Source organism: Winogradskyella alexanderae (assembly GCF_020166335.1).
GTDB lineage: Bacteria > Bacteroidota > Bacteroidia > Flavobacteriales > Flavobacteriaceae > Winogradskyella > Winogradskyella alexanderae.
Map to the genome: position 1 here is coordinate 115,343 of NZ_JAIUJR010000004.1, position 115,343 is coordinate 230,685.

Genomic DNA, 115,343 nt, shown 5'->3' on the forward strand with positions numbered 1-115,343 from the left:
AAAGGATGGGGAAGTATATTCCTTGGGAATCATGATTTTTCCAGGATGGTCTCAAGGTTTGGTAATGACAATAAACTTTATCATTCTACCTCTGCTAAGTTACTGGCCATGTTATTATTGACCATGAGAGGTACAACTTATATTTATCAAGGTGATGAAATAGGCATGACAAATGTGGCTTACCCATCAATCGACGATTATAATGACGTTGAGACTTTGGGCAGCTGGAATCAAGCCCTCAAGCGAGGTGATGATATGGATGAATACTTAAAGCTTGTTCATAGACAAAGCCGAGATAATGCCAGGACACCAATGCAATGGAACACTAAAAAAAATGCCGGATTTTCAGATATTCAGCCTTGGTTAAAGGTAAATCCAAATTATGTAGATATAAATGTTGAAAGTCAAGAACAAGATGAAAACTCTATTCTAAACTTTTACAGAAAAATGGTTACCTATAGAAAAGCCAACAAAGTATTGGTCTATGGTGATTATGAATGCGTAGATGAAGCTGATGAAAATTTATATGTATACAGACGTTGGAACTCCGAGCAATCTTATGTTATACTCCTAAACTTCAGTGATAGTTATCAGGCTATTGCGTATGAGGATTTAAATCTAGAATCAACAGAACTGGCAATTTCAAACTATCTAGAATCTCACAGTACTAGTCAACTAAGACCTTGGGAAGCACAATTAAGGAAATACTAGTTACAGTTCCTTAATCTTAATATTCTTAAACCAGACTTTATCGCTATGATCTTGAAGGCCTATGTGACCTGTTTTGTACTTTCCAAATCCTTCCCAATCTTTAAACTTAGAATTGGCTACCATTTTGTCCCAACCCTCACCATGCAAAGGAAATTCCATTACCTGCGTACCATTCATTGATACTTTGGCAAGATTTGCATTTTGATTAACTTCAATAACACAAAGGTTCCATTCTCCAGCAGGATTGATGTGCTCATCCGGACATCCAATCATATCGTACAAAGAACCAGCTTTATGTGTCCCATTTGCCACAAAAGAATCTGGATGTCTTTCATTATCCAAAACTTGAATTTCTGGACCAGTCATATAGGCTTCCTTGAATTTTTCATCCTCATGAACACCCCAAAAAATACCACTGTTACCGCCTTCAGATACCTTCCATTCTAGTGATAAGATAAAATTGGTAAAGGTCTTTTTAGTAATGATATTTTTACCACCTTCTGGACCAGGTGTAAAAGCCATAGCTCCATCTTCAACAGTCCATTCTGGATACATATCTTCGGACAGATATCCTCTCCATTTTTCCAATGATTTTCCATCAAATAATGAAATCCATTCTTCTTTTACTTCTGAGCTCATAGTTTCCGTAATTTCATTTTCTTCGGTTTCAACTTCTATTTCCTTCGCAGTCTCTTTACAGCTCATAACCAATATCAGAATGAAGCTAAGGGCATATAGTTTATTCATTTTATAAAATTTAAATTCCAAGTATATCTCTCAAATTTTGTTTTTCGGTATCTGAACCGGCAAAGTCATCAAATCGTTTCTGCGTAGCTTCAATGATATGGTTATTTATAAATGCAACACCTTCCCTCGCACCTTGTTCTGGACTTTTAATAACACATTCCCATTCTAAGACAGCCCAAACATTACAACCATATTCTGTCAATTTAGAAAATACCGATTTAAAATCTATTTGGCCATCTCCTGGTGAGCGATATCTACCAGCACGGTTCTTCCAATCGTTGTAACCACCAAAAGTACCTTTCTTGCCTGTAGGATTAAATTCCGAATCCTTTACATGAAATGCCTTAATGAATTCATGATAATGGTCAATATATTCTATGTAATCCAACTGTTGCAAAACAAAATGTGAAGGGTCATATAATATACTCACGCTTTCATGATTACCAGTAGCCTCTAGGAAACGCTCGAAGGTGTCACCATCGTGTATATCTTCAACAGGATGAACCTCATAACAAGCTGCAACGCCATTATCTTTAAAAACATCTAAAATAGGCAGCCATCTGTTTGCTAATTCTTCAAATCCAAGATCTATTAAACCAGCGGGTTGTTGTGGCCATGGATGCATAACTGGCCAAAGTAACGATCCTGAAAATGTTGCGTGCGATGTCAAACCAAGTTTATTGCTTACAACTGCAGCCTTTTTCATTTGATCTGTAGCCCATGCGGTTCGTTCTTTGTATTTGCCTTTTAAATGCTTAGGGGCAAAAACATCGAACATAATGTCATGTGCTGGATGCACAGCCACTAATTGTCCTTGGATATGCGTACTTAATTCTGTTATTTCTAGACCATAGCTATTTATTCTACCTTTAAATTCGTCACAGTACGTATCGCTTTCTGAAGCGATATCCAAGTCTATAATATGCTTATCTAAGGTTGGTATTTGAATTCCTTTGTAGCCTAAATTACTAGCCCATTCACATAAGCCATCGAGTGTATTAAATGGTGGCTTTTCATCCATAAATTGTGCTAAAAATATTGCAGGTCCTTTTATTGTTTTCATGTCTTGAATCCTTTAATCAATCGTTACCCAAACATTACCTTTTTTGTGAGACTCTACAGCTTTTTCTATGAAATTCATTCCTCGCAATCCATCAATTATTGTTGGAAATTCGGCATGATCATAACCTTCATTTCTAATTGCTCTTGCCACACCTTTATAAATATTTCCCATAGAATCAAAAATCCCCTCTGGATGTCCAGGTGGCAATTTTGTCCCATCTAAAGACAATTCACTATTATATGGATGACCAGGTTTTAGTACGCGCATTGCGTGACCATCTTCCAATAGATAAAGATAGTTGGGATTTTCTTGTTCCCACTTTAACCCTGCTTTATCACCATAAATTTGAACCGTGAAATTATTCTCCTCTCCTGTAGCAATTTGACTAGCCCTAATGACACCTTTTACATCGTTTTCACATCTAATTAAGACTGTTCCATCAATATCCATTTGATTGTCTTCGTACAAATAATTTAGATCAGCCAAAATTGAATTTACACGTAGTCCAGACATATATTCAACCATATCAAAAGCATGTGTCCCTATGTCTCCAATACAACAACTTATTCCAGATTTTTCAGGATCTAAACGCCAAGTTGTTTTACGTTTCTCTTTATCGTGAATTATTGGATTTATCCAACCTTGATAATACTGTGCATCTATTTTTTGAATTGTACCAATTTCTCCATTTGCAATCATATGTCGCATTTGACGCACCATTGGATAACCAGTATAGGTATAAGTAACAGCGAATACCGTATTTGCCAATTTCAGTGTTTCATGAAGAATCTTAGCTTCTTCATAAGTCGTGGTCATTGGTTTTTCACAAATGACATTAAATCCGTTTTCAAGGAGCTTTTTTGCCATAGGAAAATGAAGAAAATTCGGAGTGAGAATTGAGACAACTTCCATGCGTTTATCTTTTGGAAGTTTTAGTTCTTCTTCAATGAGCGTATCTAAGTTTTTGTATACTTGATTTGTTGGAATACCAATCTTCTGAGCAAAATTTTTACTTTCATCAACTTCAATGTTAAAAACACCACCAACCAATTCATATCGATCATACATTGCAGAGGCCACCCTATGCAAAACACCTATTAGAGAATCTCCTCCTCCACCTAAAATTCCAAGTCTTATTTTACCACTCATGTATTTTATGAATCTTTATATTCTACTTTTTCATTTTTAAATAAAAGCGCAAAAAGCACTAGAACAACCGCAGCAAAAACAGAAGGAAATACCCAAATATCTTTCCAGCTGTGTACACCTTCACTTATTAGATTCTTATCTACAATTTGACCAGCCACCCAAAAACCTATTAACATACCAATACCATAAGTTGCAAGAGTAATTAATCCTTGCGCTGCACTTTTTACTTTTTCACCTGCCTTAGAATCTGTATAAATCTGACCAGAAACAAAGAAGAAATCATAACAAATACCATGAAGAGCGATGCCTAGAATAATCATAAAAAATAGCTCTCCTGTATTACCATATGCAAACAGTAAATATCTTATAGTCCAAGCTAACATTCCAAATAAAATGGTCTTTTTAAATCCATATTTCTTGAAAAAGAATGGTAGAAGTAGCATAAATAATACTTCAGACATTTGTCCTAAAGAGGCCCAAGCCGTTGAATTCTCAACTTGTGACTCTGTTAAAAATGGACTTATATTTTGATAATAGAACGCCAATGGAATACAGATTAAAACAGATGATAAAAAGAACACTAGAAAGTTTCTATCCTTAAGCAGGTTAAGTGCATCAAGACCTAATATATCTGCTAACTTAACCTCATCATCCTTACTTCTACTTGGTGGTGTTTTTGGCAGTGTAAAGCTAAATATACCAAGTATAGCAGAAGCAATAGCCACCATTAAAAAGGTATTGGATAGCATGCCTTTACCAATGTTTTCCATGGAATCCCATTTAAACACAAAACTTATTACTAATCCTGCAACTATCCATCCTACTGTTCCCCAAACTCTAACAAATGGGAATTGTTTTGCGGGATCATCCATTTGATTAAAAGAAACTGAATTTACCAAAGCTAAAGTTGGCATGTAAGCAATCATGTAACCTAATACATAAGGATAGAACACACCAAATTCTGTTGTTTGAGACATTAAATACATCAGAACTGCTCCAATCAGGTGCAATAAACCAAGTATTTTTTCTGCATTAAAAAATCGATCGGCAATAAGACCAATAATGAATGGTGCTATTATTGCACCCCAAGATTGTGTTGAATATGCCATTGCCGTTTCAGCACCAGATGCACTTAAATTGTTTCCCAGAAATGATCCCATTGTCACAAACCATCCTCCCCAAATAAAAAACTCGAGAAACATCATAAAGGATAATTTGGCTGCTATAGTTGACTTCATGTATAAAATTAGTTAGCATGTTTTTTAAGCAAAGCAAGGGTAGATTTGATACCTTCGCGCTCGTTAAGTGTTTCGTGCTCATATTCGATACTGATATAGCCATCGTAATTTGATTCTTTTACGATTTTCATGAAACGTTCAAAATCTAATGTAGTCTCGTTTCCATTTTCATCAAACGCATAAGCCTTTGCACTAACGGCTTGTGCTTTCTTCATTAATTGTGTAAATCCCTCATATTTATCTGGATATTCCTCAGCGCAATCACTCCATTTTTCATTAGTAACACGCTTTATACACCAATTACCAAAATCAGCGAGAGTCCCACAATTTGGCATATTCACCTTTTCTATTATTGGCATTAATAGCCTTGGGTCCGAAGAATACCAACCATGATTTTCTGCTAATACACTAATATTTTTTGTTGCTGCATATTCTGACAAACGTTTTAATCCATCATAGGTTGTTTCTGTCCATTCATCTGGGTCATAAGAACCAAAAGTGTTTACCCGTATGGCATGACAACCTAAATAAGCAGCCGCGTCAACATACTTTTTATGCATTTCAATGGCAGCATCTCTTTTATCTTCATCACTATCGGATAGATCTCCTGCGTGATCTACCATAATAAGTACATTAGTTATATCATGCTTCTCGCTTTCTTCCTTCCAACGTTCAACAACGGCATCTAGGCCCATACTATCAATTTGTGGTTCGTATAGTTGATTAACCCATTCCACGGCGTCAAAACCTAACTCTTTGGCAGTTTTTGGAAAATCAAAAGGATCTAATTTTCCTGTCTCAATTTCTCTATGCAATGACCATTGAGCAAGTGAATACAAATATTCCTTACCTTTATTTGTTTCTTCCTGTTTATCTTTTGTCATTTCCGTATCTTTTTTTTGATCTTGACAACCCATTAATAAAGTTAATACTAAGGTCATTACGAAAAAGTGAATTCGTCTCATGAATTTTAAAAAAATTGAATTGTTTAATGTTAGTTAGTACTTAATAATTCTTAAGGACCATAAACTTAATTTGAATTTTGAGAAAATCCTATTTATGTCAGATTTTTTCATCGTTTTTGCTAAAAAAATTACTAATATTATAAGATAATTATAATTATACATCAGTTGTCCTAAAAATGCAGCAACTGTCCAATACTAACTAACTATAATATGATAAAAGAAACCGAATACGACGCAATTGTCGTAGGTACAGGTATTTCAGGCGGTTGGGCCGCAAAAGAATTATGTGAAAAAGGCCTCAAGACACTTGTTCTAGAACGAGGCCGTATGGTAAAACATAGAGAAGATTATCCTACTGCCAATTTAGACCCATGGGACCTTCCAAATGCAGATAGACCTACTCAAGAAGATATTAAACGACAAGAAAAACAACATAGAACAGGTTATACAACTCGACAAGCACACAAACATTTTTTTGTTGATGATATTGACCATCCTTATAATGAAGACAAGCGTTTTGATTGGATGAGAGGTTATCATGTAGGAGGACGATCTTTAATGTGGGGACGCCAAAGCTATCGCCTTAGCGATATTGATTTCACTGCAAATCTAAGGGATGGTTATGGTGTAGACTGGCCGATTCGTTATAAAGATTTAGAACCTTGGTATGATTATGTTGAAGAATATATAGGAGTTAGTGGTGAAAATTTAGGACTTAAACAACTACCCGATGGAAAGTTCTTAAAACCAATGGAGCTTAATTGCGTAGAAACACATCTTAAAGAAAGTATTGCAAACAATTTTGATGACAGAGTTTTAACTATTGGTCGCACAGCACATATAACGGAAGGTACAAAGCCAGGCGCAGGAAGAATGAACTGCCAGTATAGGAATAGATGTATGAGAGGTTGCCCTTTCGGAGCTTACTTTAGCAGTAATTCGTCCACCTTGCCAGCAGCCGAGGCAACTGGCAATATGACCCTGAGACCATTTTCTATCGTGCATGAAGTTATTTATGACGACCAAACAAAGAAAGCAACTGGCGTAAAGGTAATTGATGCTGAAACGAATGAAACATTAGAATTTAAAGCAAAAGTCATCTTCTTGTGTGCATCGGCAATTGCATCAACCTACATTTTAATGAATTCAAAATCTAATCGCTTTCCAAATGGACTTGGCAATGATTCTGGTGAATTAGGACACAATCTTATGGACCATCACTTTAAGGCTGGAGCTACTGGAAAGTTTGATGGTTTTAAGGATAAATACTATTCAGGTAGACGACCAAATGGAGTATATATCCCAAGATTTAGAAATTTAGGGGGTACAACAGACTCAAAAGAATTTATACGCGGTTATGGTTACCAAGGTGGTGCCAGTCGTGAGGATTGGTCTGACAGTGTGCGGGAGCTGAGTTATGGTAAGGCGCTTAAAGAAGCTATTCTGAAACCAGGAGGTTGGACTATGGGCCTTACTGGATTTGGTGAAACCCTTCCATATCACGAAAACAGAATGTATTTAGATTATGACAAGAAAGACAAATGGGGACTACCAACCGTAACTTTTGATGCAGAGTTTAAGGAAAATGAACTGAAAATGCGTGAAGACATGATTGCCCAAGCAATGTCTATGCTAGAGAAAGCAGGATTTAAAGATATTGAACCTATGGACTCCATTGGTGCGCCTGGTTTAGGCATTCACGAAATGGGTACTGCAAGAATGGGTAGAGATCCTAAAACCTCAGTATTAAATAAATTCAATCAAGTGCATAGCGTAAAAAATGTATATGTTACCGATGGAGCAGCAATGACTTCTGCTGGATGCCAGAACCCTTCATTAACATACATGGCTTTGACAGCTAGAGCAGCAGAGCACGCAGTTAACGAATTAAAAAAAGGCAATCTATAAACTAATACTTATGAAAAGAAGAGAAGCTATAAAAGGATTAGGATTATCTTTCGGAGCTCTACTTGTCGGGCCAGGTGCATTAAGTTTATTACAAAGTTGTGCTCAAGAAACAGGCCCAATTTGGGAACCAACCTTTTTCGCAAAGAACCAAGTACAATTCCTAAATAAAGTAACCGACATAATATTGCCAAAAACTCCAGATTCACCGGGAGCTACAGAGGTTAATGTTCCACAGTTTATTGATAAGTTTATAAAACAAGTTTATGAAGGAGAGGAACAGCAGATTATGTCTCAAGGTATAAATTATTTAACTAGCATATTGTTGAATAAGAATGACATTGAAGATTTGGATTCCTTAGACCCTAAAGATATAGAACCAATATTAGCTAAAGTTCTCAAAAAGTCTAAAGAAGAAGATGAAGAAATCTGGAAAGCTTACAACGAGGCTATGGAAAATGAATCGCAAATTGATGATGATATGGCAAACTATATTGCCTTAAGTAATATTAGAAGCCTCTCAATATTTGCCTATAAAAATTCGGAATTTGTTGGTGAAGAAATATTGGCATACACGCCTGTTCCAGGTAAGCAAGAAGGTTGCATTGATCTTAGTGAAACAGGCGGTAAAGCCTACTCATTGTCATGGTAAAAATAGTATAAATATGAAAGAGATCTTTAAATTGCTAAAATCTTGTTTTTTGTTTAGTTTATTTTTAATGGTGTCTTGTAATACAGATTCTAATAAAGAAGGACTGCCAGATGAAGAAAATTGGATTAACCTGTTAGAAAAAAACAATTTAGATGATTGGACTGTTAAAGTAAAAGGTTATCCCGCTGGTGAAAATTATAATAATACATTTAAACTTGAAAATGGTGTTTTAAAGGTTGATTATTCTGGATATAATGATGAGTTTAATAATAGATTTGGTCATATATATTACAAAGAACCATTTTCCAACTATAAACTACGGTTGGATTACAGATTTATAGGTAATCAAGTTGCAGACGCTGCCTCTTGGGCCTTTAAAAATAGTGGCGTTATGATTCACTGCGAAAATCCAAATCAAATAAGTCTAAATCAAAATTTCCCAGTTTCCATTGAAGTACAATTGTTAGGTGGTGATGGCACAAATGACAGGCCTACGGCAAACCTTTGCACTCCAGGCACACATGTTGAAATTGATAACGAATTAGTAACTAATCATTGTATAAACTCAAATTCCCTGACATATCATGATGAACAATGGGTAAAACTGGAAATTGAGGTTTACAGTGATTCTTTAGTTAAACACTTTATTAATGGTGAAAAAGTCATGGAATATACAAATCTTATTTACGGTGGTGAATTCGCTTCAGACGCATCAGTTCCTTTGGAAGGAGAACCCGTAAAATCTGGATATATTTCACTTCAAAGCGAAAGTCATCCAATAGAATTCAAGAACATTGAACTGTTAGAACTAGAGGATTTTTAAATTAATCCTCTAACCAATTCTTACTTCTTTTTACTGCTTTATGCCATTGCTTTATCAATTTTAGTTGACCCTCTTTATTGGTGTTGGGTTCAAAAATTGCATCCTTTTCCCAATGTTTTTTGAGTTCCTTTTTGTTTTTAAACATTCCAACTGCTAATCCAGCAAGATATGCCGCACCTAAAGCTGTTGTTTCCAAATTTGTTGGCCTTATAACATCACATTCAAATATATCGGACTGTATTTGCAATAATAAATTATTAGCTGAGGCACCTCCATCTACGCGAAGTTCTTTGATTTTCATATTAGAATCGTTTTCCATGGCTTTCACAATATCATAAACTTGCAGTGCTATTCCTTCCAAGGTTGCTCTCGCAATATGTCCTTTTTTTGTGCCTCTTGAAATTCCCATAATACTGCCTCTTGCATAAGGATCCCAGTAAGGTGCTCCCAATCCAGTAAAAGCAGGTACCACGATAACATTGTCACTATTTGGTACAGAACTAGCTAAGGCTTCAATTTCTTTAGCATGATCAATTAAATTTATTCCATCTCTTAGCCATTGCACAGCAGCTCCTCCTACAAAAACACTACCTTCGAGTGCATAATAGGTCTTTCCATTTATTTGCCAAGCAATAGTTGTGAGTAATTGATTTTGTGACAAAACAGGTTTTTTACCGGTATTCATTAGCAAAAAGCAACCTGTACCGTAAGTATTCTTTGCCATTCCCTTTTTTGTACAAAGCTGACCAAATAAAGCAGCTTGTTGATCACCTGCTATTCCAGCTATTGGAATTTCTGCGCCGAACAGTCTTGTATATCCATATATTTCAGAGGAGGATTTTACTTCTGGTAAAATATCTTTTGGTATATCGAATAACTCAAGAAGTTTTCTATCCCATTTAAGGGTACGGATATTAAACAACATTGTTCTTGAAGCATTGCTTACATCTGTAACAAAAACGTCACCATCAGTTAGCTTATAAATCAACCAGGTATCAACTGTTCCAAAACATAACTTACCCTCCTTCGCTAATTCCATAGCACCTTCGACATTTTTCAATAGCCATCGCAATTTTGTTGCAGAGAAATAGGCATCAATAATCAAACCTGTTTTTTCTTGAATCATCTCCTCATGACCTTTTGCTTTTAATTCGTCACAATAAGAAGCCGTTCTGCGGTCTTGCCATACAATAGCATTATGGATTGGTTCGCCTGTATCACGATTCCAAACAATGGTAGTTTCTCTTTGATTGGTGATACCTATACCTGCAACATCTTCAACGTCAATATTTTTTGAAAGCACAGATTCAATGGTCTTTAATTGTGATTCCCAAATGGCTTTAGGATTGTGTTCTACCCAACCATTTTTAGGAAAGATTTGTTCAAAATCCTGTTGTGATGTTTCAATAGGTTTGCCTTCAGAATTATAGGCTATGGTTCTACTTGAAGTGGTTCCTTGATCTAGTGCTAAAATGACTTTTTTTGACATATACTCTTTTAAATTAAATAACCAGAAGCTAGAGTTTTAAATTCTTGTATTTGATTTTGTTTCCAATTATTAGATTTATTTAGTTCTTTGGTTATAATATCTGCTACTTTTTCTGTTATGTCAAGACATGCTTGTGCGTCTAAAAAGAGAAGTCTTATTCGCCGCGCTAAAATATCTTCAATCGTGCGAGCCATTTCAAATCTAATAGCCCAAATCACCTGACCAACAGTGAATTCGTAATCTTGATGTAGTAACTCTTGTAGGCTTGTATCAGCTTCAATAAATTCCTCTAAGGATTTAGCATCGCTTCCATAAAACCAATTGACACTATTTAGATTAGCTTTCTCCTCAGAAGAAACATTACCATGTATAGATAAGGTCCTAGTTTTTGATTTAACCTTTGGTAATCGATGAGTGTCAATAGCTTCATTTACAACATCCTCGCTCATTTCTCTATATGTTGTCCATTTACCGCCAACAATTGTAATTAACCCACTCTCTGAATGAATGATCTTATGACCCCGTGAAATTTCCTTTGTATTGCTTTTATCACCTTCTGGTGCAACTAAGGGTCTAAGTCCAGCAAATACCGACTTAACGTCTTCTCTATTTGGTGTTTTGGTAAAATATGCTTTTGCTGTTTCTAAAATAAATTCTATTTCTTCTTCTAAAGGTTTAGGTTCATAACTGGGTTTTTTAATTGGTGTATCTGTTGTACCAACAACTACCTTGTTATGCCAAGGTATTGCAAATAAAACACGGCCATCGCTGGTTTTAGGTACCATGAGAGCAGTATCTCCCTCCAGAAAAGACTTATCCAAAACTAAATGTATCCCTTGACTAGGAACAATTTTCAAGCTTCTCTTTTTGCGACCAGCAAGTTTTAAAATTTTATTGGCAAAAACTCCCGTAGCATTTATAACGACCCTAGCATTTACCAACATCTCCTCATTATTTTCCGTATCTAATACCGAAACACCGCTGACTTGACCATTGTCATCCTTCGAAATATCATCAACCTTACAATGGTTTAAGACCACAGCACCAAGCTCCGTAGCTGTCTGAGCTAAGTTTAGTGCTAACCTCGCATCGTCAAACTGACCATCTAAATAGGTAACACCTCCGTTTAATCCTTCAGATTTCAGGTTTTTTATTCTTTTACTGGCCTTACTTGCTGAAATAATTCTAGAGCCACCAAGTGAAAGCTTGGCTGCTAACCAATCATAAATGGTTAATCCAAAACCATAGTAATATTTGAACCACCAATTATAACTTGGAATTAAAAATGTTTGACGCTTAAAGAGATGGTTAGCATTCTTCTCGAGTAATCCGCGTTCGCGCAACGCTTCTATAACTAGTTTTATATTTCCTTGAGCCAAATAACGCACACCACCATGCACAAGTTTTGTACTTCTGCTAGACGTTCCCTTACCAAAATCGTGAGACTCAAACAGAGCCACTGTAAAACCTCTAGAAACAGCATCTACTGCAATCCCTAAACCACTTGCTCCACCGCCAATTACAACTAAATCAAATTGCTCTGTTGACTTTAATTTTTCTAATTGATATGTTCTATCAAACATCGATATGTCTTATGTTTTTTTAACTTGACTTAATATATTCATTATACATTGCAATTGGATATAATGCTGTCCAACCACAAAAATCTTTTTTTGCAGGCATTCCGTATGAGACTAAGTCTGGTGCATAATTTTCCCAAAATGTCCCTGTTGCTTCAAATACTGTAGCAACGTTGTCATAGGTTTTCTTTGCAATGGATCTCGCCAATTCATCTTCTCCATAGGCTGTTAATCCACGTAATACCATATAGCTTGTTGGAGCCCAAACACCTCCTAACCAATAATCGCCCCATCCTAAATAATCTGGATCTGCCGCAGATAAGGCAGGCAATGGCATTTTACGATTGAACTCGTCTTCATTATTTAAATATCCTAAAAAACGTTTCAACCTATCTTCTGGCACAACTTTACCGAGAAGTGTCCAATACATACCGATGTGTCTACGAACAATTTGTTTATCGAATCCTAGGTCATAGTAAAAACCATCATTTTCGCTCCAGCACTTATCATTAATTGCCTTTGCAACTTTGGCATGAAACGATTTGTACATTTCAATATCTTCATCTTTACCAATGGCATCCGCCATATCTTTAAGTTGAATACTATACATCGCCATCTGAGCGGAGAAGTCAACCAATCTTCCTTGTTTATTCCACATTCCTTGCTTGGTATTAACATACTCTGCAATAAAGGTGTTTAACTTAGTTTCATCAGATACATTCATTGCACTCAGTTTTTCACCAAGTTCATGATGTGTCATACCATTTCCTTCGGTTGGCTCCCAATCCCTAGGTGAACGTGGTATATTGTCCATTCCCAAACCCAAGGTATCACCATAGAATAAATTATCGTTCATCATATAGGTATCTACATGAAATTGAAAATTCTTTTTTAGAATAGGATACACTTTTCTAACCCGCTCAATATCATTCGAAACTTTGAATATTTCAGTTTCTGCAAAAGCTAATAATGGTGGATTTATGGACACAGGATGCTCCTTGGACCACAATGGCTCACCTGTTGCGCGATATTCTCTGCATATATAGCCATCGTCCTCCATACGCTCGTAAAAATTATCTAAAGCTTGATAAACCGGAAGTTCATCTAGATGATATTTTGCAAAACAACACATAAAACAGGTATCCCATAAAAATATATTGGGTGAAAAGGCCGCGTCAATAAAAGGCTTTTTGAAAAATGGCTCGTCATCGCCACCTCGTACCTTTTTCTTTGTAATCTCTAGAGCTTTATCATACATCCGTTTAGCCAATTCTTCGCTCACTGCTATCTCATTTTTTGATGATATATTCTCTTCATTACAGCCCATTATAAATGAACTTGTGCTAATGGCACCCGAAGCCAAAGCAATATTCTTTGCAAAATCTCGACGTCTCATTTTAATTACGAATTTAATTTCATTTAGTCCTCAGTTTAAACATGGAAATCAATAAGGCAATAGCTGTTACACTCATTAAAAATACAAAGCTCATTTGAAGTGTGAAATTTTCTGATATATAACCAATAACAATTGGACCCAAAAGGAATCCCAAAAACCCAATTCCCGTCACAAAAGAAATACTTTTAGATGCGGCAACACCTCCTGTTTTTCCTGCCATTCGGATTAATTCAGGGATAATTACAGACAACCCAAGACCTATAATTCCAAATCCAATTAGACTTAAAACAAGTCCTTTTGATAGTACTGCCAAATAACCAATCGCTGCTAACAGACAACCTAAAAAGACAATTTTGGCCGAACCGATTTTAGTACTAATCCCATCACCAAAGAAGCGTCCAATGGTCATCATGATAGAAAATACCGTAAATCCGAATCCAGCATAGTTCTCTGAGGCTACTTCCACAACTTCCAACAAATAAATTGAACTCCAATGTTCTATCGCGCCTTCATTACCCATTGTAACCAAAGCTAAAAAGGCCAGAATAAAAAGAGGCCTAAATACTTTTAAGGGTAATTTATCTTTTTCCTTTTTTTTTTCTTCCGTTTCGCGAATATTGACGTAGAGACCAGACAAAACTAAATTTGTAACTATTACCATTACTGCCATTAGAAGCATATGGTAGAATGGTGCTTCAAAAATGGTCAACAGAACAGTACCGACCAAAGCGCCTATTGCACCACCTAAACTGAAGAAACCATGAGCCGCAGACATTATGTTTACACTATCTGTCTTCTCCATTTCTGAAACAAGCGTATTCATTGCAATATCTGTAAGCCCCGAAAAATTGCCTACTACAAATAAGGCAATGCATAAAACTGTATAAGATGGAGCAATTAATGGTCCTAAAAAGGCAATACAAAATAGACACACACCAACGATAGTACATCTTCCTAGTCCAAATTTGCGTGTAACTAAAGGTACAAGAGGAATAAAAAACATAAGGCCTAAGGCCAAGCAAAAAAGAGCAAAGCCAATTTCAGAATCGGAGAGTCGCAACTTTTCTTTAATCCTAGGAATATAAAGTACCCAAGTACCAATCATAATATTCAATGAACTAAAAACCCAAACCACTGAAAAATAGCGCCAGTTGCTTAAAATAAGTCGTAATGAATACATTTTACGGTTGGTTAAATATTAAAAAAGTTCTTCAGGATCGACTAAACTATTAAGGTGATTTAGATAAGTATTATCAAGTAACGTTAAGCCGTATTGATAGGAAGCATTCATCCAACCGAAACCTTCCTGTGTGATATATTCAAAATCAGTGCCGACATTCCCATACTCAGCAAATACTTTATGAGTGGCGGCAACAACGTCATATTTTTCAGGAATAGTACCATTATAATCAACAGCATTTCTGGTTATCATGTACAACCATCTATAAACCAATTCTTTCAGTTCATTGGTAAAACCATAATTTTTTAAACCTCTCCATATTAGCATTTGGTGTGGTGCCCAACCATTAGGATAATCCCACTGACGTTGCATTGCATTCTCTGGCAAATTTGCGTTCATTGATTTAGAGGTGCCTGCAATACCACCCCTTTCTTTGAGTTGTTGCATTAAAGTTTTAACCATTTTATGTGCCTCTTTTGAATCTACTAATCCAGCCCATAGCGGAAAATAATTTGAAGCACTTTCAAACAAAGTTTGTTCTTGTTTCACGAAGTTGTAATCAAAATATTGACCATGCACTTCATTCCACATTAATTCTTGCATACGTTCAGCTCTTTCATGCATAACTTGGAACCAATATGCACTATGCCAACCATTAAATTCCCCGTCAAAGTAGGTTTCGATTACATGTGCAAAGTCAGATTCATACTTATACAGCAGACTATTTAGTGCAACGGTATTTAAATCTGCACAGACATCATCTAACCTCCAAGAGGTATCATGACCAGATTCTCGCAAGCTTCGGTCGTGTAAAAAATAAGTATCTAACTCTTCATTCTCAATTTCTCCAGATTGGTACTTAGCTAAATATTCATTTATAGTTAAGTCTGCATTTTCTGCATATGGTTTTAGAGTTGCATCATAATGACCTTCCTCGCTTTCTGGTGTCACGCCAATTCCTTCAGCTCTATACCTATTTAGGCCATTTTTAGTGAGGCGCATACCTTTTACCATCCATACCGTTTCATATTCTTTAATGGCCGTTTTAAGATGGCTCGTCAACCAATCTTTATCCTTTGTAATTTCAAAAACCTCGAAAATTAGACTACTATAAAATGGTGGTTGTGTTCGCGTCAAATAATAGCTTCTATTTGCATTTAATATTTTACCATAATGCTCAATCTGATATTGAAAATTATCTGCCATTGCTTTGGCCAAATGAACTTTACCATCACATATTAAACCGACAGCTTCAAAGTAACTGTCCCAACCATACATTTCATTAAATCGCCCTCCGGGTACGACAAATGGAACACCGTTTACTTCACCATTTATCATTTCTAATTTTAAGCTTAATATTCCAGGCTTATCATTTATTGATTTAACGTATTCGGGTGTTATTATCTCGGGCAATCTTACGGTTTTTATTGGAAGGCTAGTTTCTAAATTACTATAATAATCAAAAGCTAACTCATCTGTATACGGCACATAAACTGGTAAAATACTAGCTGTAAGCGACGCGTTTTTTGTGTCTGAAATTAAGGCAACAATTCCAGACTTATCCATTTTTCGTGTGAGTCCATTCCAATAGTAATCTCGAATCATTCTTGAGATTCTTATGGCAGGCAATTCGTCAATATAATCAGGGTTTATATCTGCAATATCTTTTCCTTCCTGCTTTTGAATAACCAATTCCTGAAGTAGATTTGATAATTGGTATGTTCCTTTTATAGACATTGACTCGCCACTATCAGAAACCAACTCGAAGTTTTTAGGTCCTTTATCTTCAATGGTTATTTTTTTATCACCATCTGTGTCTTCTTGGGTTAAAAGCTTTGATAATGTAGATTCGATTTTAACTCTCATCATTACCTTGTTTTTTAATTAGACGCTTAATTATAAGTACCGAAATAACAAGTAAAATAATTGGAATTATCAAAAAATAAAAGGCATTGACTCCTCCAATATGCTCAAATAAAGTACCTACAATTCTTGAGCCTAGTGTACCACCAAGCGCAGAAAAAATTATTATCAATCCTGACATTGGCGAATGCAAACGCTTTGGCAAATGGCTAAGAACAGTAGAATTCAATAAAGGATAAATCGGTGCGATAAAAAGACCAATTAAAGGTAATATAAAACCTAAAAATGGAACATCTGACAAGCCTTGTAGTACGACACTACTTCCCTCAACTTTGAGCTGAGGCAGAACACTTAGTAAAATTATAACAGCAATTATTGAACAGATTATTACTATTTTCTCCCAGGCAATTTTCTTTGAGGCCCAACCAGCAATAAACCTTCCTAGTGCCAATGATATGGCGAGTATTGAAGCCATTTGCACACTCAACTTTTCTGAGAATGAAAATATCTTCTCATTGAATCTTGGCAACCAGGTCATTATTCCCTGTTCTATCATAACGAAGAAGAACGCCGAAAAAATGAAAACCAATACTAATGGCATTATTAACAAACCTGCCGAACTCTTTATATCATCTAAAACATTATTCCCTGAAGTCTCAATTGGAATATTAATCCTTGAAAACAACAATAGAAGAAACGAAAGCCCGATAATTACACAAAGTACTGGATATACCTCTAACCATGCATTTGGATCTGTATCACTGTAAAACGCCGGGAACAAAAAGTATGCACTTGCAATACCAACCATAAAAAATCCTTCAACCGAACTCATTAAGGCTGAATGTTCCTTAGGCGTATCTGTTACGACACCTATAAGACTGTACACAGAAAGTTTTATTAATGCAAAACTAACTCCGACGGTCAGAAATAAAATTTTGGCTGTATCGAAGGTATTACCAAAATACATTCCCAAACATCCAAAGAATACAATTACTAGTGCAACTAACATTGCACGCTTATAGCCAAATCTAGGTAAAAAAGAAGCAACGAGAAATGATACAAACGCAATAGGTAAATCCTTAAATGCTTCTAGCAACGATGCATCTGACTCCACTACACCATAAACATTTATTGACTTAGCAATAACAATACCTACACTGTTTAAGAGGATTGCAAAAACAAAGTAATTGAGATAAATAGATAGTTTTATACTAAAATTTTTCATGGTTCAATTGTATTCAAATTATCCTGCAGTATCTATTTCATCGCCAACTGATCTTGGCTCCTTTAAGCGCAAAGCAAGTATTGCTGCAATAACAAAAAAGACACCTGCAAACATTATGGCGTTGGTTGCTACACCACCTAATAAGTGCTTATAGATCGAACCGAATGATAAAGTTTGAATACCCATTGGTACTACAATCATCATGTTTAAAATTCCCATGTAAACACCACGTCTTTCTTGAGAAACTATTTTAGATACCATGGTATATGGTATACCCATTATTGCTGCCCAACCGATACCAAATAATACCATAGGCACTAATACCATATTTGGATCTTGGATATGTGGTATAGAAAATAATGCTATTGCAGTTCCCACAAGGCTTAGAGCATAAACCTTTTTTCCCCCGAAACGCATGGTCAACGGCACTAAGGCAAGTGCTACGAGCATAGTTACAACATTATAGGTTGTATTCATTTTTGCTGCCTGTGCTGCTGCCTCTGAAGTTGTATAATTAAGTGTTTGCCTAAACATTGGAGTAATAAACTGCCAATAAATGAAAAGTGCATACCATTGGAATAAATATACACCACCAATCTTCCACATAAACTTCGGCATGTCTTTTATTGCTTCAACAATTTCTTTGAAAGGTTCTCTAACACGATGGGCAAAGCCTAAGCTTTTACTATGGTTTATTTCCGCTAATTCCTTTTCACTTGGAGGAATCTCTGGTGTTTTTAATACAGACCAAAGGATTGTTGTTATTGATAGAATACCTCCGATATAGAATGAATAATAGAGCCATTGTGGTATCTTACCTGCCACCTCTAGATCGCCTCCAAACCACTTTTGGAATAAAATTATTGATCCATTTGCAAGCAAAATTCCTGCGCCAACAAATAAACTTTGCATTTGATAACCCAAACTCAATTGCTTTTCTGGTAGTTTATCACCCACAAAAGCACGGTATGGTTCCATGGCCATATTATTTCCTACATCTAAAATCCAAAGCAAACCAACTGCAAACCATAACACGGGACTATTTGGAAACGCAAATAAACAAAGGCTACCAAGTAATGCACCAATTAAAAAATAAGGTTTACGTCTTCCCCATCTAGGCGACCATGTCTTATCAGACATAGCTCCTATTATTGGCTGTACGATTAGGCCGGTAACCGGACCTGCAATATTTAAAATTGGAAGCATGTCCTCTGGTGCTCCTAAATACAAAAAGATGGGATTGATTGCAGTTTGTTGGAGTCCAAAACTGTATTGAATGCCAAGAAAACCAACATTCATATTGAAGATTTGCCAAAAGGACAATCTTGGTTTGGTTAGTTTCATATATATGATTATTAGTTAGTTTTTAATAACAAAATGTATTGCTCAGTCCTTTATATTGGACAATATCCTCACAGATCAATCCAAAATAGAGTTCTTTACAATCATATCCGCATAAATGCGCTGCGCTTTAATAATATTGTGTTCTATCTCTAGAACTCTTTCATTAAAATCATCCATTATATCTCGCGCTCGCTTCTCCCTGTTTAATTTTGTATCTATAAATGAATTTTCAATGAATACCTTGTATGTAGGTTGTTCCAGAAGCATGGTATACGTACCTTCAACAACACAAAAATTAAAATCCTTTGTATTCAAAACTTCCTTGGAAATAATATTCTTTTTATAATGCACCAATGGCTTTGTTATTTCTCCAGTGTTTTTTAAAAAACTCTCAAGATGTTCATCCAATAGCTTTAAATTAACTTCGGATGGACCAACATTACAGATGTCATCTAACCGTTTGTTATGGTTGTCTTGTGGAGGCAAATAGAAATAATCATCCCCGTGAAACAGAAAACCTTTTAAACCAAGTTTCGTTTCTATATCTACAAATAAAGCATATGCTAACGATGTTTTACCTGATCCTGATTCACCTCCAACCGCAATACAAATTCTAGATTTAGCGTTTAATTGTGATTTGAGTTTTGCTATTATTTTATTGTTGGTATTTTCAAAACTTGAATGGTATGTAAGCTTATCACCTATCATATTATTTATTCAAATTTCATTTTAATTCTCTCAACAATTAAATTACCAACATTTCTTCCTTGGGTTAATCCTACATCTATTGCTGCTCTATAATGAATACCACCATATAATCTGCTAACAGCAGCCTCTTCTGCGGCAAGATTGAATGAATCAAAAGAACGAATTGGCAGTCCAAAAGGTACTTCGGTATCATCATCAAACTGAAAATTATCACCAAATATAGCAGTTAATGCTGTTGAAGCTGCTCCTGACACAACGGAATGCCCACTTGTATATTCGGGGAAAGGTGGTGTCTGAAGTATTGGAAGCCAATCTGGATCGATATGTTGATTTATTAAAGTTTCAGGTCTGATAAGGTTACTTCTATATTTTTCATCCCAACAACTAATAAATGCATCTGCAATTGCGATAGACGTTTTAGTATAAGCATTGACAGTTTGCGCAACGTCTGCGTTGCTTTTTCTTGATGCGATTTTAACAATTCCAATCCAATGTGCACCCGGAGAAATCTTTTTTGTAGCAAACATGAAGTGACCACGTGTAACGGATACGAACGGATTACAATCCCAAAATTGAGCGATTTCAATCTCTTCAGAATCATTACCCTTTGCTGTGATTTCTTTGCTAACATCATAAACCTCCATTAACTCCTGGTAAAACTTAGATCCTTTTTCTAAAGAAAACGTAGGATGCGTTATAGGCTTAAACTGTGCTGCAGAATCTAAAACAAAGGTTCTTATTTTATTCCAATGTGGTTCAATACCGTCCATATATGATGGTGGTGTTGGTTGCCATCTTGATGGGTCGTCCGTATCTACAGTGAATTTGGGCATTGTTCTGGTCTGGTTGTAATTATCTGCATCCATCCATTGTTTAATATGCTTCACAACCTCAAAAGCATATGTTTTTGCCGTATTGAATTCTGGTTCATTCTTTTCTTGCCAATCTGCATAAAGACTATCCTGAAGCACTTCCATTTTCTCCTCAGAAAAAATAAGGCTCTTACTTAATTCCATATGAGCAATAATTGCGGCTAACTCCAGATTGATGTTTTTAGATTCCTCTGCCATTGGAATACTGGTCAGTTCATTAACTTTACCAGCTAAGGAACTCATTTCGTTGGTTTTCTGAGCTAAAATCTCATAAGCCGCAATATTTGGATATACAAATACTCTACTCGCTACCGGTGGCGAGAAAATATCGTGAATCTGTATGTCCATTACTTTATCAACGGAGACATGAAAGACCTCTGGTGTAATCTCTATAGGTTCTGCTGGTTTATTACAACTCGCTACTAATACCAATATTGTTAAGTATAAACAATGTCTTAAACTCTTCATTTTCAATCTTTCTTTTTATAAGCCTGTCCTGTAAGACTTACCATTATTTGTAACAACTAAATATTCGTTTTCTTTTAATTTTAAAATTTTTCTTCCTCTAATACCATTTGGTAAATCTAAGGACTGATATTTAATATTCTCTAAATTTTCAGTGAATAGAATACCTCCAGAATTTGAGGACGCTTCACCTAATTCTGTAACAAAGCCATTATGATTACCGGTGAAGACTATTTTATCCTTTTCAACTATTATATCCTCTAAAGTACTCAATTGAGCTTGATTTGGGAGTGCCATAGAATTGAATTTTGCCCCATCATTCAAAAAAATCATTGACCTCAATTCATACAAGTATTTAATATTAATAATTTCTTCTTCGGGTTTATCAGTCAAATCTGTGATATTTGAAACCGATGCAAAAGACTTATAATCTGTATACTGCTTTCTTAAATATGGCATTTGCTCAACCAACTTATCCTTAGATGCAAAAGGTACGTATTTACCAAAAAAATCATAGAAAATTAGTTGATCTAATTTCTCATTTTCATCAAAATCATCCAAATACATCTTTACTGGTGTGTCTTTCGATGCCTTCCACTTAAAATTAAGACCAACGTTACCACCAATTATATCTAATTTTCCATCATTATTTACGTCTGCTACTTCAACTACATTCCACAATCCATTTGTATCGCCAAAGCCAAATTCTTTGGTTTTGTCTAGAAACTTTCCATTTGAAGTAAACGACATAATTGTTATTGGCATCCAATCACCAACAATGATTAATTCTGATAATCCGTCTTCATCTATATCTGCCCATTTGGAGTCAGTTACCATACCAAATCGTGCTTTGGCATAAATTTCAAAGGTATAATTGCCCTTATTTTTGAGTATATAACTTTGAGGAGAAAGTCCATAGGCGCCAGGAACAGCCCTATTGCCAATAAATAAATCAACTAATCCATCATTATCGAAATCATGACTGGAGACCGACCCTCCATTGGTATTGATCAACTTGGATTCAAGTTTTGAGAAATTTCCTTTGCCATCATTAACGTAGATTCGGTCTTCTAACAAAGGGTGGCCATTAGGATAGTCATTTCCGCCACTTAAAGCATAAATATCCAAATCACCATCGCTATCTATATCTAATGCAATAGCATCAGTATCCTCATATCTTGAATCTTCATCAAAAATCTTTGTGTCACTTAATTTAAGATTACCATCTTGACCCATTAAAAACAGTAAGGGTTTTTGATTTCTTGCACCACCGATATAAAGGTCAAGTAATCCATCTGAATTAAAGTCGGCCTGAACAGTAGATGGACCCTCAAGCGACAGATTCTCAGGAGCTAAACCATCTTGTTCATAATCCAAAAAGACATTTTCACGATGTTGAAAAGTAAATTCCTGATAATTTAATGCATCTTTTTTTTCAAGATTATATTTTGAGGTTCCTTCTTTTTCAATACTAACTGTAGCATTTACTGCTAAGTCTTTTTTCGTAACTATCAGACCATCTTGCCAGACCACAACCAATGAGTCAATCTTAGTTGTCTCTCCTAATCCAAAATGAAGGTTACTGGTTGAACTAGATAAATACCCTTTTACGGTAGATTGCTCCTTATAATAGGTCTTCCCATTAGCAAAAAGATTTACCTTGGCCCCATTAATACTATTTTTAAGTTTAACGGTCAGATAATTTCCTGAGCTTTTATTTTCTAAAAGTGTTGCATTTTCATTGATATTATTTATCACTATATCCAAGTCGCCATCATTGTCTAGATCCGAATAGGCTGCACCGTTAGAATACGTACTTCCATCTTTGCCATCTACACTTGTTGATTTAAAAACAAGATTATTAGCATTAGTGAAGAGCTTATTTGGAAGATTTAAGGTTGGCATAGTATTGATGAGTTTTAACTCAATACTATCTTGCTTTGTTTCTGTGTAGTTGGCAAAATCTAAAGTGCTTAAATACTTTATGTAGTCCAAATCATTTGGTCTTTTGTAGATTCCGTTTGTAATAAAAAGATCATTTAGGCCATCGTTATTGTAGTCTAACAAAAGAGGTGACCAACTCCAATCGGTTGCATAAGTATTAGTAATTAAAGCTGCATCAACAAAATAAGAGCCATTATTGAGCTGCAAATGATTTCTTGCATATTGTTGTTGAAAGCCAAATGAATTCTTTATTTGGTTTATTTTATCAGAGTCTTCTCCACCAGATTTTAGAAAGATCTCGGCATTATAAGGCATCATATCTAGACTAACAATGTCTAATTTTCCATTGTTTGTTATATCAGCAATATCTACACCCATGGTAAATCTCGTTGTGTGATTAAAATAATCTTCAGCCGATTCCTTAAAGGTTTTATTTCCTTGATTAAGATAGAGGTAATCGTTCTCATGGAAATCATTACCAACATAAATATCTATATACCCATCATTATTTACATCTGATGTTGCCAAGGCAAGACCGTAACCTAAGGCGCTACTATAAATATTAGCCTGTTTAGTAACATCAACAAATTTTACTTTGCCATCAAACAACTTATTTTCAAACATTAAATCACCAGAAAGCGAATCTTTTTTGGTCCTTGCACTTGCATTACCATATGAATAGACTGAATGGATAGAATGATTCATAAGGTACATATCCATGTCCCCATCGTTATCATAATCAAAGAATGAGGCTTGTGTCGAAAAGCCTGAAAAATCTATGCCATACTTGGCCGCCTGTTCTTCAAAACGGTTATTACCTTGGTTGATATAAAGTTCATTTTTACCATTTAAAGATTTATAATTTCCAACTTTGCAAACGTAAATATCCAGTAAACCGTCATTATTTACATCGGTCATTGCAACACCAGTAGACCATGAACTTATTTGGCTTATTCCCGCTTCTTCTGAAATATCCTTAAATTTAAGATTACCTAAATTGAGAAACAGCTTATCTGGTTTTTGATTTGCAGTAAAAAAAATATCGTCTAATCCATCATTATTAATGTCTCCCAGAGCTACACCTCCACCATTATAGTAATAAAGGAATTCTATAATATTTAAATCTCCCGAATCTTTTAAATCATTTGAAAATAGAAGTCCTGATTCGTTCGCGTCAATGTTTCTAAACGGTGCTTCGTCTTTAACTTTATCCTGATCGCTTTCTTCATTTGAACAAGCAAAAACAAAAATCAAAATCAGATTGCAAAGTGCTACAGTTTTAAAATTTAAATACCTCAAGTTTATCATTATTTTTAGCAATAAAAACAGTATTTCCAACTATTTCAATATCTCTTATCTCTCCTTTTATTTTTATTCCTTTTCCCGTAGTATGGTGTTTAAAAATGTTATTTCCAAGGTTCTCTAAATAATTACCATAAGAAGCATCATACCTACCAAATTCGGGCATTACACCATTAAGATTACCACCCATAATAATATCCAAATCACCATCCTTGTCAAAATCTGAGGTTGCTATCGCATAAATGGGCGTAAACTGGACTTCCTTTGGCAACGCTTTTACCTCGAAATTGAAATCACCATTATTTTCCAAAACAACCGTTTTAAGATTATTGGCTTCAATTATGGTACTCGATGTTAATTGTTCTTCAGTGAAAATAGTATTGATATCTGCATCTTTAAAAGACTCATAATCTGGAAATTTCTTGCTAAGATATTTCAACTGATCTACCAGATTATGTCTTAATGCGTATGGATATTGCCTACCATTTTCTGCAGTAAATGTGAGAATAGGGTCCACATAGCTATTACCATCAAAATCGTTTGCAAATAACTTTATTGGATTTTCAGTAGAAGCTCTAAATCTACTATTTAAACCGTGGTTACCAACAATTAAATCTTCATCACCATCGTTATCTAGATCTGCCTTTTCAATTGTGTTATACCAACCTTTTAAATTGGTTAGGTCATTCTCTACCTCTTTGAATTTTCCTTGAGTATTCTTAAAGATCCTGATGCCCATAAACTCTCCAACAACAACTAAATCTTCGCTTTTATCCTGATCTATATCAATGAACAAAGCGTCTGTTATCATACCCAAAGTCGCAAATTCTGGAGCTAAGTCAGAGGTGCTTTCAGTAAACGCACCTTTACCATCATTAATTAAAAGATAACCAGAAGCAGGATCGCCATACTTTTTTGGTATAGAGCGTTCGCCAACAAACAAGTCTAAATCACCATCATTATCAATATCTGCTACTGATACGGTACTACTACTGTGGTATCCTTGTAGTGTTGGCAAAATCTGGTCACTCAAAGTAAAGTTACCATTGCCGTCATTGGTATAAAATTTATCCAAATAGCTAGGACTAAATTTTGAAAATTCCACACCTCCACTACATACATAAAGATCCAAATCGCCATCTCCATCTGCATCAAATAAAGCACTTTCACCATCTTCACTTGCCTTGCTTTCAATAAAAGCCAAGCTATTACCTTCAACAAATCGATTATTTTTATTCAAGAATAATTTACCGGAATTGCCTTTTGATCCACCTATAAACAAATCCTCTTTACCATCACCATTAACATCACCAAAACTCATTTTTGGTCCTTCTGTACTCCTCATAAAAGGCAGTAAGCGTTCTATATTAAAATCTACATAGTTGTTCTCTTTATGTGTGAAATTGATGGTTTTGTCATCCTTAGAGAATATCTCGGCTATTTCTCTAATTGGTTCTTGCGAACGTACTTTAGCATCTTTTTCATCAAGTGTAATTGTTGTATCAACTTTATCTATTGGCATTTCAGTGACCCTTCCTGATGGCCAATTAACCGTTAACACCAGTTTATCTGTTTCTGTAAAACCAAAATTTGGTCGCTTGTCCATTGATGATTGAAAACCTCTTACGGGTTGTTGTTCTAAAAAATAAGTATTTGTTGAACTCTTTAATTTTAGTTTGGCACCAATTGCGTCCTTGTTTAACCCTTCTCCCTTTAGTACAACTTTTAGATAATGTGCGTTAGGATCGTTCAATGTGTTTTCATAGACAAACAAAGGCATGTTTACGTTGTTTACGACAACATCCAGGTCACCGTCATTATCTAGATCTCCATAGGCGGAGCCATTTGAAAACCCTTCAGTATCCAATCCATTAGAAGTGCGTTCAAACTTTAAATTACCTCCATTAATATAAGCGTGGTTTTTAACTTTATTGGATGGAATGATATCGATAAGTTTCTTATAATTGACTTGATTATCTCTAATTATAGATTCTATCACTTCCTGGTTTGAAATGTATTTAAGATAATCTTGATTGGTGAGGTCTTGATAAATTCCGTTTGCTATAAACAGGTCTTTTAAACCATCATTGTTCATATCAAAAAATAGTGCGCCCCAACTCCAATCAGATGCTTCAACACCACTAAAACGCCCAACCTCAGTAAACGTAAGGTCACTATTGTTAAGCTGTAGCATGTTGCGTGTAAACTGATGGTAATAATCGTTCTTGACGTTGTACTGGTACTTGTTCCAATCTTCAAAAGTGGTTACAGTCTTAAGTCGGTCATACTCACTCGGAAGCATTTCGGTTATGAAAATATCATTAAAACCATCGTTATTAATATCTGCAGCATCTGCTCCCATTGAAGCACCACTTATAGAATTAATAGAGCTAGTTAGGCATTCTTTGAACGTTCCGTCTTGGTTATTGATGTAAAGATAATCGCGTTCAAAAAAGTCATTGGAAACATAAATGTCCTGCCATCCGTCATTATTCATATCGCCAACGGTTACACCCAAACCAAAACCAATTACGCTTCCATATATACCCGCCTTTTCACTAACATCAATAAATTTTCCATCCCTATTTTCAAATAGTTTGTCACCCCCTAACACATCTCTTTTTGGACGCTCATTCTTAGTGAGGTTAAAACTACCAATAGCCTGATACGAATTATTTAAGAGATACACATCTAGATCACCATCGTTATCATAATCAAAAAATGAGGCGTGGGTAGAAAATCCCTTATCATCCAAACCTAGCTCAGATGCCTTTTCTGTAAAGGTAAGGTCACCGTTATTTATAAAAAACTCATTTTGCTTGTTATCACCTTTTACATCACCCGAATTACATACATAGATATCCAAATAGCCGTCTGCATTAATATCTACCATTGAAACTCCTGTAGACCATGCTTTTGTACCGCCTATTTTTGCGGATTCCGAGACGTCTTCGAACTTAAAATCACCCTTATTGATGTATAGTTTGTTTTGATTTAAATTGGATGTAAGATAAATATCTTGAAGACCATCATTATTTACGTCACCAATAGCAACTCCACCACCATTGTAAAAATTTCGGTATTTATATACATTAAAATCGTCCGTTGAAACCAAGTCATTCCTAAATTTTATTCCTGTACTTTCTTCTGAGAGTAATTTAAACTGTGGTGAACTGTTTTCAATTAAGGCTTCGGCTTTATCATCACTACAGGAGACAATAATGAGGAATAGTATAAAGATTATTAAATACCTGTTCATTTTTATTTTGTTAGTTCTTTATATCTGTAATCCATATCTTCTATAATTACAGAAACGTCTTTGGTATCTTCTTCCTTGACTCTTATTTGTCTGTTCCCATCAACCTTAACATAGACGTCTTTTACCTTAATGAATTCATTACCAGGATACCATTTCATCAATGTATCTTTCACTTTTGGTAATAATTTATCTGCATGAAGTTCTTTATTCCAAGGTGCCCATGCTACATGAGAGAATTTAACATCCATTGCGATTATCTCGTCTTTGGCATTGAATTTTGCGTAAAAGAGCATCCTAATTTTATCTTTTACATTAGAAGAGTCTTTGGGCTTAAGAATAGTCTGAACATAGTTATTGCTGGGACCATGCGTAAAAATTTTTTTCTTATTGTATTCCCAACACGAATTATAAAACTCGGACTTAGATTGTCCAAATTTAAAATCGTAAAAAATTGAATCATTTTTAGCACCGCTTGCCAGTTCATTTTCAACTAGTTTAGTGTATTCTGACTGACATGCAACTAAAAAAAATATTGAACAAAGTAATGTCGCCCTGCCAACGCTTATCTTCATTTTTTTAAATCTTTTAATTTTCCAACTTTATAAACTTGCAAACTATCATTATTTACAGATGCCATTAAAAAGGTTTGTTGCTCCCTATTTTCAATATGTAAATCCCGTATTTGACCATCTATTTTTAAAGATAAAACCTTATCAAAATTTCCATTTGGTGAGCCAAACAACAACCAACCTTTTGAAGCATCATCGATACCAAACTGGGGTTTCACTAAGAACTGGTTACCACCAAAAAGGATGTCTAAATTACCATCGTTATTGATATCTGAAATCTCAATTGCCGACACATTAGAATATTGAATTTCTCTGGGTAATTCCTGGCTTACAAATGTCTCATTTTTATTTAAGAAAACCGCCGTATTTAGCATTTTAACATCAAATATTTTGGCATTTTTTAATTGCTTTTCTGAGAAAATTGATGTTATCGTTGCATCAGAGTAATCCTTATAGTATAATAGCTTTTGTTTCAGACTTGCAATTTGAGAAATTAGCTCATCCCTATCTACAATAGGATAATATTTACTATCTCGTTTCTGACAAATAATTTGTTCAATTGTACCATTCTTATCAAAATCCGAAAGGTACATCCTCATACCAGATTTATAGAAGGAATTTTCGCCTTTATTACCCGCAATGATATCTAACTTCCCGTCTTCATTAAGATCTTTAACTTCGATTGTTTTCCAGAGACCATTGGTGTCTGATAGCCCATACTTCTTAGTTTCGTTGACTAAATCACCATTAATATTAATAAAAATTGAAATCGGCATCCATTCTCCCGATACCACTAGATCTTTTTGGCCATCACTGTTTATGTCTGCCCATTGAGAATCCGTTATCAAGCCTATTTCCTTTAATTGGACTGGTTGAGTTATATCAAATTTATTATTACCCGTATTCTTTAAAATATATCCTGAGGTTGGAAGACCATACGTATCTACCTTAAAACGCTCGCCAATAAATAAGTCGATATCACCATCATTATCATAATCGTATGCAGAGACTGTAGATGTGCTAATTGGTGATGGAAACGTTAAAGTTTGCGGACTATAGGTAAAGGTATTGTCACCATTATTTATATATAACCTATCATTTAGTGCAAAATCAAATTTTGAAAACGTCTTTCCTCCACTGGCAACATAAAGATCTAAATCGCCATCATTGTCACTATCAAAAAATACAGCATCACTGTCCTCAGAATTAGAGCTTAAATTAAAAGGCTGCTCAATTTTGAGGTATTCTTCAGAATTTTTTGAAATGAACAATTTACCCGATTGACCTTTAGCACCACCAATGTAATAATCATTTATACCATCATTATTCATGTCTGCATGTGCAATCTTTGGGCCTTCGTTATTACACATCTCAGGCAGTAATTGTTCTTTGTTAAAGTCTACAGCACTATTTTCCTTATGCTTAAATTGAAAAAAACTTTTTTGCTTCTTTAAAATTTTACCCGAAGGCAGAGTTACGATTTGAGCCATCAACTCTTCATCACTCTGATTGATACTATAAACTTTATTGGTTGGGAGATTGTATTTTCTTGTTTGCATACCGTTTGGCCATGTTACAACCATACTATCTATAGTATCGGCGCTATTAGCACCTAACAGCAACTGATAGGAGATAGAACTTTGAAAACCTCTTGAAGGAAAATTTTCTAAACTTCCGTATTGATCATCACCGTAATATATTTCAACTTTTGCGCCAACTGCAAACTTGTTTTTATCTGTGCCCTTTAATTTAAGTGTTATACTCTTATTGCTTTTGGTATTAGTAGTGTTTTCGTATAAGAAAGCAGGCATATTAACATTGTTTATAACCAAATCTAAATCACCATCGTTATCAATATCACCATAGGCACTTCCGTTGCTAAAACTAGGTATTCCAAATCCCCAAACTGATGTCATTTCAGTAAATTTAAAATCACCATTATTTTTAAATGCGGCATTAGGAACTGCCTTTGAAGGCATAAGATCTACTAACTTGTTCATTATTTCCTTATCAGTCGCAATCATGTCTCTAATTCTGTCTTCATTGGCCATGTAGATAAGATAATCCCTGTCTAGTAAGTCTTTGAAAATACCATTACTAATAAAAATGTCTTTTAAGCCATCGTTATCGGCATCAAATAACAACGAAGCCCAGCTCCATTCTGATGCCGCAACATTGGATAGTCTGCTAATTTCTAAAAACGTACTATCTCCCATATTTCTGTGAAGTGCATTTCTAGAAAACTGTGTATGGTAGCCCTTATTTTTGGCAATATCGTATTTATTCCATGACTCAAACAGCGTTTTTGTGCGCTGACGCTCTATAGTACGTGGTAACATTTCTGTTACCATTATATCAGTAAAAGAATCATTATTTAAGTCAGCGGCATCTGCTCCCATTGAACCCATTGAGATGGAACCAAATTGTGAAGATAAGTCCTCTTTAAAAGTACCATCTTGATTATTTACGTAGAGGTAATCCCTTTCAAAAAAATCGTTTGATATAAAAATATCTGGCCAAGAATCATTATTGTAATCACTAACCGTAATTCCTAAACCAAAACCAATAGCACTCGAATAAATATTGGATACTTCTGTAACATCAACAAAGAAATCATTGTCGTTTCTCAGTAATTTATTCCCAGATTCTGTAGGTCTTTTGCGTTGATCTTTTATAAAATCATAATTCCCAACCGCCTTTATAGAGTTGTTTAAAAGGTAACAATCTAAATCGCCATCTCTGTCATAATCAAAAAAATTAGCTTGAACACTTAATCCAACTATATCAAGACCATATTTTTTGGATTGCTCTGTAAAAGTAAGATCACCATTATTTATAAACAATTCATTATGCCGATTAGCAATTTCACTTGGAGGTCCAGCTTTACAAACATAAATATCTAAAAATCCATCATTATTTAGATCTATAAATGAAACTCCTGAAGACCAAACACCTGGACTAGCAACACCTGCAGTAGGAGTAATATCCTCAAATTCCCAGTTACCCTTATTTAAATATAATCGGTTTTCTACTAAATTACCTGTGAAAAATATATCTAAAAGACCATCGTTATTAATATCACCAAGAGCAACACCTCCTCCATTAAAGAAATTTCGGTAGGTGTAAGGATTTAAGTCTTCAGTATATTTGAGCGAATTATTAAATGTTACACTTGTTAACTCACTATCTTTTAATTGAAATAAACCGGGTGTTTTATCATTTGTAGTATTGCATGAAAACAGTAAAACACTGAAAACAAAAAGAATAAACAAATTCTTCATTTAAGTGCTAATATTTAACTATTAAAAAAAGGGGTACTCCTAAAAGTACCCCTTTTTACTCAAATAAAATACTTAAAAATTAAATTAATATCCTGGGTTTTGCGTTAAACTTCCGCCACTGGCTTCTATTTGCTCTTGAGGAATTGGGAATACTGTTCTGTAAGCATCACTGTTAGTTTTTTCCCACCAAGATTCACCCCATTTACCGAATCTGATTCTATCAGTTCTTCTGCTTGATTCCTGGAACATTTCCTTTCCTCTTTCATCGAAGAAACCGTCAGCATCTATTGCAGCTAATGGATCAAGACCCGCTCTTGCTCTTATTGTATTAACATCTGGCAATGCCATATTCCAGTTTCCTGCATTTCTTGCCATTGCTTCTGCTCGCATTAAGTAAACATCTCCTAAACGTACAATTGGATAATCGTTGTTCATATCTGGTCTACCAAATAATTGGAAACTGAACTTCTTCGCTCTTGTACCACTCTGTCTTACAGAGTTAGGTTCTAATTCACTAATTTCAGGCGTATATTCTACAACAATAGTTGGATCATCAGAAGCATAATCCAATAAATCAGCACCGTCAAAATCTGTTTGTGCACCCGCTAAGAAGTTAGCCTCTTTCCTTAAATCATTATTGTCATAGCTGTTATAAAATTCTTCCAACACTTGATAACCATTCCATGGCTGTGCATCTAGTGCAAAGGTTTGTTGTGAACTATAGTGCAAATTCATCTGAGAGAAGTTCATCCCACCAGCATTTGACTCGTCATAGTATATAGACCAAATCATTTCAGGATTAAACTGGTTGTTTGGTGCAAATACTGCAGCATAACCCGTTAATTCATCTGGATCAGATGGAACATTAGGACGTTTTGCCAAGTTTAAAACAGAACAACCATCACCACAAAGTTGATATGGGCCGTTGTCTATAATATAACTTGCTGCCCACTCCGCTTCTTGCCATCTTGCTGTACCTGTATATACCTCTGCATTCAAGTATAATTTTGCTAACAGACCTAAAGCAGCAAATTGATTAACAATATATGGCTCTTGACCTGTTCCCAAATTACTACCGGATAAATCCATGCTACCTGTAACGGCAGGGATACCTAATGCATCTAACAATTCCTGCTCAACAAAATCAAATACCTCAGCCCGTGTTGACTGTGGCGCATCGGCTCCCGGAGTTGTAATAATTTTTACTCTTCCATACAAATCTAATAATCTCCAGTAAAAGAAAGATCTAATAACCTTGGCTTGGGATTCTTCCTCTGGTGACAAACTACCGTCAAGGGCCAAATTAGTTTCTGCAATACCTCCATAAGCATCCACCCATGTACCATTTAAAGGTCCATTTGCAGGATTAAATGTATGTCTATGCATGTCTAACCAAATACCACCATCAAACCAGTCACCACCTTTTTGACCTATGGCCATCTCATCAGAAGAAACCGTTTGTACAGAATAGTAACTACCGTGTCCAGCAGAACCATTTCTTAATCTTCCATAAGCTGCAGCTAATGCCCCTGAAGGGAATACACCGCCAGCAGTCTCACCAGAGTTATCTGGCACGCCATCATCGGAAAATTCAGTTGTTAACTCATCTTCCAATACTTCTTCAAGATCCGTACAGGTGTAAAACATTGTAGATAATACACCTAAGAATACTAATAAAGATTTTTTCATCATTTTTCTCATTTTTCTCATTTCAATTTTTATTAAAATTTAAGGTTTAAGCCTAACGTAATCGTACGATTTTGGAAATAGTTGTAACGTCTATCGATACCTGGAGCTAATACATCTGGATTAGCAAGGTCTCCACCGTTATCTACGGCACCTCTATCTTGGAAAGCAGGCTCTGGATCTGCACCAGTATAATCCGTAATCGTAAATAGGTTCTGTGCTGTAATAGCAACTCTTGCACTTTTTAGGAATGTATTATCACCTAAGTCAAAATTGTATCCTATAGTTAAGTTGTCTAGTCTTAAGAAATCCGCTTTCTCAACATAGTAAGAACTAAACTGAGCAGTTCTAATATCATCCCTAGCTAATTCTGTATTTACATAGTTATAAGAGGACTGAGATCCAATTCTTGGCTCATAGAACACACGGAATGAATTAACCAAACTGTGTCCAAATGCACCTCTGAAGAAAGCATTTAAATCCCAATTTCCGTATTGTACCTGATGTGTCCATCCAATTTCCCAATCTGGGAAACCTTGACCAAGAACAGTAAAGTCACCATTATCTGCCAAGGCAGAACCTTGATCAGCGATAACACTACCGTCTCCATTAATATCTGCTAGTATAGGAGAACCATTAGCATCTACTTCACCAGTAAATACCGGACCCCAAATTTGACCAACTTCGTCACCTTCTCTTACTAGAATTACTTCTGTATCATTTTGACCAGGAGCTCCTAAGTTAGCGATCATACGATCACCACCAGCGTTTTTCTCTAGTACTGTTTCATATGTTGAAGCTACAAGACCCATGTTGTAATTAACTTTGTCATTTCTTACAATATCGTAGTTAACTGTTAATTCAAATCCTTTGGTGTTTAACTCACCAGCATTTTGGAACTGATTTGTAAATCCATTATTAGATGCAGCATCAATTTGAACGTTACTAATAAAGTCTACAATATCTCTGTTATAAATATCTACAGTAGCGGATAATCGGTCCATTGCGAATTCAATACCAAAATTAAGCTCTCGCTTTTCTTCCCATTTTAAGTCTGGATTTGCAAGTCTTGTACCAATACCTGTAGATGAAGAACCAAATCCACCAGCACCATTAATTACATTAAATGATGTTTGAGATAAACCAACTCCAGGAGGAATTGCACCTGTTACACCATAGCCTAAACGTGCTTTTAACAAAGATACATTATCTAATTGTAAATAGTTATTTAAGTCTGCACCTACGGCAACAGATGGGAATGTACCCCATTGGTTGTCTGCACCAAAGCGGCTAGAACCCTCACGTCGTATAGATGCGCTTAAGTAGATTGCATCGTCAAAAGTAAAATTACCCCTCAAGAAGAATGCAATAATTCTATCGTCATCATTTCTTCCACTATTAGCAATTACCCTTCCTGCTTCGTTTAAATCTTGAGACACCTCAATTGCATTACTGAAATCAAAGTTTACACCTGGAGGAAAATCCCCAACCTGTAAATAGTTTTCGTTAAAATCATTTTCTTGGAAAGAATAACCACCATCTAATTTCATTCTAAAGAAGTCATTAAAAGTTCTATTATAGGTTCCAAATAATTCCAAAGTCTTAGATCTTGCCTCATTACTGTAGAAGTCTGCTCTACCTTTTCTAAATGGGCTTACCGCACCACCTCTAAAGAATGACGTTGTTGGATAGTATTGGTTGTTATCTGTTCTGCTTACCTGTTGACCAACATTTAAAGTTGCAGATAAATCATCTGTGAATGAATATCTGAAATCCGCATTATAGTTAATCGTAGTTGTGGCACCAGCATTTCTGTTTTGCTCCGCAATAGAGACTGGATTGAAACTATCAAATAAACCTAGAGTTTCGAAGTAACCTCCAAACTGTTCAGAGTTAAATGCAAATGGTGCATCATCACCAAAAACAGGCGCTGTTGGGTTATAAACGATAGCATAACGTAATGCTTCATTAAAACCAAAATCACTGTCTCTTTGCGTAAATGCTGAATTAAAGTTAATTCTTAATTTATCATTGAATAAAGTACCTGTAAAATTACCTCTTATGTTTAACTGCTCAAATCCAGAATTAATTAAAATCCCTTCAGTATCCCTGTAGTTCACTGCAACCCTGTAGTTGGTATTTTCTGCACCACCAGACATTGCTATATTGTGAACCTGTGAAAATGCCGATCTTGTTACCTCATCAACCCAATCAGTATCGCTTCCTAGGTCTGTACCTCCAGTCGCCAAAAACTGTTGACGGTTCATAATTTCAACTGGATTGATTGCATCAGACACACCATATTGTCCATTATAGTCTACTGAAAATGGCTGGTTAGTACGTCCTGATTTCGTTGTGACTAAGATTACACCACTTGATGCTCTAGAACCATAAATCGCGGCTGCAGAACCATCCTTTAATACTGTGATGTTCTTAATATCACTTGGATCTACATTACTTAAGGATTGTCCAAGAACACCATCGATTACAACCAAAGGTTCTGTGTTACCACCAACGGTAGAAAGACCTCTCAGTCTTATAACACCACTGTCGTTTGGATTACCACCTCTGTTGTAAACGGAGAGACCGGCAACTTTACCTTGAAGTAACTGTGATGCATTGTTAATTACACCCTTGTTAAACTCTTCTTCACTAACGCTTGTTACAGCGGTCGTAATCTCTTTTCTGACCTGATTACCATACCCTACTACAACTACTGCTTCCAATTGTGCAACATCTTCTTCAAGCGTTACATCAATTACAGAACGTCCGTTAACAGCAACCTCTTGGGTTTTATAACCGAGATAACTGAAAACAATCACAGCATCTGAGGCTACATTGTTTAAGGTGTATGTACCATCGAGGTCGGTTTGGACACCATTAGTGGTCCCCTTAACTATCACGTTAACTCCAGGTAATGTACCTGTTACATCCGAGACAGTACCTGTCACAGTCTGGGCATACATAATGCTGCCCAAAACCAAGAAAAAACTACTTAAAATTTTTCTTAATAGATTTTGTGTCATACTTAGTTAGTTTTATTAGTATTTGGTTAGAAAGTTATTAGATTAACAAAATATTGTTAAATAAATATTAATTAATGGTCTAAAATGGCCTTTTTTTAAGAGAACAACAAAATTTTCTTAATAAAATCCTAAAAATATTTACGAAAAGCTTTTCGTAAAATGTTTCGGAATTAATATTTTTAGCCAAATTCACATTATTTGTTTTAACCGACACATATTTTTAATCAAAGGACTGAAATGAAAAAAACTACCCTAAAAGAAATTGCAGAAATCCTCGGAATTTCTATTTCAACAGTTTCGAAAGCGCTTAAAGATTATCCTGATGTAAGTGCCAAAACAAAAAAGAAAGTAATTGATTTGGCTAACTCCCTCCATTTCAGCCCAAACACCTTTGCACAAAGTTTAAGGAGTAGGGAATCCAAGACTATTGGTGTGATTATACCTAGTATGGTACACTATTACTTTTCGAATATTTTAGATGCAATATTGAAAGAATGCGAAAAAAAAGGCTATATGGTGATAATAATGCAGTCTAATGAAGACTATGAACTGGAAAGGAAACAAATAAGTCTTCTTTTAAATAAAGGTGTTGATGGAATATTAATTTCACTTGCCAATAGCACAAAAGACATTAAGCATTTACAACGTGTTATTGATTATGGGATACCTTTAGTTCTTTTTGACAAAATCACCAAGTTAATAAAATGCTCTAGGGTTATTATTAATGATATCAGAGCGTCCTATGATGTAGTAACACATTTAATTAATAAAGGTTATGAAAGAATAGCTTACTTCAGAGGAGGTTTAAACCCACAAAATTCCATTGATCGGTTTTTAGGTTATAAAAAGGCCCTTGAGGATAATGGTATTGCATACGACTCATCCTTAGTGTACTTATGTCCAAATGCAAATTATGATGAAGGTTATGCTAATGCGAAAAAATTAATTGAAAAAGATAAATTCAATGTTGATGCCATTTATGCCATTACAGATTTAACTGCAATTGGTGTGATTAACTACCTGAATGAAAAACGAATTAAAATCCCTGAAGAAATTGCAGTATTTGGTTTTAGCAATTGGTTTATGTCTTCTGTAATATCCCCAACTTTATCATCCGTAGAACAAAATCCACAAAATTTAGGTGAAAAATCAGTAGGACTTCTGTTTAAAGAAATTGAAAGTAGACAAAAAGGAGAAGATTTTAAATATGAAACCATTACAATTGATACGGATCTTATTTTGAGAAAATCATCCTAATTGGAATCCTATGTATTTATGAGGCGATCAATATCATTTTTTGATATTGTTGGAGTAGCGCCATTCTTTGAGGCTACAATTGCACCAATTGCACATGCTCTATCTAATGCAATCTGTATATCTATTTGCCCCATTAAACCGTCAATTAAGGTTGCTAAAAACGAATCACCTGCTCCAACAGTATCTTTTACCTTGACATTGTAGCCATCATTTCTATAAAATTTACCTTTTTTATAGAATACTGCTCCGTTACGTCCTAATGTGACACAAATCAAATTAGTCCTAGTTCTATGAGAAATAAACTTGATCATGTCCTCTATTGATTCAGATTCAAAATTCAGATTACCACAAATCTCAGCAATCTCGTCATCATTAAATTTTATTAAATCGGCTACTAACATTAAATCAAACAAATCCTCATTTTCATAATGTGGTCTTCTAAGGTTTACATCAAAGACTTTAAAACCTGCGTAGTTGAGTAAATGCATTAAAGTAGACTTGGATTTTTCAGATCTAACACAAAGGCTACCATAAATGAATACATCAGAGTTTGATGTAATAGATCTTAATATATCTGTAATATGGATATCGTCCCAAGCACATGGTTTTTCGATTTTATAAGTTGCAGATCCATTATCATCAAGAGATACTACAACGTTACTGGTTTTAAAATTTGAGCATACTTGTATCCCGTTTGTATTGACACCATTTTCTTCTATAAAACCGACTAATTTCTTGCCATCATTATCCGTACCGACACTACTAATCATATTGACTTTATTGCCAAATGAAGCTAACCTAATGGCAACATTAAGTGGCGCGCCTCCAATGCTCTTGTGATCTGGAAATACATCCCATAAAACTTCACCAAAACAAGTAACAGTGCACATATTATTGAAAACTAAATTCTTTTATTGTGATATCAGCAATCTGAAAATTATCATCCTCACTCAAAATTGAAAGGTTGGTCATAGGACTATTAGGAAAGAAAAGCTCAGTTAATACGATTTCACCATTATTGATAAATACCTCTATAGAAGTTTTATCTAGTACAACTTCAATTTGGACCTCACTCAACGACTTATCCAATTGAACAACTGAAACATTAGGAGCAAATTTTTCTGAAAAATCAAGCTTACCAGATTTTGTTCGATCTAGAAAAATTTGTTTTGACATATTATCAAGACCTAATTTTAGTGTATCACCTTCGTTATTTGATAAGTTAAGTTCATAGCGTTCGTCCTTTAAGTCGGTTAGCTCAAAATTTAAACTAGATCGTGTTAAGTCAAAGTGATTCTTCTTTTGTACTAAATTAAAATCTTTTGGAGTCAAGGCCTCAATTTCATCTTTTCTAGAAATAAAATTATCCAACTCTTTAACTGGTTTACTCTTCACCACAAATTCATTTTCTTCTTTGACAAGTGATAACTTTCTAGGGATTGTCATTGTACTTCTCCACTTATATGTTGGTACATCACGCGCATAATCCCAATTAGACATCCATCCGATGAATAAATTCCTGCCATCGTCTTCAGGGATATTAGACCAGGTTACTCCAGCATAATTATCTCTTCCATAATCTAACCAAACTGCTTTGTTCTTTTCGAGCTGTTTATTAAAATCGCTGTCCAGAGAAAACGTACTACCATCAAAATCTCCGATAAAATATTGAGTAGCACTTCCACCATTAGGTCCAGACGGATTAATACTAACTAATAGAACCCATTTTTTATCTTCCTCACCATCTATTTTCGTTGGAAATAAATCTGGACATTCCCACACGCCACCATGCTCACCTTTAAGTTCTCCAAAATCTGATTCAAATTTCCACTCTTTTAAATTCGCAGAACTATAAAACATAATTTTATTCCCAGCCGCTAATGACATAATCCATTTTGAATTACAGTTATCCCAAAACACCTTTGGATCTCTAAAGTCTTTTATTCCAGGATTTGATATCACTGGATTGTCAGCATACTTGGTCCAGGTCGTCCCCTCATCAAGCGAATAGGCTATAGCTTGAGTCTGAAAATCAATATCGCCACTTTTTTCTCCGTCCATATTATGGTATGTGAAAATCGCTACAACTGGAACTTTTCCGTCTTCACCAAAACCTGAGGTGTTATCATAATCAACAACTGCACTTCCAGAGAAAATAAGACCAATATCGTCTGGATAAAGAGCTATGGGTTGCTCTTCAAAATTTATAAGATCCTCACTAATTGCATGCCCCCAATGCATAGGTCCCCAAACATTATCATCTGGATGATGTTGAAAATACAAATGGTATTTACCATTTAAGTAAAACATGCCATTAGGATCATTCATCCAATTATTTTTTGGGGTAAAGTGATAGTTTGGTCGATAAAATTCTTCATCATTTTCTGCAATAATAGGTGCTTTTTCAGTCTCAGATTTACACCCCACCGTTATTGTAATTAAAAATCCAAATAGAACAGAAAAAAGGCTATACTTAAATTTCATTTTTTATTAATTTTTTACTCAATTCTTCTAAAGAAATACCTTTGGTTTCTGGCATCATAAAAATTACAAATAGCAATTGGAAAACCATCATAATTGCGAATATTAAAAACACTGTCCCTGGACCTATACTTGCAAATAACACAGGCACTAGAGAAGGTATTATTGCTGCCAAAATCCAATGTGTAGATGTTCCAAAGGACTGACCACTTGCTCGCAAATGATTTGGAAATATTTCAGATATATAAACCCAGATAATTGCACCTTGTCCAATAGCATGAGATGCTATAAATAAAAACAAGAATATGGGTACCGCAAGGCCTTCCCAATTTTGATAAAAAGCTATAGATACAAGACTCAACGAAACAATATATCCAATAGAACCAACATACATCAATACCTTTCGCCCAAGTCTGTCTATTAGGAACACACCAAATAAAGTAAAAATTAAATTTGTCACCCCAATTCCTATACTGCTCAATAAGGCAGTACGTTCACCCAGACCTGCTTCTTCAAAAATTCTAGGCGCATAATATAGAAATGCGTTTATCCCTGAAAACTGGTTAAACATGGCAATTAAAAATGCTAAGAGCAAAGGAAAGCGATACTTCTTCATAAATATAGTTTCATCGGTATTTTGATTGCTAGATTCTTGCTTAATATATTCTATAAATGAATCTGCATTACCCTCTGGATTGATTAATCTTAAAACTTGCTTTGCTTCATCATACCTTCCCTTCGATATTAACCAACGAGGGCTCTTTGGCACAACAAAAATCAACAAGGTGTAAATGAAGGCAGGGAAAGCCTCTACACCAATCATCCATCGCCAAGCATTGTCACCAACATTTCTAAGGAGATAATTAGATAAAAACGCGATTAAGATGCCAAGAACAATATTAAATTGATATAAGGCAACCAATTTACCTCTATTCTTTGCTGGCGAGATTTCAGATACATAAGCAGGTGCAGCGATAGTCGATGCACCTACACCTATTCCGCCTAAAAATCTAAAAAGTGCAAAACTATATGGGTCATTGACCAAGGCTGAACCTAATGCCGAAATGAGATAAAACAATCCTATCCAAATCAAAGTTGTTTTTCGCCCTAACCGATTTGTTGGTATTCCACCAAAAATTGCTCCGAAGACGGTTCCCCACAAGGCCATAGCCATAACAACGGAACCGTGAAACGCATCTGACGACTGCCATAATACTTGCAATTTTTTATCTGCACCAGAAATCACAACTGTATCAAATCCAAATAAAAAACCTGCTAGCGCAGCCGTTATAGACCATAATAAAATCTTTTTATTCATAAGGGTTATTGATTTTATTCTGTCTGAAGTTATAAATCTTTTATTTGATGGACTGCTGTTAATGAGAAAATACCATAATTCATAACCGAAATCGATTTCGGTAGTTGTATAAGTATTTAATGTTATGAAATAACAGAGTTTTAAGCCATATTTTTGGCTCATATCCTTTCAGTAACAATTGCCAACGGTGTAAAATGAGAAGAATTGGACTAGAATAAAATCTCTTTAAGCTGTGGTACTCTAATAAATTTCAACTTAACAAATAGTTAACCTTCTTTTGTTAAAGTTTATCGTAACTTCAGTGTTATTTAAAATAATCGTCATGACATCAACGTTTATCGAAATTCCGGAAAAGTATAAAGTAAAGCAATTAATCCATCAAACTACTTATTTATTAAATGGGGAATTGGTTAAGTGGACAGGCGCCACATCAGATATTTATTCTACAATTTCCTCAACTGAAGATTACAAACCAACCCATCTTGGAAGTATTCCTGTTTTAACACAAAAGGAAGCTTTAATGGCTCTAGATGCTGCCTCAGAAGCATTTGGTAAAGGAAAAGGTCTTTGGCCTACAATGAAAGTTGCAGACCGAATAAACTGCATGGAGAATTTCGTTAAACAAATGAAAACCAAGCGCGAGGAGGTTGTAAAACTGCTCATGTGGGAAATCGGCAAAAATTTAATTGACTCGGAAAAGGAATTTGATAGAACCGTTGAATACATCTATAATACGATAGAGGACTATAAGCAAATGGATAGAGACAGTGCAAAGTTTCACAAACATGACGGTGTACATGCACACATTAGGCGTGGTCCACTTGGGGTAGTTCTTTGTTTGGGTCCATACAACTATCCATTAAATGAAACATTCGCCCTGCTTATACCTGCTTTAATAATGGGCAACACAGCAATTTTTAAGCCTGCAAAATACGGTGTGTTACTAATTTCACCTTTGTTAGAAGCATTTCAAAATAGTTTCCCAAAGGGTGTGGTGAATATACTTTATGGAAGAGGACGTACTGTAGCAACACCGATAATGAAAGATGGACGTGTTGATGTATTAGCATTAATTGGACATAGCAGATCTGCAAATGCCTTACAAGACGTGCACCCAAAGAGTAATAGGTTGAGAATGGTTTTAGGTCTGGAAGCTAACAATCCAGCAATTATTTTACCAGATGCAGATCTGGAATTGGCTATAAATGAATGTATTACAGGAACAACGTCTTTTAATGGTCAACGCTGTACGGCTTTAAAAGTACTTTATGTCCATAAAGATATTGCAGATGAATTTAATAGCCGTTTCTCTGAAAAAATCGATGCTTTAAAGTTTGGCAATCCTTGGGATGCTGGTGTTAAACTTACGCCTTTACCAGAACCTGATAAGCCAGCTTATATAAAAGAGTTAATTGATGATGCTATTGAAAATGGAGCTCAAATAATCAATAAAAAAGGTGGCCAAACCACTTATAATTATATTTTCCCTGCAATTATGTATCCTGCTAAAAATGATATGCGCGTCTGTGAAGAAGAACAGTTTGGGCCAATTATTCCTATTATTCCATTTACAGATATTAATGAACCATTAGATGATATGGCATCATCAAATTATGGGCAACAAGTAAGTCTTTTTGGTAAGGACACAAAAACACTGGCACCACTTATAGATACGCTGGTAAACCTTGTTTGCCGTGTTAATTTAAACAGCTCCTGTCAACGAGGTCCAGATGTTTATCCATTTACAGGGCGGAAAGATTCAGCAGTTGCAACACTCAGTGTACATGATGCATTAAGGTCTTTTTCAATAAGAACCTTTGTTGCCTCTAAGGACAATTATTACAATAATGCAATTTTGGAAGAATTGCTCGATTCTAGAGCATCAAACTTTGTAAGCACAGACTATATTTTATAATCTCTTTGTAAATAGTTGAGATATCTTCAATGGAAAGCATCTAAATTTTCCGAATTGATAATTTTGACTAAAATAGTAAAGCTCAGTATTGCTGAATACTAAATAATATTTAGATTAGTCCTAGCTAAGAGGACTTACATACTAGTAGAGCAAAAATTCTTGTTAGCGTATGGTTTACAATGCTGTTTAGCAAACAATATCCTATACACTACTTTCTGTAAATTCACTTTGTTTTTGTTCTTTTAACGAACCATTTGCTAGAACAACTATAAACCGAACAATCATGAAAAAAATCGAAGCAATTATTCGAAAATCAAAATTTTCTTCAGTTAAAAATGCCCTGCACGATGTAGGTGTAAACTTTTTCTCTTATTGGGATGTTACTGGTTTAGGTAATGAAAAAGAAGGCCATGTCTATAGAGGAGTTACTTATAGCACAAGCGACATACAAAGACGATACCTGTCAATCGTTGTTAATGACGACTTTGAAGAGGTAACGATAAATGCCATTCTTGATTCAGCCGGGACAGGTGAAGTTGGTGATGGTAAAATATTCATCTCAACTATTGAAGAGGTTTACAGAATACGAACAAAAGAAAAAGGAGGACAAACGCTTAGATAAAATTATGGAAACACTTACTACAAATAATGTATGGATGATGATCTGTACAGCGCTAGTCTTTTTTATGCATCTAGGTTTTGCACTTCTTGAAATTGGCCTGACGCGTCAAAAAAATACAATAAACATTTTATTCAAAAATATATTTATCATCACGGTTGGTCTTCTTCTTTATTGCCTTGTTGGATTTAACTTAATGTATCCAGGAGAATTCAATGGATTTATAGGTTTTGGAGGTTTTGGACTAGAAGCGCCACTTACTGAATCTGGTTCGTTAGACCTATCTTATAACAAAGGCTACACCTATTGGACGGACTTTCTTTTTCAAGGTATGTTTGCTGCGACAGCCGCTACAATTGTTTCTGGTGCAGTGGCAGAACGCATCAAAATTGGGTCGTTTATGATCTTTACCATTCTTTATGTAGGATTTGTTTATCCAATTGCAGGTTCGTGGAAATGGGGAGGTGGCTTCTTAGATAATTTAGATACGCCTTTTTATGATTTTGCTGGCTCAACACTGGTGCATTCTGTAGGAGGATGGGCAGCAGTAGTGGCTGTATGTCTACTTGGGGCAAGAATTGGTAAGTTTAAAGATGGTAGAATACAGGCAATACCGGGTCACAATATTCCTATTGCAACTGCGGGAGTACTTATTCTTTGGTTAGGATGGTTTGGTTTTAATGGCGGTTCCGTTTTATCAGCAGATCCTGAATTAACGTCATTAACGCTTGTTACAACATGCTTAGCTGCTGCTGCTGGAGGGGCTGTATCGGCAATAGTTTCGGGTATAATGTTTAAAAATCTTGACCTTACCGTGTTTTTAAATGGAATTTTAGGAGGATTGGTAGGTATTACTGCCGGTGCAGACCAAATGAGTCCAACAGATGCAATAATTATTGGAGCTGTGGCTGGTTCGTTAATAGTTTTTGCTGTAAGCTTAATAGACAGACTTAGATTAGATGATCCTGTAGGAGCAATTGCAGTGCATCTTGTTTGCGGTATATGGGGAACGTTGGCGGTAGGTCTTTTTGGAAACCTCGCAGGAGGTGCCCAATTTTTAAGTCAACTAGTTGGGATTGGTTCTTATGCGCTTATTTGTATTGTCTCTTCATTTATAATAATTTTTACATTGAAAAAAACTGTCGGTATAAGAGTTTCCGAACGGGAAGAACTAGAAGGATTAGATGGTTATGAACATGGTATGGACGCTTATCCTGATTTTAGGATGAATGAACATTAAATACGTATTTAAATCGTTTGTTTAGATAATTAATTGTTAGTTAAAAACCCTCTTAGTGATTTTACTCGAGGGTTTTTTAATGCTACTATTTATGCGGAATTCCGACTTGCATTGATATTACCAAATAAAGACCTCGTAACCATTTTTTCAAATACCCTAATCTGTTCTTCGTTTTTAATCTTGTCCTTTTCCAATTCCTGAATTTTCTTTAATGCATATTGCTGTATCGTCAATAAAGGCAACACTATGGATTCCCTAACATCAATTGAAGCCTTAGACACAGGCTCATCTTCCATTAACGCTTTAGAACCAGTGAGCTTCAAAATAAGTCGCTTCGTAGTTGTATATTCATCATAAATTAGTTTCCAAAAGTCACCAAACTCATCATCATCTGCCATATAACGCGTTAGGTTAAAAAAGGATTTAGACAAAGACATCATGCTATTTGCAATTAGTGCTTTAAAGAATCTAGATTCTTGATACAAATGTTGAACTTTTTCAAACTCGCCTTTCTCCTCGTAATGTTTTAACGCAGCACCAACGCCATAAAAACCTGGTACGTTTTGCTTGAGCTGACTCCATGAACCTACAAACGGTATTGCTCTTAAATCTGCAAAAACCAAACTATCAGATTTACCTCGCTTTGAAGGTCTACTCCCAATATTAGTTTTCGCATAAAATTTAAGCGTACTCATCCGTTCCAAATAAGGTAAAAATTTTGGATGATTCTTAAAATCACTATAGGTCTGATAACTCAAGTTTGCGAGGTCATCCATCACTTTTTTATCCTCAACATCCATTTCTAAATTCTTATCATTAAGCCTATTTGAAATACCAGAACTTATGAGCTGTTCCATATTATATCGAGAAGAATCAATTGTTCCAAAATTTGAACTAATGGTTTGTCCCTGGATGGTTAGCTGTATCTCCTTGTCCTCAATCGTTGGGCCAAGAGAGGCATAAAACTGATGCGTTTTACCACCGCCTCTAGCCGGTGGCCCTCCCCTACCATCAAAGAAAACAACATCAATTTTGTATGCTCTGGATAGTGCTGTTAAACGTTCCTTTGCTTTAAAAATAGCCCAGTTAGCCATTAAATAGCCTCCATCTTTGGTACCATCACTAAATCCAAGCATAATGGTTTGCCTATTACCACGTTCTTTTAAATGGTTTCTGTAATTGGAATTAGAATATAGTTCTTCCATCACAGCAGGCGATGCTTCAAGGTCTGTAACCGTTTCGAATAATGGTACCACATCTGCTGTTAATTTATCTCCAAAAGCAACCATTTTAAGCATTGCAAATAACTGCAGTACATTTAATGTTGTTTGGTTATTACTTATTATGTATCTATTACATGCTATTTCGCCATTTTTTTCTTGAATGGTTTTCATTGCTCGAATTGTCTCAACAATATTTATTGCCATTTCATCTTTAAATATAATGTCATCCCTTATCGTTCCTTTTATTTCAGACAAATGCTTTAATTGTTGCTCTAATGATAAATCAAAAAAGTTTTCTGGAAACAAATCTGTATCATTATCTATTAGTTCTTTTACCAAAGCTCTAAACATGCCGTCGTGCACACGGCTGTCCTGCCTTATATCTAAGCTTGCAAAATGATATCCAAACAGTGTTGTTCTGTTTATAAGCATAGTAACTTTATCTACGAATAAGGATTGATGCTCATTGATGAGAATATCTCGTATTTCGTAAAGCTCATTCCTAAATTCATCTATTGTAATCCGTGTTGAATGGTCTTTGTGTAGCAAGGTGTTATGAAGTCTGTGATTTAAATCAATAATGCGTTCTCTAATCCCTTTAAAAGTTAATCTCCGTCTTAAATACTTGACGTCTTTAATGTAATTTTTTATTATGGACTCCTTTAGCTTTCTGGCAACATCTAAGGTTATTTGTGGCGTTACGAAAGGATTTCCATCTCTGTCTCCTCCTGGCCAAAACCCTATGTTTACAATTGAATTTTCAATCTCCTTATCATCAAATATGTTGGTTTGGACATAATCATATATGCCACCGAAGGAATGGTAAAAAACGTTTTTTAAGTACCATATTAAATTTACCGCTTCATCATATGGTGTTGGTTTTTTATCCTTAAAAAAAGGCGTCTTGCCTAGTTGCCCCAGCAAACTTCTAATTTCAGTAAGGTTGTCTACTTTTATTGCCTCTGCTAAGTCTGTAATAATGCCTAAAACAGTACCTGGATAAAACTGGGTTGGATGCGCTGTTAATACTATTCTTACCTTAAAGGCTTCTAAATATTCACGAAGTAGTTCAATTTTATTTTCTGCCTTTGCATTTTCTTTTAGACTCCTCAAAGAACCAATACCTTCCATGTTATTAACAATAGGAAACGCTGCATCCTCAACAGCATCAAAAAGGACCACCTGTCTTTCGATATACTGTATAAATCTAAAAAGAAGGTTAATCTGGCTCTTTGGTGAGCGTCTTGCTTGATATTTTTTGAAAAATGTGTCTACAATTGCCGTTGGATCTTCCTGGTTTTCAAATCCATTTTTACATGTTTCATAAAACAGTGGCAATAGCACAACTGTTTTTGAAAGCGTATCAAAAGGCAATGTCATAAAAATACTGTTGTAAATCTGATATTTTGAAAGTACGTTTTGGTTAAAGCGAATTAATTTTGGTTCAATATGCATATGGAAATAAATGGAGAATTAATGTTTCTTATAAAAATATAGGATTTTAAAGATATCATATTTAGATCTAATCCTAAAGCCATAAAAATGCTTTACTTCTTTTTTTCATCCTTGTTTTTAATTGAAATATTTCAAATAAGATTAACTTTAACTCATCAATTCTTTTTTAAAAGTCTCATAATATGGGTATTGTTTGGGAAGGTGTAATGCCTGCAGTTACAACTAAGTTCAACAACATCGATGAACTTGATCTTAGAATGTTCAAAATCAATATCGATGCGCAACTAGACGCTGGAGTGCATGGAATCGTTTTAGGTGGTACACTCGGTGAAGCTAGTACCCTAACAGATGACGAAAAGCGTATCCTAACGAGAGAAACCGTAGCGCATGTTAAGGGTAAAGTTCCTGTTCTTATAAACATAGCTGAGCAGACCACAAAAGATGCTATTGAGAGTGCAAAAAAAGCTGAAGATGATGGTGCCCAAGCATTAATGATGTTACCACCCATGCGCTACAAATCAGGAGATAGAGAAACGGTAGCCTATTTTACTGCAGTTGCCAAAAGTACGCGATTACCAATAATGGTATACAACAACCCTGTTGATTATAAAGTCGAAGTTAGCCTAGAGATGTTTGAACAACTTCTTCAATCATGCCCAAATATCGAAGCCGTAAAAGAATCAACTAGAGATGTATCTAATGTTACGAGGATCATAAATAGATTTGGTAACAGGCTCAAAATAATGACTGGAGTGGACACTCTAGCTTTAGAGAGTTTACTTATGGGTGCAAATGGTTGGATCGCAGGATTGGTTTGCGCTTTCCCAAAAGAGACTGTGGCAATATATGAGCTACAAAAAGTTGGGCGTATTGAAGAGGCCCTGAAAATATACCGATGGTTTCTCCCTCTATTGGAATTGGATATAAATCCTAAATTGGTTCAAAATATAAAACTTGCAGAAGTCTACACAGGTTTGGGAACCGAAAATGTGCGAGCACCACGATTACCGCTTAGTGGAAAAGAACGGGAACATGTCATTCAAATAATTGAAAATAGTTTAAAGTCAAGACCGGAAATACCAGATTATAAAGCCATTTAAAATGATAACAGGAAAAAATAGAATCGGATATCGTTACTCTTCCGAAGGTACAGTAACATTTAAAACCTTCAATCCACTTTTAAATTTTGAAAATGAATCCGTTTTCTATGAAGCTTCAGATACAGAAATTAATGAAGCCGTAAGGTTGGCTGATGAGGCTTTTAAGAATTATCGAACAATTCCTGGATATAAGAAGGCCGAATTCTTGCGTTCAATAGCAGACGAAATTTTAAATCTAGATGACGCGTTAATTCATATGTATTGCTCAGAGTCAGGTTTACCAGAAGGTAGGGCAAAAGGTGAAAGAGGTCGAACCATTGGCCAATTGCGAATGTTTGCAGATTTGGTTGAAAATGGTTCTTGGGTTGAAGCTACAATAGATACAGCAAACCCAGATCGTACACCATTGCCAAAGCCAGATTTACGAAAAATGCTTATTCCATTGGGCCCTGTTGTGGTTTTTGGCGCTAGTAATTTTCCTCTTGCCTACTCTACTGCGGGAGGCGACACAGCTTCTGCATTGGCGGCAGGTTGCCCTGTCATTGTTAAATCGCACCCAATGCATGCAGGCACTGGTGAGCTGGTGGCCTCTGCTATACTTAAAGCTGCTAAAAGTAATGGAATGCCTGATGGTGTATTTTCAAACTTGAATAGCTCAGGAATTGAAGTTGGTACCATATTGGTTAAACATCCGAATATAAAAGCCGTTGGCTTTACAGGAAGTATAAATGGTGGTAGAGCCTTATTCAACCTTTCCTCAGCACGTGAAGAACCCATTCCTGTTTTTGCAGAAATGGGAAGTATTAATCCGGTTATAATCTTACCTCAAGCCCTTAAAACCAAGAGTGCTGACTTAGCTAAAACCTATGCTTCGTCAATTACTTTAGGAACTGGGCAATTCTGCACCAACCCTGGACTTATTCTAGGCATTGAAAGTGGGGAGTTGTCTAAGTTTATTGATTCATTGTCAATGGAGATTCTGAAAAAGGAACCCAACTGCATGCTCCACCCAAAAATCAAATGGTCTTATGATGAAAATAAAGATGTAGCCATTTCTCAATCTCAAACTATGGTTGTAGCAAACTACGAGCAAGATGTCGAACCTAACTTTGCACAGCAAGCACTATTAACAGTGCGTGGAGACACCTTTTTAGACAACCCTCAATTACATCATGAAGTTTTTGGACCCTTTTCGTTAATTGTTCAGTGTAAATCTATTGAGCAATTAGAACAGATAATTTCCAAACTTGAGGGGCAACTAACAGGAACTATAATAGCCCATGATGATGAAATCTCAAAATATCCAAAGCTTGTAGCAACCCTGAAAAATAGAGTTGGGCGTATCATATTTAACGGTGTACCCACTGGAGTGGAAGTTTGTCCTGCCATGACTCACGGAGGCCCCTATCCAGCTTCAACTGATAGTCGGTTTACAGCAGTTGGCATTCATTCAATTAAGCGTTGGGTTAGGCCATTTAGCTATCAAGATTGGCCAAATCATTTACTTCCAGATGAATTAAAAAATGAAAACCCTCTAAAGTTGTCACGTCTAGTAAACAACCAACAAACCTCAGACAAATTATAATCTATGGCTAGGCACACTTTTGTTTGTATCGATGGGCACACCTGCGGGAATCCTGTAAGGGTTATTAAAGAAGGTGGTCCAGAATTGATTGGAAGAAACATGAGTGAAAAACGCAAACACTTTATCAGCGAATATGATTGGATACGAACGGGTTTGATGTTTGAACCTCGAGGTCACGATATCATGAGTGGTAGTATCCTATATCCTGCCCATAACCCAGAAAATGATTTTGCTATTCTCTTTATTGAAACATCGGGTTGCCTGCCCATGTGTGGACATGGAACTATAGGTACAATAACAATTGGCCTTGAAGAAGGTCTAATAAAGCCAAGAAAAACTGGGAAAGTATTAATGGAGGCACCAGCTGGTTTAATTGAAATAGAATACAAGCAAACAAAAGACAAGATAGACTGGGTTAAGCTCAAAAATGTGAAGAGCTATTTGGCCGCCGAAACATTATCCATTGCCTGTCCAGACTTAGGTGTTTTAACCTTTGATGTTGCTTATGGAGGGAATTTTTATGCCATAATAGACCCACAAAATAATTTCTCTGGCATGCAAGACTATACCGCAGGTCAACTAATACAATTTTCACAGATTATACGACAACGAATCAATGAAAAATATCCTGAACGCTTTATTCATCCCGAAGATGAGAGCATTCGTGATGTAAGCCATATTCTATGGGCTGGCAAACCATTAAATCCTAGTTCTTCAGGAAGAAATGCGGTATTTTACGGCGACAAGGCTATTGATCGATCACCATGTGGTACAGGCACTAGTGCACGGATGGCTCAATTATATGCCAAAAACAAATTACAGTTAGGAGAGGAATTTATTCATGAAAGTTATATCGGTAGCACTTTTATTGGAAAAATCGAAGAGGTGACAGAAATAAACGGTATACCTGCGATTATTCCGAGTATAAAGGGCTGGGCCAAAATATATGGTTATAACACTATTTATATTGATGAAGAGGACGACCCTTTTGCACATGGATTTCAAGTGATTTAAAAATGAGTAAAAAAGTAATTGTTATTGGAGGTGGGATAATTGGATTATGTTCTGCTTATTTCCTTCAAAAAGAAGGACATGAAGTGACAGTTATAGACAAATCTGGATTGGATTCCGGTGCTTCTTACGTCAATGCAGGATATTTATCGCCAAGTCACATCATTCCACTTTCCGCACCTGGCGTGGTAAAAAAAGGGTTGAAATGGATGTTAAGTCCTTCAAGTCCTTTTTATGTTAAACCGCGTATGGATTTGGAATTCTTAAAGTGGGCTTGGGCATTTAATGCCTCGTGTAACAGCAAACATGTTGAAAGAACGGCACCTGTTATACGCGATATAACTATCCTTAGTCAAAGATTGTTTGAGGATATTATAAAATCCGAAAAATTAAACGCTCACTACAAGAAAAAAGGACTGATTATGCTTTGTCAAACTCAAAAAATGCTTGAGGAAGAAATAAAAATATTAAAACTTGCACAATCTCTTGGATTAGAAGCGCAAGAATACTCAATAAGAGATATTGAAAGTATTGAACCAAATGTTAAGATTAATTCAATTGGTGGTACCTACTATAAATGCGATCATCATTCCACACCCCACGAATTTATGACGCAACTAAAAACCCATCTTAAAGATGTGGGTGTGACTTTTCGAAGTAATGACGAGGTAGTGGATTTCAAATTTAGCGACAGAAAAATCACTAACATAATAACAACAAAATTCAATGTCGCTGCAGATGAATTTGTATTAGCCTCGGGATCTTGGACTGCAAAATTAGTCAAGAAAATGGGTTTAAAATTACTATTGCAAGCAGGAAAGGGTTACCGCATAGACAGTAAACAAAAAACAAAAATAACGGTCCCAGCTATATTGGCAGAAGCAAAGGTCGCGGTAACTCCTATGAATGGCTTCACGAGATTTGCAGGTACAATGGAAATTGCAGGAATAAATCATAACATCAATAAAGTCCGAGTTGAAGCAATTAGTAGAGCTGTAAAACAATACTATCCAAATATTGAACCGACAGAGCAAGAAAAATCAAACGCTAGATGTGGTCTTCGCCCTGTGTCACCAGATGGACTTCCTTACATTGGTAAGTCATCAAAATTTTGCAATCTCACAATTGCTGCAGGTCATGCTATGATGGGTTGGAGCATGGGCACAGCAACAGGTTTGTTTGTTGCTGAAATAATTTCGGATAAGAAACCATCGTTAGATTTAAAACCCTTTCATCCAGAGCGACAATTTTAATCTCAACTAACTAGCAATGTGCAAGATAAACGAAGAGAAATTTATGATGAAAGCAGTCGATATTGCTTTAGAAGGCGTCAAGAATAATGAGGGTGGCCCATTTGGATGTGTCGTCGTAAAAGACGGTAGAATAATTGGGAAAGGCAACAATAAAGTAACCTCCTCAAATGATCCAACTGCTCATGCAGAAATAATCGCAATAAGAGAAGCTTGTGCCAATTTAGGATCTTTTCAACTTGATGGTTGCGAAATTTATACCACCTGCGAACCTTGTCCTATGTGTCTTGGTGCAATATATTGGGCAAGACCCGATAAGGTTTATTACGCATGTGATCAAAAAGATGCTGCAGATATTGGTTTTGACGATCAATTTATTTACAACGAAATCCCAATGCCATACCATAAAAGAAGCATTCCATTTAAACAACTTGAAAGAGCAACTGCATTAAAAGTATTTAAAGAATGGGATGAAAAAGAGGATAAAATCGAATATTAGTTTAAGTAATAAAATTTTATCTAATTTTTATAGGTTTTTTCTGTAATCTTTAAGAATTAACTCCGACAAAAAACTTTATATTCACTTTTTTAAAACAATTATACTAATGTTTAAAACATACTACGACCCAAAGGATCTAAAGAAATTTGGTAATATTTCTGAATGGAACGAAGAATTAGGCGCTAAATTTTTTGATTATTATGCAAAAGTTTTTGAAGAAGGCGCCCTGTCCGCACGTGAAAAATCGCTAATAGCACTCGCTGTTGCCCATACTATACAATGCCCTTACTGTATTGACGCCTACACTGGCGATGGACTTCAAAGAGGGATTACAAAAGAAGAAATGATGGAAGCATTACACGTCGCAGGTGCCATAAGAGGTGGTGCCTCCTTGGTTCATGGTGTACAAATGATGAACAAGGTCAATAAACTAGATGGATAATAGTATATGACTAAACTAAAAACACAATCTTTACATAAACGCGAAAGTGCACTCGCACAAAGTAAAAGACAGCTAGAAATCTTATCCAATGGTATTTTTCAAAATGGAGAATTACCAAAATTTAAGGATAAAATTGCTGAGACCAATCAATTCCCATTAAAGGCAAAAAAACTTGAAATCCTTCAAATAAATGTTGGGTATATGTGCAATCAGGTTTGTGAGCATTGCCATGTAGATGCTGGTCCTGATCGTCAAGAAATTATGACTAAAGAAACAATGAAACAATGTCTGGAAGTCATAAAAAATACAGGTGCTCATACGCTTGACCTTACTGGTGGCGCTCCTGAAATGAATCCAAATTTTAGATGGTTTGTAGAAGAGGCTTCAAAAGCCGGAGTTCAAGACTTTATTGTACGATCTAATCTTACCATTATAAAGGCAAATAAAAAGTATTATGACCTCCCTGAATTTTTCAAGAAACACAATGTACATGTTGTAAGCTCCATGCCTCATTGGACTAAAGGCAAGACCGATAAACAACGTGGAGATGGCGTTTTTGATAAATCCATTCAAGCTCTACAGGATCTAAATGCTATTGGTTATGGAATGCCAGATAGCTCCTTGCGACTAGATTTAGTTTATAATCCTTCAGGTGCATTTTTACCAAGCGACCAAGTTTCAATGGAAAAGGATTTCAAAAAAGCATTGATGGAAGATTTTGGCATACACTTTCATAATTTGTTTGCAATCACCAATTTGCCGATAAGTCGATTCTTGGATTACCTCATCGCATCAGAAAATTATGAAGATTATATGTATCAATTGGTTGATGCTTATAATCCGGCTGCAGTAGCAAATGTCATGTGCACCAACACCCTTTCGGTAAGTTGGGATGGTTACCTCTATGATTGTGATTTCAATCAAATGTTAGAATTACCTGTTAATAGTAAAGTGAAGCATATATCTGATTATAATGAGGAATTACTCGAAGGACGAAATATTGTAATCTCCCAACATTGCTATGGATGTACTGCGGGTGCAGGTAGTAGTTGCCAAGGAACAGTAGCCTAAAACTATGAGAAATTTCTTTCTAAGCTTTTCACTATTTATTGGTCTATTGTCATGTTCTCAAGATAAATTAAGCGATGTTTTAAAAAAATATAACAGAGAAAATATTCCCTACATAACTGCTCAAGAATTGGCTATGCCAAAAACCAAAGCTATAATTTTAGACTCTAGAGAAAGTAACGAATTTAAAGTAAGTCACCTCAGAAATGCAATTCATGTAGGCTATGACGATTTTAATCTTAAAGGTGTCAAAAACACTATCAGCAATAAAGATACCTTGATTGTTGTCTACTGTTCTATTGGAGTACGATCTGAAGATATTGCAGAAGAATTAAAAAAAGAAGGCTATACGAATGTCTATAATTTATTTGGAGGAATTTTTGAGTGGAAAAACAATGGTTTTAAGATATATGATTCCTCAAATAACATTACAGAAAATATCCATGCTTATTCAGAGGAGTGGAGTAAATGGTTATTAAAAGGTAAAAAAATATATGACTGAAGCATTGGTAATCGTTTTTGTAAAGAATAAGAAAATCGGTACAGTCAAAACTCGATTGGCCAAGACTATTGGGCATATTGGCGCGTTTGAGGTCTACTCAGAATTGCTTAAAATTACAGAAAAAGTGACTCGTGAGCTTGCACATGATAAGCATATATATTTTTCAAACTCTACAGAAGATAGTCAATGGTCAAATACCTTTAAAACAATTCAGGTAGGTGACAATCTCGGAGAGAAAATGTACAATGCATTTAATGATGGCTTTAATTTAGGTTATAAGAGAATTGTTTTAATTGGCTCTGATCTTCCTACTATTTCAACTTCAATTATCGAAAATGCAATACATGCGTTAGAAAGTAATGATACTGTTTTTGGACCTGCCGAAGATGGTGGCTATTACTTAATTGGTCTAAACAGACCTATTAAAAGCATTTTTGAAAATAAACCATGGAGCAAGACCAACTTGTTAGCAACAACACTTAATGAATTAAAAGAATCTGGGCTATCGTTTCACCTATTGAAGACTTTGAATGATATAGATACCTATGAGGATTTAATAGCATCAGAATTTTACAAAACAAATATTAAATTACAAGAAAAAATACAGCAGTTAAATGATTAAGTACATTACTGAAAGTACAGAATACCTGCAGAATAAAGGCTTTGATAAACCTGAAATTGGAATCATTCTAGGAACAGGTCTCGGACAGTTTATTAATGAAATTGACATTATTGCTCAGGCAAGCTACAACCATATACCAAATTTCCCAACAGCTACTGTAGAGTTCCACAAAGGAAAACTAATATTTGGCACCATTGCAGGCAGAAAGGTGATAGTAATGCAAGGTCGTTTTCATGTTTATGAAGGCTATACTTTACAAGACGTTACGTTTCCAGTAAGGATAATGGAAAAATTAGGAATCAAGACCCTTTTAGTTTCAAATGCGGCAGGCGCTGTAAATCTAGATTTCAAAAAAGGAGAACTCATGCTTATTGACGATCATATTAATCTTCAAGGTAGTTCACCTTTAGCCTTCAAAGGTGTATCAGATTTGGGCACTCGCTTTACCGATATGAGCGTGCCCTACAATACAGAAATCAATACTAAAATAGAATCTATTGCAAAAGCAAATGGCATTAAACTTCACAAAGGTGTATATGCCAGTGTTGTAGGACCCCAACTTGAGACAAGAGCAGAATATCGTATGCTGAAAATTATTGGTGCCGATGCGGTTGGTATGAGTACTGTCCCAGAAATAATTGTCGCCAATCATCTTGGTTTAAAAGCTTCGGCAATCTCGGTTTTAACAGATGAGTGCGATCCAGATAATCTAAAACCAGTAAATATTCAAGAAATTATCGAAATGGCGAATAAAGCCGAGCCGCATATGATTACCATTTTTAAAGAACTAATTAAAGAACTTTAGATGAGTTATTTAAACACTACCCACATCGTATATAAAGAAGCTGCTCTAACACCAGACGTAGGCTTATGTTGCACAACAAACCCTATTTGGGAACTACCCGGATTAAAAATCCCAAGAATAATGCAAGAGATGAATTATGGTTGTGGAAGCACGGTACATGCTAGAGATTTGTCCAATAATCCCAAAATCTTGTATGTCGGTGTAGGTGGCGGTATGGAGCTTCTTCAATTTGCATATTTCAATAGACAAAAAGGTGGTGTTATAGGTGTCGACGTTGTAGATGAAATGCTGCAAGCCTCTCGAAAGAACTTTGTTGAAGCTGAAGAATTAAATCCTTGGTTTAAAAGCGAATTTGTAGAGCTCAAAAAAGGTGACGCCATGAATCTTCCTGTTAAAGAGAACAGCATTGATGTCGCTGCTCAGAATTGTTTGTTTAACATCTTTAAAGAAGATGACCTTAAAAAGGCCATAAAAGAAATGTACCGTGTTTTAAAACCACATGGTAGATTAGTAATGAGCGATCCTATTTGTGAACAGCCAATGAACGAAACGCTGAGAAATGACGAAAGGTTAAGGGCACTTTGTCTTAGCGGAAGCTTACCGATAAAAGATTATGTCAAAGCCCTTACAGATGTTGGTTTTGGCACCATTGAGATTAGAGCAAGAAAACCCTATCGAATTCTTGACCCTAAGCATTATCCAACTGATGAATTAATTTATATCGAATCCATCGAAGTTGCGGCAATAAAAGATCCAATGCCTGAGGATGGCCCCTGCGTATTTACCGGTAAGGCCGCTATATATTTTGGTGATGAAGATTATCTTGATGATAAAAAAGGCCATGTCTTACTCAAGAACCAACCATTAGCAATTTGCGATAAAACTGCTGGCGCATTGAAAGCTTTGGGAAGAGATGACGTCTACATTAGTGAATCGACATTTCACTATGATGGTGGTGGATGTTGCTAATCAACATCGTATGACGCTAATAAAACCTTTTATCCTTTTTCTTTTACTAGGTTTGTTTTCCTGTGGAGCAAAAAAAGAAGCCGTCAAAAACACCTCAGTTGATAAAGTAGTGATAGATTCTTTGATTATTACTAAGGTTCCAGATGCAACGATGCCACCTCCTCCTCACTCAATTTCTGAAGAAAGTGAGTCTGTGATATTGGACACGGGAGAAATACGATTGCCACCTGTACCTCAGAAACCTAATAATGAACGTAATGATGCAAATCATATTAGATGGAATAAGTTGTTGCAAGAATTTGTTTCTGAAAGTGGTAAAGTTGACTACTTAGGTTTCAAAAGCAGTAGCGAATTTGATGTTTACATTGATTGGTTGTTAGAACATAAGCCAGACGATACTTGGTCAAGGGAAGAACAACTTGCATATTGGATTAATGCCTATAATGCCTTAACCGTAGATTTAATCTTGCGTAATTATCCAATTAAAAGTATAAAGGATATTAAAGATCCCTGGGGCCAACGCTTGTGGAAATTTGATGATAAATGGTTAAATCTCAACGATATTGAGCATAAAATTCTTCGTAAGATGAATGAACCAAGAATCCACTTTGCAATAGTGTGTGCTTCAACGTCTTGTCCAAAGCTCCAAAATAAAGCATTTACAGGGACTAACCTTGAGACAATGCTCACCAAATCAACTAAAGCATTTCTAAGCGACACATCAAAGAACGAAATTACTCCTAACAGCTTAAAACTCTCTAAGATATTCAAATGGTTTGCTAAGGATTTTAAACAAGATGAAAGTCTCATTGATTTTCTGAATCGTTATTCAAATGTAAAAATATCGGAAAATGCCAGTAAAAGTTTCAAGAACTATAATTGGGATTTGAATGAGTAAGATTTCAATTATCATTCCTGTTCTCAATGAGGAAAAATACATAGAAGATTTACTGTATCATCTATTAGAAAACTGCACACCAAAAAACATTTCAGAAATAATAGTGGTCGATGGTGGAAGTAACGATGATACCTGTGCTATTCTTAACAATTTTTGCCAAAGACGAAAAAAAGATAATATAGATATTAAATTTTGTCTTGTTGAACAGTCTCCAAAAGGTCGTGCAATGCAGATGAACACGGGTGCAGAGTTCGCTTTAGGTGATGTTCTATATTTTCTTCATGCCGATGCTTTACCTCCCAAAAATTTTGACGCGCTTATCTTAAAAGAATTATCTCGTGGCAACAATGCAGGATGTTTTAGAATGCAGTTTGATAGTAACCATTGGTGGCTTAGACTAGCAAGTTGGTTTACTCAATTTAACTGGAGACCTTGCAGAGGTGGTGACCAAAGCCAATTTATTACTAGAGCCTTGTTTGATGAAATTGGTGGTTATGACGAAAACTACAGGATATATGAGGACAATATCCTAATTAACGAGCTGTATGCTAGGAATGAGTTTGTGGTTATCAATAAAAAGATTAAAACCTCAGCCAGGCAATACAAAAAAACAGGTATTTGGAAGCTACAATATCATTTCTGGAGAATCTACGTGAAACGTTGGTTTGGCGCCTCTGCCACGGATATATACAGTTACTACAAAAAACACATTGCGCCGTAATTCATCTTATGTATCTTTAAAGAGATGAAACCTTTTGAAATATTCTTTATAGTTCTACTTTCTATCGGCGCATTTCAAGGTATTATTTATGGAATAATACTTTGGTACAACAACGGTACTAATAAGGTTGCCAATAGGTTTTTAGCTACAATTCTTTTTTTCTTCTCTTATAGACTAATTGTGGAGATATTAAAGCTTTTTGGCATTGGTTTTTACGATTTCTTTTATCATATATTACTCGAATATAATTGGATTTACGGTGCTTTGATTTATTTCTTCATCAAAGCCTGTGTAACTCCAAACTTTAAATTGAACATCAAAAATGATTGGATTCATTTTCTTCCTGTAATTATTGAGTTTATATGGAGTAATTTCATAAAATCCCAAAATTTCTATTGGGATGGCACAAGAGAGAGTTTATCATGGTTAGGTTATTGGGGCTATGTGGTATGGATGCTCTATCCAACTCAGTATATCATTTCTGTGGGTTTAATCATTTTTTACATCAATAAATCCAATAAACTATTAATTCAATCTAATTCAGAAACCTTTCAATTAATTATTAAAAATATTAGATGGATTAAATTGGTGCTTAAGTTTATGAAAATCTACTCTGTACTAGTAATTTTTGTTGTATTAATAGATTTTCTGTTTTTTGAATATGCATTTAACCGTTCATACCATTATCCTTTATTTGCTGGTATGGCTTTATTAACCTACTGGTTAGGCATACAAGGTTTTAACAAAAAAGACAAAGTGATTATAAAAACTAAAACAGTCCTAGAGCCAAAGGAAAAGGAGCTATTAAGTGCACTGGCTCACAAAATTGAGCAGATTATGATCAATAGTAAGTATTACAAAAATCCGGATTTAAGTTTATCTCTTCTGTCTAAAGAACTAGGAGAAAAATCCTATTTGATTACAAAATGTTTAAATCTTGTAATTGGTAAAAAATTCAATGATTATATAAATGAGTACCGAATCAACGAATTGAAAGAACTTCTAAAAGATCCAAAAAACGAGAATTACACTTTGTTAAGTTTAGCTTTTGAGGCTGGTTTCAATTCTAAAGCATCGTTTAACCGAGCTGTAAAAAAGTTAACAGGCAAATCTCCAAGTGCCCTAAAATCAAATTAACTTAAGCCTCATTTTTTTAATTGACACCTTTTATTAGTATGAATTAAGTCTCAAATATCTAATTGAGACGACTCGTTTTACTTCTCTGTGCATATTTGCCTCATCAAACAAAAACTCTAATAACGATGAGAACCAAATTATTCATTCTTTTAATTCTAATCACTCAACAAGCAATGAGTCAAATGAATTTTGGCACACCACCAAAAGATGCTATCCCGGAAAAACTTAAAAACCTAAAAGTTGAAATCGAAGTTGTACACTTTCCAAAGGAAAACGACCCAATTAAAATAGATGACATCTATTATTGGAAGCACTCAACCGCAATAATGTGTAAAGAACGTGAAATAAAAATTATTGAATATGGTGCTTATCTATACTATAATGACAAATGGAACTTAAGGAAATCGTATCCTCTTAAAGACCTGGACAAAACATTTGGTACCATAAATCAAACTATGCTTCAGGCACAACCATATGTTTGGGTAAAAAATTGGCGTACTGATAAAAACTTATACGGCGGTTGGGCCATGTGGTATTTTATTGGTGTTGACAATAAAGGTATTACCGTATGTGGTTATGAAACTGTTAACACAACTAATAGACTTTTAAATAAATAATTATGAAAACTATACTCTCCTTTTGCCTAATACTTTGCGTTACAATAACAAGTGCTCAATCTCACGAAATTTCAACAAGTAATAGCACTTTTTCATGGACAGGAAAGGCTGCTTTTAGTTCTTATTCTCTTACTGGAAAAATTAAAGTAAAAAACGGAAACGTTGTTATAGAAGGTAACCAAATTCATAAATTCAATATTACCATGGACATGAAAACCCTCAATCATGAAAACAGTGATCTTGAATATCATCTAAGGAGCAAAGATTTTTTCGAAGTAAATACGTATACAGAAGCAAAATTTGAACTTACAGAAACAACCAGAATCGTAAATAATAGGGCCCTATTAAAAGGAAAACTTACCATCAAAGATGTCACGAAGACTGAAACATTTTTAATTTATGTTAACCAAGGTCAATCAGAAATTACATTCAATATTACAATCGATAGAACTGTCTACGGAGTAAAGTTTAATTCACCTAGTTTCTTTAAAAAATTGAAAGAAAATGCAATTGCTGATGAGTTTATTATAAAAGGCAAAATTTTATTAAAATAATTACTAATTGCGTCCTAATTCGTTTGGATACAAATTAGTAACAGGGTCACTTTGAAAAACCTCTTTAGTTTCTACATCCAACGCTGAAAGTTTCCCTGTAAAAGCCGCCCCAGTATCAATATTCCAAACATTAGCCGCATTCATGGGTTCATGTTTATGATAATGTAAGGTTGGTGTATGACCTATGTATATCTCTTTATAATGTTTTAATCTGTGTGGATATTTCTCAGATGTTTTTGGTAATCGAATATCCATAGTCAAAGCCATTTCCCAGAGTGTTCTGTCATAATAGAAGCCTCTTATATCATATTCCCTTTGAACACCATGCATAGATGTAAAACCCGCATGAACGTATAATCTATTTGCATCATCAATATAGAAAAGTTCCATAGCTTGGAAAAACTGGAGATGCTGCTTTTTTTCTTCTTCTGTGAAACTTGAGTAACTTTCTACTGTTTCTTTTCCTCCATGAGCCAACCAAACCGGATGAGCCAAGTTTTCTCTCAGCCAATCTTCGCACCAGACATCATGATTGCCTTTTATAAAAACACAATTAATACTTTCCGATAATTCAATTAGGTATTGGATGACTTGCGCGGATTCACTCCAGCCATCAACATAATCGCCAAGAAAAATTAACTTGTCTTTTTTGGTCACCTCTGCCCTTTCCATCAGCTGTTTTAAGGCCATTAGTCCTCCATGAATATCACCAATTACTAAGTATCGCATTTAATAATTATTTGATTGCCCATATTGAATTTTAATAACTTCCTCAACAGGTTTATTTTGAGGCGTGAACATAAAATTAGCTTCACCACCTACCTTTTCATGCTCAATATACCATTTCCAAATAAAACCACCTGCAAACCAATCTTCTTCCCAAAAGGTCTCATATAAAGCTTGCATGGTATTAACCTGTGCTTGCAAATTTACATTATCCATTTTGCGATCTGCAACCCAGGGTTGTTTGCCTGCAAAATCAACACTGCGATAACCGTATTCTGTAAAAAGGACTTTCTTTTTATGGTATTTAGCCAATGCCATTATTTCACTTTTGTGCTTTTGCCATCCCAATAAGCAGTCTTCAATACTTGGGGTTTTATTATCACTTACAGGAAAATAGGCATCAATGCCTATAAAATCAAGTTGGTCCCAAAATGGTGTGCGTCTATACTCATCCCAATTTGCTGCATAGGTAAGTTTACCCGTATAAACAGATCTTATTTCATCAATAAGTGAACTCCAATATTTTGGTCTGTATTTAATAAATAATTCTAATTCCGTTCCAACGCAAAGAATCTCAGCATTTACGGTTTGTGCAAGATCCGCATAATCTAATATAAAACTGGAATATGACTTTTCTAAAATCTGCCAATCATCTTCATTCGTCATCATTATATTACCTGTAAACTCACCACGCCACACCCAAATCTGAGGTTTGATCATTACTTTGATTCCCTTCTTTTGCAATTCAAGTATGTACTGTTGTGCTCCAACTTTTGTTTCACCAAACCATTGTCTATCTGTATTGTGAATAATATTAGGATTATCTAAACTTCTAATAAAACCAAAGGGCATAATGGCTGCGTAGTTAGCATTAACTTTTACCACTGGCTCTAAGTGTGTGCTATCAATCTTATGGGGTGCCGCAACAAAACTTACACCATTAATTTTCGCAGGTCTGTAACTACTTGCGGCGCAACCAACGAGTAAAAGGAACAAAATGATGCCAACAATGCGCTTCATAAATCTAAATATTGTCTAAATTTAAAGAAATTGAATTATGGCTGTAAAGGATTTAACAATTCCTTCGACTATATTTCTGCTAACCATTCAAAACAATATGGAACACATCGTTATAATTGGAAATGGCATTTCTGGGGTTACACTGGCAAGGCATATCAGAAAATTATCCGATAAAAAAATTACATTAATCTCTGGTGAAACTAAATATTTCTTTTCCCGAACGGCTTTAATGTATGTCTATATGGGACATATGAAATTTGAACATACACAACCTTATGAAAACTGGTTTTGGAAGAAAAATAGAATTGAATTAAAGCTTGGTTATGTTAAATCTGTTCAGACAAAATCTAAAACACTCCATTTTAATTCTGGAGAAACTTTACAATACGACAAACTTGTCATTGCAACTGGTAGTAAACCCAATAAATTTGGTTGGCCTGGCCAAGATTTGGATGGTGTTATGGGCATGTACCATAAACAAGATTTAGAAAACCTAGAAATTTATGCGCCGAATAATGAAACTTGTAAGCGCGCTGTAATAGTTGGTGGTGGATTAATAGGTATTGAACTAGCTGAAATGCTAAATAGCAGAAGTATTCCGGTTACTTTTTTGGTTAGAGAGTCGAGTTTTTGGAATGGCGTATTACCAGAAGGTGAAAGTGCCATGATTAACAGACATATTATAAATCATCATATTGATTTGAGATTGTCAACTAATCTCAGGGAAATAAATGCCGATGAAAACGGAAAAGTAAAATCTGTAATTATTCATGAAACCGGAGAGGAATTGGCATGTGATGTAGTAGGTTTGACTGCAGGTGTTTCACCAAATATTGATTTTCTACAAAATTCTGAAATTGAAACCGGTCGTGGTGTGAAGGTAAATCGCTATTTAGAAACTAATATCAAAGATGTTTACGCCATTGGTGACTGTGCTGAACAACATGAAGCCATTGGCAATAGAAGACCCATCGAGGCCGTATGGTACACAGGAAGAATGATGGGCGAAACTTTAGCTCAAACCCTCTGTGGCAACCGTATTAAATATAACCCGGGTCATTGGTTTAATTCTGCCAAATTCATGGACATAGAATATCAAACCTATGGTTGGGTTCATGGTAGTAAGGGAAGGCCAGAATATGAAACTCATTTTCATTGGAAACATAAAGATGATACCAAATGTGTCACCATAGCTTTTAATAAAAACACAAATGAATTTTTAGGTATCAACACCTTTGGCATACGTATGCGTCATGAAACTTTTGATAAATGGCTCACAGAAAAACGAGATGTTGATTATGTGATTAATCATCTTTCCGAAGCTAATTTTGATCCAGAGTTCTATGCTACGTTTGAAGAGCAGATACTAAAAGCATATTACCACCAACTACAAACCGCCATCTAATGAGCAATAAATTAAATCATAGTATGTCTTTGGCAAAGCCAGATGCACTCAAGATAACTATAACGCAAAAGGTTGCATTAGGACTAGGCTTAGTAGGGCTTTTAATACTATCCTTGGCACTATTTAATGTAAATTTTCCTAACAAGTCTATTATTCTATGGCTTACACTAGGTGTAATAACTATTGGTACTATTATTTATTCTAGAGGGGCATACCTCACTAAATTAGAAGGCATAAAAAATGATGGCACATGGTTTAAATCTATTTCCTCTAGAGGGTTTTGGGGTTGGTCAGCTGGTATACTTCTAACCGCATTTTACATTATACTATACTTCTACCCAGAGTATTTAGGACTTGGCAAAGACGGCGCAGAAAATACGGGTATTATTGGTTTATTTGATCCATTGAGCCAACTATTGAGTGGTAGAAATGCAAGTCAGTGGTTTGTATATGGCACCTTATATACACTTGCTATTTTAGCCTTTGGATACAAGTTTTTCTTGAAGTATAGACACAATCGCTACCAACAAGTCAGAACATTTTCGGTAATGTTTTTTCAATTGGCTTTCGCTTTTTTAATTCCAGAGTTCATGTATGTAATGAATAATGATCTTCCTTATTACGATATCAAAAGTATTTGGCCCCTTAATTATTACATATTTGATGAATGGTCAGTCAAAGGATTTCTGACAGCAGGCAATATTGGACTGGCATTATTGGTATTTGGCATACTCTCCATTTTTGTCATCACTCCGATTTTAACCTATAAATATGGTAAGCGTTGGTACTGCTCTTGGGTATGTGGTTGTGGTGGTTTAGCTGAAACTGCAGGAGATTCATTTAGACAACTATCCTCTAAAAAACTTACAGCTTGGAAGTTAGAACGCTGGTTAATTCACTCTGTACTCGTCTTTTCAATTGTAATGACCACAGCAATGATTTACACATATTTAGGATATAAAAGCAACGAATTTTGGTTAACAAGAGGTGTTTTTATCACTTCTGTAATTGCATTACTCACTGTTATTTTTATTGGCGTGATGGTGTTTAGGCACAAAGAATTCGGAAAAGATGCAAAATATGGTGCTATAGGCTATTTTGCTATAATTGCACTTTTACTAATCATGCATTTTACGGGTACTACAGATCAGCTTTTTTTCATAAAATCAGGAAGTCTACGATCTGCATACGGAATTTATATAGGTTCTATTTTTTCGGGCGTTATCGGAACAGGATTCTATCCTATACTAGGTAATAGAGTATGGTGTAGATTTGGGTGTCCAATGGCAGCAATTCTAGGCTTTCAACAACGCTTGTTTTCAAAATTCAGAATAACTACCAATGGTGGCCAATGTATCTCTTGTGGTAATTGCTCTACCTATTGTGAAATGGGAATTGATGTAAGAGCGTATGCCCAAAAAGGTGAAAACATAGTAAGATCAAGTTGTGTTGGCTGCGGTATTTGTGCTGCGGTCTGTCCTCGTGGTGTTCTAAAGTTGGAAAATGATAGCATGAAAGGACGCATTAATACGAATGAAATACTATTGGGCAATGATGTAGATCTTATGAAATTAGTGAATGAGAAGTAAGATATTGTATTTTTGCGCATTCAAAACTAATTAATGTCCATAATTAAAGTCATCATTCCTGCATTTAACGAACAGGATTCTATTCAACATGTTATAAATGACATTCCTGATATTGTAGATGAAATTATTGTTGTTAGTAATAACTCTACAGATAATACCGAAAAAAATGCTCAGCAAGCAGGAGCCACAGTTTTAGTCGAAAGACAAAAAGGTTATGGTTACGCCTGTTTAAAAGGAATGGAATATATAGCTAATAAAGCGATAAAACCAGATATTATCGTTTTTCTGGATGGCGATTACAGTGATTATCCTGAAGAGCTTCTTAAAATAGTAGCTCCAATCTTGAAAGGCAATATCGATTTCGTTATAGGTGCAAGAGTCAAGGAACTACGTGAAAAAGGTGCAATGACCTTTCCCCAAATTTTTGGCAATTGGCTTGCTACGAGCTTAATGCGTTTGTTTTTTGGCTCTACTTTTACAGATTTAGGACCCTTTAGAGCCATAAAATATGATGAGCTTTTAGGTCTAAAAATGGAAGATAAAACCTATGGGTGGACGGTTGAGATGCAACTAAAGGTTTTGAGGCAAAAGCTCTCTTACGAGGAAATTCCTGTGAACTATCGCAATAGAATAGGTGTCTCAAAAGTTTCAGGAACCGTAAAAGGTGCTATATTTGCAGGCATAAAAATCCTTTCATGGATTTTTAAATACAGTTTTAAGTGATTTATTTACAATATTTCATAATCATAATATACACTATTGCAATTGTCCTAATTTTCTTATACTCACTGGCACAATTGAACCTGTTATTTAATTACTTATCCTCGAGACGAAAAAGGGAAGATTGTGAAAAGTTTGATTTGGACAATCCTGATGAAGTGCCAAATGTAACCATACAACTGCCTGTATTTAACGAGATGTATGTTATGGAGCGTTTATTGGATAACATTGCACTTATTGAATATCCAAAAGACAAATTGGAAATCCAGGTTTTAGATGATTCTACAGATGAAACTGTTCATTCTACAAAAGAACATGTTGAAAAACTTGCTTCTATAGGATTAGACATTAAGCATATCACCAGAAGCAATAGAAAAGGTTTTAAAGCCGGAGCATTAAAAGAAGGTTTAAAGATTGCGAAAGGAGAATTTATAGCCATTTTTGATGCAGATTTTTTACCTCAGCCTAACTGGCTCAAAAGAACGATCCCTTATTTTAAGAATGAAGAAATTGGTGTTGTTCAAACACGTTGGGGACATATCAACAGAAATTATTCGTTACTAACCAAAATACAAGCATTTGCCTTAGATGCACACTTTACCCTCGAACAAGTGGGGAGAAATTCGAAAGGCCATTTTATTAATTTTAATGGAACTGCCGGAGTGTGGCGAAAAACATGTATTGAAGATGCTGGTAACTGGGAAGGAGATACACTAACTGAAGATTTAGATTTAAGTTATAGAGCACAGCTCAAAAAATGGAAGTTCAAATATCTTGAGAATGTTGAGACACCTGCAGAATTACCTATTGTAATCAGTGCAGCCCGATCTCAACAATTTCGTTGGAATAAAGGTGGTGCCGAAAACTTTAGGAAAATGCTATGGCGAGTTATCAAATCAAAAAATATCTCTACCAAGACCAAGGTTCACGGCTTATTGCACTTACTTAATAGCTCTATGTTCTTGAGCATTTTTGTTGTTGCCGTTTTAAGTATTCCAATGCTTTATATTAAAAACGAATATGCACATCTACGAGACTATTTTTATGTGATGAGTTTCTTTGTTATTAGTACCATCATTTTCTTTGTGTGCTACTGGTTTATGTACCGAAACATATATGGTAGTGGCTTTAAAAAGTTCTTTGGCTATATAGGCATGTTTTTTACCTTCTTCTCCATTGCTATGGGATTTTCTTTGCACAACTCTATAGCTGTAATAGAAGGCCATGTTGGAAAAAAGAGCGAGTTTGTAAGAACACCTAAATTTAATATTAAAAGATTCAAAGACAATTGGAAAACCAATAAATACCTTAGAAAATCAGTTTCTAAAAATGTCATTCTAGAAGGCTTATTAATGCTTTACTTTGGGTTTGGTCTTTATAGCGCTTTTATAGTAGGAGATCAAGGGGGAGATTTTGGTCTGTTTCCGTTTCATCTTATGTTGTTTATCGGTTTTGGCTATGTCTTTTTTAAGTCCATTGGTTCTAAAGTTTAGGCTCGTTTTTAAGAACGAATAACAATTCTGTTAATCAAATATCTTTTATTAAACCACTGCATGCAGCGCAACAAATAATTCTATCTTTGAATGTATGCTCGGGATAAATAACATTATTAGATATAAAAAGCTACCCCTTTTATTTATTCTATTAAGCATTGTGCTTTATTTCCTTTTTGCGTATGACTTACTTAGAACAGATACGTCTAAACTCACTTTTCTATACTCAGGTCTGTTTGTTTGTGCATATGTGCTTATTAAGACTACAGGTTTTCATTTTAGATTTTTAGTCTTCGCTTCACTATTATTCAGACTCGTTTTTTTATTGGCAATACCAAATTTATCTCAAGACTTTTATCGCTTTATTTGGGACGGTCATTTATTATTATCAGGACTTAATCCCTATTTGTCTACTCCAAATACTTTAATGGAAAACGGGCTGCTAACCGATTTCCCAAACAAGGCCGAACTATTTAGTAAAATGGGTGAGTTGAGCGCATCAAATTTTAGTAATTATCCACCAATAAACCAGTGGTGTTTTGCCTTGGCCAATCTGTTTCCAGGCAAGAGCATTTTAAGTAGCGTTATTGGTCTAAGATTGATAATTATTTCTGCGGATTTAGGTACATTATATTATGGGAAGAAACTACTTGAGAAATTAAGGATGCCTGCAAATCGAATCTTCTGGTACATTCTAAATCCTTTTATAATAATAGAACTAACGGGTAATCTTCACTTTGAAGGTGTCATGGTGTTCTTTTTGGTTCTTAGTTTATACTTCCTCTCTTGTAACCGTAAAATAATATCTGCAATTGTAATTGCGCTTTCAATTTCAGTTAAATTGATTCCGCTTATGTTCTTACCTCTCTTTTTTAAGTGGTTTAAAAAGCAAAACGGCAAGCTAGATTTTGCAATACTTGGAAAATATTATGCTATAGTTGGAACGACTTTATTCGTTGTTTTCATCCCTTTTATTTCAGCAGAATTCATAAGCAACTACTCTGAAACCATTGGACTATGGTTTGGAAATTTTGAATTCAATGCTAGCGTATATTATCTACTCAGGGAAGTTGGTTACGCTATAACTGGCTACAATGAAATTGCCATGATTTCTAAAATCCTACCAATTATCTCGGTACTAATAATTCTTGGATTAACGTTCTTAAAAAAGAATGATACGTTGCAAGCCTTAGCATCTTCAATGCTACTGGCTCTTAGTTGCTATTTGTTCTTGAGTACAACGGTACACCCTTGGTATATAACAACCTTAATGGCTTTATGTATTTTTACAAACTATAAATTTCCTCTGGTTTGGTCGTTCATTATTGTATTAAGTTACTTTGCATATGCAAATCCCGATTACAAGGAAAATTTATGGATAATTTTACTGCAATATTTGGTTGTATTTACAGCTTTCATTTTAGAACTGATTAAAAAAAAGACCCTTATTAAACCCATTTAATAAAGGTCTCAGTAATAATAATTACAATTTTATTTTTTTACCAGCTTTACAATGGTATATTTTTCGTAGGATTCCCCATACTCTTCATCATCTAATTCTTCGAGCTCTTCAATCTCATATGTAATTTCAAATTTCTTACCTACGAGATTTGTTGATTTTAAATCAAATTCTTTTAAGACTGCTTCTAAGACTTCCGAAAAATACATAACGCTCTCCGTTTCGGATTCCTTATCTATAACTAAAAAGCTGTAACCGTCTTCTTCATCATATCCGTCAAAAATACCTTCAATAACCTCTTTTTGTATGTCTTGCGGATTTAAAATATCACTTTTATTACTTGGCAATAATGAAAATAAAGCTAGTATTATATGAATTGTTTTCATTTTAATATGTTTTAGATTGTTACTAAGTTATCTGCTAAAAACCTAATCTATACGTTTTGTGCAGGTTCAGTTTATTTAATGGGATTATCGCCACCTAGAGCCCATATTCCCTTATGATTCAATATTTTTTAAAATCATCTGTGGCCTGCTTTCCTTCTTTTTTTTCTAAATAAATTTTAAAATGAACATGTCTACAACTTCCACAAGAATTAGAATAATAATAATCCATTCTAAACGACTACTTTCGCTATGATCCATAATGTCCTTGAACAGTTCTAAGTTCTCTTTGATAATTTCTATTCTGTCATGGATATAGTGATAACGATCCTTTAAATCGAAGGTCTTTTTTAGTTCTGAATTTAACCTATTTAACTTTTCATCTTCCCAGGTGATCTCTGGCGAATCGAATATATAAAGGTTTTCAGAAATCCTGTTTTTAATATTAAGAGTCTTGCCAATAAACCGTTTCAGTTTATGACCTGAAATATCTAATTTGCCTTTTCTTTCCAGATAATTTGTGTGAGTATTTGTTTCTTGCAATAAATTTTCCGTTAGCTCTGCATATCTATTCAAGGCTACAGATTGTGAAGCGTTTAGCATGACAAGTCTCAACATTACTTCATCTAGCTTAGGCAAGACTACTTTGTTGAAACCAACTTCTAAAACATCTTTCTTAACTTCAACATCCAGCTTTTCAGAAATTTTATCTAATATATAGTTTCGGCAAATTGGCTTTAGTAGTAAAAATTGAGCTTCAATCTCCTTTTGGGAGAGATTAAAGCAACAAATCATTCCATATTGAAATATGTAAATAAACTTGTCAGTATCTAACTTATAAAACAACTCATCACTATCACCAAATAACAGTGAACCGTTAAATATGCCTTTACTTTTTTTGAGGTCTATGTGAGTTGCAATCTGATAAGCAATTGCTTTAGACATTAATCGTCATCGGTGTCTTCATCTGCTTGCAACTCCGGATCTTGCACTGCTTCAGGATCGTCGCTATCATAATCTTCATAGTCATCCTCATCATAATTTTCCATTGTTGCGGCAAGTTTAGTACTGACCTTTACAAGATATTTAGTATCTTCTGTTGTAACCTCAACAGCTTCAACTAGCTCATTTTTTGCATTCCTAAAGGTTATGATATGATCGTCATCATAGCCATCAGGATATTTGTCAACGAGTAATGCTAAAATTTCAGGAGTAAGCTTCTTAAAGTCTACTATTACGCGTTTTAAGTGTTGATCTTTTCTGTTCATCGTGTTAGGCTGATTTACATGTTCAAAAGGTAAGCAAAAATTAATGGTGCCACAATAGTCGCATCACTTTCTATTATAAATTTTGGTGTATCGATATCTAACTTTCCCCATGTTATCTTCTCATTTGGCACTGCTCCTGAATAAGATCCATAACTCGTTGTACTATCGCTTATTTGACAAAAGTAACTCCAGAACGGTGTATCTGTTCGCTCCATATCCTGATACAACATTGGCACTACGCATATTGGAAAATCGCCTGCTATGCCACCACCTATTTGAAAGAACCCAATACCCTTATCAGAGTTATCTGTATACCAATCTGCTAAAAAGGTCATATACTCAATTCCAGACTTCATTGTACTTGCCTTGAGTTCTCCCTTAAGTACATAGCTTGCAAAAATATTTCCCATGGTACTGTCTTCCCATCCAGGACAAACAATTGGTAAGTTCTTTTCTGCCGCAGCATACATCCAAGAATCTTTTAGATCTATTTCATAGTACTCCTCAAGCACTCCAGACAGTAATAATTTATACATGTACTCATGGGGCAAGTAGCGTTCTCCGTTGACTTCAGCATCTTTCCAAATCTTAACAATATGCTTCTGTATTCTTCTAAACGCCTCCTCTTCTGGTATGCACGTATCTGTTACTCTATTAAGCCCTTTTTCTAATAAATTCCATTCATCTTGTGGTGTTAAATCCCGATAATTAGGAACACGCTTATAGTGTGAGTGTGCAACAAGATTCATTATATCTTCTTCTAAATTTGCTCCTGTACATGAAATGATATGCACTTTATCCTGACGTATCATTTCAGCAAATATTTTTCCCAACTCAGCTGTGCTCATTGCGCCGGCAAGAGACACAAGCATTTTTGCACCATTATCAAGTTGGTCTTGATATCCTCTGGCAGCATCAACTAAAGCAGCCGCATTAAAATGAAGAAAGTATTTTTCTATAAATCCTGAAATCTCGCCTCTAGTAGTCATCTTCTGAATTGAATTTGGAATATTTACTACTAGAATTAAATGTTTCAGAGAAATTACTTTCAAAATCATCATCAGCATTTTCATCTTGAAACTTATAGCTTAACATTTTGTAGTAGAGCTTGGCTGCTAAAAAGTCTGAAGATTTTTCCTTTGAATTTGGACATAACTCTACAATATCAAAACCAACAACATTCTTTTCTTCAAAAACCTGTTTTAAGAACTCTAATGTCTCATACCATAACAAACCACCTGGTTCTGGTGTGCCAGTACTAGGGAGTATTGATGGATCGAATGCATCCAAATCAAAGGTTATAAACACATTATCAGTCATTTGGTCTATTGCAGAATCCATCCAGTTGTCATCTTCTGCCATTTCATGTGCAAAATAAGTCTTGTCTTCATCCATAACAGTCTTTTCGATGGCATCCATTGAACGAATTCCGACTTGAATAAGATTGGTGTTTTGGCTCGCCTCATAAACAGCACATGCATGATTACATTTAGAACCTTCATAGCTTTCTCGAAGATCCGCATGTGCATCAATATGCAATACCGTTAAATCTTCAAACATTTCGTTAAAGGCCCTTATAGTACCTATAGAAATTGAATGTTCACCTCCAAAAACTGTTACAAATTTGTTCTTTTTTATGTACTTTTTAGTCACCTCGTGTACAGCATCAACCATTTTTTCTGGCGAGCTATTTTCAGTAATTGGGTCTACCAAATGAATGCCTTGTAGATATACTTCAGAATCTGTTTCGATATCGTACAATTCCATATTTTCAGAAGCTTCTAAAAAAGCCTGTGGTCCTTTATCAGCTCCTTTTTGCCAAGTGCTTGTACCATCATAAGGTACAGGGATTAAAACAATCTTTGATTGGTCTAATTTTGAGTATTCTGCCGGTATACCAGCATAAGTTCTAGTTTTCATTTTTATTTGAAAGTGCTTTTAAACTAACTGTTTTTTTGAGAGTTCTATTTGATTGTTCTCTTCATTATTTTGAGATTTACCATAACCTAAAATATTTAGTAAATCTTCACTTTTTTGTTGTTCTGCGAAAATTTCCGTTGTTAATTCTCCGTTATCTTTACGTTTAATTAATAAATGCTTAGGTGCAGGAATTAAACAGTGCTGCAGTCCACCAAACCCACCAATAGTTTCTTGATAGGCTCCCGTATTAAAAAAACCAATATAAAGTGGTTTTTCCTTATTGTACTTTGGCAAGTAGATGGCATTTACATGCTGTTCACTATTGTAATAATCGTCGCTATCACACGTTAGACCTCCTAATAGAACGCGTTCATAAGTGTCATTCCATCGGTTTACAGGTAACATTATGAAGCGCTTATTAATGGCCCAAGTATCGGGTAGCGTTGTTATGAAAGATGAGTTTATCATATTCCATTTTTCCCTGTCATTTTGTTGCTTTTGGTACAGCACTTCGTAAATAGCACCTCCACTTTCACCGACTGTAAAGCTTCCGAACTCAGTAAAAATATTTGGTGTATCAACGCCTTCTTCCTCACAAACAATTTTTATTTGATTAACGATTTCGTCAACTATATAGGCATAATCAAACTCAAAAGCTAAGGAGTTTTTAATAGGAAAGCCACCTCCAATATTTAAACTGTCTAACGATGGACAAATCTTTTTTAGAGATGTATAAACCTTTAAACATTTGGTTAATTCGTTCCAGTAATAAGCGTTATCTCTAATCCCAGTATTTATGAAAAAGTGAAGCATCTTTAAATCAACATTCTCATTATGCTGAATCTGGTTTTTATAAAACGGAACAATATTTTTATACCCTATGCCAAGTCTTGATGTATAAAATTCAAATTTTGGTTCTTCTTCTGATGCTATACGTATACCAACATTAAACTTAGTCTTAATCTCCTTAGACAACAAATCCAATTCCTCATAATTATCTATGATTGGTATGCAATTATGATGACCTTCATTAATTAGTTCCGCTAGATTGGTGATATATTTTTCACGTTTAAAACCATTACTTATCACATAAGTTTCATCTGTAATTTTTCCATCTTCCTTTAAACTTTTAACAATATCAATGTCAAAGGCCGAAGAAGTTTCAATGTGTATGTTGTTTTTTAGAGCTTCATCCAACACATGTTTAAAATGAGAGCTCTTTGTACAATAACAATAATGGTATTGGCCAACATAATCATGCTTTGCAAAGGCATCTGCAAACCACTTTTTTGCGCGTTGTATGTTAGTAGAAATCTGAGGTAAATAGGTAAACTTTAATGGCGCACCATAGGTCTCTATCAATCCCATTAAATCAATACCACGGAATTGCAGGTCTTTACCATTAAGCTCAAATTCTGGCTGTGGAAAATCAAAGGATTGATCAATAAGATCAATGTATTTAGTATTCATTATTTTGTTTAATTCAGATTTTAATAATTGTAAAGCGATTATAGGGTTGTAAAACTATTCGCTATATCAAATCTGAAATTGGTCTTGTGTAGTCGGTACAAAACCATAAACATGTTGGCTAGCAACTATTGGAGTAACGGAAGTTAGCTTTAAATTTCGGTCGCTTATCTTATAAGCTGCTTTTGAATATGACTTCCTAATTTTCAAAAACCCGAACTTAAAAACACGTTTCAATTTGTTCAGCTAAATGCAATGCAAATGTAGATTATTTTTAAATATGCAAAACTTTTTTATGAAAAATTTTAAAATTTAGTCTAGGATTGTTTTACAAATTATAACGCAAAATAATTACAGCATTTTTAATGTACTAACCTCTTGAGTGGTTAGATGTTTCCAATGACCTCTTGGGATATCTTTTTTGGTTAAATGACCGATGGCAACACAATCTATCTTTACCAAATCATATTTTAAAGCTTCAAAAATTGTCCTTAAGATAGAATTTCCGGTATTCTTAATCTTAATTCCAATCTTGTTTTTTGGCTCACTATCTATGTAACTGATTTCTTCGACAGTAATTAAAGTCCCATCTACCTTAAATCCTTCCTGGATTTTCTTAAGATCATCAAACTTTAGATTTCTATCTAATTCAACTTGAAATAACCGCGCAACACCAGTTTTAGAATTGGTAAATTTTTGAACTACCTCATCATCATTTGTAAAAAGAAGCAATCCTAAAGAATTTCTACCTAAACGGCCTATTGGTTTAACCTTAGCACTAGTTGCATTTTCTACCAAGTCCATTACAGTTCTTCCCTTACCTTCTGCAGTTGTTGTAGCAAATCCTTTTGGTTTATTAAGTAGTATGTAGACTTTGGGTTCTGGTGAAATACGCCGACCGTCAAACTTAACCTCATCTTCAAGTTTTACTTTATAGCCCATTTCTGTTACAACTTTTCCATTTACACTAACAAGACCAAGTGCTATATTTTCGTCTGCTTCTCTCCTTGAGCAAATACCCGAATTGGCAATATATTTATTTAAGCGAATTTCGTCTGGATTAGATGGTGCTTTAGGACTGGATTGCTTTTTCTTAAAAGGAGCATTACCTCTGGCATAATTTTTTTTATGACTGTTTTCATTTGCTCTGCCAGAATTTCTTGCTTTACCAGCTCCCTGCCTACCAGAAACCTTCCCCTTCCTATTGCTACCTTGATGTCTGCTCATAATATTTCCCATAAAAATGGGAATTGTTTAGTTAGTGATTACTTTTGCATAACATTTAACCATGTTATTTGCAGTGCAAAGGTATTATATTCATGGAGATGTATTTAAAACTTGATAGGATATTTTCAATATTCTGCCTTACTAAACTTAATAAAGTGCAACTGCGGGAAACAACAAATACCTTACTTTATTTCAACAGTAGTTTGCCTATCTCTATTAACCGTTAATTTTGTAACATCTGGCCTAGAGTAATGTCCAACCGGATCAAAATTTTGGCGCTCCTCTAATACCCTATTAAAGTTAATAGATTGAATAATTAAACCCTCTTTATTAATTACTGGCTCTACAATCCATTCACCATCTGGCCCGGCTATACAACTACCTCCATTTGTTAAGGTATCTGGTGCGTTTTTAATGATTTCTTCAAAATAGGGTGTATCTTCAGGGAAATCGGACTTAGTCATTAATGCTGAAACTGAAACTACAAACGACCGTGATTCTCTAGCAATAAAACGTGTGATATCCTTTGTATTGTGATCGCTCCCGGGCCAAACTGCAATATGTAGGTTTTCTCCCTGACCATAGAGTGCAGTTCTAGGTAATGGCATCCAATTTTCCCAACAATTCAATCCACCAACTGTAAAGGCCTTTAATGAGTGTACTTGCAGACCATGTCCGTCTCCTGCTGACCAGGTCAAACGTTCGTCATAAGTTGGTTGTAGTTTTCTGTGAACGGACTTTATTTCGCCCTCTTCATTGATGTACACTAATGAGGCATAAATGCTATGACCTCCTCTATCTAGTGGACGTTCAATAATGCCCAAGTATACAGCAATGTTATGTTTCTTGGCCAATTTACATATAGAATCCAACTCATTTCGTTCAATACAAATAGCATTATTAACATAATAAGCGTGTAAAGATTTGTTTAATTCGGTGTTCCATTCTGCACCACCTGTAAGTGCCAACCAAAAAGGATATCCGGGTATTAAAGCCTCTCCAAAAACAATCAGTTCGCAATTTTGACTTGACGCATCCTTAATAACGTCTTCAACCTTTTTCAAAGTTGCTGTTTTATTAAGCCAAACTGGTGCAATCTGCGCCATTGCTATTTTGAGTGTATTCTTCATTATATTCGATTTAAAACAATTGAAACATCTATTAATAAAATTGAAAACACACCAGCTACGATTATTAATTTAAGAATATTATGCAATAGCAAATAATGGGTTTTCTTTTTCGACTTCCACAGTATTACAAGGTATATAAACAATAGGAGTACTGCTAAATAAAAGAAATAGTACATGTGGCCAATTTCAAAGTAGCGGACTAAAATAAACGCAGTTGTAATAGTCAAAAGTGCCACTATAGACAACATGAATTTAGATATCTTCTCACCATGTACCACAGGTACAGTCCTGTAATTTAATGCCAAGTCACCTTTTATATTTTCCAAATCCTTAGTTAACTCACGCATGGACACCAGTAAAAATAAGAAGATTGCGTGGGCAAAAACCACCATTTCAAAATTTCGATAATAAATAAATATGGCAAAAAAAGGCGTTACTGTGAGTATTGCAGAAACAATATTACCTACCATTGGTTGCTTCTTTAGACGATGCGAATACATCCAAATTGCCAAAATGTAAAGCGCAAAAAATACAACAGCCTTAAAGGATACATAGCTGGCAAAAATCACGGCTAAAAAGTTGAGAACAAAATAGAAGGACAGCTTTGTATTCTGACTAACCAGCCTGTCTAACATTGTTTTTTGTGGCCTATTTATAAGGTCTTTTTCGGAGTCGTAAAAATTATTGATAATGTAACCCGCTGCAATTGTTGCCGAAGATGCCATTACCAGCATTAAAAGGTTTAAATCAAGGAGTACCGATTTAACCGGTAGATGATTCGCAAATATATATACTGACGCCAAATATTGAGCTATTACAATGACCAGTATATTGTATCCACGAACAACAGAAAAGAGACTAAAAAATTTAAGTAGAATATGTTTCTGTCGTCTAGAAAGCATACATAAGAATTAAAAAAACCTCACAAATTACAAGAACCTGTGAGGCCAATGTGTTATATCATGTGCATTAAAAGTTGTAGACAACCTCTAATTTTTGCCCTTTTAATGCTTCTTTTGCCTTATCTATATTCTCTGTGAAGCCCAGAATATAGCCACCACCACCAGAACCACAAAGCTTTAAATAATAGTCATTTGTCTCAATTCCTTTTTTCCAAAGTTCATGAAAGTGAGCAGGAATCATTGGCTTAAAATTATTAAGAACTACCTTAGATAATTGTTTTGTATTCTTGAATAAAGATTTGATATCACCTCTTAAGAAGTCATCAACGCAAGCATCTGTGTGTTTAATAAACTGATCTTTTAGCATGCTTCTAAATCCTTCATTCTTCATATTTTCCATAAATATGTTTACCATTGGTGCGGTTTCACCAACAATACCACTATCTAATAAAAATACAGCGCCTTTGCCTTCCGTTTTTTGCGAAGGAATTCCTGTTGCTTCTATATTATCCTTTGAATTTATGAGTATTGGAAGGCTTAGATAACTATTTAAAGGATCTAGTCCTGAGGATTTACCATGAAAGAAGGATTCCATTGCCGAGAAAATCGCTTTTAGCTTTAACAGTTTTTCTCTCGTCAAATTTTCCAGAACCGTAATTTTGTCTGTTGCATATTTGTCATAAATAGCAGCAACTAGAGCACCACTACTACCAACGCCATAACCTTGGGGTATTGAAGAATCAAAATACATTCCAGCTTCCACATCTTTTTGAAGTGTACCAAAATCAAAAGTAACTAAATCAATATCGATCTCACGCAGATAATCGACAAACTGGATTAAACTTTGATTTGATTTTTTCGCCTTTTCGGATGGATTTTCATCAACCTTTAGTGCACCATTGTAAAAGTTGTAAGGAATGGATAAACCTTTAGAATCTTTAATAATTCCGTATTCTCCGAATAACAGAATCTTAGAATAAAATAATGGTCCTTTCATAGTATTTTAAGTTGTTGAAGCCGACTACAATTTTATTGCGCCTTCTCCAACGCTATCACAAATATAGTGACCGTTTTGGCAATATGCAACTAACTCACTCTTAATGAAGTCATAAACTTTTGATTTCTCGTTCTTTGGAAACAAAACATGAACGTTGGCACCAGCATCTAAAGTAAAGCAAATCTTTGAATTATTTTCTTCTCTATATTTCCAGATTCTATTAATAATTTCAAGGGTATTTGGTTTCATTAAAATGAAGTATGGCATACTTGTCATCATCATCGCATGAAGCGTTAGCGCTTCGCTCTCTACAATTTTTATGAATGTCTCTAGATCTCCACTAGCTAACACACCCTTTAATTTTTCTAAATTATGATGCGCTTGCGAAAAGCGTTCTTTAGCAAAAGGATGTCCAAACATTAATTTATGACCAACGGTACTGCTCACTTGTTTTTCTCCTTTGTCCACAAGCAAAATAGCATCTTGATAATCCTTAAAATTTGGATGAATCTCACCACTATATCTTACACCAAATAAATCAGAACTCTCGGTACTTTCATTTTGTCCCCAAACCACAAGCTCCCCTTCAATACTTCGACAAGCGCTTCCAGAACCCAATCTTGCCAAAAAAGAGGCTTTTCTATTAAAAAAATCCTTTGGATAATTCTCGCTTAATTCCTGCTCAATACTCATTAGGCATAAAGCTAGAGCACTCATGCCGGATGCAGACGATGCAATACCAGAGCTGTGCGGAAAAGTATTTGACGTTTCAATCTTAAAATGATAGTCTTTTAAGAAGGGGACAAAAATTTGAATACGTTCAAAAAAGGTCTGTATTTTGGGTTTAAAAGCTTCATTTTTTTCTCCTTTAAAATACACATCAAAACTAAGGCCTGATGAACTTTTCTTTGAGTATGTCACCTGGGTAATAGTCTTGCAATCCGAAAGTGTAAAGCTAATTGAGGGGTTTTCTGGAATTTGATTATCCCGTTTACCCCAATATTTCACCAACGCAATATTGCTAGGTGATGACCACTTTACGGAGCCTGATTCAATCTCAGTATTGTAGGACCTTAGAATAAAATCTTGTTCTGTCATTCGCATAAATTATGTTGCAAAAATAGATAATTTCCAAGGGTTAGACTCTGTTTCATCGGCGATTGCAATTAATTTTAGCATAGTTTTATAATTACGTGCCGTTGCGCTCATCTTTAGCTTTAGTTCAAAGTAGAGTAAATTGAATTTAGTCGCCATATCCAGTCCCGCAATAAAAATAAATGCAATAATCTGTAATGTGATAGTCTTTATTTTCATAAGTTCTTTGAAAAGCCTCATTAACAAGTTGTTTATCTGCAATTTGAGAAAGTATTGCAAAATAACTTTTTGGTATTTCAATATCATCAAAAAGACAAAAGTCAAAGATTCCTTTTAACAGTTGATTTGTTCTAACCATGACGGGAATATCAAAGTCAAAATAATCTAAAATTATATTTTTAATCTCCTTCTCCAATACCGCTGTATTTTCCTTTTGAAGAAGGGATCTGAACTCAAGCATCGGAATTTTTCAATGAACACCGATATTGATTCCCCTAAGTAAAGCTATGTAAGTTTTCATAATTAAACTGATTGGGAAACGATGTAAGCACCTGTCCATGCATTTTGAAAATTAAACCCTCCGGTTACCGCATCTACATTAATAACTTCACCAGCGAAATAAAGGTTTGATATTAACTTACTTTCAAAAGTCTTGAAATTAATTTCTTTTAAATCAACACCACCTGCAGTCACAAATTCTTCTTTAAACGTGCTTTTACCTGTCACATGAAAAATAGCTTCTGTTAACTGAATAGATAACTTTTCTAATTGTTTCTTATTCATATCAGCCCATTTCGTGTTATCTGAAACATCTGAAGCTACTACTAAATTCTTCCAAAGACGTTTTGGCAAATCAAATTGTGGTGTGTTAACTACATTTTTCTTTGCTAATTGGAGTTTAGCTGTTTTCAAAATAGACTTACAACTTTCAGCTTCATACCGAATAAAATTGATTTGAATATCAAAATTGTAGTTTCTTTTTGCTAGTTCAAGTGCACCAAAGGCCGAAAGTTTTAAAATTGCAGGTGCACTCATACCCACATGTGTTATTAGCAATGGACCATGAGACACTAAATTTGAATCTACCACCTTTACTTCAACATCCTCCGCAACTACACCTGGTATATCTTTTATACGCACATCACAAATATCAAATGTGAAAAGAGAAGGTACTGGTTTAATAATTGTATGTCCCAGGCCCTTAAGTAGATTCCAGATTTTAGAATTACTTCCTGTTGCTATTATGAGTTTATTACATGAGAATTGATTGTCCTTTGTAATAACCAAAAACATTTCATCGACTTTACTAAATGAGGTCACTGGTTGACCATATAATATCTCAACACCGTGTTTTTTGCTCTCTTCTAAAAAGCAATTGATAATGGTTTGTGATGAATCAGATACAGGAAACATTCTACCATCTTCTTCTACTTTTAATTCAACTCCTCTTTTTTCAAACCAGTCAATAGTGTCTCCAGTCATGAACGTATGAAAGGGGCCAAGAAGTTCCTTTTCACCTCTTGGGTAGTTTGTTACTAGATCTGATGGAACAAACTCTGCATGTGTAACATTACAACGTCCACCACCAGAAATTTTTACCTTTTGCAACCCCTCTTTACCACGCTCTAAAAGCGATACTGTTAAATTGGGATTCCTTTCAGCAATATTTATTGCAGCAAAAAAACCTGCCGCGCCTCCACCAATAATTATAATATCTTTGTGATTGTCCAAACGCATTAATTGAAAGGTAAAATTACTATGATATTACCCAAAAGACTAATTTTTGTTTTCCTAATAACTTTGGCATGTACTTCTTTTGGCAACTTAGAATTACTTGGTGATTTACCTAATAGTCTCCAAGAGGTTTCTGCGACAGAAGTCATCCCACAATCCGACCTTATTTGGGTAATTGAGGATTCTGGCAATGAGAACGTACTTTACGGCTTAACTCAAAATGGAGATATAAAGAAAAGTATAGAAATTTTGAATTCATATAACGAGGATTGGGAAGACTTGACCTCTGATAAATATGGAAATCTATACATTGGCGATTTTGGAAACAACAATAAGAAGCGCACTTCATTTAAAATTTATAAAATCAACTATCAAGATTTAAATAAGAAACACGCTATTCCTGGTATGATTGAATTTACCCTTCCATTTATTGATGGTCCAAAAGATTTTGAAGCATTCTTTCAGAATGGTAATTTATTTTATCTAATTACTAAGGAAAGTAAGGAGTTCTCTTTATTTACAGTGCCAAATACTATTGGAAAACACCAAGCAACATTTATTGAAAAATTTGAACTTGATGGAAAAGACGTTAGAGTTACTTCAGGAGACATAACTGAAGATGGGAATACGGTTGTGCTTCTGAATCATAAACGCGTTTGGAAATTTACTCATTATAATTTACCTGAGTTCTTTTCTGGTGAGAGAGAAAAGCTAAGTTTTAAGCACAATTCGCAGAAAGAGGGAGTTTGCTTTAAAAATGATTCTACACTTTTTATTACAGATGAACGCAATGGCTCAGAAGGTGGAAATATTTATGGTTTTAGTTTGAATAATTCAAATTAAAACCCAAAACCTAAATTAAAGGCAATACGTAGTCCGTCATCACTATTGAAAGCAGACAGATTTGCACTTAGCATACTATATGCTGTTATGAATATCCCACCTCCTATTGAGGTGTTCCATTGGTCTTCATTAAAAGATGGATCACCAACAAATTCGTCATCAATCCATACACGTCCATAATCAAATCCACCAAAAAAGCCAACATTAAATGGTAAGAAATTTGATGATTTACGTCTTAAATTGAAACGTAAATCTGTACTCTGTACAAATGCACTCTTACCTGTAAAACGTTCTCTTCTATATCCTCTTAATCCAGTGCGATCGCCTAACATGGCCGCTTGATAAAACTCAAAATCGTCACCGATATTAATATGGCTTCTAAATTTTGTTGCTAGTACAACTTGCCCTTCAGGAACAAGTTTATAATCAAAGGCTAATTCTGGAATAACATATCCAAATCCTTTAGATGTATTTGTATTGTTTCGATAGCCAGCCTCTAAACTGAATAGCATACCCAATGTTGGAAACGCTTTGTCATCCTTAACATTATAGGTATATTTTGCTTGCGCACCAAAAAAGTTCTGCTCATCAAAAAGATCTGAATCTTCATCAAATTCAGTTTCTAAATAACGTCCTGGTGTACGTTCAACTTCGTTAGACTCATACGTAATACCTGCCTCAAATGATGATCCATATTGCCCTTTCCAAATTAATGATGGCGTTACGCTAATTGTTCTTATTTTCACGCGATTAAAATCAAAATCTAGTTCGTCATTGTCTACCTCAGGGTTGGGTGTGGAATTACCTAAACCAAAATAATTAACCGCAAAATTTGGACTATTATAGTGTAAATCAAAAACCAAGTTAGAGCTTCCAATCACATTAGCAAATTCACCTTTATAATTCAAAACCAAACCACTTGTAGCGAAAAAATATCCTGCTGACAAAGTGTGTTGAGATGAAAAGGGATTTCTTTCAAAATTGAAGTTTGTAAGCACATTTGTAACGCCCAAACTAAAACCATCATCAGGATTTGCACCTATTGTTGGAACAATTCTATTGTTGCTGTTCTTTAGCTTTTTATAATTATATACATTGGTTTCATAATCATCCGTTAGTTTCCTGTTTCCTCTATTCGTAACAAAAGTGTTTTTTTTAGTCTTATGATCATAGTACTTTAATTTTTTACCGTTCTTAATGTCATAAACATCATTGTTTTGACCTCCAACCAATCTTACTTTTATAAGTTGATCTCCGTCACCATAAACATCGAATACGTCATCATCATCTAATGCATAAATCCAAATTTCTTTAGTATCTTCATTTTGGTATGTACGCCGATGGATAATATCAGCCTTCTCACCATCTTTTATTCTATAGGCAGTTACCCTAGTTTGACCATTAGGAAGGCGCTCTACATCAAACCAATCGTCTTTGTTCGTACCCTTTACAACAGCAAACTTATTAATGAGCTTATAATAACGATCTGAAATATCCTGAAGATTGCTGCGTCTTGCTTTTAACAATCTTTTAATTTCTTCAACATCTTCATCTCTCACTTCCTCGGGTACATTGAGGAAGGCCTTTTCAATAATGGCATCTGTAATATTCTCCTGTATATATTTTACCTGAGCATCCCAAACCGACTTATCAGATGATTCAATTAACGCCATATCTAGAGGATACGGTTCAACATTAATTTCTTTAACATCGACCAATACTTCATCATACTTACGAAGCAATCCTGCAGAAGGCAATAATCGAACTGCTATGTCTAATAAAAACCCGTCACTCATCTTTGAAAAGGCCTGATCACGATCACGTGGCATGGGCCTATATATTTTTTGACCATTTTCCTTAAATTCAATCCATCGCCACTGATCTTGATGTCGATCCCAATCACCGATAAGCATATCAAAAAGACGTGCTTTAATATATGATGCTTCATCTACTATAATATCCTCATCTTTTCTGATTTTCTTTAACATGTCATCCGTGCTATCAAGATCGTTTTGAAAACCAAAACTTGCCTTTTCACTGTGACCTTCGGATGTATGTTCCTCAATCATGTAAAGCTCATCACCAAAATCTTCGTTGTATTTACCAAGTGCATTTTGTTTTGGTATGTAATATAACACTGGATTGGTGTGATAAATACCAACAGCATCTGATAAATCGCCTATTATAAATGGCGCATAAGGATGGGATCCTGTAAATACGTCCATAACTAAATTTGTTGTGAAATCGTCATCTAACTTGTCTCCAATATATTTGTCCTTAAAAACTAGAGCCTGTAAGTACTGTGAAGCCTGTTTTTCTAGAGCACGCATAACATACTGTGCACCATTTTTATCCTCTAATCTTAGTGATTTTGATTGATTCCCACCTCCTTTTCTAATAGGCTTCAAGCCTCCAAATAAGGTATCAAGATTAACGGTTGGTGCTTTAACTGGTGTTGCAAACTGCTTTCTAAATCTATCTCCCCAAAGAAATTTATAAAATCCCGATTTTTCGGTATCTTCCTCTTTATATATCGAGGCTTCTACGGTTTCTGAAAACTGTGATGGATAGGTTGTAATAGTGTATTTTGGTTTTGAGAAGACTGTTGTACTATAAACAGGTTCGGTCTTTCCAGCTTCATAAAACCTTACGAATGATGAGCCATCAGTAAAAACATCTAATCGCGCATAACCATTAGCACTGTAACTGAATTTTCCATTGCCAATTAATCTGGTTGCTGAACTTTTAGAACCAGAACCACTAACAATTTGAGGGATCCCAGCTTCAACTATATATTGTAAATTATGGTCGTGACCAGAAACAAAAATTACCTTATCATTCTCTTGCGATAGACTTACAATTCGATTCTTTAATTCATTATACATTTTGTTTTGAAGGTCTACATTTGCAACTCCACCTGTCTTTCTAATTACATTTTTAATTGTTCCTAAGACAGGTAATGGTTTCAAATGACTACCAAAACTGTACTGCCCGCCGTGAGAACCATAAGTAAACATTGGGTGGTGCAGTGCAATGAGCGTAGTTTTACCTCTTGCTTTTTTTATTTCACTACTCAATTCGTCTAAAAAATCTACGCGCGTTTTAAACTCACACTCGTCATTTATGGTTGGATGCTTATCCCAATCCGTAATATACCAATGAGAATCAACTACTAATAATACAATGTCATCAGCAATTTTCACTTTTTGAATTGGACAGCCATTTTCAGGCAAGAAAGTATTTTTACCTAGTGCATCTTCAACGAATTTTTCTTGTCTTTTTAATCCTTTTAATCCACTATACCAGTCGTGATTACCTGGAATAAATATAGTTTCACCATCAAAATCTTTAACGGCATCAGTCTGTACTTTTAGTCTATGTTCTGCTAGTTCCTTGTCACCCTTTTTATTTGTAAAACCAATCGGATAAATATTATCACCTAGGAATATAGCCGTACTATTTGAAGAAGCTTTACGCAATGTAAGACTGAAGGCATCAATAGCAGGATCAACTTCTCCCATTAGAGAATTACCTGCATCTCCCAACAAATAAAATGAATGCCTAATGGTCTTTTCTGAAGGAAAATCTACTTGGGTGGCTTCAACTACTTGAAGCTTATAGGTAGCACATGCATTTATGATTAACAATAGGAAAATTAAGGGAAGGTGCCTACGAAAAACTCTCATTACATTTAATGGCTAGTGAATAGAATATAAATTTAACTAATTTTCTCACAAGACTAGTTGTTGGTCAGTTCAACCAAGAAATCAAGAACTGCAAGATAACATTGAACAACCGACTTTATGCCTCGCCCATTCTGGTCGCTTTGCAAACCATTTTTCCATCTCCGGTTGCTCATCATAAGGTAATTTGAGTAAATTAAAGAGCTCATTGATTAAACTGTAATTTTCATTATCAGCATCATCAATAGCCATTTGAGCCATATAGTTTCTTAGAACGTATTTAGGATTAATGAGATCCATGGATTTCTTGCGCTCTGAATTTGATGAGGTTTCTTGCTGTAACCTTTGATCATAATCGTTAAACCAATTATTCCATTGACTTTGTAAATTTTCATCTAGCTCCTCTAGATTATAAAAAGCATCTTTTACAATTGAGATACCGTCATTAGGTGCTCCCCTTTTATAATTTGACAATAGTCTGAAAAAAATAGTCATATCAGTTTCAATGGCTAATAACGCGTCTTCTAGAGTATTAATAAGTTGTAAGTCGATATTGCTCTTTGATTTTAATCCCAATTTAGATCGCATCATTTCTAGTGATTTCTTCTCAAATGTTGTCTTATAATCATTTAATACCGATTCAAATGGTTCAGCTTCTCTTACAAGCGGATATAATGCATTTGCCAACTGCAAAAGATTCCAAAGAGCTATATTGGGTTGATTACCAAATCGATAACGCTTATGCTGTTTGTCTGTGGTATTGGGCGTCCAACTAAAGTCAAAACCCTCCAACCATCCATAAGGACCATAGTCAATTGTCAAACCCAAAATGGACATATTATCTGTGTTCATAACGCCATGGACAAAACCTACGCGTTGCCAATGAATTATCATTTCTAGGGTACGCTCAGTTACCTCTCTAAAAAATTCTATATATACGGATTTACTTGGTTTGCCTAAATGAGTATAGAAATGTTTTATAGTGTAGTCTGTAAGTTTCTTTAAATTCCTGAAATCTTGCCTTGAGGCAAATAGTTCAAAATTTCCAAAACGAATAAATGATGGTGAAACCCTACAAACTATAGCTCCCTTTTCATATGCACTATTACCGTCATATAACATGTCTCTTAAAACCTTATCTCCCGAAAGGATCAAACTTAAGGCCCTTGTTGTTGGTACACCAAGATTATACATTGCTTCACTGCACAAGTACTCGCGTATCGAGGACCTTAATACAGCCAAACCGTCTCCTTGCCTCGAATAAGGTGTCTCTCCAGCTCCTTTAAGCTGTAACGCCCATAACTTATTATTATGTTCAATTTCAAATAAATTGATTGCCCTTCCATCTCCTAATTGTCCTGCCCAACTACCAAATTGATGCCCAGCATAGGCCATAGCATAAGGATGGGTATTTGGATAGACCTTCGCACCAGAAAAAATATCCAAGAACGTTTTTGATTGTAATTCATTCTTTTCAATTCCTAAATCCTTTGCCAACTCGATAGAAGAATGTATTAACCTTGGGTTTGACGGCTTCTTTGGTGAAACAAACGAATATGCCGCACCCAATACTTGTCTTCGGGAATTTTCTAAATTCTTATCGGAAGGGAGTTCTGTATTAAACGTATCTGAAATACTTAATTTCACTAATAGTGTAATCTCTATATTAAAAAATCGACCAAGAGCTAAGTTACTAATTAGGCATTATTTGGAACATAAATTATTCTTAAATTAGCATTCTAGCGAAATTTCTATGGAAAATATATTGTCAGACGTTGAAAGTTATGTTACCAAATATCTAAATGAAAATTTAAACCCTAATTTTGTTTATCACAACCTAGCACACACACAAAGAGTGGTTGAAAAAGTCATTGAACTTGCTGAAGATTGTGATATTACAGAAGATGAAAAACAACTTTTACTAATTGCGGCATGGTTTCATGATACAGGATTCGTCAAGAAAATAGATGGACATGAAAAAGAGAGCGTTAAAATTGCTAAGGCGTTTCTTTCAGACCATAAAATGCCACAATCTGATATAAATGCTATTTCGCAAATAATTTTGGCTACCGAAATGACTTATGAGCCTAAAACTAAACTAGAAGGCATTATAAGAGATGCTGATTCCGCACACATTTCGAGCAAAAATTATGAGGATTACGCATCGCTTTTGCGCAAGGAATGGGAGTTAACCCTTGATAAACATATCACAAAGGATGAATGGCTACAAGAAAATGTTGATTTTTTTACCAACCATACCTTCAATTCTCCAATTGCCGCAAGCAAATGGGAGAAAAGAAAGAGTAAAAATCTTGCGTCACTTATCCAAAATCAAAACAAAATAAAAGCAAGAACAGCAAAACTTAAACAAAGAAAGGCTGAACTTACCTTTAAAAAAGAAAAACTAGATTTACCAGATAGAGGTATTGAAACCATGTTTAGAGTCGCTTTAAGAAATCATATCACATTAAGCGATATAGCAGACACAAAGGCCAATATTTTATTATCCGTAAATGCTATAATTATATCTGTTGCTTTATCTAATCTTCTCCCAAAACTTGATAATCCATCTAACGATTATTTAATTATACCAACTTTAATTTTCATGGCATTTACAGTTGCCTGCATTGTACTTTCCGTATTGGCAACACGACCAAATGTAACAAAAGGAGAATTCACAAAAGAGGATGTAGCAAACAAGAAAGTAAATCTTTTGTTTTTTGGAAATTTCCATCAAATGAAACTTGAAGAATTTGAATGGGCCATGGAAGAAATGATGAAAGATAAAGACTATCTTTATGGCTCGTTAACAAAAGACCTCTATTTCTTGGGCCTTGTACTGAACAGAAAATACAATCTACTCAGAACAACCTACAGTGTTTTTATGGTGGGTATCGTAATTAGTGTTATTGCCTTTGGAGTTTCTTTTATAATGTCCGAAACAGCAATTAGTGCTTAATGACTAATTTCTTTCATTAAATCATTATACGTATAGAAGTCTTTATCGCTACTATCTTTATGATACAGTACACTAACTCTAATTGCCTTTAGGCCAGTTACGGCTTGCAAATCTTGTAACTCAAGTATCTCAACATCATCATCTAAGTAATTTTTAGATTGAAGGAACTTGATGTATCGTAAATACTCCTCTTCATCTTGTTTCTGAGAATAAACTATACTTATCTTTCCCTTTTTCGTTACGCGTTCTTTAGTGCCCTTTATAAAAGCTTTATCTACTCGTTTTTTCACGATTTCATATCTAGCATTATAAGTACCATCTACATCGAACTGCTTTTCGTCCATTCTAAAACTAATAGATAATGGCTGGTTGAATACTAAAATCATAGAGGCAACATCTAGCTTTACTGGCAAGTCTGATTGCATCTGATAATACGAATTTTCCATTTCGCACATTATCTGCAACTGCCATAGCCTAAGATTGTACAGGTAAATAGGACTAAAGCTATCTTCTTTTGTTATGGATTCTCCAATGTACATGTTGTGCTCTACACCATCTGTTTTAAATCGCTCAAAATAATGGGGATACATAGCCTGGGCATCAACTTGTTTTTCGTCAAGAATCGTTGCCATATGTTTATTGATTGACGCTATGGTTTCATCGTAATTTTTACGATGCTCATACACTGTACCTACCTTGACGTCTAAGGAATTAAAATACTGTTCAATTTCTTGTTCCAATTCCTTACTTGTTTTAAAATGCTCTAAAACAGGGGTTAAATCATCCTTAATGAAATTATTAATTTGTTGCTCACTATCAACTTGAAAATTATGTTCTAAGGACTCTAACCATTTATTTATCTGGTACAAATACTGCTCATATATTGGCAAAGGCTCATGTTCTAATGCGTTTTCCATAATAGATTTCAACGCAGTCAATTGTATGGTAAGGTCTAGTTTTGTAGCATTATTTCTTGCTTTAGAAGACCCTTTTATATCAATTTGACCAAATAATGGGTAAATATCATCAAATACTATCTGGTTGAAATAAGGTTCTTTACCGTTATATTGATCCTTTATATACTGTCTTGCTTCTTGCTCAAAACGCCAATGCACACTCTGGTGGATTGATGTACATTCTTGTTGAATGATGGCATCAATGAGATTTTCTTCTTCACTCTTTGAACGCTCAACAGCAGACACAATAAATGGCATAACATCAACCAATTTATTCGCATTGATACTATTTAAAACTTGAGGTTTTTCAGACACTATTTCCAAAATACCCATTAAGCCCTCTTCATTGGCAATAGGAGCAAAAATGGCACTATTAATATTTTGTTGGCGCAAGGTTTTAATATGTGGCGCCTTGCCTTGCGACTTTTGATAGGCCTTTTCTACATTGGAGATAGAAAAATATTTATTTTCTAAAAGAAGCTTATTATATGACCATTTGCACAAAGCGTCTGCACATGAAGAAACCTCCTGATTGTTGAGTAAAAAACTATTCATCCCAGCACCATGAACACGCTCAAAGGTATCTTCGTCTTTATTATAAATTGAAAATCCAACTTTAATATTTTTAAGCCCTAAAAGAGACCTAAAAATATTATGGAAATCTTCCATGAAGCCTTCATTCTTTCTTTTTTCTTCACCAATTAAAGATGATTTGATATTAGATATTGACTGGTCGTCTGTAACGTCAAAAATATTTGAAATCACAAAGCCCTTAAAATCATAACTATGAGGTGGAAATTTCTCTTTCCATATGTCAATATTTTCAAAATTATCTAAGAGCTCAGCATAATCTTCATCCGTTATTTTTGGTGCATTTTCATTAGGAATAATTTCTATAAAATCTGCATTATATAATATTTTGTAGTAACGCATAATTCCATTTGCATCAGGTATCTCATAAAAAAAAGGACGCTTAAAATTAAGATTGTAGCCATAACAAAAATTTAATATGATTGTACATGCAACAATATACCTTTCATCGGTTGGCATATTTTTAATCTGTAGTTCAAAATCCTTACCTGCAGTTTCAAGGATATTCTTAAATCGCTCTGAAGAATTAAAAATTACATTTAAAAATGGTACAGATGCCGTTTTTATCTCATTTAGGGTTAGAACTGGACTAAAGGCATCTTGTAACAAACCTTCAATATTCCTTTCGTGCTTTTTGAGTAAATCTAAATCACTAAAACCTTCTCTAAGTATTGGATTTTCTTGTGCAATTTTCAATACCCTACGTGCATTGGCGGCAATAAAATCATTGTCTGCCTCAATTAATTTTTCATATTGATTTAAAAATTTATTGAAGCTTACCTTAATGATAAATGGTGAATCTAAACCTTTATTAATATCCATAGTGTTTAAAGTATTGGTTTATTGCAATTGGTTAATCAATAGTCGTTTGTCATTGGACTATCTTACACCAAATCAATTCTAATATCGGAATCTTATTATTTAAAAATCCATATTGCCTTTGAAGAACCTTAATTAATTCAAAAAATGAAAGAGCGCAATAGTTTCCTATGGAATTACAATTACTTAATTCTTCTCTTTTAGACTCAACGCAAATCCTCCACCCTCAGCCAATTTTACCTTTAACTTAGTTTGGTTGGTGATTGCCATAGCTTCAATTTTTATGTCAAGAGGATTATTATCCCAATGTGCATTGTCACCGTCTTTATAAAGTATAGCCTCATACATTTGATTTTCATCTAAAAATTCAAAGTCTATTTCTAAAGTTACTGAATTTTCGTCCGTTATACCTCCAACAAACCAATTTCCTGTCTCACGTTCTTTTCTAGCAATTGTGACATAGTCGCCCACGGCTCCATTTAAAACAATAGATTTCTCCCAATCTACACCTACATCTTTTATAAATTGTAATGGCTCTGGGTTAGCTTCATAATGTTCCACTAAATCAGCTGCCATTTGTACCGGACTGTATATTACAACATATAATGCGAGTTGTTGCGCAAGTGTTGTATTAACTTGGCTCTCCTCTTTGTACTCATTAAACTTTATATTGAATATACCTGGCGTAAAATCAATGGGTCCTGCCAACATTCGTGTAAATGCAACTGTAGGCAAATGGCTTGGAGGATTTCCTATCTCAATAGACCAAGCGTTAAATTCCTGACCGCGTAAGCCTTCCCTTGAAATTGCATTAGGATATGTCCTTCTCAGGCCAGTTGCTTTTATAGGTTCGTGCGCATTTACCGCAACTCTATATTTGGCTGCTTTTTCTACAGCGTTGTTGTAATGGTTTACCATATATTGACCATGATGATACTCTCCATCAGGCAGGATCTTCCCAACATAACCAGATTTTACTGCATGCATACCATATTTTTCCATCAGTGCATAAGCCGTATCCATCTGTTTGGTATAAGTCTCAGTTGCTGCAGAAGTCTCATGATGCATAATTATTTCTACTCCTTTAGATTTTGCATAAGCAGTAACTTCATCCAAGTCATAGTCTGGATATGGCGTAACAAAATCAAAAACACCTTCACGATCTGGAAAACCAATCCATCGTTCCCAACCAGTGTTCCATCCTTCAACCAATACACCTCCTATGTTATTTTCTGCAGAAAAATCAATAAATCGTTTCACGTTTTCTGTAGTGGCGCCGTGCCGACCGTGTGCCTTACCTGTGTCCACCCATTTACCGTCTACTTGCTCCATACCATAATCCCACGAGGACTTACCCAAGTGCATCTCCCACCAAACTCCTGTATATTTCATTGGTTTAAACCATGAAACGTCACCAATCTTATTAGGTTCGTTAAGGTTCACAATTAGATTAGATTCTATTAACCCTGGTGCATCTTCAGATATTTGAATTGTTCTCCAAGGCGTATCGAAAGGCAAATTACGTTTGACCTTATACTCAGTATTTTCACTGCCTACAAGAATACTCTTAAACTTTAGGTTATCATTGTCAACACCAAGTGTCATGTCTGAGTAATCAATTAAAGCGGCTTCATGAAAACTTAGATGCAATCCTTCATTACCAACTAAGGTAGTCGGCGTATTAACAGCATTATTTGGAATATATGTTTGGGCAAGATTTGGATGGTCTCGCTTACTAATTGCGTCTATCTCAGAAAACTTGGTCTCGGAATATAAATGCTCATAAATATCCCAATCTCCTGGAATCCAAAATGTCTTGTAGTCTTGTGTGAGATTAAATTCTGTGTTTTCCTCTTTGATTAGGGCTTCTGTCCAACCTCCTTGTTCAGGAAATTCATATCTAAAACCAATGCCGTCGTCATAAACTCTAAATACCACATTAAGTTTTCTCTTAAGTTCAGAGGTTTCCTGCAATTCAACTGTTAATTGATTAAACTTATTTCTAACATCAATTTGTTCTCCCCAAGGCATTTGCCAGGTTTCATCAAATTTGGTAGCAGTAGCTCTTACTATTTCAAGATTCTTATCAATTGCCGATGCATCGGTAAACTCGAATCCTAAATAAGACGTATCTATTACTACTTTGTTCTTAAACTCTACACCATAATAAGGGCTTCCTAAAGAGTTTACATTAAAACTTACCTTTATATCAGTATCTGGTGATGCTACTTCTACCGAACTCATTTTGTTCTCTGAACATGCCAATACCATACAAATTAATGCAGCAATTAAAAATCTTGTTTTCATAATTATAATTTTTCTAAGAGTACTATTTGGTAAGGAGAATCTATTATTACTCTACCGTCTTTCACCTCAGTGGTAATATCTGCATAAGCATCTCTAATTGTATCACCATTCTTAAACAACTTTGAGACGTCAATAGATTTTGCTCCCGTGTGAACATCTATGCCAACCACTACAATATCTTTATAATTGCCTCTTTGGAAACTTCTAAAGAAATAATACGGCTGTGAGGTAATCATCTGGTGTTTACCTGCGCCAATGGATGGATGATTAGCTCTAAACTTACCTATTTTTTGCCAATGTTCTAGAATATCATTGGTTTTTTCGTCATTGCTTGCTTTTTCCCAATCTATTACAGATCTCAAATTTGCATCACCTTGCGCGCCTTCAACTTCTAAAATTCGTGCAAGTTCATCGCCGTAATATACTTGTGAAGCACCAGGAGATAGAAGTAATTTTGTTGCTGTTTCATATGGCTTCTTGCGTAATGCGTCAAACGGGCTTCCATCATCATGTGAGCTCATGTAATTCAAAATACTGAAACCCTTTAAGTCTGTTTGCAGCTTATCATCATACATGGCAAACATATTTTGAATTTCCATCTGCTTTGCATTCCACTTAAATTCAAAATTTATTTGCGCCGTGAACATATCATCAAAATAATTCACTTTTTTATCGCTAAAGTCAAAAGCCTTGCCTGCAGAAATACCATAGTTATAAACTTCCCCTACCAAATAAAAGTCGTTATCATCCATAACCTTGTCAGGATTGTTCTTTTTAAATTCCGAAAAGGCATAATCGCATTCTTTCTTAAATTCCTCCCATACATAAGGCTCAGTATGCTTTACGGTATCACAGCGATACCCATCTATACCAAACTCCGTAATATAATCTGTTAACCATTTCATTATGTAAAAACGAGGTGCTCTCGGGTGACCAGTTCGTTTAAAAAAGTCATCTAATTCTGCCACTTCTTGTTCATATCTTCCTTCAGATTTCCATTTTTCAACTAACTGAGGTGGTAAATCGACTTCTTCGTTAGATTCAGTACGAATATCTGGGAGATTGGCAACCAAAGTACAGGTAACTGTATTTTCATAATTATCATACAAACATTGTTTATCCGTTCTCACCCATCCTTTTGGCCATACGGGATCTTTCTCTGTAACCGGACCTGTATGATTAATAACTGCATCGAGTACAATTCTAATACCTTTAGAATGAGCTTCCTTTACCAACTCATGTAAATCCTCTTTTGTTCCATAATTTGGGTCTATAGCTGTCCAGTCTTTTGTCCAGTAGCCATGAAAACCATAAGAAACTCCCGTACCCTCGTCTGTTGCACCGTGAATTTGTTCAACTATTGGCGTCATCCAAATGGCATTTATACCTAAATCTGTAAAATAGCCTTCTTTAACTTTTTGTGTAACCCCTTTGATATCGCCTCCTTCAAAACCACGTAATTTTCCAGGTTCTTTAGTTCTATCAAAATTTACATCATTGGTCTCATCGCCATTATTAAAACGATCGGTAAGTAAAAAATAAATATTTGCACCTTCCCAAATGAAAGGGCTATCGGTAGATATATTGCCTAAACTATCATCTTTTTGTAAATCCTGACTTGTTGAATTCTTACACGTTAAAATAAAAAGACAAAAAATTGAGGTTAAAATAAGTTGCTTCATTTTATTGGTTGATTTTTAGGATAAATGATTGAAGAGGGCCTATGTCAATTCTCGCTTGTGCTCTTACCTCATCTACTTTTAATGTTGAACTGTATTGATTATAAAGTTGGTCTTCTAATTCAAAGTTTCCATTTTGTAAACCAAGTTTCTTTACCAAGTCTTCAGGCAATTGAAGCTCAAAACCATAGGTATTATAAGCATTGAAATTAGAAATGACTATTAGCTGCTCGTCTTCACTCCATCTTACAAAAGACAATACCTTATCATTATACCATTCTGTGTTTTGTTGGTTATATAAATGGATGTCCTGATAATTGCCCATTAAGGCAGAACTATTTATAGTAAAATTGAGTAATCGTTTGTAGAAATCCCTCAACTCCAGTTCCTCAACTTTAGACTGACCGCCATCAAACGCTTTATTGTTTACCCATCTTACTAGAGAAGGCACAGAACCATAATCAAAAATGGATGTACGTGTTGGATCACCAAAACCTAAATCTTCAGCGCCTGATTCTCCAAATTCTTGTGCAAAATAAATCATTGTAGGAGAAGTTGTCGAGGTTGCAGAAACCACCATAGCCGGTTTGCCTCTATTTGCATCACCTGCAAAATCCGGACTTGCAATGCGCTGTTCGTCGTGATTTTCTAAAAAATGAAGCATGTGATGTTCAATATCTGATAATTCATCAAAAATAGGCGGAATATTATCTGTTTTACCATGACCTTGCATCACGTGCTTTAATGTGTCATAAAGTTGAACCTTATCATATAAATAATCCATTTTACCCTTCTTGATGTAATCTCTATATAGGTGCGGTTGATACACCTCAGCCAGCAAGAACGCTTCAGGGTTCTTGATTTTTATATTGGAATTCATGTAGCTCCAAAATTCTACTGGAACCATTTCTGCCATATCAAAACGGAAACCATCAACACCTTTTTCAATCCAATACAATGCAATGTCTTTGAATTTTATCCATGAGTTCGGAACCGTCTTATCTTTCCAATAATTATAATGTGCTTCGTAATCTTCATTTTCATATCCTTCTGGTAATTCATCAAAGTCTTTTTTACCATCAGGACTAATCCCATAATTAACTTTTATCGTTTCATACCAGTCATTAACATTTGGTTTAGAGGCTCGTGATCCATTACCTGTCCATTTCGCAGGATTTTCATCAAATTTACCATCTGCCAAAGGATGTTTTTCGCCTCCTAGAGGAAGGTAGCCATTTTGCCAATCAGGTACTTCAAATGCTTCTCCAGGATTGTAATAAAAGTTGTTATTTACCTTATAAGTTACAGAGGTATCATCTTCCGCACCAAAATCTGTTGTGCCTTCTGGATTGGTTAAACTCTGATAGTTACGGGCAACATGATTTGGAACTATGTCGATTATTAGCTTTAAACCGGCTTTATGTGTACGTTCAATTAAGGCTTCAAATTCCTCTAACCGATTCTCAACATTTTCTGCCATATCTGGATTTACATTGTAATAGTCCTTGACGGCATATGGTGAACCAGCTCTTCCTTTTACAACATCAGGATCGTCATTTGAAATGCCATATTCTGTATAATCTGTAATAACATCATGGTGAGGTACACCAGTATACCAGATGTATGTAACGCCTAAATCCTTTATCTCGTTTAGTGCCTTATCTGTAAAATCGTTAAACTTTCCTACTCCGTTTTCTTCAATTGTTCCCCACGGCTTATTTGTGGTATTTGTGTTTCCAAACAAGCGTGTAAAGACTTGATAAACAACTTCTTTTTTCTTCATGTTCTTCTTAATGGATTCAATATTTACGGTTGAATTGTCGTTGTTTTTTGATTCATTGTTACAACCAAATACCAGTACGAAACCTAATGCTAAAATGACAAAATTTTGGTGTTTCATTTATGGATTATTTTCTCAATTTTATTCTTAATTGTTTTTCTTGTTTGGTGTCCCAATTTATGTTTAAAGTTAAGGTCTTATTATCAGAATTGTAAGTCCCATTTGCCTTTTCATTATCAAGTTTAATTTTTTTAGGCAACTTTTCTAAATTGTGAACGATAAGTTGAATATATTTTGTCTTTGCTTCATAGTTTTGGGCTGTATCTGCTTCAAAATCTATCTCTAACCAACTTCCCTCTATTTCGGATTCAAACTCTAATATCTGATAGTCTTCATTTCTTATAGAATTTGGAGATGTACCATCATCAAAATAAAACGCCCGCTCTGACTCATCAATTAACGGATCATGATAATAATGTAATTGAATGTAATTATCGTCATACTCTTTTACAGACTGCATGGGTTTTGCCAAAGGAATAAACGACCCAGCCCTTGCATAAACAGGAATAAAACTCTCATTTAAGGTAATTGTCTTTGTCTGACCGCCTTCAATAATTTCATCGGTTTCAATATCAAACCATTTTGAACCTTCCGGGAAATAAACTTCTTGTGACATCTTACCAGCCTCTAAGACCGGTGAAACTAAAATATCATCACCCCACAAATAGGCTTTAGAGTAATTAAGTAGCTTATTATTATACGGCTCCTCGAAAAACAAAGGTCGCATTAGTGGTGAACCTTCGATATGGTTTTTCACCATTAAGTTATAATTATATGGCAACATTCTGTAGCGCATTTGAATGGCAAAATTTGCCAACTGTTTTGCTTTTTCGCTCCTGAAAACAGGCTCACTAGCAACATCTTCATGCGCATGTGGTCTAAATATTGGTTGAAAAACACCATACTGTAGCCATCGGACATAAAGTTCATCGTCCAAGTTTGCACCTGCAAAGCCACCTAGATCACTATGCATATAGGCAATACCTTGCATACCCATTTGTAGCGCAATTTCTACTTGTGGTTTTAATCCGCCCCAACTTCTACTTACATCACCTGTCCAAGGAATCATACCATAACGTTGTGAACCAGAGTAACCTGCTCGCATCAAAACAAAAGGCCTTCCATTTGGATTAGACTCTAAGCTAGCTTCATAGACAAGCTTGGCCCAATTGTGACCATAAATATTATGAAGTTCATCAGCAGTTCCTGTTTCAAAGTTTACCCAATTTGGTAATGCCTCTGGCTCACCTAAGTCGCCCCAAAATCCATTCACGCCATAATCAGATAATTCTTTATAAATGTTTTTGAACCAAGTTTCGCCCTTAGGATTAAAAATGTCAATAATACCGCCCTTACCAAAATAGAATTCAAAAATTGCTGGATTACCAATTGAATCTTTAGCTAATAAATCTTCTTTTATGGCTTCATCCCATTTATTAGACGTCTGTAAAACATAGGGTTCTGTAATTAATGTTGTTTCTACATTTTGGGATTCAAGCACTTTAATCATTTGTTCCGGATCTGGAAATGAATCCTTATAGAATTCAAAGTTTCCGAGTGTTCCTTGTATTTCTTTGCCAAACCAATACAAGTCTATTATGACAGCATCTACCGGTATTTCTTCATCTCTAAACTTTTTTATTGTATTGAGCGTTTCATCTTGAGAATGATATCCGAATCTACTAGAAAAATTACCTAGTGCCCAACGTGGCAACAATGGTTGCTTACCCGTTAGATCTGTATAGTTTTCAACTACATCATACCATGAATTCCCTGCCACTATTTGATAAGTCTTACGGCCTGAAAGCGTTTCGTAAGTCAGGGTGTTATTATTAGCACTATCTAAATCTAAATAACCAATTGTAGAATTATCAAAATGAATTAGGTATTTATTGGAAGACAACACCACAGGAAGTGTATAGTTTAATAATTCGCTATATGATTGATAGCCGTAATGGGCGCGGTTATACAATGGTAGTCGATATCCCCTTCGGTTCATTCCTAATGCTCTAGAGCCTGCGCCATAAAGCACCTCATCTTTGGTAAGGTTAAATTCTATTTTCTCAGATTGGTCCGCAATAATGTGCTCCTTAACCAGATCCATGGGTTGGTGTTTGCTTTTGTAGTATCCTCTTTTTTCTGAAATTAAAGGATCACCGTCATAGGTATAATTTATTTTAAATGGATCTGTTGTTACAGTTACACTAATGCCCTCTGTGCCAAATGTTATGTTATTTCCGACGTACTTATAGGTCGTTTCTACCTCTTTTGGTATCATTACGACTGCGTGAGATTCATCCATTTGGCTTTCACCTTCTGGTAAAAAAGTTGTTTCTAAGATGTCATTTGAGTAAAACTTAAAAATATACTTGCCGTCATTAGTAGTCACTGAAAATATTCCGTTCGCCTCGGAATGTGACTTGTAAGTTCTATCTGGATTCTGGCCTAATATGCTTGTAAAAGCAAGTACTATAAATATAATGCTGAGATTAGACTTTGTCATTTGTTTTATTTTAAATTTTAATCCGTAAATCAAAATGTCAATTATTGATTTAACTATTAATGATAAAACCTTAAACGGCTAACGGCGACTCACAAGGCTATTTTTCGAATTGCTATTAATTTTTTCCTTTACCTAAAAGAAAAGTCATTGGTTTATCCAAGCGCTGATTCCATGAATTCTCCGAGTGATCGGTTCCTTCAAAAAATAAATTTCTTGAATCGTCAGTAGTATAGCCTTTCAATTTCAATATTCTGTCCACTTCTGGTGCGTACTGAGGGTAATGTTGGTCTAAGGTCTTGTCACCATAATCAAAATACAACTTATGAGTTCCTGATTCTGGCAGATTAGCTTCCATATATTTAAAAATAGCTTCTGGCAGCGGATTGTCCTCTTTAGGCGTTGCGCCAACCCAATGTGTAGAAATACAGCCAGCTCCGCCAAATACCTCTGGATATTCACTAACTGCGTACATAGACATTAATCCTCCCATACTTGAACCCATTATAAACGTATGTTCTCTATCTGCATAAACAGCATATTGCTTATCTATAAATGGCTTTATCTCTTCGGTTAAACATTTCAAATAATTGTCACCATTAAATTGAGGATTAAACCCTGCATTAACAGCCTCCTCCAGGAGCTGGTCTTGAACCGATTTTTCTATAAAACTAAATGCTTTCTGAGGGAATAAATCTTTCCAACGAATATTGGGAATATTATGAATAGCAACGACAATAAAGTCTTTTGTCTTGTGTTCTTTTATTAACTTGGTAGCCCACTCATCTACCTTCCATTCTTGTTTATTCCAAGTTGCAGTGCTGTCAAATAGCATTTGCCCATCGTGCATATACAATACGCTGTATCTTTTTTCTTTGGAATAGTTTTTTGGTAGCCAAACATCCACAGGTCTTGGAACGATATATTTGGAAGGAAAACTATCAATTCTCAATAGTTGACCAGCAAATAACTTAACATCCTCCAAAGGCTCCAAATTGTAGGTGACACTTGAAATTAAATCAGATTTTGCATTTTCTGAATTGACATTATTTTCATTTTTGCACGATAGAGTTGAAAGAATTATTAAAATGAAGAACAGGTGTTTCATGATTAGATCTTAGTTGTTAATATTACACTGCCCTTTTCACTTAACTTAATACTATCTTCCCAAACTATAGTTTCTCCAGTAATAATATTTTTAAGGGTTTTACCATTGAGCTGCAACTCATCAAACCGTTGCAAGTCTAGATCATACGCCTTTTCGTTTTTATTCATAATATGTACCACTGTTTCGTCTTTATTATAGCGCACAAGAACATAAGTATTATTCTCAGGTGCAAAATGCACGGTCTCACCACTATGAATTGCTTTACTGTCCTTCCTATAATTCAATAGCTTCGAAATAAAAGTCTGCATTTTTCTTTTCTCCGGTTCTAGATTTTCACCAGTGAATGCATTTACCACATCGCCTTCCCATCCTCCTGGGAAATCTGTACGGATCAAACCGTGATCTCCAGGATTGTCAAAATCGTCCATTAAAATTTCTGTGCCATAGTACATTTGAAATGTTCTTGGCAACACTGCCATGTAACTCAGTGCCATTTTAGTGTTAGTGATATCACCATCAAGCTGAGTGAATATTCTGCTCATATCGTGATTATCTGGAAAGACTAAAATATCCTCTGGCCTTGTATAACTAAAATCATTGGCCAAAGCCACATAGATCTCCTTTAAACCAGTTCCCCACGTTTCTTCGTTTTTAAGGCCTGCAACTACCTTTTCTTGCATAGCAAAATCCATAGTAGATCTAAGATTACTATTATAACCATCAGGATTTGCATGACCATCCTGCCAATATGCAATTAACAACGGGTTGGACGACCATTCTTCACCTACAATATTGAAGTTAGGATATTCATTCATTATTGACCCTGCCCAATCACTCATAAACTGTTTGTCTGGATAGGGATAGGTATCTTGTCTAATACCACCAAGCCCAAGTGTTTCAATCCACCAAATACTATTCTGAATAATATAGTTTGCCATGAATGGATTTCGTTGATTTAAGTCTGGCATACCATATACAAACCATCCATCTGTCATTTCGCTCTTATCTTTTTTGGATGCATAAGCATCTTGATTGGTGGTGCGCCTATGCGAAGAACGCTTCACGGTCTCCCCATTCCAATTATTTATGTTTGCCTCATAATGCTCTTGATAATTTACCCAATCTTTAAATGGCAAATCCTTCATCCACCAATGTTCCAATCCACAATGATTAGCAACTTGGTCCATAATAAGTTTCATACCATTAGAACGAAGTTCATCTGCTAGAACTCTATAATCTTGATTTGATCCAAACCTAGGATCAACCTCATAATAATCTGTAATGGCATAACCGTGATAAGAGCCCTGTGGCATGTCGTTGGTTAAAAGCGGACAAGGCCAAACTGTTGTAAAACCTAAATTTTTAATATAGCCTATATGCTCTATTATACCCTTAATATCGCCACCATGTCTCGCATAGCCATCGTTACGATTAATATCCTTCTCATTCATTGTTTCTATGATGTCGTTGCTAGGGTCTGCATTTGCAAAACGATCTGGTGTTATTAAAAAAATAGCATCAGAACTATCAAAACCAAGGTAATCTTCAGCAGATTTTTCTCGCTCTTTTAATTCGTAAGTTTGAACCAAATTATCTGCATTTTCCTTTTTGAAAGTAATATTGAATTTTCCTGGCTGGGCAGTTTCTAAAATTTGTAAATCCAGAAACAAGTAATTGGGACTATTTGCCTTGTGAACTTTTTCTATGGAAATTCCGGAATATGAAATTTCTGGTGTATAAGATCCGATTTCAGCATGATGAACGAGTAATTGCAAAGCTTCACTTTTAAATCCTACCCACCAATTAGGTGGTTCAATTTTATTTATGTCGTTTTTGATTTCCATGACTTCTTGTGAACTCGAATTGCTTGTGGTCTGGTTTTGATTATTACAAGAAAATACCAAAAACAACACAAAACAAAATATGGGCTGTTTCAATTTTATCATATAAACGTATTTTATTTTACTCATCAGTTTAGATACCAACAAGTATCAATTTATTTAAACCGTTACAAGATTATTCGGTGTAATCGTAACCTTTTCGCCATTTACCAAAATATCTAATTCATTGTCTCCTTCTAATTCAAAATGTGTTTTATCTTGGTTAACAATAACTTTTAATATCTGATGTCTAAAGTTTACCTTAAATGAATAAGATTCCCATTGCTTTGGTATTTTAGGTTCAAAAGACAACTTATTATTCCTCACACGCATTCCACCAAATCCTTCTACAATACTCATCCATGTACCTGCCATAGAAGTTATATGTAGTCCTTCATGTACTTCGTGATTGTAGTCGTCTAAATCTAATCGAGATGTTCTCAAGTAGAAGGTATAGGCTTGTTCCATTCTATCTAATTTGGCGGCTTGTATACTATGCACACAGGGCGATAAGGAACTCTCATGAACTGTAAACGGTTCGTAAAAATTGAAGTGACGTTCCAATTCTTCAGTTGTGAAATGATCTTCGAAAAAGTAGAACCCTTGTAACGTATCTGCTTGTTTTATATACGGCGAGCGCAATATTCTGTCCCATGACCATTTTTGATTAATTGGACGTTGTGATTTGTCTAAATTTGCAACAGTAATCAATTCCTTATCTAAAAAACCGTCTTGTTGCAAGAATACCTTATGTTCCTCAGAATATGGAAAGTACATATTGTTGGCTACTTCTTGCCAGTCTTTAATTTCGGCTTTTGATAATTTTAACTTATGCATTACGCGTGTGTAGTCTGTAGCATACTCTGCTTCAATTTTTTCAATATTTTCAACAGTATAATTAATACACCATCGCGCAATGTAATTTGTATACCAGTTGTTATTTACATTATTCTCGTATTCATTAGGTCCTGTTACACCAAGTATGACATACTTATTTTTTTGTGTTGAAAACGATGCCCTTTGATGCCAGAAACGCGCAATTCCTATCAATACTTCTAATCCCATTTCTGGTATATAAGAATAATCTCCAGTAAATCTGTGATAATTATAAATTGCGAAAGCAATAGCGCCATTACGGTGAATTTCTTCAAAAGTAATTTCCCATTCGTTATGACATTCTTCACCATTCATTGTTACCATGGGATATAAGGCGGCTCCATTTGAAAAACCAAGTTTTTCTGCATTTTCAATAGCTTTCTGCAAATGTTTATAGCGATATGTCAATAGGTTTCTAGCCACATGTTGGTCTTTTGTTGCCATGTAAAATGGTATACAATAGGCCTCTGTATCCCAATACGTACTACCGCCATATTTTTCTCCGGTGAACCCTTTAGGTCCAATATTTAATGTAGGGTCGGTCCCTAGATAAGTTTGATTAAGCTGGAATATATTAAATCGAATTCCTTGTTGCGCCTTTACATCACCATCAATTGTGATATCTGCCATTTCCCATATTTGCTCCCAGGCATTTTTCTGATCATTAAGTAGTTTTGAGTAGCCAATTTCAATTGCCTTGTCTAAAACAGAACCAGCAACATTAACCAACTCGTACTTATCATGATTTCTATCTGAAGTATAACCACCAAACTTATGTATTGAAAACACATCTCCTTTTTTGACTTTGTTTTTGTACAAAAACCCTAGATGAGTAGATGTTTTATCAACTTTTGGATTAATTTCTACAGGATTATTATTGTAAAAGAATTTGGATTGCATAAAGGTACAGGTGTAGAAATCTGTCTTCATAGTTTTAGCCTGAATGAATGCTTTTTCGCCATCTTGAGATACACTTATAACATCCCAAAATTTGTCATCCCAATTAGTGTCTTCATTTGTTATAGCGGCATCTATATAGGGTTGAAATTCTATCACAGCGTCTCCATTAATTGGTTTTACACTATAATTAATCACACCTATATTTTCAATATCTAAACTTAAAAAACGTTTTGCTTTTACCTCAACCTTAATATTGTTTTTTAACGTTGCCGTAAAACATCTAGAAAGCCAACCTTCTTGCATGTTTAGCTCTCGTTTAAAATTTTCTACCTTCTTGCAAGCATTTAAATCAAGAACTTCGCCGTCAATCGTTACGTTAATTCCAATCCAATTTGGAGCGTTGAGCACTTTGGCAAAATACTCAGGATAACCATTTTTCCACCACCCAACTTTTGTCTTATCGGGATAATAAACACCTGCAATATAACTTCCTTGAAATGTTGGCCCTGAATATTTTTCTTCGAAATTAGCACGTTGTCCCATAGCACCATTTCCAATACTAAAAAGACTCTCTGACGCTTTAACAGTATCAGGATTAAATCCTTCTTCTATGATAGACCAATTATTTGGTATGATATAATCTAAATTCATTTTTATAATTCTGTGAATGCTACAAACTGCATTCTGTTTTAATTGTTGATTAGTGTATTTAAAAATTCTTCTGAGATTTCTGTAAAATCTTTAAAAACATAGTCGGCTTCGCCTAGGACTTCTTTTGAGCCTATGCCAATAGAGACCATACTAGCAGTATTTGCGGCCTGTATGCCTGCAACTGAATCTTCAAAGACTATACAGTTTTTAGGTTCAATATGTAATAATTCTGCAGCAATTAAAAAAACTTCCGGATCTGGCTTAGCTTTGCTTACATCAGTACCATCTACAATGGCATCAAAAAGATCTTTAACATTTACCTTGTCAATGATATAACGCGCATTTTTACTAGCAGAACCCAAAGCGATACTTTGACTATTATTCTTAAGAAAAGTCAATTTATTTCGTACGTCTGGTAATAATTCCGATTCATCCATCCTATTTATGTAGGACAAATAATCTTCATTTTTTTCTGCCATTAAGCGTTTAAATTCATCTTGAGGCAACGTCTTATTACCCCAAGACAATATTTTTTCTAATGACTTTACGCGACTAACACCCTTTAGCTGTTCGTTTTCTTTTTCTGTAAAATCAATTCCCAATCCGTTAGCCAGTTCCTTCCATGCTAGGAAATGATATTTTGCAGTGTCTACTATAACACCATCTAAATCGAAGATAAATCCTTTAGTCTTCATCTGTAATAGGTTCTGTGTTATCATTTTGGTCGTTAACAAATCTTACTGAAATGGCCCCAAGCATCATAATAGCACCAGCAAGTACAAGAATATAAATGCCTTCTCCTCCGAAAAAACTTCTTAGAATTGGACCTCCAAAAACGCCGCTAATAATCTGCGGAATTACCACGGTTAAATTAAATAGTCCCATGTAAATACCCATTCGTTTCGCTGGCAATGAGCCCGAAAGAATTGCATAAGGTATTGCTAAAATAGCCGCCCAAGCAATTCCAATTCCAACCATTGATATTAACAGCATGTATTGATTTGAAAAGAAAAAAGTTGAAATAAAACCTATGCCTCCTAAGAATAATGAAAGCGAAAAAATAAATTTTCTATTTGTTAGGTCCATCAGTTTAGGCATTATTACAGAATATATAGCTGCAACCAAACTGTACAGCGCAAAGCAGATCCCAACCCAATTTCCTGCATCATCAAAAGCACGTCTAACTGTTGGATCTGTTGTGGTATTGGCATCAAAATCAATTGGGACACCAAAATAATGTTGTGATATGGCAGTCGTAGAATATACCCAAAGTAAAAATAATGGAAACCAAGAAAATAACTGAACTATGGCCAATTGCTTCATGGTTTTTGGCATATTTAGAACTAACTTAAAGAAGTTTTCCTTCTTCGATTTATCTTCTTGTGTTATTCCATTGATTTCTTCGAATTCCTTAGGTGGGTACTCTTTGGTCTTAAATACAGTAACCAATACACTAATTAATAAAAGAGAACCGCCAATATAAAATGACCATATCACTGATGGTGCCACTTTACCCGCCTCAGCTTCATTGGCTACTCCAATCCATGTTAAAATAAAAGGTAATGCAGACCCAATGACGGCACCCACATTTATTAAAAAACTCTGAATTGAATAACCAAGATTTCTTTGGCTATCTGGTGTCATGTCTGCAACTAGTGCCCTAAATGGCTGGAAGGTCACATTAAAAGAACCATCCATTAAGGCTAACATTATAACACCAAAAGCAAGAACGCCTGCGCTACCTGCCTTAAGAAATAGAGGTGCATTTGGCATCAGAAACATGGCAATCATAGATACGATTGCTCCAACTAAAATGTAAGGAGATCTTCGGCCTATTCTGGTCCATGTTTTGTCACTAGCAGCGCCAACCACAGGCTGAACGATTAGACCCATTATGGGTGCTACCAACCAAAAGAATGAAAGATTATGAGGATCTGCACCTAAACTAGTTAATATCCTACTAGCATTTGCATTTTGAAGTGCGAATCCAAACTGAACTCCTAGAAAACCAAAACTTAAGTTCCAGATTTGCCAGAAATTTAATTTACGCTTTTTCATGAAATAGTATGATTAAGTTAATACTATTCTGACAAGCTGTAACTCATCAAAACTTATGTGAGAAGTGAAAATATAAGTTCTGATTCAGTATGTAAAGATAGTTATTTTTTTAAATTAACAATGTTATTGTCTATTTAGTTGATTCTCTCTCAACCAAATCCGTTGTAATAACAACCGTTTGATACTCTTCCTCCTGGTCCGTATTTTCAGATTCCAGCTTATCAATGAGGAGATGGGCCGCTTTTTCACCCATTTGTTGTGCATGCTGGCTAACTGTAGTTAAACCTGGGGTTGCATGTTTAGATAATACACCATCGGTAAAACCAATAACTTGTAAATCTTCTGGTACGCTTAAACCAAGTTTTCTAGCAACTTTCATTGCAGATAATGCATATAATTCATTGACCGCAAATACACCATCAATTTTCTGATTAGATTTAAATAATTGGGTTATTTCTGATTCAAGAAGATCTAGGTGCTCCTCATAATCTAAGGTATCATCCATTTTAAGCATCAGATTAGATTCTAGAGTTAAATTGTGCTCGCTCAGGGCATCTATATAACCTTGTGTTCTCAATTTCCCAACACTTACATAATCTTTAGTAGTTATGAGGGCAATTGACTTACAACCATTTTCAATTAACTTTTCTACGGCATTCTTAGCACCATTAAAATCGTTCACAATTACCTTATCACACTCAATCTCTGAAACAACCCTGTCAAACATAACAATTGGCATACCTTGATTTATCGTTGCTGTTAAATGGTGGTAGTCCTGCAACTGTTGTGTTTCCTTGGAAATAGAAATTATAAATCCGTCTATACTGCCATTGGCCAGCATCTCCATATTAATTACTTCTTTGGAAAAGGATTCATTCGATAATCCTATTATAACATTGTAACCTCTTTGATTAGCCACCAACTCGACCCCTCGAATAACCTTAGAAAAAAAATGATGGACAATTTCTGGAATGATTATACCAATGGTATTGGTTTTTCTGTTTTTAAGACTAAGCGCAATATTATTGGGTTTATAATTATATAATTTGGCAAATGCCTGGATTTTCTGCTTAGTATCATCACTAATTTCAGGACTATCCTTTAACGCCTTTGATACGGTGGAAATAGACACATCCAATTCTTTTGCTATTTGTTTTAGAGTAATTTTTCTGTTCATATTAAGTTTACATTGCACTGCTTATTTGCTAAGATAAGTCAAATTTAAGTTTTCGTAATTTTTCGACATTCTAATTTTATCGGTAAAAAACTGATAATTCCTCATCTTTTCTATCATTTTTTGTGATTGTTAATTTTTGTTAAAAAGTTTTTAACACGAAAACGTTTTCGTGACATATGTCATGTTTTTTAACATTTGTAACACGCTAATTTTACATAGATTTAACTCGAGAAGTGAAAATATAAATCAATTAACTAAGCAATTAATTTAAAAACACTGTATGAAAACATTCTTAAATGCTTTGCTCTTATGTCTCGTAATGGTGCCAGCAACCTTAATGGCGCAATCTACCGTTTCAGGAACAGTAACAGACAAAGCAAATGCAATGCCTTTACCAGGCGTTAACGTCATTATTAAAGGCACAACTAGAGGTACTTCCACAGATTTTGATGGTAATTATACTTTAGAAGTAAATCAAGGAGAAACTATCGTGGTTTCTTATTTGGGTTACACTACTCAAGAAATAGTTTATAACGGTGAGGCTACACTAGATATCGTACTTCAAGAAGATGCTGCGCAACTTGATGAAGTAGTCTTAATCGGTTATGGTGCTACAACAAAACAGGATGCCACTGGTGCTGTTGAAAAAGTAGGTGACGAAGAGTTTAACCGTGGTGCGATCGTTGCTCCTCAACAGCTAATCGCTGGTAAAGCTGCGGGTGTGCGTATCACAAGTGGCGGTGGTGCAGCTGGTGAAGGTGGTGAAATTAGAATTCGTGGTGGTGCTTCATTATCTGCAACCAATGATCCACTAATTGTTATTGACGGTCTACCTATTGACCAACGCGGTGGTGCACAAGGAAGTAGAAATGCTTTAAATGCAATTAACCCAGCAGACATTGAAGATTTTGTTGTTTTAAAAGACGCCTCTGCAACGGCTATCTATGGTTCGCGTGCATCGAACGGTGTAATCCTTATTACAACGAAAAAAGGTACAGCAAATCAACCACTTCAGTTAGAGTATGGTTTACAAGCGTCTACAAGAAGAATTACAAATACTGTAGATGTCTTAAATGCAAGTCAGTATAGAGAACTCGCTGAAGCGAATGGTGTTGATCCTGATACATTTGGAAACGCAAATACAAATTGGCAAGATCAAATCTTTACAACTGGTATTGGGGCTATACATAACATTACGGCTTCTAAAGGCTATGAGAATTTTAACTTCAGGGTTAATTTTAACCATGTTTCTCAAGAAGGTCCATTAGATGGAGACTTATACGAAAGAAATGGATTTAATACCTCATTTGTTCATAGATTTTTAGACAATGATCTTAAACTAACTTTAGTTGCACGAGGTATCCAAGACGAGTACCATTACGCAGACGGTGGAGCAATTGGTCAAGCCGTTGCTTTTGACCCTACGCAACCTGTAAGAGATGAGAATGGTAATTTTACACAGTTAGGCGCGCCATTAGCTCCTTCAAACCCATTGTTTACCTTGGAAAACACAAATGATAGGCAAACAATTAAAAGAGCGATTGCGAATTTTAATATTGACTATCGATTTTGGTTCTTACGCGATTTGAAATTTAACCTGAATGCTGGTATTGACTACGCTGAAAATGACGGATTTAGGTTTGCACCTGCAAACCCAAACAATCCAGATGCCTTTGCTTTTAGAGGATTCTCTTCTGGGTTAAACAGAAACACAGCTTTAGATTTCTTCTTTAACTATAAAAAGAATGTAGAGTCTATTAATACAACATTAGATATTACAGCTGGTCACGCGTATCAAGAATTTTATATTCGCTCTAATATAGATCAAACCTCAGGACCAAACATAACTATTGATACTGATATTAATAGAAATGCTCTAGAATCTTACTTCGCGAGAGCAAGTTTTGACATAGCTGATAAGTATCTTATCTCAGCAAGCTTTAGACGTGATGGATCTTCAAGGTTTAGTGAAGATAACCGTTGGGGGTCTTTCCCAGGTTTATCTGTAGGTTGGAAATTAATGAATGAAAGCTTTATGCAAGATTCATTCTTCTCTAATTTAAAGCTTAGAGCTGGTTGGGGTGTAACTGGTCAACAGGAAATTGGACAGAACTATGGTTTCTTAGGTTTATATACACCATCTAGAAACGATCAAGCAAATATTCAGTTTGGTACTGATGTTAATGGTCAACCCATTTTTATTCAAACATTAAGACCTGAAGGATTTGATGAGAATTTAAAATGGGAGGAAACAACACAGTACAACGTTGCTATAGATTTTGGATTCTTTAACAACAGAATAACTGGTACCGTTGATGCTTATTACAGAGAGACTGAGGATCTTTTAGCAACTGTACCTGTACCTGCAGGTTCTAACCTAACAGATTTAATCACAACAAATGTTGGTGCAATTACAAGTAGAGGTATTGAGTTTAGTCTTAATGGTGTCATTGCTCAAAAAGAAGATTTCGGGTGGGATACTAATTTTAACCTCACCTTCCAGGAGCAAGAAATCACTAAGTTAAGTTTAAGTGACGACCCTAACTTCTTTATACAAACAGGTGGTATTTCTGGTGGTGTTGGTAATAATATCCAAATATGGAAACCAGGATTCGATCCTTCAACATTCTTTGTGTTCAGACAAGTTTATGATAACGATGGCAACCCAATTGAAGGTGCATACGTTGACGTAAATGGTGATAACCAAATAACTGAAGCAGACAGACAAGCTTACAAAAAGGCAACACCAGATGCATTCATTGGTTTCACCAACAACTTTAGATATAAGAGTTTCGACTTAAACTTTACCTTTAGAGGTAGTTTTGGAAACTACGTTTATAATAACGTGGCGTCTGATAGAGGGAACTTAAATGCCATTATTGGTCAGCCCGGATACAATGCAAATCCACACGCAAGTATATTAGATACAGAATTTACTGGTCAGAACTTATTCTCTGATGCATACATTCAACGTGCTGATTTTGTTAGATTAGATAACATTTCATTGGGATATACATTCCCATTCGAAAAGGTTAAACTTAGAGCCTCATTAACCGCTACAAATTTATTTGTAATCACAGAATATGATGGTTTAGACCCAGAAATAGGAAATGGTATAGAAAACAACTTCTATCCAAGAACTAGAGATGTTGTATTAGGGCTTAATTTTACATTTTAAAAAAAATGAAGAATAATTATATAAACAACAAAGCTATGATGTTAAGAACAATTAAAAATTTATTTGTGCTCTTCACACTTGTATTTTTTGTACAATCGTGTGATCTAGACTTCCAACCAGAGGACGAGCGTCAATCTGCGGACGAAGCTCTAAGTGATCCGGCTTCTTATAAAGAATTCCTGGCTAAAATTTATGCAGGTATTTCATTAAGTGGACAGCAAGGTCCTGCAGGCGCGCCTGACTTGGCTGGATTAGATGAAGGATTTTCCAACTATTTAAGATTATACTGGAAAATGCAACAACTTACAACCGATGAGGCAATTATTGGTTGGAATGATGGAACAATTCAAGATTTACATGGTCAAGTTTGGACTTCTGGTAACGAATTTATCAGAACAATGTATACACGATTAATGTATCAAGTAACACTATGTAATGAATTCCTAAGACAAACTACAGACGACAAGTTAAGTAGTAGAGGCATAGATGATGCTTTAAGAGCAGAAATTCAAACTTATAGAGCTGAAGCACGTTTTATGCGTGCCTTAACGTACTGGCATGCAATGGATTTATTTGCTAATCCTCCTTTTGTAACAGAAGATGATCCAACAGGAGCTTTTTTACCGGAGCAAATACAACGGGCAGACTTGTTTGATTTTATCGAAAGTGAATTATTGGATATTCTTGATGATATGGTAGCGCCACGTCAAAACGAATATGGAAGAGCAGATAGAGCAGCTGCTTGGATGGTTTTGGCAAAAATGTATCTAAATGCTGAAGTATACACTGGTACTTCTAGATATGCAGATGTTATAACATACATTAATAACATAACTAATGCAGGTTATACTATACCAAATACACCATATTTCCATTCCTTTTTAGCTGATAATGACTCAAATGGAGCTCAAGATGAGGTTATTTTCACAATACCGTTTGATGGCTTAAGAACTCAAGCGTTTGGTGGTATGACCTTCCTAGTTCACGCTCCTGTTGGAGGAACTATGGATCCAGCGGACTTTGGAATAAACGGTGGTTGGTTCGGTATTAGAACTACACCAACATTTGTTGACCAATTTAACTTAGATAATTTTGATCCAGAAGCAGCTACTAATGCAATTGGAACATTGTCTGAATGGGGACTTATTGGTAGTGGTACTCCAAATGGATGGGATGGCCCAGACATTCCAATGGCAGAGATTTCTGAAAACGTCTATCAAGGTTACATCAATTTTGTAGATGGTGAAATGAAATTTAGATTTAATAATGCCTGGGCTATTAATCTTGGTCTTGATGATAGTAGTGAAAATCCTTTTGCACTCGCACAAGATGGTCCTAATATTCCAGTTGAAGAAGGATTATTTAAAGTAACGCTTGACTTAAATACGTTGACATATTCTTTTGATTCGGTAGATGGACGTGAGTTGTTTTACACTGATGGTCAAAATAAAGACATTGAAGAAGTTGGTCCTTTTAACCAAGGTTATGCCGTTGCTAAATACAGAAATGTTGATGTAGACGGCAATCCTGGCTCAGACACTTCTGGAGATCATATTGACACAGATTTCCCAATGTTTAGATTAGCAGATGCTTATCTTATGTATGCAGAAGCTGTATTGAGAGGCGGAGGTGGTTCTATGAGTACAGCTGTAGATTATATTAATGAAATAAGACAACGTGCTTATGGTAACGCAGCAGGTAATATTTCAGAATCTGACCTAACGCTAGATTTCATAATCAATGAGCGCTCAAGAGAGCTTTATTGGGAATGCCACAGAAGAACAGATCTTGTTAGATTTGGTCAATTCTCAGATGAGGGTGTTTGGCAATGGAAAGGTAATGTACCACAAGGTACAACTACTGAGTCTTTTAGAGACATCATGCCTATACCTGCTACCGACTTAGGTATTAATACTAATTTAACTCAAAATCCAGGATACTAATTAACACGATAAATAAAAATGAAAAAATTATCAATTTTAGGCCTTTTCATCTTTGCCTTAATAAGTTTTAACAGTTGTGAAACGGAAGATGATGTAGTTTTCACAACAGATAACAGTGGCGATTTATCTTTTACGAATAACTTCTCTGCTGAATATCTTTTGACACCACAAACTGCAGCTAACTTAGCTGAGCGTTTTACTTGGGACGATGCTGAAGTAGACGTACCTACTAATGTTACCTACCAATTAGAAAAATCTAATACAGGTGATTTTACTGATGCTGAGACGATTGGTGCAACAACAGGAAATGAAATCTCTATTACTATTGGAGACTTGCTTTCTTATGCTGCTCAACTTGGTTTAGATGCAGATCCAAACACACCAGCTCCAAATACGGGTGAAGTTTTCTTTAGACTTAAATCATTCATTGGAGACGGTAGTTTAGAAAACTTCGGGCCGGCTCAAGGATTGACCTTAGTAATGTTAGAAGTAACAGATACACAGGCAGCAGTTTGTGATTTTGATCAAAAATTTATGGTTGGTGCTGGAGTTAAATTTACAGGATGGGACTGGGCGACACCACAAAAGGCATTGTGTTCAGGAACAAACGTTTATACTATTAATGTAGATCTTATTAGTGTCAACGATCCTGTTGTTGTTAATGATGGTAACTTTAGATTCTTTACAACTGAAACAGATTGGGGCTCAGGTATTAACTACCCAGGATATATTGCAGAAGGTTATACTATAGATCCAATGTTTGAAGATGCTCAAGATGGTGATAACAACTTCTTGTTTACAGGTCCTTCAGGTAAGTATTTCTTAACTGTTGATGCATTAAATAAAACCATTACTCTAGACGATCCAACGCCACAAGGAAACTGTGATTTCGATCAAATGTGGGCAGTAGGTGCTGGCTTAACAGACGCTGGTTGGTCTTGGGATACTCCAGTTCAGTTAATGTGTGAAGGTGATGGCGTATACTCAGGTTGGGTAAATTATACATCTGATGGCGATGCTAACTTCAGATTCTTTACAACAGCAACAGATTGGGGTTCAGGATTAAATTATCCGCATTTTGAAGGAGAAGGCTATACCATAGATGCTAACTTTGAAAATGCACAAGATGG

The 115,343-nt window shown here is 35.2% G+C and carries 86 protein-coding genes (2 of these 86 running past the window's edge); 34 read left to right on the plus strand and 52 right to left on the minus strand.

Translation table 11 applies throughout. The features are described from left to right. Positions 1 to 711, plus strand: the 3' end of a protein-coding gene (locus LBU54_RS07845) for an alpha-glucosidase (protein WP_224528064.1). 951 nt of this gene lie to the left of the window's left edge; only the last 711 of its 1,662 coding nucleotides appear in the window; the start codon falls outside the window, past its left edge; the stop codon is at positions 709 to 711. On the opposite strand, the gene LBU54_RS07850 is transcribed toward LBU54_RS07845, so the two are convergent. From LBU54_RS07850 to LBU54_RS07870, 5 genes are read right to left on the minus strand one after another with little or no spacing between them, the layout of a single operon-like run. Continuing rightward, the gene (locus LBU54_RS07850) at positions 712 to 1,458 is read right to left on the minus strand and encodes a 3-keto-disaccharide hydrolase (RefSeq protein ID WP_224528066.1); all 747 of its coding nucleotides are present in this window, start codon (positions 1,456 to 1,458) and stop codon (positions 712 to 714) included. Between the two features lie 10 nt (positions 1,459 to 1,468). Next, entirely contained in the window at positions 1,469 to 2,521 is a 1,053-nt protein-coding gene (locus tag LBU54_RS07855; protein WP_224528068.1) for a sugar phosphate isomerase/epimerase family protein, read from the minus strand. 12 nt (positions 2,522 to 2,533) lie between these two features. Continuing rightward, complete coding sequence (locus tag LBU54_RS07860) at positions 2,534 to 3,670, minus strand: Gfo/Idh/MocA family protein (protein ID WP_224528070.1); 1,137 nt, start codon at positions 3,668 to 3,670, stop codon at positions 2,534 to 2,536. Positions 3,671 to 3,675: 5 nt separating this feature from the next. Next, positions 3,676 to 4,908, minus strand: a complete 1,233-nt coding sequence (locus tag LBU54_RS07865) for a nucleoside permease (protein WP_224528071.1) — start codon at positions 4,906 to 4,908, stop codon at positions 3,676 to 3,678. Between the two features lie 8 nt (positions 4,909 to 4,916). Beyond that, entirely contained in the window at positions 4,917 to 5,873 is a 957-nt protein-coding gene (locus tag LBU54_RS07870; RefSeq protein ID WP_224528072.1) for a sugar phosphate isomerase/epimerase family protein, read from the minus strand. A gap of 210 nt (positions 5,874 to 6,083) precedes the next feature. On the opposite strand from LBU54_RS07870, the gene LBU54_RS07875 reads away from it, so the two are divergent. The 3 genes from LBU54_RS07875 to LBU54_RS07885 are packed head-to-tail and all read left to right on the plus strand — an operon-like array spanning position 6,084 to position 9,253. Continuing rightward, complete coding sequence (locus LBU54_RS07875) at positions 6,084 to 7,781, plus strand: GMC oxidoreductase (RefSeq protein ID WP_224528073.1); 1,698 nt, start codon at positions 6,084 to 6,086, stop codon at positions 7,779 to 7,781. Positions 7,782 to 7,791: 10 nt separating this feature from the next. After that, the gene (locus LBU54_RS07880) at positions 7,792 to 8,430 is read left to right on the plus strand and encodes a gluconate 2-dehydrogenase subunit 3 family protein (protein WP_224528074.1); all 639 of its coding nucleotides are present in this window, start codon (positions 7,792 to 7,794) and stop codon (positions 8,428 to 8,430) included. A 13-nt stretch (positions 8,431 to 8,443) separates the two neighbouring features. Continuing rightward, a complete protein-coding gene (locus tag LBU54_RS07885) occupies positions 8,444 to 9,253 on the plus strand; it encodes a 3-keto-disaccharide hydrolase (protein WP_224528075.1) in 810 nt (269 codons plus the stop codon). Between the two features lies 1 nt (position 9,254). Here the strand turns inward: LBU54_RS07885 and glpK are convergent, their stop codons facing one another. From glpK to LBU54_RS07960, 15 genes are all read right to left on the minus strand, one after another. Continuing rightward, a complete protein-coding gene (gene glpK, locus LBU54_RS07890) occupies positions 9,255 to 10,742 on the minus strand; it encodes a glycerol kinase GlpK (protein WP_224528076.1) in 1,488 nt (495 codons plus the stop codon). Between the two features lie 8 nt (positions 10,743 to 10,750). Continuing rightward, on the minus strand, positions 10,751 to 12,325 hold the full coding sequence (locus LBU54_RS07895) for a glycerol-3-phosphate dehydrogenase/oxidase (protein WP_224528077.1): 1,575 nt from the start codon (positions 12,323 to 12,325) through the stop codon (positions 10,751 to 10,753). 19 nt (positions 12,326 to 12,344) lie between these two features. Next, positions 12,345 to 13,718 carry an MGH1-like glycoside hydrolase domain-containing protein gene (locus LBU54_RS07900; protein WP_224528078.1) on the minus strand — a complete coding sequence of 458 codons (1,374 nt, stop codon included), beginning with the start codon at positions 13,716 to 13,718 and terminating at the stop codon, positions 12,345 to 12,347. Positions 13,719 to 13,737: 19 nt separating this feature from the next. Beyond that, positions 13,738 to 14,898: an MFS transporter gene (locus LBU54_RS07905; RefSeq protein ID WP_224528080.1), complete on the minus strand. Its 1,161-nt coding sequence runs from the start codon at positions 14,896 to 14,898 to the stop codon at positions 13,738 to 13,740. 18 nt (positions 14,899 to 14,916) lie between these two features. Continuing rightward, positions 14,917 to 16,767: an alpha,alpha-trehalase gene (locus LBU54_RS07910; protein WP_224528082.1), complete on the minus strand. Its 1,851-nt coding sequence runs from the start codon at positions 16,765 to 16,767 to the stop codon at positions 14,917 to 14,919. After that, the gene (locus tag LBU54_RS07915; RefSeq protein ID WP_224528083.1) at positions 16,754 to 17,986 is read right to left on the minus strand and encodes an MFS transporter; all 1,233 of its coding nucleotides are present in this window, start codon (positions 17,984 to 17,986) and stop codon (positions 16,754 to 16,756) included. The genes LBU54_RS07910 and LBU54_RS07915 overlap by 14 nt, the downstream gene beginning before the upstream one ends. Positions 17,987 to 18,004: 18 nt before the next feature. Then, a complete protein-coding gene (locus LBU54_RS07920) occupies positions 18,005 to 19,330 on the minus strand; it encodes an MFS transporter (RefSeq protein WP_224528086.1) in 1,326 nt (441 codons plus the stop codon). A gap of 75 nt (positions 19,331 to 19,405) precedes the next feature. Continuing rightward, a complete protein-coding gene (locus tag LBU54_RS07925) occupies positions 19,406 to 20,038 on the minus strand; it encodes a hypothetical protein (RefSeq protein WP_224528089.1) in 633 nt (210 codons plus the stop codon). A 5-nt stretch (positions 20,039 to 20,043) separates the two neighbouring features. Beyond that, positions 20,044 to 21,378, minus strand: a complete 1,335-nt coding sequence (locus LBU54_RS07930) for a vanadium-dependent haloperoxidase (RefSeq protein ID WP_224528091.1) — start codon at positions 21,376 to 21,378, stop codon at positions 20,044 to 20,046. Between the two features lie 15 nt (positions 21,379 to 21,393). Then, positions 21,394 to 24,618, minus strand: a complete 3,225-nt coding sequence (locus tag LBU54_RS07935) for a VCBS repeat-containing protein (protein ID WP_224528093.1) — start codon at positions 24,616 to 24,618, stop codon at positions 21,394 to 21,396. After that, positions 24,599 to 27,880 (minus strand): VCBS repeat-containing protein, encoded by a 3,282-nt coding sequence (locus LBU54_RS07940; RefSeq protein ID WP_224528095.1) that lies wholly within the window; start codon positions 27,878 to 27,880, stop codon positions 24,599 to 24,601. Before LBU54_RS07940 ends, LBU54_RS07935 begins: the two co-directional genes overlap by 20 nt. A 2-nt stretch (positions 27,881 to 27,882) precedes the next feature. Beyond that, a complete protein-coding gene (locus LBU54_RS07945; protein ID WP_224528096.1) occupies positions 27,883 to 28,452 on the minus strand; it encodes a hypothetical protein in 570 nt (189 codons plus the stop codon). Next, complete coding sequence (locus tag LBU54_RS07950) at positions 28,449 to 31,730, minus strand: VCBS repeat-containing protein (RefSeq protein ID WP_224528098.1); 3,282 nt, start codon at positions 31,728 to 31,730, stop codon at positions 28,449 to 28,451. Before LBU54_RS07950 ends, LBU54_RS07945 begins: the two co-directional genes overlap by 4 nt. 84 nt (positions 31,731 to 31,814) lie before the next feature. Then, complete coding sequence (locus LBU54_RS07955; RefSeq protein WP_224528101.1) at positions 31,815 to 33,440, minus strand: RagB/SusD family nutrient uptake outer membrane protein; 1,626 nt, start codon at positions 33,438 to 33,440, stop codon at positions 31,815 to 31,817. 11 nt (positions 33,441 to 33,451) lie between these two features. Next, positions 33,452 to 36,442 (minus strand): SusC/RagA family TonB-linked outer membrane protein, encoded by a 2,991-nt coding sequence (locus LBU54_RS07960; protein ID WP_224528103.1) that lies wholly within the window; start codon positions 36,440 to 36,442, stop codon positions 33,452 to 33,454. 237 nt (positions 36,443 to 36,679) lie between these two features. Between LBU54_RS07960 and LBU54_RS07965 the strand changes: the two genes are divergently transcribed. Beyond that, positions 36,680 to 37,699, plus strand: a complete 1,020-nt coding sequence (locus tag LBU54_RS07965; RefSeq protein WP_224528106.1) for a LacI family DNA-binding transcriptional regulator — start codon at positions 36,680 to 36,682, stop codon at positions 37,697 to 37,699. Positions 37,700 to 37,707: 8 nt separating this feature from the next. Here LBU54_RS07965 and LBU54_RS07970 read toward each other — a convergent pair whose 3' ends face one another. From LBU54_RS07970 to LBU54_RS07980, 3 genes are read right to left on the minus strand one after another with little or no spacing between them, the layout of a single operon-like run. Continuing rightward, positions 37,708 to 38,589 carry a carbohydrate kinase family protein gene (locus LBU54_RS07970; protein WP_224528107.1) on the minus strand — a complete coding sequence of 294 codons (882 nt, stop codon included), beginning with the start codon at positions 38,587 to 38,589 and terminating at the stop codon, positions 37,708 to 37,710. 1 nt (position 38,590) lies between these two features. After that, the gene (locus LBU54_RS07975; protein ID WP_224528108.1) at positions 38,591 to 40,183 is read right to left on the minus strand and encodes a glycoside hydrolase family 32 protein; all 1,593 of its coding nucleotides are present in this window, start codon (positions 40,181 to 40,183) and stop codon (positions 38,591 to 38,593) included. Continuing rightward, on the minus strand, positions 40,173 to 41,498 hold the full coding sequence (locus tag LBU54_RS07980; RefSeq protein ID WP_224528109.1) for a sugar porter family MFS transporter: 1,326 nt from the start codon (positions 41,496 to 41,498) through the stop codon (positions 40,173 to 40,175). Before LBU54_RS07980 ends, LBU54_RS07975 begins: the two co-directional genes overlap by 11 nt. A gap of 322 nt (positions 41,499 to 41,820) precedes the next feature. Here LBU54_RS07980 and LBU54_RS07985 point away from each other — a divergent pair, with 322 nt between their 5' ends. The 3 genes from LBU54_RS07985 to LBU54_RS07995 all read left to right on the plus strand — a co-directional run bounded on the left by LBU54_RS07985 (position 41,821) and on the right by LBU54_RS07995 (position 45,272). Then, positions 41,821 to 43,413 carry an NADP-dependent glyceraldehyde-3-phosphate dehydrogenase gene (locus tag LBU54_RS07985; protein WP_224528110.1) on the plus strand — a complete coding sequence of 531 codons (1,593 nt, stop codon included), beginning with the start codon at positions 41,821 to 41,823 and terminating at the stop codon, positions 43,411 to 43,413. A 283-nt stretch (positions 43,414 to 43,696) separates the two neighbouring features. After that, entirely contained in the window at positions 43,697 to 44,035 is a 339-nt protein-coding gene (locus LBU54_RS07990) for a P-II family nitrogen regulator (RefSeq protein WP_224528111.1), read from the plus strand. 4 nt (positions 44,036 to 44,039) lie between these two features. Continuing rightward, a complete protein-coding gene (locus tag LBU54_RS07995) occupies positions 44,040 to 45,272 on the plus strand; it encodes an ammonium transporter (RefSeq protein WP_224528263.1) in 1,233 nt (410 codons plus the stop codon). 89 nt (positions 45,273 to 45,361) lie between these two features. Here the strand turns inward: LBU54_RS07995 and LBU54_RS08000 are convergent, their stop codons facing one another. Further along, positions 45,362 to 47,950 (minus strand): phosphoenolpyruvate carboxylase, encoded by a 2,589-nt coding sequence (locus LBU54_RS08000; RefSeq protein ID WP_224528113.1) that lies wholly within the window; start codon positions 47,948 to 47,950, stop codon positions 45,362 to 45,364. A 182-nt stretch (positions 47,951 to 48,132) separates the two neighbouring features. Here LBU54_RS08000 and LBU54_RS08005 point away from each other — a divergent pair, with 182 nt between their 5' ends. The 16 genes from LBU54_RS08005 (at position 48,133) to LBU54_RS08080 (ending at position 61,730) form a co-directional block, all read left to right on the plus strand. After that, the gene (locus LBU54_RS08005; protein ID WP_224528114.1) at positions 48,133 to 49,050 is read left to right on the plus strand and encodes a dihydrodipicolinate synthase family protein; all 918 of its coding nucleotides are present in this window, start codon (positions 48,133 to 48,135) and stop codon (positions 49,048 to 49,050) included. A 1-nt stretch (position 49,051) separates the two neighbouring features. Further along, positions 49,052 to 50,635, plus strand: coding sequence for an aldehyde dehydrogenase (NADP(+)) (locus LBU54_RS08010; RefSeq protein ID WP_224528116.1), 1,584 nt, complete (start codon positions 49,052 to 49,054; stop codon positions 50,633 to 50,635). Positions 50,636 to 50,638: 3 nt separating this feature from the next. After that, positions 50,639 to 51,649: a 4-hydroxyproline epimerase gene (locus tag LBU54_RS08015; protein WP_224528117.1), complete on the plus strand. Its 1,011-nt coding sequence runs from the start codon at positions 50,639 to 50,641 to the stop codon at positions 51,647 to 51,649. Positions 51,650 to 51,651: 2 nt separating this feature from the next. Next, positions 51,652 to 52,899 (plus strand): NAD(P)/FAD-dependent oxidoreductase, encoded by a 1,248-nt coding sequence (locus tag LBU54_RS08020; RefSeq protein ID WP_224528121.1) that lies wholly within the window; start codon positions 51,652 to 51,654, stop codon positions 52,897 to 52,899. 16 nt (positions 52,900 to 52,915) lie between these two features. Continuing rightward, positions 52,916 to 53,395, plus strand: a complete 480-nt coding sequence (locus LBU54_RS08025; RefSeq protein ID WP_262899736.1) for a nucleoside deaminase — start codon at positions 52,916 to 52,918, stop codon at positions 53,393 to 53,395. Between the two features lie 106 nt (positions 53,396 to 53,501). Then, the gene (locus LBU54_RS08030) at positions 53,502 to 53,837 is read left to right on the plus strand and encodes an arsenosugar biosynthesis-associated peroxidase-like protein (RefSeq protein ID WP_224528122.1); all 336 of its coding nucleotides are present in this window, start codon (positions 53,502 to 53,504) and stop codon (positions 53,835 to 53,837) included. Positions 53,838 to 53,843: 6 nt separating this feature from the next. Further along, positions 53,844 to 54,908 (plus strand): arsenosugar biosynthesis radical SAM (seleno)protein ArsS, encoded by a 1,065-nt coding sequence (gene arsS, locus LBU54_RS08035; RefSeq protein ID WP_224528124.1) that lies wholly within the window; start codon positions 53,844 to 53,846, stop codon positions 54,906 to 54,908. Between the two features lie 4 nt (positions 54,909 to 54,912). Next, positions 54,913 to 55,407, plus strand: a complete 495-nt coding sequence (locus tag LBU54_RS08040; protein ID WP_224528125.1) for a rhodanese-like domain-containing protein — start codon at positions 54,913 to 54,915, stop codon at positions 55,405 to 55,407. Continuing rightward, entirely contained in the window at positions 55,400 to 56,029 is a 630-nt protein-coding gene (locus LBU54_RS08045) for a TIGR04282 family arsenosugar biosynthesis glycosyltransferase (RefSeq protein WP_224528127.1), read from the plus strand. The genes LBU54_RS08040 and LBU54_RS08045 overlap by 8 nt, the downstream gene beginning before the upstream one ends. Beyond that, positions 56,022 to 56,834 carry a purine-nucleoside phosphorylase gene (locus tag LBU54_RS08050; RefSeq protein ID WP_224528129.1) on the plus strand — a complete coding sequence of 271 codons (813 nt, stop codon included), beginning with the start codon at positions 56,022 to 56,024 and terminating at the stop codon, positions 56,832 to 56,834. Before LBU54_RS08045 ends, LBU54_RS08050 begins: the two co-directional genes overlap by 8 nt. Continuing rightward, the gene (gene arsM / locus LBU54_RS08055) at positions 56,835 to 57,803 is read left to right on the plus strand and encodes an arsenosugar biosynthesis arsenite methyltransferase ArsM (protein WP_224528131.1); all 969 of its coding nucleotides are present in this window, start codon (positions 56,835 to 56,837) and stop codon (positions 57,801 to 57,803) included. A gap of 10 nt (positions 57,804 to 57,813) precedes the next feature. Continuing rightward, complete coding sequence (locus LBU54_RS08060) at positions 57,814 to 58,701, plus strand: DUF547 domain-containing protein (protein WP_224528133.1); 888 nt, start codon at positions 57,814 to 57,816, stop codon at positions 58,699 to 58,701. After that, positions 58,694 to 59,422, plus strand: a complete 729-nt coding sequence (locus LBU54_RS08065; protein WP_224528134.1) for a TIGR04283 family arsenosugar biosynthesis glycosyltransferase — start codon at positions 58,694 to 58,696, stop codon at positions 59,420 to 59,422. The genes LBU54_RS08060 and LBU54_RS08065 overlap by 8 nt, the downstream gene beginning before the upstream one ends. Positions 59,423 to 59,446: 24 nt before the next feature. Beyond that, positions 59,447 to 60,559 (plus strand): helix-turn-helix domain-containing protein, encoded by a 1,113-nt coding sequence (locus tag LBU54_RS08070; RefSeq protein WP_224528135.1) that lies wholly within the window; start codon positions 59,447 to 59,449, stop codon positions 60,557 to 60,559. A 125-nt stretch (positions 60,560 to 60,684) separates the two neighbouring features. Next, positions 60,685 to 61,176, plus strand: a complete 492-nt coding sequence (locus tag LBU54_RS08075) for a hypothetical protein (protein WP_224528137.1) — start codon at positions 60,685 to 60,687, stop codon at positions 61,174 to 61,176. 2 nt (positions 61,177 to 61,178) lie between these two features. Next, entirely contained in the window at positions 61,179 to 61,730 is a 552-nt protein-coding gene (locus LBU54_RS08080; protein ID WP_224528139.1) for a YceI family protein, read from the plus strand. A gap of 3 nt (positions 61,731 to 61,733) precedes the next feature. Here the strand turns inward: LBU54_RS08080 and LBU54_RS08085 are convergent, their stop codons facing one another. Together LBU54_RS08085 and LBU54_RS08090 are read right to left on the minus strand one after the other, a co-directional pair. After that, positions 61,734 to 62,459 carry a metallophosphoesterase gene (locus LBU54_RS08085; RefSeq protein ID WP_224528142.1) on the minus strand — a complete coding sequence of 242 codons (726 nt, stop codon included), beginning with the start codon at positions 62,457 to 62,459 and terminating at the stop codon, positions 61,734 to 61,736. Next, on the minus strand, positions 62,460 to 63,476 hold the full coding sequence (locus tag LBU54_RS08090) for a glycoside hydrolase family 113 (protein ID WP_224528144.1): 1,017 nt from the start codon (positions 63,474 to 63,476) through the stop codon (positions 62,460 to 62,462). It lies immediately after the preceding gene. A 97-nt stretch (positions 63,477 to 63,573) separates the two neighbouring features. On the opposite strand from LBU54_RS08090, the gene LBU54_RS08095 reads away from it, so the two are divergent. The 5 genes from LBU54_RS08095 (at position 63,574) to LBU54_RS08115 (ending at position 70,145) form a co-directional block, all read left to right on the plus strand. Then, on the plus strand, positions 63,574 to 64,881 hold the full coding sequence (locus LBU54_RS08095; RefSeq protein WP_224528266.1) for an NAD(P)/FAD-dependent oxidoreductase: 1,308 nt from the start codon (positions 63,574 to 63,576) through the stop codon (positions 64,879 to 64,881). Continuing rightward, positions 64,881 to 66,470 carry a 4Fe-4S binding protein gene (locus LBU54_RS08100; RefSeq protein ID WP_224528147.1) on the plus strand — a complete coding sequence of 530 codons (1,590 nt, stop codon included), beginning with the start codon at positions 64,881 to 64,883 and terminating at the stop codon, positions 66,468 to 66,470. The genes LBU54_RS08095 and LBU54_RS08100 overlap by 1 nt, the downstream gene beginning before the upstream one ends. Positions 66,471 to 66,503: 33 nt before the next feature. Continuing rightward, entirely contained in the window at positions 66,504 to 67,193 is a 690-nt protein-coding gene (locus tag LBU54_RS08105) for a glycosyltransferase family 2 protein (RefSeq protein ID WP_224528151.1), read from the plus strand. After that, positions 67,193 to 68,683 (plus strand): cellulose synthase family protein, encoded by a 1,491-nt coding sequence (locus LBU54_RS08110; RefSeq protein ID WP_224528268.1) that lies wholly within the window; start codon positions 67,193 to 67,195, stop codon positions 68,681 to 68,683. The genes LBU54_RS08105 and LBU54_RS08110 overlap by 1 nt, the downstream gene beginning before the upstream one ends. A 94-nt stretch (positions 68,684 to 68,777) precedes the next feature. Then, positions 68,778 to 70,145 carry a putative hexosyltransferase gene (locus tag LBU54_RS08115; protein WP_224528153.1) on the plus strand — a complete coding sequence of 456 codons (1,368 nt, stop codon included), beginning with the start codon at positions 68,778 to 68,780 and terminating at the stop codon, positions 70,143 to 70,145. A gap of 29 nt (positions 70,146 to 70,174) precedes the next feature. Here the strand turns inward: LBU54_RS08115 and LBU54_RS08120 are convergent, their stop codons facing one another. From LBU54_RS08120 to LBU54_RS08180, 13 genes are all read right to left on the minus strand, one after another. Next, entirely contained in the window at positions 70,175 to 70,528 is a 354-nt protein-coding gene (locus tag LBU54_RS08120; protein WP_224528155.1) for a hypothetical protein, read from the minus strand. A 165-nt stretch (positions 70,529 to 70,693) separates the two neighbouring features. Further along, complete coding sequence (locus LBU54_RS08125; protein ID WP_224528157.1) at positions 70,694 to 71,470, minus strand: RMD1 family protein; 777 nt, start codon at positions 71,468 to 71,470, stop codon at positions 70,694 to 70,696. Then, complete coding sequence (locus LBU54_RS08130) at positions 71,470 to 71,793, minus strand: hypothetical protein (protein ID WP_224528158.1); 324 nt, start codon at positions 71,791 to 71,793, stop codon at positions 71,470 to 71,472. The genes LBU54_RS08125 and LBU54_RS08130 overlap by 1 nt, the downstream gene beginning before the upstream one ends. A 14-nt stretch (positions 71,794 to 71,807) precedes the next feature. Next, positions 71,808 to 72,782 (minus strand): deoxyhypusine synthase family protein, encoded by a 975-nt coding sequence (locus tag LBU54_RS08135; RefSeq protein WP_224528159.1) that lies wholly within the window; start codon positions 72,780 to 72,782, stop codon positions 71,808 to 71,810. Then, on the minus strand, positions 72,772 to 73,713 hold the full coding sequence (speB, locus tag LBU54_RS08140; protein ID WP_224528160.1) for an agmatinase: 942 nt from the start codon (positions 73,711 to 73,713) through the stop codon (positions 72,772 to 72,774). Before speB ends, LBU54_RS08135 begins: the two co-directional genes overlap by 11 nt. Positions 73,714 to 73,731: 18 nt before the next feature. Beyond that, complete coding sequence (locus tag LBU54_RS08145) at positions 73,732 to 75,183, minus strand: arginine decarboxylase (protein WP_224528161.1); 1,452 nt, start codon at positions 75,181 to 75,183, stop codon at positions 73,732 to 73,734. A 348-nt stretch (positions 75,184 to 75,531) separates the two neighbouring features. Next, complete coding sequence (locus LBU54_RS08150) at positions 75,532 to 76,407, minus strand: pseudouridine synthase (RefSeq protein ID WP_224528162.1); 876 nt, start codon at positions 76,405 to 76,407, stop codon at positions 75,532 to 75,534. Between the two features lie 182 nt (positions 76,408 to 76,589). Further along, complete coding sequence (locus LBU54_RS08155) at positions 76,590 to 77,537, minus strand: carbon-nitrogen hydrolase family protein (RefSeq protein WP_224528163.1); 948 nt, start codon at positions 77,535 to 77,537, stop codon at positions 76,590 to 76,592. Beyond that, the gene (locus LBU54_RS08160) at positions 77,537 to 78,439 is read right to left on the minus strand and encodes a geranylgeranylglycerol-phosphate geranylgeranyltransferase (RefSeq protein ID WP_224528165.1); all 903 of its coding nucleotides are present in this window, start codon (positions 78,437 to 78,439) and stop codon (positions 77,537 to 77,539) included. The genes LBU54_RS08155 and LBU54_RS08160 overlap by 1 nt, the downstream gene beginning before the upstream one ends. Before the next feature lie 67 nt (positions 78,440 to 78,506). Then, positions 78,507 to 79,436: a mevalonate kinase family protein gene (locus tag LBU54_RS08165; protein ID WP_224528168.1), complete on the minus strand. Its 930-nt coding sequence runs from the start codon at positions 79,434 to 79,436 to the stop codon at positions 78,507 to 78,509. 24 nt (positions 79,437 to 79,460) lie between these two features. Continuing rightward, entirely contained in the window at positions 79,461 to 80,534 is a 1,074-nt protein-coding gene (gene mvaD, locus LBU54_RS08170) for a diphosphomevalonate decarboxylase (protein WP_224528171.1), read from the minus strand. Positions 80,535 to 80,679: 145 nt separating this feature from the next. Beyond that, positions 80,680 to 80,991 (minus strand): DUF1697 domain-containing protein, encoded by a 312-nt coding sequence (locus tag LBU54_RS08175; protein ID WP_224528173.1) that lies wholly within the window; start codon positions 80,989 to 80,991, stop codon positions 80,680 to 80,682. A gap of 62 nt (positions 80,992 to 81,053) precedes the next feature. Further along, positions 81,054 to 82,262 carry a BaiN/RdsA family NAD(P)/FAD-dependent oxidoreductase gene (locus LBU54_RS08180; RefSeq protein ID WP_394370855.1) on the minus strand — a complete coding sequence of 403 codons (1,209 nt, stop codon included), beginning with the start codon at positions 82,260 to 82,262 and terminating at the stop codon, positions 81,054 to 81,056. A gap of 27 nt (positions 82,263 to 82,289) precedes the next feature. Here LBU54_RS08180 and LBU54_RS08185 point away from each other — a divergent pair, with 27 nt between their 5' ends. Then, positions 82,290 to 83,108: a hypothetical protein gene (locus LBU54_RS08185; protein ID WP_224528179.1), complete on the plus strand. Its 819-nt coding sequence runs from the start codon at positions 82,290 to 82,292 to the stop codon at positions 83,106 to 83,108. On the opposite strand, the gene LBU54_RS08190 is transcribed toward LBU54_RS08185, so the two are convergent. Together LBU54_RS08190 and LBU54_RS08195 are read right to left on the minus strand one after the other, a co-directional pair. After that, the gene (locus LBU54_RS08190; protein ID WP_224528181.1) at positions 83,105 to 86,794 is read right to left on the minus strand and encodes a metallophosphoesterase; all 3,690 of its coding nucleotides are present in this window, start codon (positions 86,792 to 86,794) and stop codon (positions 83,105 to 83,107) included. The genes LBU54_RS08185 and LBU54_RS08190 overlap by 4 nt on opposite strands. Positions 86,795 to 86,875: 81 nt before the next feature. Next, positions 86,876 to 88,438, minus strand: a complete 1,563-nt coding sequence (locus tag LBU54_RS08195; protein WP_224528184.1) for a protein adenylyltransferase SelO — start codon at positions 88,436 to 88,438, stop codon at positions 86,876 to 86,878. Positions 88,439 to 88,544: 106 nt separating this feature from the next. Between LBU54_RS08195 and LBU54_RS08200 the strand changes: the two genes are divergently transcribed. Next, on the plus strand, positions 88,545 to 89,750 hold the full coding sequence (locus LBU54_RS08200) for a Pycsar system effector family protein (protein WP_224528187.1): 1,206 nt from the start codon (positions 88,545 to 88,547) through the stop codon (positions 89,748 to 89,750). On the opposite strand, the gene LBU54_RS08205 is transcribed toward LBU54_RS08200, so the two are convergent. From LBU54_RS08205 to LBU54_RS08255, 11 genes are all read right to left on the minus strand, one after another. Beyond that, positions 89,747 to 92,119 (minus strand): GAF domain-containing protein, encoded by a 2,373-nt coding sequence (locus LBU54_RS08205; protein ID WP_224528189.1) that lies wholly within the window; start codon positions 92,117 to 92,119, stop codon positions 89,747 to 89,749. The genes LBU54_RS08200 and LBU54_RS08205 overlap by 4 nt on opposite strands. A gap of 183 nt (positions 92,120 to 92,302) precedes the next feature. Then, positions 92,303 to 94,423 (minus strand): glycoside hydrolase family 97 protein, encoded by a 2,121-nt coding sequence (locus LBU54_RS08210; protein ID WP_224528191.1) that lies wholly within the window; start codon positions 94,421 to 94,423, stop codon positions 92,303 to 92,305. A gap of 2 nt (positions 94,424 to 94,425) precedes the next feature. Continuing rightward, entirely contained in the window at positions 94,426 to 96,105 is a 1,680-nt protein-coding gene (locus LBU54_RS08215; protein WP_224528194.1) for an alpha-amylase family glycosyl hydrolase, read from the minus strand. A 1-nt stretch (position 96,106) separates the two neighbouring features. Then, on the minus strand, positions 96,107 to 98,002 hold the full coding sequence (locus LBU54_RS08220; protein WP_394370856.1) for an alpha-amylase family glycosyl hydrolase: 1,896 nt from the start codon (positions 98,000 to 98,002) through the stop codon (positions 96,107 to 96,109). A 7-nt stretch (positions 98,003 to 98,009) separates the two neighbouring features. Further along, entirely contained in the window at positions 98,010 to 100,445 is a 2,436-nt protein-coding gene (locus LBU54_RS08225) for a TIM-barrel domain-containing protein (protein WP_224528196.1), read from the minus strand. Positions 100,446 to 100,560: 115 nt separating this feature from the next. Next, complete coding sequence (locus tag LBU54_RS08230) at positions 100,561 to 101,550, minus strand: alpha/beta hydrolase (RefSeq protein ID WP_224528199.1); 990 nt, start codon at positions 101,548 to 101,550, stop codon at positions 100,561 to 100,563. Between the two features lie 2 nt (positions 101,551 to 101,552). Beyond that, positions 101,553 to 103,496, minus strand: a complete 1,944-nt coding sequence (locus LBU54_RS08235; protein ID WP_224528200.1) for a glycoside hydrolase family 13 protein — start codon at positions 103,494 to 103,496, stop codon at positions 101,553 to 101,555. A gap of 54 nt (positions 103,497 to 103,550) precedes the next feature. Continuing rightward, positions 103,551 to 105,857: a glycoside hydrolase family 65 protein gene (locus LBU54_RS08240; RefSeq protein WP_224528201.1), complete on the minus strand. Its 2,307-nt coding sequence runs from the start codon at positions 105,855 to 105,857 to the stop codon at positions 103,551 to 103,553. Positions 105,858 to 105,895: 38 nt separating this feature from the next. After that, a complete protein-coding gene (pgmB, locus tag LBU54_RS08245) occupies positions 105,896 to 106,552 on the minus strand; it encodes a beta-phosphoglucomutase (RefSeq protein ID WP_224528202.1) in 657 nt (218 codons plus the stop codon). Then, a complete protein-coding gene (locus LBU54_RS08250) occupies positions 106,542 to 107,915 on the minus strand; it encodes an SLC45 family MFS transporter (protein WP_224528203.1) in 1,374 nt (457 codons plus the stop codon). The genes pgmB and LBU54_RS08250 overlap by 11 nt, the downstream gene beginning before the upstream one ends. A gap of 130 nt (positions 107,916 to 108,045) precedes the next feature. Continuing rightward, positions 108,046 to 109,092: a LacI family DNA-binding transcriptional regulator gene (locus LBU54_RS08255; protein ID WP_224528204.1), complete on the minus strand. Its 1,047-nt coding sequence runs from the start codon at positions 109,090 to 109,092 to the stop codon at positions 108,046 to 108,048. Between the two features lie 280 nt (positions 109,093 to 109,372). Between LBU54_RS08255 and LBU54_RS08260 the strand changes: the two genes are divergently transcribed. The 3 genes in view from LBU54_RS08260 to LBU54_RS08270 are tightly spaced (at most 18 nt apart) and all read left to right on the plus strand, a layout consistent with a single transcriptional unit that may run on beyond the window. Beyond that, entirely contained in the window at positions 109,373 to 112,270 is a 2,898-nt protein-coding gene (locus tag LBU54_RS08260) for a SusC/RagA family TonB-linked outer membrane protein (protein ID WP_224528205.1), read from the plus strand. Positions 112,271 to 112,275: 5 nt separating this feature from the next. Further along, positions 112,276 to 114,213 (plus strand): RagB/SusD family nutrient uptake outer membrane protein, encoded by a 1,938-nt coding sequence (locus tag LBU54_RS08265; protein ID WP_224528206.1) that lies wholly within the window; start codon positions 112,276 to 112,278, stop codon positions 114,211 to 114,213. Positions 114,214 to 114,231: 18 nt separating this feature from the next. After that, positions 114,232 to 115,343: the 5' portion of a SusE domain-containing protein gene (locus LBU54_RS08270; RefSeq protein ID WP_224528207.1), read on the plus strand. The gene runs 85 nt beyond the window's last position; the window shows 1,112 of its 1,197 coding nt (coding positions 1-1,112); it begins with the start codon at positions 114,232 to 114,234; its stop codon lies beyond the right edge, outside the window.

Excerpts from the sequence above, each read along its gene's own strand:
- LBU54_RS07925 (WP_224528089.1), bottom strand. The coding sequence starts at position 20,038 with ATGATAGGTGATAAGCTTACATACCATTCAAGTTTTGAAAATACCAAC.
- LBU54_RS07900 (WP_224528078.1), bottom strand. The coding sequence starts at position 13,718 with ATGAGACGTCGAGATTTTGCAAAGAATATTGCTTTGGCTTCGGGTGCC.
- LBU54_RS07990 (WP_224528111.1), top strand. The coding sequence starts at position 43,697 with ATGAAAAAAATCGAAGCAATTATTCGAAAATCAAAATTTTCTTCAGTT.
- glpK (WP_224528076.1), bottom strand. The coding sequence starts at position 10,742 with ATGTCAAAAAAAGTCATTTTAGCACTAGATCAAGGAACCACTTCAAGT.
- LBU54_RS08230 (WP_224528199.1), bottom strand. The coding sequence starts at position 101,550 with ATGAAACACCTGTTCTTCATTTTAATAATTCTTTCAACTCTATCGTGC.
- LBU54_RS08145 (WP_224528161.1), bottom strand. The coding sequence starts at position 75,183 with ATGAATACTAAATACATTGATCTTATTGATCAATCCTTTGATTTTCCA.
- LBU54_RS08000 (WP_224528113.1), bottom strand. The coding sequence starts at position 47,950 with ATGCATATTGAACCAAAATTAATTCGCTTTAACCAAAACGTACTTTCA.
- LBU54_RS08070 (WP_224528135.1), top strand. The coding sequence starts at position 59,447 with ATGAAACCTTTTGAAATATTCTTTATAGTTCTACTTTCTATCGGCGCA.
- LBU54_RS08220 (WP_394370856.1), bottom strand. The coding sequence starts at position 98,002 with ATGAAACACCAAAATTTTGTCATTTTAGCATTAGGTTTCGTACTGGTA.
- mvaD (WP_224528171.1), bottom strand. The coding sequence starts at position 80,534 with ATGACAGAACAAGATTTTATTCTAAGGTCCTACAATACTGAGATTGAA.
- LBU54_RS08255 (WP_224528204.1), bottom strand. The coding sequence starts at position 109,092 with ATGAACAGAAAAATTACTCTAAAACAAATAGCAAAAGAATTGGATGTG.
- LBU54_RS08075 (WP_224528137.1), top strand. The coding sequence starts at position 60,685 with ATGAGAACCAAATTATTCATTCTTTTAATTCTAATCACTCAACAAGCA.
- LBU54_RS08150 (WP_224528162.1), bottom strand. The coding sequence starts at position 76,407 with ATGAGCAGACATCAAGGTAGCAATAGGAAGGGGAAGGTTTCTGGTAGG.
- LBU54_RS08240 (WP_224528201.1), bottom strand. The coding sequence starts at position 105,857 with ATGAATTTAGATTATATCATACCAAATAATTGGTCTATCATAGAAGAA.
- LBU54_RS07910 (WP_224528082.1), bottom strand. The coding sequence starts at position 16,767 with ATGATGAGAGTTAAAATCGAATCTACATTATCAAAGCTTTTAACCCAA.
- LBU54_RS08235 (WP_224528200.1), bottom strand. The coding sequence starts at position 103,496 with ATGATAAAATTGAAACAGCCCATATTTTGTTTTGTGTTGTTTTTGGTA.
- LBU54_RS08065 (WP_224528134.1), top strand. The coding sequence starts at position 58,694 with ATGAGTAAGATTTCAATTATCATTCCTGTTCTCAATGAGGAAAAATAC.
- LBU54_RS08135 (WP_224528159.1), bottom strand. The coding sequence starts at position 72,782 with ATGACTACTAGAGGCGAGATTTCAGGATTTATAGAAAAATACTTTCTT.
- LBU54_RS07885 (WP_224528075.1), top strand. The coding sequence starts at position 8,444 with ATGAAAGAGATCTTTAAATTGCTAAAATCTTGTTTTTTGTTTAGTTTA.
- LBU54_RS07860 (WP_224528070.1), bottom strand. The coding sequence starts at position 3,670 with ATGAGTGGTAAAATAAGACTTGGAATTTTAGGTGGAGGAGGAGATTCT.
- LBU54_RS08015 (WP_224528117.1), top strand. The coding sequence starts at position 50,639 with ATGGCTAGGCACACTTTTGTTTGTATCGATGGGCACACCTGCGGGAAT.
- LBU54_RS07970 (WP_224528107.1), bottom strand. The coding sequence starts at position 38,589 with ATGTGCACTGTTACTTGTTTTGGTGAAGTTTTATGGGATGTATTTCCA.
- LBU54_RS08160 (WP_224528165.1), bottom strand. The coding sequence starts at position 78,439 with ATGCTTTCTAGACGACAGAAACATATTCTACTTAAATTTTTTAGTCTC.
- LBU54_RS07975 (WP_224528108.1), bottom strand. The coding sequence starts at position 40,183 with ATGAAATTTAAGTATAGCCTTTTTTCTGTTCTATTTGGATTTTTAATT.
- LBU54_RS08045 (WP_224528127.1), top strand. The coding sequence starts at position 55,400 with ATGACTGAAGCATTGGTAATCGTTTTTGTAAAGAATAAGAAAATCGGT.
- LBU54_RS07945 (WP_224528096.1), bottom strand. The coding sequence starts at position 28,452 with ATGAAGATAAGCGTTGGCAGGGCGACATTACTTTGTTCAATATTTTTT.
- LBU54_RS08265 (WP_224528206.1), top strand. The coding sequence starts at position 112,276 with ATGAAGAATAATTATATAAACAACAAAGCTATGATGTTAAGAACAATT.
- LBU54_RS08050 (WP_224528129.1), top strand. The coding sequence starts at position 56,022 with ATGATTAAGTACATTACTGAAAGTACAGAATACCTGCAGAATAAAGGC.
- LBU54_RS08090 (WP_224528144.1), bottom strand. The coding sequence starts at position 63,476 with ATGAAGCGCATTGTTGGCATCATTTTGTTCCTTTTACTCGTTGGTTGC.
- LBU54_RS07850 (WP_224528066.1), bottom strand. The coding sequence starts at position 1,458 with ATGAATAAACTATATGCCCTTAGCTTCATTCTGATATTGGTTATGAGC.
- LBU54_RS07920 (WP_224528086.1), bottom strand. The coding sequence starts at position 19,330 with ATGAAACTAACCAAACCAAGATTGTCCTTTTGGCAAATCTTCAATATG.
- LBU54_RS07875 (WP_224528073.1), top strand. The coding sequence starts at position 6,084 with ATGATAAAAGAAACCGAATACGACGCAATTGTCGTAGGTACAGGTATT.
- LBU54_RS07960 (WP_224528103.1), bottom strand. The coding sequence starts at position 36,442 with ATGACACAAAATCTATTAAGAAAAATTTTAAGTAGTTTTTTCTTGGTT.
- LBU54_RS08185 (WP_224528179.1), top strand. The coding sequence starts at position 82,290 with ATGATATTACCCAAAAGACTAATTTTTGTTTTCCTAATAACTTTGGCA.
- LBU54_RS08095 (WP_224528266.1), top strand. The coding sequence starts at position 63,574 with ATGGAACACATCGTTATAATTGGAAATGGCATTTCTGGGGTTACACTG.
- LBU54_RS08030 (WP_224528122.1), top strand. The coding sequence starts at position 53,502 with ATGTTTAAAACATACTACGACCCAAAGGATCTAAAGAAATTTGGTAAT.
- LBU54_RS08115 (WP_224528153.1), top strand. The coding sequence starts at position 68,778 with ATGCTCGGGATAAATAACATTATTAGATATAAAAAGCTACCCCTTTTA.
- LBU54_RS08040 (WP_224528125.1), top strand. The coding sequence starts at position 54,913 with ATGAGAAATTTCTTTCTAAGCTTTTCACTATTTATTGGTCTATTGTCA.
- LBU54_RS07980 (WP_224528109.1), bottom strand. The coding sequence starts at position 41,498 with ATGAATAAAAAGATTTTATTATGGTCTATAACGGCTGCGCTAGCAGGT.
- LBU54_RS08125 (WP_224528157.1), bottom strand. The coding sequence starts at position 71,470 with ATGTCTAAAGCAATTGCTTATCAGATTGCAACTCACATAGACCTCAAA.
- LBU54_RS08080 (WP_224528139.1), top strand. The coding sequence starts at position 61,179 with ATGAAAACTATACTCTCCTTTTGCCTAATACTTTGCGTTACAATAACA.
- LBU54_RS08060 (WP_224528133.1), top strand. The coding sequence starts at position 57,814 with ATGACGCTAATAAAACCTTTTATCCTTTTTCTTTTACTAGGTTTGTTT.
- LBU54_RS08200 (WP_224528187.1), top strand. The coding sequence starts at position 88,545 with ATGGAAAATATATTGTCAGACGTTGAAAGTTATGTTACCAAATATCTA.
- LBU54_RS07880 (WP_224528074.1), top strand. The coding sequence starts at position 7,792 with ATGAAAAGAAGAGAAGCTATAAAAGGATTAGGATTATCTTTCGGAGCT.
- LBU54_RS08210 (WP_224528191.1), bottom strand. The coding sequence starts at position 94,423 with ATGAAAACAAGATTTTTAATTGCTGCATTAATTTGTATGGTATTGGCA.
- LBU54_RS07930 (WP_224528091.1), bottom strand. The coding sequence starts at position 21,378 with ATGAAGAGTTTAAGACATTGTTTATACTTAACAATATTGGTATTAGTA.
- LBU54_RS08215 (WP_224528194.1), bottom strand. The coding sequence starts at position 96,105 with ATGAAGCAACTTATTTTAACCTCAATTTTTTGTCTTTTTATTTTAACG.
- arsS (WP_224528124.1), top strand. The coding sequence starts at position 53,844 with ATGACTAAACTAAAAACACAATCTTTACATAAACGCGAAAGTGCACTC.
- LBU54_RS07985 (WP_224528110.1), top strand. The coding sequence starts at position 41,821 with ATGACATCAACGTTTATCGAAATTCCGGAAAAGTATAAAGTAAAGCAA.
- LBU54_RS08250 (WP_224528203.1), bottom strand. The coding sequence starts at position 107,915 with ATGAAAAAGCGTAAATTAAATTTCTGGCAAATCTGGAACTTAAGTTTT.
- LBU54_RS08205 (WP_224528189.1), bottom strand. The coding sequence starts at position 92,119 with ATGGATATTAATAAAGGTTTAGATTCACCATTTATCATTAAGGTAAGC.
- LBU54_RS07895 (WP_224528077.1), bottom strand. The coding sequence starts at position 12,325 with ATGTTTGATAGAACATATCAATTAGAAAAATTAAAGTCAACAGAGCAA.
- LBU54_RS07905 (WP_224528080.1), bottom strand. The coding sequence starts at position 14,898 with ATGTATTCATTACGACTTATTTTAAGCAACTGGCGCTATTTTTCAGTG.
- LBU54_RS08025 (WP_262899736.1), top strand. The coding sequence starts at position 52,916 with ATGTGCAAGATAAACGAAGAGAAATTTATGATGAAAGCAGTCGATATT.
- LBU54_RS07995 (WP_224528263.1), top strand. The coding sequence starts at position 44,040 with ATGGAAACACTTACTACAAATAATGTATGGATGATGATCTGTACAGCG.
- arsM (WP_224528131.1), top strand. The coding sequence starts at position 56,835 with ATGAGTTATTTAAACACTACCCACATCGTATATAAAGAAGCTGCTCTA.
- LBU54_RS08005 (WP_224528114.1), top strand. The coding sequence starts at position 48,133 with ATGGGTATTGTTTGGGAAGGTGTAATGCCTGCAGTTACAACTAAGTTC.
- LBU54_RS08010 (WP_224528116.1), top strand. The coding sequence starts at position 49,052 with ATGATAACAGGAAAAAATAGAATCGGATATCGTTACTCTTCCGAAGGT.
- LBU54_RS08100 (WP_224528147.1), top strand. The coding sequence starts at position 64,881 with ATGAGCAATAAATTAAATCATAGTATGTCTTTGGCAAAGCCAGATGCA.
- LBU54_RS08190 (WP_224528181.1), bottom strand. The coding sequence starts at position 86,794 with ATGAGAGTTTTTCGTAGGCACCTTCCCTTAATTTTCCTATTGTTAATC.
- LBU54_RS08085 (WP_224528142.1), bottom strand. The coding sequence starts at position 62,459 with ATGCGATACTTAGTAATTGGTGATATTCATGGAGGACTAATGGCCTTA.
- LBU54_RS07865 (WP_224528071.1), bottom strand. The coding sequence starts at position 4,908 with ATGAAGTCAACTATAGCAGCCAAATTATCCTTTATGATGTTTCTCGAG.
- LBU54_RS08165 (WP_224528168.1), bottom strand. The coding sequence starts at position 79,436 with ATGAAAGGACCATTATTTTATTCTAAGATTCTGTTATTCGGAGAATAC.
- LBU54_RS08020 (WP_224528121.1), top strand. The coding sequence starts at position 51,652 with ATGAGTAAAAAAGTAATTGTTATTGGAGGTGGGATAATTGGATTATGT.
- LBU54_RS07950 (WP_224528098.1), bottom strand. The coding sequence starts at position 31,730 with ATGAAGAATTTGTTTATTCTTTTTGTTTTCAGTGTTTTACTGTTTTCA.
- LBU54_RS08120 (WP_224528155.1), bottom strand. The coding sequence starts at position 70,528 with ATGAAAACAATTCATATAATACTAGCTTTATTTTCATTATTGCCAAGT.
- LBU54_RS07955 (WP_224528101.1), bottom strand. The coding sequence starts at position 33,440 with ATGAGAAAAATGAGAAAAATGATGAAAAAATCTTTATTAGTATTCTTA.
- LBU54_RS07915 (WP_224528083.1), bottom strand. The coding sequence starts at position 17,986 with ATGAAAAATTTTAGTATAAAACTATCTATTTATCTCAATTACTTTGTT.
- LBU54_RS08225 (WP_224528196.1), bottom strand. The coding sequence starts at position 100,445 with ATGACAAAGTCTAATCTCAGCATTATATTTATAGTACTTGCTTTTACA.
- LBU54_RS08155 (WP_224528163.1), bottom strand. The coding sequence starts at position 77,537 with ATGAAGAATACACTCAAAATAGCAATGGCGCAGATTGCACCAGTTTGG.
- LBU54_RS07855 (WP_224528068.1), bottom strand. The coding sequence starts at position 2,521 with ATGAAAACAATAAAAGGACCTGCAATATTTTTAGCACAATTTATGGAT.
- LBU54_RS08130 (WP_224528158.1), bottom strand. The coding sequence starts at position 71,793 with ATGAACAGAAAAGATCAACACTTAAAACGCGTAATAGTAGACTTTAAG.
- LBU54_RS08105 (WP_224528151.1), top strand. The coding sequence starts at position 66,504 with ATGTCCATAATTAAAGTCATCATTCCTGCATTTAACGAACAGGATTCT.
- LBU54_RS07870 (WP_224528072.1), bottom strand. The coding sequence starts at position 5,873 with ATGAGACGAATTCACTTTTTCGTAATGACCTTAGTATTAACTTTATTA.
- LBU54_RS08175 (WP_224528173.1), bottom strand. The coding sequence starts at position 80,991 with ATGCTTGAGTTCAGATCCCTTCTTCAAAAGGAAAATACAGCGGTATTG.
- LBU54_RS07965 (WP_224528106.1), top strand. The coding sequence starts at position 36,680 with ATGAAAAAAACTACCCTAAAAGAAATTGCAGAAATCCTCGGAATTTCT.
- speB (WP_224528160.1), bottom strand. The coding sequence starts at position 73,713 with ATGAAAACTAGAACTTATGCTGGTATACCGGCAGAATACTCAAAATTA.
- pgmB (WP_224528202.1), bottom strand. The coding sequence starts at position 106,552 with ATGAAGACTAAAGGATTTATCTTCGATTTAGATGGTGTTATAGTAGAC.
- LBU54_RS07940 (WP_224528095.1), bottom strand. The coding sequence starts at position 27,880 with ATGAACAGGTATTTAATAATCTTTATACTATTCCTCATTATTGTCTCC.
- LBU54_RS08260 (WP_224528205.1), top strand. The coding sequence starts at position 109,373 with ATGAAAACATTCTTAAATGCTTTGCTCTTATGTCTCGTAATGGTGCCA.